Annotated in this window: 95 protein-coding genes, 3 tRNA genes, 1 other RNA gene and 1 pseudogene (1 of these 100 running past the window's edge); 68 read left to right on the plus strand and 32 right to left on the minus strand. The window is 73.0% G+C overall.

The features are described 5' to 3' along the window. Positions 1–61 precede the first annotated feature (61 nt). Positions 62–223: a hypothetical protein gene (locus IQ279_RS11445; protein ID WP_206348300.1), complete on the plus strand. Its 162-nt coding sequence runs from the start codon at positions 62–64 to the stop codon at positions 221–223. Between the two features lie 194 nt (positions 224–417). Here the strand turns inward: IQ279_RS11445 and IQ279_RS11450 are convergent, their stop codons facing one another. The 5 genes from IQ279_RS11450 to IQ279_RS11470 are packed head-to-tail and all read right to left on the minus strand — an operon-like array spanning position 418 to position 5,822. Beyond that, a complete protein-coding gene (locus tag IQ279_RS11450) occupies positions 418–1,728 on the minus strand; it encodes a DUF58 domain-containing protein (RefSeq protein WP_206348301.1) in 1,311 nt (436 codons plus the stop codon). An 18-nt stretch (positions 1,729–1,746) separates the two neighbouring features. After that, on the minus strand, positions 1,747–2,712 hold the full coding sequence (locus IQ279_RS11455; protein WP_206348302.1) for an AAA family ATPase: 966 nt from the start codon (positions 2,710–2,712) through the stop codon (positions 1,747–1,749). Further along, positions 2,709–3,935 carry a DUF4350 domain-containing protein gene (locus tag IQ279_RS11460; RefSeq protein WP_206348303.1) on the minus strand — a complete coding sequence of 409 codons (1,227 nt, stop codon included), beginning with the start codon at positions 3,933–3,935 and terminating at the stop codon, positions 2,709–2,711. The genes IQ279_RS11455 and IQ279_RS11460 overlap by 4 nt, the downstream gene beginning before the upstream one ends. Beyond that, positions 3,932–4,630 (minus strand): DUF4129 domain-containing protein, encoded by a 699-nt coding sequence (locus IQ279_RS11465; protein WP_206348304.1) that lies wholly within the window; start codon positions 4,628–4,630, stop codon positions 3,932–3,934. The genes IQ279_RS11460 and IQ279_RS11465 overlap by 4 nt, the downstream gene beginning before the upstream one ends. Positions 4,631–4,685: 55 nt before the next feature. Continuing rightward, entirely contained in the window at positions 4,686–5,822 is a 1,137-nt protein-coding gene (locus IQ279_RS11470) for a glycerophosphoryl diester phosphodiesterase membrane domain-containing protein (RefSeq protein WP_307792312.1), read from the minus strand. Between the two features lie 261 nt (positions 5,823–6,083). Here IQ279_RS11470 and mtnA point away from each other — a divergent pair, with 261 nt between their 5' ends. From mtnA to IQ279_RS11505, 7 genes are all read left to right on the plus strand, one after another. Further along, positions 6,084–7,274, plus strand: a complete 1,191-nt coding sequence (mtnA, locus tag IQ279_RS11475) for an S-methyl-5-thioribose-1-phosphate isomerase (protein WP_206348306.1) — start codon at positions 6,084–6,086, stop codon at positions 7,272–7,274. After that, on the plus strand, positions 7,271–7,948 hold the full coding sequence (mtrA, locus tag IQ279_RS11480; RefSeq protein ID WP_014061181.1) for a two-component system response regulator MtrA: 678 nt from the start codon (positions 7,271–7,273) through the stop codon (positions 7,946–7,948). The genes mtnA and mtrA overlap by 4 nt, the downstream gene beginning before the upstream one ends. Position 7,949: 1 nt before the next feature. After that, on the plus strand, positions 7,950–9,890 hold the full coding sequence (gene mtrB / locus IQ279_RS11485; RefSeq protein ID WP_206348307.1) for an MtrAB system histidine kinase MtrB: 1,941 nt from the start codon (positions 7,950–7,952) through the stop codon (positions 9,888–9,890). After that, the gene (locus IQ279_RS11490; RefSeq protein WP_241027979.1) at positions 9,862–11,760 is read left to right on the plus strand and encodes an LpqB family beta-propeller domain-containing protein; all 1,899 of its coding nucleotides are present in this window, start codon (positions 9,862–9,864) and stop codon (positions 11,758–11,760) included. Before mtrB ends, IQ279_RS11490 begins: the two co-directional genes overlap by 29 nt. A 10-nt stretch (positions 11,761–11,770) precedes the next feature. Continuing rightward, positions 11,771–12,496, plus strand: a complete 726-nt coding sequence (locus tag IQ279_RS11495) for a ComF family protein (protein WP_307792313.1) — start codon at positions 11,771–11,773, stop codon at positions 12,494–12,496. Positions 12,497–12,986: 490 nt separating this feature from the next. Continuing rightward, positions 12,987–13,691: a ribosome hibernation-promoting factor, HPF/YfiA family gene (gene hpf / locus IQ279_RS11500; RefSeq protein WP_206348308.1), complete on the plus strand. Its 705-nt coding sequence runs from the start codon at positions 12,987–12,989 to the stop codon at positions 13,689–13,691. Positions 13,692–13,839: 148 nt separating this feature from the next. Then, on the plus strand, positions 13,840–14,592 hold the full coding sequence (locus tag IQ279_RS11505) for a response regulator (protein WP_206348309.1): 753 nt from the start codon (positions 13,840–13,842) through the stop codon (positions 14,590–14,592). Between the two features lie 85 nt (positions 14,593–14,677). On the opposite strand, the gene IQ279_RS11510 is transcribed toward IQ279_RS11505, so the two are convergent. Beyond that, positions 14,678–15,847 (minus strand): winged helix-turn-helix domain-containing protein, encoded by a 1,170-nt coding sequence (locus IQ279_RS11510; RefSeq protein ID WP_206348310.1) that lies wholly within the window; start codon positions 15,845–15,847, stop codon positions 14,678–14,680. 74 nt (positions 15,848–15,921) lie between these two features. Beyond that, complete coding sequence (locus IQ279_RS11515) at positions 15,922–16,503, minus strand: GNAT family N-acetyltransferase (RefSeq protein WP_206348311.1); 582 nt, start codon at positions 16,501–16,503, stop codon at positions 15,922–15,924. A gap of 190 nt (positions 16,504–16,693) precedes the next feature. On the opposite strand from IQ279_RS11515, the gene secA reads away from it, so the two are divergent. Then, on the plus strand, positions 16,694–19,525 hold the full coding sequence (gene secA / locus IQ279_RS11520; RefSeq protein ID WP_206348312.1) for a preprotein translocase subunit SecA: 2,832 nt from the start codon (positions 16,694–16,696) through the stop codon (positions 19,523–19,525). Positions 19,526–19,676: 151 nt separating this feature from the next. Here secA and IQ279_RS11525 read toward each other — a convergent pair whose 3' ends face one another. Next, entirely contained in the window at positions 19,677–20,099 is a 423-nt protein-coding gene (locus tag IQ279_RS11525) for an Rv3235 family protein (protein WP_206348313.1), read from the minus strand. 303 nt (positions 20,100–20,402) lie between these two features. On the opposite strand from IQ279_RS11525, the gene IQ279_RS11530 reads away from it, so the two are divergent. The 3 genes from IQ279_RS11530 (at position 20,403) to IQ279_RS11540 (ending at position 27,079) form a co-directional block, all read left to right on the plus strand. After that, entirely contained in the window at positions 20,403–20,918 is a 516-nt protein-coding gene (locus IQ279_RS11530; protein ID WP_206348314.1) for a DUF6912 family protein, read from the plus strand. A gap of 94 nt (positions 20,919–21,012) precedes the next feature. Continuing rightward, positions 21,013–21,696 (plus strand): HAD family hydrolase, encoded by a 684-nt coding sequence (locus IQ279_RS11535; RefSeq protein WP_206348315.1) that lies wholly within the window; start codon positions 21,013–21,015, stop codon positions 21,694–21,696. Between the two features lie 370 nt (positions 21,697–22,066). Further along, complete coding sequence (locus IQ279_RS11540) at positions 22,067–27,079, plus strand: NAD-glutamate dehydrogenase (protein WP_206348316.1); 5,013 nt, start codon at positions 22,067–22,069, stop codon at positions 27,077–27,079. Positions 27,080–27,171: 92 nt separating this feature from the next. Here IQ279_RS11540 and IQ279_RS11545 read toward each other — a convergent pair whose 3' ends face one another. From IQ279_RS11545 to IQ279_RS11560, 4 genes are all read right to left on the minus strand, one after another. Next, positions 27,172–28,065, minus strand: a complete 894-nt coding sequence (locus IQ279_RS11545; RefSeq protein WP_307792323.1) for a carbohydrate ABC transporter permease — start codon at positions 28,063–28,065, stop codon at positions 27,172–27,174. Between the two features lie 53 nt (positions 28,066–28,118). Beyond that, complete coding sequence (locus IQ279_RS11550; protein WP_206348318.1) at positions 28,119–29,444, minus strand: carbohydrate ABC transporter permease; 1,326 nt, start codon at positions 29,442–29,444, stop codon at positions 28,119–28,121. Positions 29,445–29,470: 26 nt separating this feature from the next. Continuing rightward, complete coding sequence (locus IQ279_RS11555) at positions 29,471–30,856, minus strand: ABC transporter substrate-binding protein (RefSeq protein WP_206348319.1); 1,386 nt, start codon at positions 30,854–30,856, stop codon at positions 29,471–29,473. 180 nt (positions 30,857–31,036) lie between these two features. After that, entirely contained in the window at positions 31,037–34,294 is a 3,258-nt protein-coding gene (locus IQ279_RS11560; RefSeq protein WP_443742659.1) for an FHA domain-containing protein, read from the minus strand. Between the two features lie 395 nt (positions 34,295–34,689). Between IQ279_RS11560 and IQ279_RS11565 the strand changes: the two genes are divergently transcribed. The 4 genes from IQ279_RS11565 to IQ279_RS11580 all read left to right on the plus strand — a co-directional run bounded on the left by IQ279_RS11565 (position 34,690) and on the right by IQ279_RS11580 (position 40,238). Further along, on the plus strand, positions 34,690–36,447 hold the full coding sequence (locus tag IQ279_RS11565; RefSeq protein ID WP_206348320.1) for a serine/threonine-protein kinase: 1,758 nt from the start codon (positions 34,690–34,692) through the stop codon (positions 36,445–36,447). A 135-nt stretch (positions 36,448–36,582) separates the two neighbouring features. Beyond that, positions 36,583–37,857 (plus strand): serine/threonine-protein kinase, encoded by a 1,275-nt coding sequence (locus IQ279_RS11570; RefSeq protein WP_206348321.1) that lies wholly within the window; start codon positions 36,583–36,585, stop codon positions 37,855–37,857. Between the two features lie 127 nt (positions 37,858–37,984). Beyond that, positions 37,985–39,103, plus strand: a complete 1,119-nt coding sequence (prfB, locus tag IQ279_RS11575) for a peptide chain release factor 2 (protein ID WP_206348322.1) — start codon at positions 37,985–37,987, stop codon at positions 39,101–39,103. Positions 39,104–39,416: 313 nt separating this feature from the next. Further along, positions 39,417–40,238 carry an LPXTG cell wall anchor domain-containing protein gene (locus IQ279_RS11580; protein WP_206348323.1) on the plus strand — a complete coding sequence of 274 codons (822 nt, stop codon included), beginning with the start codon at positions 39,417–39,419 and terminating at the stop codon, positions 40,236–40,238. Between the two features lie 174 nt (positions 40,239–40,412). Here the strand turns inward: IQ279_RS11580 and IQ279_RS11585 are convergent, their stop codons facing one another. Beyond that, positions 40,413–40,613, minus strand: a complete 201-nt coding sequence (locus tag IQ279_RS11585) for a hypothetical protein (RefSeq protein WP_206348324.1) — start codon at positions 40,611–40,613, stop codon at positions 40,413–40,415. 281 nt (positions 40,614–40,894) lie between these two features. Here IQ279_RS11585 and ftsE point away from each other — a divergent pair, with 281 nt between their 5' ends. The 14 genes from ftsE (at position 40,895) to IQ279_RS11655 (ending at position 58,567) form a co-directional block, all read left to right on the plus strand. Then, positions 40,895–41,584, plus strand: coding sequence for a cell division ATP-binding protein FtsE (gene ftsE / locus IQ279_RS11590; RefSeq protein ID WP_206348325.1), 690 nt, complete (start codon positions 40,895–40,897; stop codon positions 41,582–41,584). Positions 41,585–41,593: 9 nt separating this feature from the next. Further along, the gene (gene ftsX, locus IQ279_RS11595) at positions 41,594–42,511 is read left to right on the plus strand and encodes a permease-like cell division protein FtsX (protein ID WP_101254604.1); all 918 of its coding nucleotides are present in this window, start codon (positions 41,594–41,596) and stop codon (positions 42,509–42,511) included. A 239-nt stretch (positions 42,512–42,750) separates the two neighbouring features. Then, positions 42,751–43,890, plus strand: coding sequence for a S41 family peptidase (locus IQ279_RS11600; protein WP_241027991.1), 1,140 nt, complete (start codon positions 42,751–42,753; stop codon positions 43,888–43,890). Positions 43,891–43,908: 18 nt separating this feature from the next. After that, the gene (gene smpB, locus IQ279_RS11605; protein ID WP_206348327.1) at positions 43,909–44,388 is read left to right on the plus strand and encodes an SsrA-binding protein SmpB; all 480 of its coding nucleotides are present in this window, start codon (positions 43,909–43,911) and stop codon (positions 44,386–44,388) included. 222 nt (positions 44,389–44,610) lie between these two features. Beyond that, positions 44,611–44,982: a transfer-messenger RNA gene (ssrA, locus tag IQ279_RS11610) on the plus strand. Between the two features lie 219 nt (positions 44,983–45,201). Beyond that, on the plus strand, positions 45,202–46,179 hold the full coding sequence (locus IQ279_RS11615) for a LysR family transcriptional regulator (protein ID WP_307792314.1): 978 nt from the start codon (positions 45,202–45,204) through the stop codon (positions 46,177–46,179). A gap of 468 nt (positions 46,180–46,647) precedes the next feature. Continuing rightward, complete coding sequence (locus tag IQ279_RS11620; RefSeq protein ID WP_206348329.1) at positions 46,648–47,001, plus strand: hypothetical protein; 354 nt, start codon at positions 46,648–46,650, stop codon at positions 46,999–47,001. Next, positions 46,998–49,172 (plus strand): bifunctional polysaccharide deacetylase/glycosyltransferase family 2 protein, encoded by a 2,175-nt coding sequence (locus IQ279_RS11625; protein WP_206348330.1) that lies wholly within the window; start codon positions 46,998–47,000, stop codon positions 49,170–49,172. Before IQ279_RS11620 ends, IQ279_RS11625 begins: the two co-directional genes overlap by 4 nt. Then, complete coding sequence (locus tag IQ279_RS11630) at positions 49,169–50,506, plus strand: acyltransferase family protein (protein WP_206348331.1); 1,338 nt, start codon at positions 49,169–49,171, stop codon at positions 50,504–50,506. The genes IQ279_RS11625 and IQ279_RS11630 overlap by 4 nt, the downstream gene beginning before the upstream one ends. A gap of 103 nt (positions 50,507–50,609) precedes the next feature. Beyond that, complete coding sequence (locus tag IQ279_RS11635) at positions 50,610–52,013, plus strand: MFS transporter (protein WP_206348332.1); 1,404 nt, start codon at positions 50,610–50,612, stop codon at positions 52,011–52,013. Between the two features lie 357 nt (positions 52,014–52,370). Continuing rightward, a complete protein-coding gene (locus IQ279_RS11640) occupies positions 52,371–53,498 on the plus strand; it encodes a uroporphyrinogen-III synthase (RefSeq protein WP_206348333.1) in 1,128 nt (375 codons plus the stop codon). Between the two features lie 243 nt (positions 53,499–53,741). Beyond that, complete coding sequence (locus tag IQ279_RS11645) at positions 53,742–56,111, plus strand: HelD family protein (protein ID WP_206348334.1); 2,370 nt, start codon at positions 53,742–53,744, stop codon at positions 56,109–56,111. Positions 56,112–56,537: 426 nt separating this feature from the next. Continuing rightward, the gene (locus tag IQ279_RS11650; RefSeq protein WP_206348335.1) at positions 56,538–57,971 is read left to right on the plus strand and encodes an NAD-dependent malic enzyme; all 1,434 of its coding nucleotides are present in this window, start codon (positions 56,538–56,540) and stop codon (positions 57,969–57,971) included. Between the two features lie 314 nt (positions 57,972–58,285). Continuing rightward, positions 58,286–58,567, plus strand: coding sequence for an HU family DNA-binding protein (locus IQ279_RS11655; RefSeq protein WP_093654109.1), 282 nt, complete (start codon positions 58,286–58,288; stop codon positions 58,565–58,567). A gap of 118 nt (positions 58,568–58,685) precedes the next feature. Here the strand turns inward: IQ279_RS11655 and murA are convergent, their stop codons facing one another. Continuing rightward, positions 58,686–60,014: a UDP-N-acetylglucosamine 1-carboxyvinyltransferase gene (gene murA, locus IQ279_RS11660; protein WP_206348336.1), complete on the minus strand. Its 1,329-nt coding sequence runs from the start codon at positions 60,012–60,014 to the stop codon at positions 58,686–58,688. Positions 60,015–60,241: 227 nt separating this feature from the next. Between murA and IQ279_RS11665 the strand changes: the two genes are divergently transcribed. The 6 genes from IQ279_RS11665 to IQ279_RS11690 all read left to right on the plus strand — a co-directional run bounded on the left by IQ279_RS11665 (position 60,242) and on the right by IQ279_RS11690 (position 68,331). Further along, the gene (locus IQ279_RS11665; protein ID WP_206348337.1) at positions 60,242–60,802 is read left to right on the plus strand and encodes a YqgE/AlgH family protein; all 561 of its coding nucleotides are present in this window, start codon (positions 60,242–60,244) and stop codon (positions 60,800–60,802) included. 121 nt (positions 60,803–60,923) lie between these two features. Beyond that, entirely contained in the window at positions 60,924–61,211 is a 288-nt protein-coding gene (locus IQ279_RS11670; RefSeq protein ID WP_093654114.1) for a DUF3039 domain-containing protein, read from the plus strand. 324 nt (positions 61,212–61,535) lie between these two features. Next, complete coding sequence (locus IQ279_RS11675; protein WP_206348338.1) at positions 61,536–63,266, plus strand: beta-N-acetylhexosaminidase; 1,731 nt, start codon at positions 61,536–61,538, stop codon at positions 63,264–63,266. A gap of 345 nt (positions 63,267–63,611) precedes the next feature. After that, positions 63,612–64,472 carry an FAD binding domain-containing protein gene (locus IQ279_RS11680; RefSeq protein WP_206348442.1) on the plus strand — a complete coding sequence of 287 codons (861 nt, stop codon included), beginning with the start codon at positions 63,612–63,614 and terminating at the stop codon, positions 64,470–64,472. Continuing rightward, the gene (locus IQ279_RS11685; RefSeq protein WP_206348339.1) at positions 64,469–65,992 is read left to right on the plus strand and encodes a 2Fe-2S iron-sulfur cluster-binding protein; all 1,524 of its coding nucleotides are present in this window, start codon (positions 64,469–64,471) and stop codon (positions 65,990–65,992) included. The genes IQ279_RS11680 and IQ279_RS11685 overlap by 4 nt, the downstream gene beginning before the upstream one ends. Next, a complete protein-coding gene (locus IQ279_RS11690; protein ID WP_206348340.1) occupies positions 65,989–68,331 on the plus strand; it encodes a xanthine dehydrogenase family protein molybdopterin-binding subunit in 2,343 nt (780 codons plus the stop codon). Before IQ279_RS11685 ends, IQ279_RS11690 begins: the two co-directional genes overlap by 4 nt. A gap of 62 nt (positions 68,332–68,393) precedes the next feature. On the opposite strand, the gene IQ279_RS11695 is transcribed toward IQ279_RS11690, so the two are convergent. After that, positions 68,394–69,653, minus strand: a complete 1,260-nt coding sequence (locus IQ279_RS11695; protein ID WP_206348341.1) for a PP2C family protein-serine/threonine phosphatase — start codon at positions 69,651–69,653, stop codon at positions 68,394–68,396. A 358-nt stretch (positions 69,654–70,011) separates the two neighbouring features. On the opposite strand from IQ279_RS11695, the gene IQ279_RS11700 reads away from it, so the two are divergent. From IQ279_RS11700 to IQ279_RS11730, 7 genes are all read left to right on the plus strand, one after another. Then, entirely contained in the window at positions 70,012–71,508 is a 1,497-nt protein-coding gene (locus IQ279_RS11700; RefSeq protein ID WP_206348342.1) for an MFS transporter, read from the plus strand. A gap of 40 nt (positions 71,509–71,548) precedes the next feature. Then, complete coding sequence (locus IQ279_RS11705) at positions 71,549–71,749, plus strand: ribbon-helix-helix protein, CopG family (protein WP_206348343.1); 201 nt, start codon at positions 71,549–71,551, stop codon at positions 71,747–71,749. Further along, positions 71,746–72,138 carry a type II toxin-antitoxin system death-on-curing family toxin gene (locus tag IQ279_RS11710; protein ID WP_206348344.1) on the plus strand — a complete coding sequence of 131 codons (393 nt, stop codon included), beginning with the start codon at positions 71,746–71,748 and terminating at the stop codon, positions 72,136–72,138. Before IQ279_RS11705 ends, IQ279_RS11710 begins: the two co-directional genes overlap by 4 nt. Positions 72,139–72,245: 107 nt before the next feature. Beyond that, positions 72,246–74,036, plus strand: a complete 1,791-nt coding sequence (locus IQ279_RS11715; RefSeq protein ID WP_206348345.1) for a DEAD/DEAH box helicase — start codon at positions 72,246–72,248, stop codon at positions 74,034–74,036. A gap of 458 nt (positions 74,037–74,494) precedes the next feature. Then, entirely contained in the window at positions 74,495–75,139 is a 645-nt protein-coding gene (locus IQ279_RS11720; protein WP_206348346.1) for an IclR family transcriptional regulator, read from the plus strand. An 83-nt stretch (positions 75,140–75,222) separates the two neighbouring features. Continuing rightward, positions 75,223–76,023 (plus strand): S16 family serine protease, encoded by an 801-nt coding sequence (locus IQ279_RS11725; RefSeq protein WP_206348347.1) that lies wholly within the window; start codon positions 75,223–75,225, stop codon positions 76,021–76,023. A 175-nt stretch (positions 76,024–76,198) separates the two neighbouring features. Continuing rightward, a complete protein-coding gene (locus IQ279_RS11730; protein ID WP_206348348.1) occupies positions 76,199–76,723 on the plus strand; it encodes an RDD family protein in 525 nt (174 codons plus the stop codon). A 121-nt stretch (positions 76,724–76,844) separates the two neighbouring features. Here the strand turns inward: IQ279_RS11730 and hppD are convergent, their stop codons facing one another. Next, on the minus strand, positions 76,845–77,987 hold the full coding sequence (hppD, locus tag IQ279_RS11735) for a 4-hydroxyphenylpyruvate dioxygenase (RefSeq protein WP_206348349.1): 1,143 nt from the start codon (positions 77,985–77,987) through the stop codon (positions 76,845–76,847). A 123-nt stretch (positions 77,988–78,110) separates the two neighbouring features. Here hppD and IQ279_RS11740 point away from each other — a divergent pair, with 123 nt between their 5' ends. Both IQ279_RS11740 and IQ279_RS11745 read left to right on the plus strand, forming a co-directional pair. Then, on the plus strand, positions 78,111–78,596 hold the full coding sequence (locus IQ279_RS11740; RefSeq protein ID WP_206348350.1) for an Lrp/AsnC family transcriptional regulator: 486 nt from the start codon (positions 78,111–78,113) through the stop codon (positions 78,594–78,596). Between the two features lie 199 nt (positions 78,597–78,795). After that, positions 78,796–80,436, plus strand: coding sequence for an RDD family protein (locus IQ279_RS11745; protein ID WP_206348351.1), 1,641 nt, complete (start codon positions 78,796–78,798; stop codon positions 80,434–80,436). A 213-nt stretch (positions 80,437–80,649) separates the two neighbouring features. Here the strand turns inward: IQ279_RS11745 and IQ279_RS11750 are convergent, their stop codons facing one another. Further along, positions 80,650–80,925: a hypothetical protein gene (locus tag IQ279_RS11750; RefSeq protein WP_206348352.1), complete on the minus strand. Its 276-nt coding sequence runs from the start codon at positions 80,923–80,925 to the stop codon at positions 80,650–80,652. A 355-nt stretch (positions 80,926–81,280) separates the two neighbouring features. Between IQ279_RS11750 and IQ279_RS11755 the strand changes: the two genes are divergently transcribed. Next, complete coding sequence (locus IQ279_RS11755; protein WP_206348353.1) at positions 81,281–83,656, plus strand: immune inhibitor A domain-containing protein; 2,376 nt, start codon at positions 81,281–81,283, stop codon at positions 83,654–83,656. A gap of 171 nt (positions 83,657–83,827) precedes the next feature. Beyond that, positions 83,828–84,193 carry a hypothetical protein gene (locus IQ279_RS11760; RefSeq protein ID WP_206348443.1) on the plus strand — a complete coding sequence of 122 codons (366 nt, stop codon included), beginning with the start codon at positions 83,828–83,830 and terminating at the stop codon, positions 84,191–84,193. Positions 84,194–84,517: 324 nt separating this feature from the next. On the opposite strand, the gene IQ279_RS11765 is transcribed toward IQ279_RS11760, so the two are convergent. Both IQ279_RS11765 and IQ279_RS11770 read right to left on the minus strand, forming a co-directional pair. Next, complete coding sequence (locus tag IQ279_RS11765) at positions 84,518–85,111, minus strand: isochorismatase family protein (RefSeq protein WP_206348354.1); 594 nt, start codon at positions 85,109–85,111, stop codon at positions 84,518–84,520. Between the two features lie 175 nt (positions 85,112–85,286). Continuing rightward, entirely contained in the window at positions 85,287–86,621 is a 1,335-nt protein-coding gene (locus IQ279_RS11770; protein ID WP_206348355.1) for a nicotinate phosphoribosyltransferase, read from the minus strand. A 221-nt stretch (positions 86,622–86,842) separates the two neighbouring features. On the opposite strand from IQ279_RS11770, the gene clpS reads away from it, so the two are divergent. From clpS to IQ279_RS11810, 8 genes are all read left to right on the plus strand, one after another. Beyond that, complete coding sequence (clpS, locus tag IQ279_RS11775; RefSeq protein WP_206348444.1) at positions 86,843–87,145, plus strand: ATP-dependent Clp protease adapter ClpS; 303 nt, start codon at positions 86,843–86,845, stop codon at positions 87,143–87,145. Then, on the plus strand, positions 87,145–87,750 hold the full coding sequence (locus IQ279_RS11780) for a DUF2017 domain-containing protein (RefSeq protein WP_206348356.1): 606 nt from the start codon (positions 87,145–87,147) through the stop codon (positions 87,748–87,750). The genes clpS and IQ279_RS11780 overlap by 1 nt, the downstream gene beginning before the upstream one ends. A gap of 463 nt (positions 87,751–88,213) precedes the next feature. Continuing rightward, positions 88,214–89,773, plus strand: a complete 1,560-nt coding sequence (locus IQ279_RS11785) for an alanine/glycine:cation symporter family protein (protein ID WP_206348357.1) — start codon at positions 88,214–88,216, stop codon at positions 89,771–89,773. Positions 89,774–89,875: 102 nt separating this feature from the next. Beyond that, positions 89,876–90,307 (plus strand): M67 family metallopeptidase, encoded by a 432-nt coding sequence (locus tag IQ279_RS11790; protein ID WP_206348358.1) that lies wholly within the window; start codon positions 89,876–89,878, stop codon positions 90,305–90,307. A gap of 91 nt (positions 90,308–90,398) precedes the next feature. After that, a complete protein-coding gene (locus IQ279_RS11795; protein WP_341829718.1) occupies positions 90,399–90,536 on the plus strand; it encodes a putative leader peptide in 138 nt (45 codons plus the stop codon). A 101-nt stretch (positions 90,537–90,637) separates the two neighbouring features. Further along, positions 90,638–90,916, plus strand: coding sequence for a MoaD/ThiS family protein (locus tag IQ279_RS11800; protein ID WP_093654152.1), 279 nt, complete (start codon positions 90,638–90,640; stop codon positions 90,914–90,916). Beyond that, positions 90,916–91,866, plus strand: coding sequence for a PLP-dependent cysteine synthase family protein (locus IQ279_RS11805; RefSeq protein WP_206348360.1), 951 nt, complete (start codon positions 90,916–90,918; stop codon positions 91,864–91,866). Before IQ279_RS11800 ends, IQ279_RS11805 begins: the two co-directional genes overlap by 1 nt. Before the next feature lie 266 nt (positions 91,867–92,132). Continuing rightward, positions 92,133–92,888: an MBL fold metallo-hydrolase gene (locus tag IQ279_RS11810; protein ID WP_206348361.1), complete on the plus strand. Its 756-nt coding sequence runs from the start codon at positions 92,133–92,135 to the stop codon at positions 92,886–92,888. Positions 92,889–92,967: 79 nt separating this feature from the next. Here IQ279_RS11810 and IQ279_RS11815 read toward each other — a convergent pair whose 3' ends face one another. Further along, complete coding sequence (locus tag IQ279_RS11815) at positions 92,968–94,170, minus strand: PTS transporter subunit EIIC (RefSeq protein ID WP_206348445.1); 1,203 nt, start codon at positions 94,168–94,170, stop codon at positions 92,968–92,970. A gap of 464 nt (positions 94,171–94,634) precedes the next feature. Between IQ279_RS11815 and IQ279_RS11820 the strand changes: the two are divergent. From IQ279_RS11820 to rdgB, 4 genes and pseudogenes are all read left to right on the plus strand, one after another. Next, positions 94,635–94,871 (plus strand): annotated as a pseudogene (locus IQ279_RS11820) (PTS sugar transporter subunit IIB); the annotation flags it as partial. Between the two features lie 87 nt (positions 94,872–94,958). Continuing rightward, positions 94,959–95,702: a ribonuclease PH gene (gene rph, locus IQ279_RS11825; RefSeq protein WP_206348363.1), complete on the plus strand. Its 744-nt coding sequence runs from the start codon at positions 94,959–94,961 to the stop codon at positions 95,700–95,702. A 185-nt stretch (positions 95,703–95,887) separates the two neighbouring features. Further along, complete coding sequence (locus IQ279_RS11830) at positions 95,888–96,271, plus strand: hypothetical protein (protein ID WP_206348364.1); 384 nt, start codon at positions 95,888–95,890, stop codon at positions 96,269–96,271. Positions 96,272–96,421: 150 nt separating this feature from the next. Continuing rightward, positions 96,422–97,027 carry an RdgB/HAM1 family non-canonical purine NTP pyrophosphatase gene (rdgB, locus tag IQ279_RS11835; RefSeq protein WP_206348365.1) on the plus strand — a complete coding sequence of 202 codons (606 nt, stop codon included), beginning with the start codon at positions 96,422–96,424 and terminating at the stop codon, positions 97,025–97,027. Positions 97,028–97,107: 80 nt separating this feature from the next. Here rdgB and IQ279_RS11840 read toward each other — a convergent pair. The 3 genes from IQ279_RS11840 to bcp all read right to left on the minus strand — a co-directional run bounded on the left by IQ279_RS11840 (position 97,108) and on the right by bcp (position 99,165). After that, positions 97,108–97,191: transfer RNA gene (locus IQ279_RS11840), tRNA-Leu, on the minus strand. 726 nt (positions 97,192–97,917) lie between these two features. Further along, positions 97,918–98,565 carry an HNH endonuclease family protein gene (locus IQ279_RS11850; RefSeq protein WP_206348367.1) on the minus strand — a complete coding sequence of 216 codons (648 nt, stop codon included), beginning with the start codon at positions 98,563–98,565 and terminating at the stop codon, positions 97,918–97,920. Positions 98,566–98,697: 132 nt separating this feature from the next. Continuing rightward, positions 98,698–99,165: a thioredoxin-dependent thiol peroxidase gene (gene bcp, locus IQ279_RS11855; RefSeq protein WP_206348368.1), complete on the minus strand. Its 468-nt coding sequence runs from the start codon at positions 99,163–99,165 to the stop codon at positions 98,698–98,700. 207 nt (positions 99,166–99,372) lie between these two features. On the opposite strand from bcp, the gene IQ279_RS11860 reads away from it, so the two are divergent. After that, entirely contained in the window at positions 99,373–99,699 is a 327-nt protein-coding gene (locus tag IQ279_RS11860) for a DUF3618 domain-containing protein (protein ID WP_206348369.1), read from the plus strand. 76 nt (positions 99,700–99,775) lie between these two features. Next, positions 99,776–100,078, plus strand: coding sequence for a GroES family chaperonin (locus IQ279_RS11865; protein WP_093850016.1), 303 nt, complete (start codon positions 99,776–99,778; stop codon positions 100,076–100,078). 104 nt (positions 100,079–100,182) lie between these two features. Here the strand turns inward: IQ279_RS11865 and IQ279_RS11870 are convergent, their stop codons facing one another. Together IQ279_RS11870 and IQ279_RS11875 are read right to left on the minus strand one after the other, a co-directional pair. After that, positions 100,183–102,558: a transglycosylase domain-containing protein gene (locus IQ279_RS11870; protein WP_206348371.1), complete on the minus strand. Its 2,376-nt coding sequence runs from the start codon at positions 102,556–102,558 to the stop codon at positions 100,183–100,185. A gap of 347 nt (positions 102,559–102,905) precedes the next feature. After that, on the minus strand, positions 102,906–104,216 hold the full coding sequence (locus IQ279_RS11875) for an SGNH/GDSL hydrolase family protein (protein ID WP_372445120.1): 1,311 nt from the start codon (positions 104,214–104,216) through the stop codon (positions 102,906–102,908). Positions 104,217–104,499: 283 nt separating this feature from the next. Here IQ279_RS11875 and IQ279_RS11880 point away from each other — a divergent pair, with 283 nt between their 5' ends. Next, complete coding sequence (locus IQ279_RS11880) at positions 104,500–105,837, plus strand: DUF445 domain-containing protein (protein WP_206348372.1); 1,338 nt, start codon at positions 104,500–104,502, stop codon at positions 105,835–105,837. 27 nt (positions 105,838–105,864) lie between these two features. Here IQ279_RS11880 and IQ279_RS11885 read toward each other — a convergent pair whose 3' ends face one another. Beyond that, on the minus strand, positions 105,865–106,944 hold the full coding sequence (locus IQ279_RS11885) for a Gfo/Idh/MocA family oxidoreductase (protein WP_206348373.1): 1,080 nt from the start codon (positions 106,942–106,944) through the stop codon (positions 105,865–105,867). Positions 106,945–107,078: 134 nt separating this feature from the next. On the opposite strand from IQ279_RS11885, the gene IQ279_RS11890 reads away from it, so the two are divergent. From IQ279_RS11890 to IQ279_RS11905, 5 genes are all read left to right on the plus strand, one after another. Beyond that, a complete protein-coding gene (locus tag IQ279_RS11890; RefSeq protein ID WP_241027997.1) occupies positions 107,079–108,245 on the plus strand; it encodes an ROK family transcriptional regulator in 1,167 nt (388 codons plus the stop codon). 75 nt (positions 108,246–108,320) lie between these two features. Continuing rightward, entirely contained in the window at positions 108,321–109,100 is a 780-nt protein-coding gene (locus tag IQ279_RS11895) for an HAD-IIA family hydrolase (RefSeq protein ID WP_206348375.1), read from the plus strand. Between the two features lie 150 nt (positions 109,101–109,250). After that, positions 109,251–109,952 (plus strand): hypothetical protein, encoded by a 702-nt coding sequence (locus IQ279_RS27955; RefSeq protein WP_241027981.1) that lies wholly within the window; start codon positions 109,251–109,253, stop codon positions 109,950–109,952. Positions 109,953–109,972: 20 nt separating this feature from the next. Next, the gene (locus tag IQ279_RS27960; RefSeq protein ID WP_307792315.1) at positions 109,973–110,704 is read left to right on the plus strand and encodes a class F sortase; all 732 of its coding nucleotides are present in this window, start codon (positions 109,973–109,975) and stop codon (positions 110,702–110,704) included. A gap of 208 nt (positions 110,705–110,912) precedes the next feature. Continuing rightward, positions 110,913–111,065, plus strand: coding sequence for a hypothetical protein (locus IQ279_RS11905; RefSeq protein WP_206348377.1), 153 nt, complete (start codon positions 110,913–110,915; stop codon positions 111,063–111,065). 78 nt (positions 111,066–111,143) lie between these two features. Here the strand turns inward: IQ279_RS11905 and IQ279_RS11910 are convergent. Next, positions 111,144–111,217, minus strand: a tRNA-Lys gene (locus IQ279_RS11910). Between the two features lie 168 nt (positions 111,218–111,385). Between IQ279_RS11910 and IQ279_RS11915 the strand changes: the two genes are divergently transcribed. Continuing rightward, positions 111,386–112,033 carry a nucleoside/nucleotide kinase family protein gene (locus IQ279_RS11915; RefSeq protein ID WP_206348378.1) on the plus strand — a complete coding sequence of 216 codons (648 nt, stop codon included), beginning with the start codon at positions 111,386–111,388 and terminating at the stop codon, positions 112,031–112,033. A 58-nt stretch (positions 112,034–112,091) separates the two neighbouring features. On the opposite strand, the gene IQ279_RS11920 is transcribed toward IQ279_RS11915, so the two are convergent. The 5 genes from IQ279_RS11920 to ehuB form a co-directional block, all read right to left on the minus strand. Continuing rightward, positions 112,092–112,165: transfer RNA gene (locus IQ279_RS11920), tRNA-Lys, on the minus strand. A 367-nt stretch (positions 112,166–112,532) separates the two neighbouring features. Continuing rightward, a complete protein-coding gene (gene ehuA, locus IQ279_RS11925) occupies positions 112,533–113,348 on the minus strand; it encodes an ectoine/hydroxyectoine ABC transporter ATP-binding protein EhuA (RefSeq protein ID WP_206348379.1) in 816 nt (271 codons plus the stop codon). Then, the gene (gene ehuD, locus IQ279_RS11930) at positions 113,338–113,988 is read right to left on the minus strand and encodes an ectoine/hydroxyectoine ABC transporter permease subunit EhuD (RefSeq protein ID WP_206348380.1); all 651 of its coding nucleotides are present in this window, start codon (positions 113,986–113,988) and stop codon (positions 113,338–113,340) included. The genes ehuA and ehuD overlap by 11 nt, the downstream gene beginning before the upstream one ends. Beyond that, the gene (gene ehuC / locus IQ279_RS11935) at positions 113,985–114,740 is read right to left on the minus strand and encodes an ectoine/hydroxyectoine ABC transporter permease subunit EhuC (protein ID WP_206348381.1); all 756 of its coding nucleotides are present in this window, start codon (positions 114,738–114,740) and stop codon (positions 113,985–113,987) included. The genes ehuD and ehuC overlap by 4 nt, the downstream gene beginning before the upstream one ends. Continuing rightward, positions 114,737–115,343, minus strand: the 3' portion of a protein-coding gene (ehuB, locus tag IQ279_RS11940; protein ID WP_206348382.1) for an ectoine/hydroxyectoine ABC transporter substrate-binding protein EhuB. Its footprint extends 350 nt past the window's final position; the window shows 607 of its 957 coding nt (coding positions 351–957); the start codon falls outside the window, past its right edge — the gene reads right to left on this strand; the stop codon is at positions 114,737–114,739. The genes ehuC and ehuB overlap by 4 nt, the downstream gene beginning before the upstream one ends.

Below are 115,343 nucleotides of genomic sequence, written 5' to 3' on the forward strand. Positions count from 1 at the left end.
TTTAGGCTCAGCATCGTGTGCTGCCAGAATCGGCGGATGGCGGTGGTCGAGGGAACTTCGGTTGGAGGCCCTCGCCGATCCTGTGGCGGCCATGGCGTTCCTGGAGTGGCACGAGGAGGCCGTCGCTTACCCGGACAGCGTGTGGCAGCGGAGAGCCGCCGAGGGTGAGGGGCGTGGGGACAGGCTGACGCTCATCGGGGAGACCGGCGGCGCAGCTCTTTGAAGAGGCTGTCGAGTGGTCATGGGCACGCCCGGCTGTCGAGGGGGCACGGCTGTTCGTGCACGAGGACAACCACCGGGCGGAGGCCTTCTACCGCCGCCGGGATTTCCGGCGCACCGGGAGGATCGACACAGACCCCCGCGCTTCGGCGTTCACCGCTCACAAGATGGAGCTGCCCAGGCTTCGTCTCTGAGGAGTCAGAGACGGCCGGCGGCCTTGAGAGCGAGGTAGGCATCGGCCAGGGCCGGGGCGAGCTTGTCGGGAGTGGCGTCCACGACGGTGACACCGCGGCGGCGGAGCCGGGATGCGGTGTGGTGGCGTTCTGCCTGTGTCCGGGCCGCGGCCGCGGCCCCGTAGACGGCGTCGAGTGTGCCGCGCGCGGCGGCCATCTCCTCGATGCGGGGGTCGGCGACCGATGCGACCACCACCATGTGGCGCTGGGTGAGGAGTGGGAGCACGGGAAGCAGGCCCTCTTCCACGGGAGAGGGGTCGAGGCCGGTGAACAGGACGACGAGCGAGCGCTGGGGAGCGTTGCGGAGGACGGTTGAGGCCATGCCTCGGGCATCGGACTCGATCAGGGCCGGTTCGAGCGGCGCCATCGTCGTTACCAGCGCAGGCAGCAGGTCGTGGGCGGTGCGGCCTCGGAGCGTGGCGCGCACCTGGCGGTCGTAGGCCAGGAGGTCGAAGCGGTCGCCCGCGCGCGCCGAGAGGGCGGCCAGCAGCAGGGCGGCGTCCATCGCGGCGTCGAGGCGCGGGATGTCGCCCACGCGGCCGGCCGAGGTGCGCCCGGTGTCGAGGACGGCCAGGATGCGGCGGTCGCGCTCGGGGCGCCAGGTGCGGACGGCGACGGAGCTCTGGCGGGCGGTGGCACGCCAGTCGATGGACCGGGTGTCATCGCCCGGGACGTACTCGCGGAGGCTGTCGAACTCGGTGCCCTCGCCACGGATGAGGACACTGGTGCGCCCGTCGAGCTCGCGGAGCCGGGAGAGCCGCGCGGGCAGGTGTTTGCGGCTGGTGAAGGCCGGAAGGACGCGCACCTTCCAGGGGACGGAGTGACTGCCCTGGCGGGCGGCGAGGCCGAGCGGGCCGTACGAGCGCACGGTGACGCGGGCGGCGTGGTGGTCGCCGCGCCGGGTCGGGCGCAGCCGTGTGATGAGGAGGCGGCGTTCCCCGCCGGGCACGGTCAGCCGGTGCCGGGACGCGGCGATCTCGGAGCCGGAGGCCCAGACACTGGGCGGCCAGGCGTCGCGGAGGTGGGCGCGCAGCGGACGTCCGGCGGGGTTGGTGACGGTGAGCCGGACTTCGGCAGGCTCACCGAGTCGAACTGACGTATCACCGGAACGGGTGAAAAGGAGCTTTCGGACTGGTGCCGCGCATCCCAGGTCGTACAGAATTGCGAGCAGCAGGGTGAGTTCGACGGCGAGCAGGCCGGTCCAGCTCGGAAGCAGGAAGCCGACGAGAAGCGCGCCGAGAGCGGCGATGAGAGCTGTACGTCCGGTGAGAGCCATCGGTCGGTTCGCGTCGTCTCAGCGGGGCACGGGGACGTGGGCGAGTAGCGAGGAGATCACGCTGTCCGCGGTGACGCCCTCCATCTCGGCCTCGGGACGTAGCTGGATGCGGTGCCGCAGGGTGGGCAGGGCGAGCGCCTTCACATCGTCGGGAGTGACGTAGTCGCGTCCGGTGAGCCAGGCCCAGGCTCGGGCGGTGGACAACAGCGCGGTGGCGCCGCGGGGTGAGGCGCCCAGGGAGAGCGAGGGGGATTCACGAGTGGCGCGGCAGATATCGACGACATAGCCGGCGACTTCGGGTGAGACGGATGTCTTGGCTACCGCGGCTCGGGCCGCGTCGAGTTCCGCGGGGCCGGCCACACGGCGTACGCCGGCGGCGGCGAGGTCGCGGGGGTCGAAGCCCTCGGCGTGCCTGGAGAGAACCTTGATCTCCTCCTCCCTGGAGGGCAGCGACACCTGGAGCTTGAGCAGGAACCGGTCGAGCTGGGCCTCGGGGAGGGGATAGGTGCCCTCGTACTCGACGGGGTTCTGGGTGGCGGCCACCAGGAAGGGGTCGGGGAGCTTGCGTGCGGTGCCCTCGACGGTGACCTGCCGCTCTTCCATGGCTTCGAGCAGAGAGGCCTGGGTCTTCGGCGGGGTGCGGTTGATCTCGTCGGCGAGGAGGAGGTTGGTGAAGACCGGGCCGGGCTGGAAGGAGAACTCGGCCGTGCGGCTGTCGTAGATGAGTGAGCCGGTGACGTCGCTCGGCATCAGGTCGGGGGTGAACTGGACGCGTTTGGTGTCGAGTTCGAGTGTGGCGGCCAGAGCTCGGACGAGGAGGGTCTTGGCAACGCCCGGAACGCCCTCCAGCAGTACGTGTCCGCGGCAGAGCAGGGCGACGACGAGTCCGGTGACGGTGGCGTCCTGGCCGACCACGGCCTTGGAGATCTCGCCGCGCAGGGCCTCGAGGGCGGCGCGGGCGCTGTCTGCGGAGGGGGCGCTCACGGGGTGCGGTCCTTGTCTCTCGGAGATGGGGTGATGCGGCGTTCGAGGAGATCGAGCCGGTCGGAGAGCCGGACGAGGGCTTCGTCGTCGGCAGGGGCCGGGCCGAACAGAAGGCTGTGGATCTGGATGCCGTCGTCCCCGGTGCGGGCGGCGACGGCAGGGCACAGGGCCTCGGAGCGGTGGGCCTGCGCGGTGGGCACGCCGGCGAGAGGGGCGATCCGGGTGCGGGTGGCCGAGCGCAGGGCTTCGGCTGCGCGTTCACGTGCGTTCGCCTGACGGTAGAGGTGGGCGCGGCCCTCGGCCGCCTCGGACGCCGGGACGGCCACGGGCAGCCGTTCGGGGACGAGAGGGCCCAGACGCCTGGCTCGCCAGAGTGCGGCGAGGACTGCGGCGATCGCGAGCTGGAGGGCGCCCCACCTCCAGCCGGGCGGGATGAGGTCGAAGAAGCTCTCGTCGCCGCCGTCGGTGGCGGTGGCGTCGTCCAGGGAGGGGAGGTACCAGACCAGATGGGGACGGGAGCCGAGGAGTTGCAGGGCGAGGGAGGCGTTGCCGTGTTGGTCGAGGCGGTGGTTGTAGAGCATGTCCGGGGCACCGAGTACCACGGTGTCGCCGTCGCCGGTTTCCGCGGGGAGTCGCAGCAGAGTGGGCAGCTCGCCGCTGGGGTAGCAGGCCTCGACCGAGGCGGCGGAGGTGGTGTAGGTGATGCCGCCGAGTTCGGCCGCGCCCGCGCGCCGGGCGTACGGGGCGTCGCAGCCGGGGCGGAGCACCTCGACGGAGGCGGGTTCCACGGCACGTACGTCCGGGGCCAGGGTGCCCAGCGAGGCCGGGCCCGGGGCCAGCAGGACGGTGCGGCCTCCGCTGTCGGACGCGGCGGCGCGCAGCGCGGACTGCTGACGTGCGCTGAGCAGGTCCGGGTTGGCCACCAGCAGTGTGGTGTCGGGGCCCAGCGCCTCGGTGGCCTCGGCGATGCCGGTGGCGACGGTGGTGTCCACTCCGCGGTCGGCGAGGAGTTCCGCGGTGGCGCGGCTGCCGTAGCGGTCGGCGGAGCGGGGATCGAGCAGCCCGTGCTGTCCGCCGGAGCGGAGGGCGGCGATGACCAGACCGGCCAGCGCCAGGACGGCCGCAGCCAGCAGCAGGCCGCGGGCGCGCCCCCACAGTTGGCGTGCGGTGGGCGACACCGAGGTGGCCGCGCCGGTGGAGGGGGCGGGTGGTGCGGTCGTCATACGGCGCCTCCGCCGGGGGCCGCGGGCGTGGGGTCACCGGTGAGGTGGGGCCTGCTGCGCCGGACGGCTTCCTCGAGGTCCCGCAGCCGCAGGTACGCGGCCTGGTCGGCCGGGCGTCCGGCGTATGTGACCTCGTCGAAGGCGAGGGCGGCGGCGTACAGGGCCGTGGTGTGGTCCGGGAGGACCCGGGCGGCTTCGGACGCGGCCTCGTCGGCGGTGCGGCCGGGGCGGGGGTCGAGCAGGGCGCGTTCCTCCAGGGAGCGGACGAGAGCGCGCATCCTCTCCTGGAGGGCTTCGCTCCAGCGGGCGGCGGAGGCGTACCGCTCGGCCGCGGCGCGGTGCTCGTCGGCGCTGCGCGGGCGGTCGTCGAAGAGTTCGCCGAACCTGGCGGATCCGGGCGCGCGGCGCAGTGCGCCCATGCGCAGCCGCAGGCCGGCCAGGAGAAGTACGACGAGCAGGGCGACGGCCGCGAGGCCGACCCGGCCTCCTGGAGTGGCCCCTGCGGCGGTGTCGAGGAGATCGCCGATCCGCTCCCACACCCAGTCGAGGAGGCGCCGCAGGAGGCTCGGGTCGTTCTCGTGGTACATGGGTTTGGACAGCTCGTCCTCGGCGGCCTCACGTGCCGGGACACGCGGGATCGTCACCGGCGCTCCGTCGTCGGAGCTGCCGGAGCCGTCGAGGCTGCCGGAGCGCATGGCGAACGGAGTCTCCCGTACCGCCGTTCGCACGCCCGCTGACCGCGTCACCACATCAGTTCCCCGGGGCGGTGCCGTCGGTGTGCCGCTCGTAGCCGGGTACCTCCGCGGCGCGGGCGAGTTCGAGGTCGAGGGCCTCGCGGCGGATGCGCTGGTCCATGTAGAGGAGGGCGGTGACGCCCGCGCTGATCGGGAGGGTGATGGTGGAGGCGAGGACCGCCCCGATACCGACGATGATCAGGTATGTCCAGGTTATGTCCGCGACGCCGCCGGTCATGAAGCTCTCGATGCCGTCACCCCCCAGCACGGGGGCCAGGAAGGAGGCGGGCAGCTGGATGATCATCGCGATCATGAAGACCAGCACGGTCGTGAGGAGCTGGATGCCGAAGATGCGCCACCAGGAGTTCCGCACGAGTTTGGCGGAACGCCGCAGGGCTGCGAAGACACCCTGCCGCTCCAGCATGAGGGCGGGCGCGGAGAGACAGTAGCGGACCCACAGCCAGACGGCCGCCACGGCGCCCACGAGGCCGCCGAGAAGGGCGATGCCCACGCTGGCCAGCTCCGAACCCGCCGCGCCGAGGAGGATGCCGGGCAGGAGCCCCAGGGCGACCGCTCCGCTCACGATCAGTCCTACCAGCAGCGTCAGGCCGAGCAGGCGGGCGAGCTGCGGCCGGGAGTCGCGCCAGGCATCCCCGATGGACACCGGGCGGCCCAGAACGGCACGGCTGACCACCACGGTGAGCATTGCGGTGGCGATGACCGTGCCGATCAGGGAGGCCAGCAGTTCGACGCCCAGGGCACTGAACGTACCGCTGAAGGCGTCCAGCACATCGTCCCTGGTCGGCTCGGCCTTGGTCTCCAGCGCCTGGAGGCCGCTGTTGTCCCGCATCCAGATGCCGGTGGCCACGGTGGAGACGAGCTGGATCATGACCGCGACCGCGAGCGATATGCCAAGGACCGTCCGCCAGTGGGCACGCGCGGTGGAGACCGCCCCGTCCAGGATCTCGCCCACGCCCAGGGGACGGAGCGGGATGACGCCGGGCTTGGCCGCGGGCGGCTGGTTCCAGTTCCCCCAGCCGGGCCGGCCCGGTGGCGGTGGAGGAGGAGCGCCCCAGCCCTGAGGGGCGGCGGGCGGCTGCTGCGGCGACCAGTTCGCGGCCGGCTGCCCCGGTGGGGTCCTGTCCGTGGGCACCTTGTCGGCGGGCTGCCCGGAAGCGCCGCCACCGGATGCGCCCCCACCGGACGCGGGGGGAGGATCGGAAGGGGAGGATCCGGGCGAGGCCCAGCCCGGAGAGTCACTCACAGCGGTTCACCTCGTGTTCTCGCGGCCCGTTCATGGGGATGTATCGGCTGGTTGGCAGCCATCGTGCCATGGGCCGCCGTGGAACGGCGCGGGCCCTGCGGCTCCCGGCTGCCTTCGACTGATGGTCGGGAGAAGGGGCAGACTGTCCGAATGGTTGACCAGACTGAGGAACGATCCACGGCTTCGGCGCCCGATGACGCACCGGTTCCCGTTCCCGCGCTGCGCTGGGAGGAACCTCCCGAGGGGCCGGTGGTGGTGCTGCTCGACCAGACCCGGCTCCCCGCCGAGGAGGTCGAACTCGTCTGCACCGACGTGCCCGCCCTGGTGGAGGCGATCCGCTCGCTCGCGGTGCGCGGTGCGCCCCTGCTGGGGCTGGCGGGTGCGTACGGCGTCGCGCTGGCGGCCGCCCGCGGGTACGACGTGACCGACGCGGCCGAGCAGCTCAGGCACGCACGTCCGACCGCGGTCAACCTCGGGTACGGGGTGAGCCGGGCCGAGCGGGCCTTCCGGGCGGCTGCCGACGCCGGCGCGGGATACGAGCGGGCGGCCGCCGCGGCGCTGACCGAGGCCCGTGCGCTGCACCGCGAGGACGCCGAGGCCAGCGAGCGGATGGCGGCGCACGGCCTGACCCTGCTGGGCGAGCTGCTGCCGGGCGGGGGCTACCGAGTTCTGACCCACTGCAACACCGGGGCGCTGGTGTCCGGCGGGGGAGGCACCGCTTTCGGGGTGGTGCGGGCCGCGCACCGTGCCGGCGAGCTGCGCAGGCTGTGGGTGGACGAGACCCGGCCGCTGCTCCAGGGGGCGCGGCTCACGGCGTACGAGGCGGCCCGGGAGGGCATGGCCTACACGGTGCTGGCGGACAACGCCGCCGGTTCGCTGTTCGCGGCGGGAGAGGTGGACGCGGTGCTGGTCGGCGCGGACCGGATCGCGGCCGATGGCTCGGTGGCGAACAAGATCGGCAGTTATCCGCTGGCGGTGCTGGCCCGCTACCACCATGTGCCGTTCGTGGTGGTGGCGCCCATGACCACGGTGGACCTGGAGGCGGCCGACGGCGGTTCGATCGAGGTGGAGCAGCGCCCCGGCCACGAGGTGACGGAGTTCGCGCCGCCCACGGTGCCGGGAGCCGGGATGGAGCCGGGCAGCGGCATCCCGGTGGCTCCGCTGGGCGCGCAGGCGTACAACCCGGCCTTCGACATCACTCCGGCGGAACTGGTGACGGCGATCGTCACCGAGCGGGGGGTGGTCTCACCGGTCACGGGAGGCGCGCTGGCCGAGCTGTGCTCGCTCTCACCGTCACCCCGGGAAAAGTCACGATCGGGTAATGGGATGATGGACGCATGAAGGGACGCGTCCTGGTCGTCGACGACGACACCGCACTGGCAGAGATGCTCGGCATCGTGCTGCGCGGCGAAGGCTTCGAACCGTCGTTCGTGTCGGACGGGGACAAGGCTCTCGCCGCCTTCCGCGAGACCAAGCCCGACCTCGTACTGCTCGATCTGATGCTGCCGGGCCGGGACGGCATCGAGGTGTGCCGGCTTATCCGCGCCGAGTCCGGGGTGCCGATCGTCATGCTCACGGCCAAGAGCGACACCGTCGACGTGGTGGTGGGCCTGGAGTCGGGGGCCGACGACTACATCGTCAAGCCGTTCAAGCCCAAGGAACTGGTGGCCCGCATCCGGGCGCGGCTGCGCCGCTCGGAGGAGCCCGCCCCTGAGCAGCTGGCCATCGGTGACCTGGTCATCGACGTGGCGGGGCACTCGGTGAAGCGGGACGGGCAGTCCATCGCGCTGACTCCCCTGGAGTTCGATCTGCTGGTGGCCCTCGCCCGCAAACCGTGGCAGGTCTTCACCCGCGAGGTGCTCCTGGAGCAGGTGTGGGGTTACCGCCACGCGGCGGACACCCGGCTGGTCAACGTCCATGTCCAGCGGCTGCGCTCCAAGGTCGAGAAGGACCCGGAGCGGCCCGAGATCGTGGTGACCGTACGCGGCGTGGGGTACAAGGCCGGACCAAGCTGACATGTGGCGTGGCGGTCGATTCCTCCCGGACGGGCTGCTGTCCGAAGGGGCGACGGGCAGCCGGGCGCACCCCCTGTTCCGGATGTTCGTCCGCTGGGTGAGGCGCCCGCTGCTGGCCGTGGCACGGCTGTGGCGGCGCAACATCCAGCTGCGGGTGGTGACCGCCACGCTGCTGATGTCCCTCGCGGTCGTCCTGCTGCTGGGCCTGGTCGTCATCGGCCAGGTCAGCAACGGGCTCCTGGACGCCAAGCAGCAGGCCGCGCGGAGTCAGGCCGCCGGCGGTTTCGCGGTGGCCGAGCAACTGGCCGACGACGCGGCCGACGACGTGGCCTCGGGAGGCGCCGGCAACGTCCGCAACGGACGCCAGGACACCGGCACATGGCTGAACGACCTGGTGACACAGCTCGCCAGCGGCGGCCAGGGTGTCTACTACCTGGTGGCACTCAGCTCCGAGGAGGGGCCGGGCACCTTCGGCGCGGACGAGGGGTCGGGCAGTCACGGACCTCGCGCATCCTTCGACCTCAAGCCCGAGGAGAGTGTGTCGCCGCAGTTGCGCGAGGCACTGGACGACAGCCCCGACACCTACGAGCAGTACGGCACGATCGTGCTGGAGGGCGGCCGGACCGAGGCCGCGCTGGTCATAGGCAAGCGCCTGAACGACCCCAACGGCGACCCGTACCAGCTGTACTACCTCTTCCCGTTCCAGCAGGAGGAGAAGTCCCTCAGCCTGGTCAAGGGCACACTCGCCACCGCCGGGGTCTTCGTGGTGGTGCTGCTGGGCGCCATCGCCTGGCTCGTCGTGCGCCAGGTGGTCACCCCCGTCCGGATGGCCGCCAGGATCTCCGAGCGGCTCGCCGCCGGGCGCCTCCAGGAGCGGATGAAGGTCAGCGGCGAGGACGACATCGCCCGGCTGGGCGAGGCGTTCAACAAGATGGCGAAGAACCTCCAGACGAAGATCCAGCAGCTGGAGGAGCTGTCCCGGATGCAGCGCCGTTTCGTCTCGGACGTCTCCCACGAGCTGCGCACTCCGCTCACCACGGTGCGGATGGCCGCCGACGTCATCCACGGGGCGCGCGACGAGTTCGACCCGGTGACGGCCCGCTCGGCCGAGCTGCTGCTGGGGCAGCTGGACCGCTTCGAGTCGCTGCTGGCGGATCTGCTGGAGATCAGCCGCTTCGACGCCAAGGCGGCCGCGCTGGAGGCCGATCCGGTGGACCTGCGCGATGTGGTCAGGCGCGTCCTGGAGGGCGCGGAGCCGCTCGCCGAGCGCAAGGGCAGCCGTTTCCTGGTCCACGGCGACGAGCGGCCGGTCGTGGCGGAGGCGGACGCCCGGCGCGTCGAGCGCGTGCTGCGCAACCTCGTGGTCAACGCCGTCGAGCACGGCGAGGGCCGGGACATCGTGGTCCGGCTCGCCTCGGGCGACGGGGCGGTGGCCGTGGCGGTGCGCGACTACGGTGTGGGGCTCAAGCCGGGCGAGGCCAACCGGGTCTTCAACCGCTTCTGGCGTGCGGACCCGGCCCGTGCCCGTACCACCGGCGGTACCGGCCTGGGCCTGTCCATCGCGGTCGAGGACGCCAGGCTGCACGGCGGCTGGCTGCAGGCATGGGGAGAGGAGGGCGGTGGTTCGCAGTTCCGGCTGACCATCCCGCGGACCGCGGGGGAGCCGTTGCGCGGCTCCCCCATCCCCCTGGAGCCGGCCGACTCCCGCCGCCGCAGGGAGGCCGCCCAGACCCCGTCCGGCGGGGCGCACACCCCCGTGCCGCCCCCGACCCCGCCTCCGGGGGCCGTGCGGGAGCCGCACCGCTCGCCCGGTGGCGCGGTGGCGGCACCTCCGCGGGAGACCGGGGACGGTCCGGGCGGTGGAGAGCCGGAGGCGCGAAGGCGGACGGCGACCGAGCCGGAGGAGGAGCAGGATGGACATGGCGACCGGCAAGGCGACTGAGCGCACGCGTGAGGGCATCCGTCCTCCCCGCTCATCCCGTACGCGCCGCGGGTACGCGGCGGCACTCGGCGCTCTCGTCCTGCTGATCTCCGGGTGCGCGTCGATGCCCTCCGAAGGGGAGGTCCGCAAAGTGGATCCCCTCTCCCGGGCCGAAACCGACTCCCAGGCCCGGGTGTTCGGGGTGAGTCCGCGCAAGGGCGCGGATCCCTGGCAGATCGTGCGCGGCTTCCTGGAGGCCACCACGAGCGACGAGCCGGAGTTCGCCACCGCCCGTGAGTACCTCACCGGCAGGGCCGCGCGCGGCTGGGACCCCTTCGCCCGTACGACGGTGCTCGACGGCGCCCCCACCGTGTCCGCCTCCGGCCGCTCCTCCACCGGTGAGGAGGACGGCACCGTCGTGGAGGTGACCGGCCCGACCGTCGCGCTGGTGGACAGCGAGCACGCCCACCAGCCCAGCGACGGGACGTACCGGGAGGTGTTCCACCTCGTCCGGGTCGGCGGTGAGTGGCGCATCGACCGGTTGCCGGACGGGCTGGTGGTGGCCGAGGCCGACTTCGAGCGCAACTACGAGTCGGTCAACACCTACCAGTACGCCGACCTGGGCCCGGACACCGGCGCGGTGACGCGGGGCGAGGACGTCCTGGTCGCCGATCCGATCTACGTCCGGGAGCGTATAGACCCGCTGACCGAGGCGGTCGAGGCGCTGCTGGACGGCCCGACCGGCTGGCTGGCCCCGGTGGTCGGCTCGGCCTTCCCCGAGGGCACACGGCTCGCCGACGGCACGAGGCTCTCCCCGAACGACTCCGGCACGCTGACCGTCCCGCTGGTCGTTCGCGACGGGAAGGGCCGTGAGCGTCCGCTCAGGGCGGGGAGTGCCCGGTGCGACCGGATGGCCGCCCAGGTGCTGCACACCGTGGACGGCCAGGTGTCGGCCAGGACCTCCCGTGTCCGGCTGACCAGGGGGGAGGGCGGCGCCGAGCTGTGCTCCCTGACCGGTGACGAGGCCGAGGCGTACGCGCCGGGCCGGCTGGGTGGCGACGGCGGTGGCCAGTACTTCGTCGACGACCGTGACCGGCTGGCCGTGGTGCTGGGGGACAGCGACCGGACCACGCCCGTCGGCGGCCCGTTCGGTGCGGGGCGGACCCGGATGAGCGCGGTCTCGGTGAGCCGGGACGAGAAGCGGGGCGCGGGGGTGTCGCTGGACGGCCGGTCGCTGTTCGTCGCCCCGCTCGCCGCCGACACCGGGCTCGGCGACCCCGTGGTGGCCAGTGGCGCGCAGCGGGAGAGGGACGGGCTGACTGCGCCGAGCTGGGACGGGCTCGGCGACCTGTGGGTGGCCGACCGTGACCCGGACGGGCCCCGGCTGCTGTGGCTGCGCGGTGGGCAGGAGGAGGCGAGAGAGGTCGAGGTGGCCGGTCTCGGCCGTGGCCGGATCGAGGCGCTGAGGGTCTCCTCGGACGGTGTGCGCATGGCTCTGCTGGTCAGCGAGGGGGACCGGACGACCCTGCGGCTCGGACGCATCGAGCGGAAGGAGTCCGAGGGCGGGGAGCCCATGGCGACCGTTGAGGGCCTGCGGCCCATCGCTCCGCGGATGGAGGAGGTGCTGGACGCCTCCTGGGCGGGCGACAGCAGGCTGGTGGTCGTCGGCCGGGAGTCGAAGGGCGTGCAGCAGTTGCGCTACACGGCGACGGACGGCTCCTCGGCCGGCCCCTCGACGCTGCCCGGACTCAACGGGGTGACCGGTGTGGCGGCCTCGGAGAACGGCGACAAACCGCTGCTGGCCGACACCGGTGAGGGCATTGCCCGGCTCGATCGCGCCGAGTGGGAACTGGTCACGGACAAGGGGTCGATGCCTGTCTACCCGGGGTAGTCATCCCGGTATGTTCGGTATGCGGGAATGGTGGCGGGAACTGGCCGATCTGGTGCTGCCCGCCGACTGCGCCGGGTGCGGCCTGCCGCGCACCGGTCTGTGCGTGCGGTGCCGGGAACTGCTGCGCGGTTCCCGGCCGCGGCGGGTGCGGCCGGACCCGCCGCCGGACGGCATGCCGCCGGTCCACGCGTGCCTGCCCTACGCCGACGAGGTACGGGCGATGCTGCTCGCGCACAAGGAGCGCGGCGCCCTGCGGCTGGCGGCTCCGCTGGGGGCGGTGCTGGCCGGCGCGGTGCGGGCGGCAGTCCAGGAGACGGCGGGGGGAGCGGCGCCGGGAGGAACGGCACGGGAGAGCAGAGGGCCGCTGCTGCTGGTGCCGGTGCCCTCCGCGCGGCGCTCGGTGGCGGCGCGCGGCCACGACCCGGTGCGGAGGATGGCGCTTGCGGCGGCCGGCGAACTCAGATGCGCCGGGTGGTCGGCGCGGGTCCTGCCCGTGTTGCGGCAGCGGCGCACCGTCGCGGACCAGGCGGGGCTGGACGCCCGGCAGCGCCTTGCCAACCTGGCCGGAGCCCTGGGTACGGCCGCCGGTGCGGGACGGCTGCTGGCGCAGGGCCCGGTGGTCGTGGTGGACGATCTGGTGACCACGGGCGCCTCGCTCGCGGAGGCGGCGAGGGCGCTGGACCGGACCGGCGGCACAGTGGCCGGCGCGGCGGTGGTGGCGGCCTCGCGGCACTAGGCACCGCATCGTCCGAGGTTCGCCCCGCTCGCCGCTCCTGGTGGTCCCGCACCGGTGTGCGGGCGCCCACCCGGCAGGTGGTTCGCGGGGGCGTACCCCGGCCGGGAATGGGCAGTGTGGTCCGTACGGGTGGAACCGCCGGCGGGAGTACCTGCCTCCCGCCGCGAGGCGGAGCCGCCCGCGATCGGAGGTAGGTGCCGACAGGGGGTGCCGAGTTCCCTCCGGCAGGGGTAGGTTCGGTTGTGAGGAATGGCGAGAGTCGTTCCGTACGGCGGGACATGTGCGCTCCAGGGCGTTCACCCGGCTTTGCCGGCCAATCTCCCGGAAACGGGGGAGTGGCGGTCTTCCCGACCGGGGAGGAGGAGGTGAAAGTCGCAACCCGACGTAGGGCCGGACGGTGACGGGCAGGAGCCCGCGCCTTTCGGACTCAGTGCACAAAGGGCGTGCTCCGCCGCTCAGGCCGCGGAGGCGCCCGGGAACGGAGTTCTGCGTGGACATCGTCGTCAAGGGCCGTAAGACAGAGGTGCCGGAGCGGTTCCGCAAGCACGTGGTCGACAAGCTCAAGCTGGACAAGATCCAGAAGATCGACGCCAAGGCGATCCGCCTCGACGTCGAGGTGTCCAAGGAGCCCAACCCGCGTCAGGCCGACCGCTCGGACCGGGTTGAGATCACACTGCGCTCCCGCGGTCCGGTGATCCGCGCCGAGGCGGCGGCGGCCGACCCCTACGTGGCGCTGGATCTGGCCACGGAGAAGCTGGAGTCGCGGCTGCGCAGGCAGCACGAGAAGCGGGTCTCCGCGCGCAAGGGGAACGGCCACCACCGGATCCCGGCGCGCGACGTGGCCGTGACCGTGCCGAACGCGGCGACCGTCGGCGAGGACGGCCGGCTCGGACCGCAGCGCACGGCGGTCGAGGAACCGCCCGCCACCACCAAGGTGGGACCGCTGGAGGTCCAGGGGGAGGGCCCCCTGGTCGTCCGGGAGAAGACCCACGCGGCGGCCCCGATGTCGTTGGACCAGGCCCTGTACGAGATGGAGCTGGTCGGGCATGACTTCTACCTGTTCGTCGACTCCGAGACCAAGCTGCCGAGCGTCGTCTACCGACGGCACGGCTACGACTACGGCGTCATCCATCTGGAACCCGACCCCTTCGTGGAGGAGGCGCCGCAGGGCGCAGGAGGCGCTCTGCGTGGCTGATAACAGTCGCTGACACCGCGCACCGGACCCGCCCCCGGCCGAACGAGGAATTCGGCCGGGGGCGGGGGCATGGAATCATGGCCACGTCCAACCGGCGCCCTGCACAGGCCGGTTGGCGCTGCGTAGCCTGGCTGCAGGGGGAGGAACGATGGCGGACAGCTTCGGGCCCGTGACGCCCGGCGCACGGGAGGGCGGCCGGGGCGCCGCGCCCGTGGACGCGGGGACGGCGGACCTGCGCGAGGAGCCCATCCGAGTCCTGGTCGTCGACGACCACGCCCTCTTCAGACGCGGGCTGGAGATCGTCCTCGCGCAGGAGGAGGACATCGAGGTCGTCGGCGAGGCGGGGGACGGGGCCGAGGCCGTGGACAAGGCCGCCGATCTGCTTCCCGACATCGTGCTGATGGATGTGCGGATGCCCCGGCGCGGCGGCATCGAGGCATGCACCTCGATCAAGGAGGTGGCCCCCAGCGCGAAGATCATCATGCTGACGATCAGCGACGAGGAGGCCGACCTCTACGACGCGATCAAGGCGGGGGCCACCGGCTATCTGCTCAAGGAGATCTCCACCGACGAGGTCTCCACCGCGATCCGCGCGGTCGCCGACGGGCAGTCGCAGATCAGCCCGTCGATGGCGGCCAAACTGCTCACCGAGTTCAAGTCGATGATCCAGCGCACCGACGAGAAGCGCCTGGTGCCCGCGCCGCGCCTGACCGACCGGGAGCTGGAGGTGCTCAAGCTCGTCGCCACCGGCATGAACAACCGCGACATCGCCAAGGAACTCTTCATCAGCGAGAACACCGTGAAGAACCACGTCCGCAACATCCTGGAGAAGCTTCAGCTCCACTCCCGGATGGAGGCAGTGGTCTACGCGATGCGGGAGAAGATCCTGGAGATCAGGTGAGGCGGGCCGGCCCGTACCAGGCCGGCCCGCACCGGCCGTGCCGAACGCGCCGGATGAACCGGACGCGCTGGAAGCGGCGAGCGCGTCAGTCGAGGGCCGCGGTGAGGGCCGCGGCCGACGCCGGGTCGTCGCAGCGCTCGACGCGGACCGCGTCGCAGCCCACCCATCCCGCGGCCTCCCGCAGTGCCCGTGCCATCGGCTCCACCGCCCCGCGTCCCGCCATCGACACCTGCCGCGCCACCAGCGTCCTCCCCTCGCGGGCCGGATCGACCCGGCCCAGCAGCCGTCCCCCCGACAGCAGCGGCATCGCGAAGTAGCCGTGTATCCGCCGGGCCCTGGGCACGTATGCCTCCAGCCGGTGGGTGAAACCGAAGATCCGCTCGGTGCGCCTGCGATCCCAGATCAGGGAGTCGAACGGCGACAGCAGCGTGGTGCGGTGCCGGCCCCGGCTCCCGGACGACTCGGCCTCCAGCGCCGCCGGGTCCGCCCAGGCCGGCCTGCCCCAGCCCGCCACCTCCACCGGCACCAGACCCGTCTCCGCGACGACCGCGTCGACCTGCTCGCCCTTCAGCCGGTGGTAGTCGGCCAGGTCCGCGCGGGTGGCCACCCCCATCGCCCGCCCGGCCTGGGCGACCAGCCGGCGCAGGCACTCGTGGTCGGTCAGGTCGTCGTGGAACAGTTCGCCGGGGACGGCGCGCTCGGCCAGGTCGTACACCCTCTTCCAGCCGCGCCGCTCGGCGCAGACCACCTCGCCGGTGTCCAGCAGCCACTCCACCGCGATCTTCGTCTCGGACCAGTCGTACCACTCGCCGCCGTTCTTCGCGCCGCCCAGCTCGGTGGCCGTCAGCGGGCCGTCGGCCTTCAGCCGGTCCCGTACGGCGGCGCAGGAGCGCTCGGAGTCCTCCATGAGGTGCCAGCGGTGACCCCTGGCCCGGAACGCCCGGCGCCGGAACGCGAAGTACGGCCACTCCCCGACCGGCAGGACGCAGGCGGCGTGCGACCAGTACTCGAAGGCGCGCCCTCCTCTCCAGTACGCCGCCTCCACCGTGTCGCGGCCGATCGCGCCCAGCCGCGCGTACGGCACCAGTTCATGGGAGCGGGCCAGTACCGAGATGGTGTCCAGCTGCACGGCTCCCAGGCGGCGCAGCACCCCTTCCGCCCCGGCCCGGCGGTCCGGCGCTCCCAGCAGCCCCTGTGCGCGCAGCGCGATCCGGCGGGCCTCGTCGGCGGAAAGTGAGAGTGAGACGGAGGTCATGCGCCGACGATAGGGCCTGCCACTGACAACGGGCCCGGAAACGGCCGGAACCCCGCCGGCGGCAGCGCGCCCCCCTACGGCGCGGGCAGGTACGGCACGGCCGCCGCCACTCCCCGGTCCGAGGGCAGCAGCGACGCCACCCAGGCGTCCCGCCGGGTCCCGCGGAAGGTGATCCGCGCCCGCAGGGTGCCCTCCATCACGAAACCCAGCCGCTCGGCCACGGCCCTCGACCCGGTGTTCCCGGCCTCGGCGAACCACTCCAGCCGCTGCACGCCCAGTTCGCGGAAGGCCCAGTCGGTCACCGCCCGTGCCGCCTCCACGGTGTACCCGCGGCCCCGCCGCTCCTTGGCCGTCCAGTAGCCCAGCTCCGCCAGGCGCCCCTCCGGTCCGGGCGGTGTGACGCGCACCAGGCCCATCGAGCCCACCAGCTCCCCGTCGCGGGTGAAGACGCCGAAGTTGTACGCGGTGTCCTCACGCCAGCCCGCCGGGCCGATGTTGAGCACGAACTCCTGCGCGTGCCGCCGCTCGTACGGCTCGGGGAGGGTGGTCCAGCGCAGGATGTCCGGGTCCTGGCAGGCGGCGTGGACGGCGGGGACGTCCTGCGGTTCGAAGGGCCGCAGCAGGAGGCGCTCGGTGCCCAGGGTGACGGGTCGCATGGAGATGATTGTGCCGGTCATCCAATCGGGCGGAACCGGCACCTTCCGAGTCTCCGGCACGTTGGGGGGTACAGGGGCCGGTGCCCCTCGCATACGATGGCCGGTGCGGCTGGGCCCGACGCAAGGAAGAGGCCCGCCGTGCCAGAGCACCCAGACCGTGCCCGGCCCGACCGGCAAGGAGCCAGCCTACGTGTCCGTCTTCGGCAAGATCATGCGTGCAGGTGAAGGCAAGATCCTGCGCAAACTGCACCGCATCGCGGACCAGGTGTCGTCGATCGAAGAGGATTTCGTCAACCTCACCGACGCCGAGCTGCGGGCGCTCACGGACGAGTACAGGGAGCGCCTCGCCGACGGAGAGTCCCTGGACGACCTGCTGCCCGAGGCCTTCGCGACGGTCCGCGAGGCGGCCAAGCGCGTACTCGGCCAACGCCACTACGACGTGCAGATCATGGGCGGCGCCGCCCTGCACATGGGCTATGTCGCCGAGATGAAGACCGGTGAGGGCAAGACGCTGGTGGGCACCCTGCCCGCGTACCTCAACGGCCTGTCGGGCAAGGGCGTCCACCTCATCACGGTCAACGACTACCTGGCCCAGCGCGACTCGGAGATGATGGGCCGCGTCCACAAGTTCCTGGGGCTGACGGTCGGATGCATCGTCGCCAACATGACCCCGGCGCAGCGCCGCGAGCAGTACGCCTGCGACATCACCTACGGCACCAACAACGAGTTCGGCTTCGACTACCTGCGCGACAACATGGCGTGGTCGAAGGACGAGCTGGTGCAGCGCGGCCACAACTTCGCGATCGTCGACGAGGTCGACTCGATCCTCGTCGACGAGGCCCGCACCCCGCTGATCATCTCGGGCCCGGCGGACCAGGCCACCAAGTGGTACGGCGACTTCGCCAAGCTGGTGAAGCGCCTGGAACTCGGTGAGGCCGCCAACCCGGTCAAGCAGCAGCCGGAGACGGGCGACTACGAGGTCGACGAGAAGAAGCGCACGGTCGCCATCCACGAGTCCGGCGTGGCCAAGGTCGAGGACTGGCTGGGGATCGACAACCTCTACGAGTCGGTCAACACCCCGCTGGTGGGCTACCTCAACAACGCGATCAAGGCCAAGGAGCTCTACAAGAAGGACAAGGACTACGTCGTCCTCGACGGCGAGGTCATGATCGTCGACGAGCACACCGGCCGCATCCTGGCCGGCCGCCGCTACAACGAGGGCATGCACCAGGCGATCGAGGCGAAGGAGGGGGTGGAGATCAAGGACGAGAACCAGACGCTCGCCACGATCACCCTCCAGAACTTCTTCCGCCTCTACGACAAGCTCTCGGGCATGACCGGCACGGCCATGACCGAGGCCGCCGAGTTCCAGCAGATCTACAAGCTCGGCGTGGTGCCGATCCCGACGCACCGGCCGATGATCCGCATGGACCAGTCGGACCTGATCTACCGCACCGAGGTCGCCAAGTTCGACGCGGTGGTCGACGACATCGTCGAGCGGCACGAGAAGGGCCAGCCGGTCCTGGTGGGCACCACCTCGGTCGAGAAGTCCGAGTACCTGTCGCAGCAGCTGAAGAAGCGCGGCGTGCCGCACGAGGTGCTCAACGCCAAGAACCACGAGCGCGAGGCCGTGATCGTGGCCCAGGCGGGCCGCAAGGGCGCCGTCACGGTCGCCACCAACATGGCCGGCCGCGGTACCGACATCAAGCTCGGCGGTAACCCGGACGACCTCGCCGAGGCCGAGCTGCGCGCCAAGGGCCTGGACCCGGTGGAGAACGCCGAGGAGTGGGCGGCGGCCCTGCCCGGGGCCATGGAGCGCGCCGAGCAGGCCGTCGCGGCGGAGCACGAGGAGGTCGTCGACCTCGGCGGCCTGTACGTGCTGGGCACCGAGCGGCACGAGTCGCGCCGCATCGACAACCAGCTGCGCGGCCGTTCCGGCCGCCAGGGCGACCCGGGCGAGTCCCGCTTCTACCTCTCGCTCGGCGACGATCTGATGCGGCTGTTCAAGGCGCAGATGGTCGAGCGCGTGATGTCCATGGCCAACGTGCCCGACGACGTCCCGATCGAGAACAAGATGGTCACCCGCGCCATCGCCTCGGCGCAGTCGCAGGTCGAGCAGCAGAACTTCGAGATCCGCAAGAACGTCCTGAAGTACGACGAGGTCCTCAACCGGCAGCGCGAGGTCATCTACGGCGAGCGCCGCCGCGTCCTGGAGGGCGAGGACCTGCACGAGCAGATCATCCACTTCATGGACGACACCATCGACGCCTACGTCCAGGCCGAGACGGTCGAGGGCTTCGCCGAGGAGTGGGACCTGGACCGGCTGTGGGGTGCCTTCAAGCAGCTCTACCCGGTGACGGTCACCGTCGAGGACCTGGAGGAGGCCGCCGGGGGCCGCGACGGCATCACGGCGGACTTCATCGCCGACGCCATCAAGGACGACGTCCACGAGCGGTACGAGGAGCGCGAGAAGCAGCTCGGCTCGGAGATCATGCGCGAGCTGGAGCGCCGCGTGGTCCTCTCCGTCCTCGACCGCAAGTGGCGCGAGCACCTGTACGAGATGGACTATCTCCAGGAGGGCATCGGCCTGCGCGCCATGGCGCAGCGCGACCCGCTGGTGGAATACCAGCGCGAGGGCTACGACATGTTCGTCGCGATGATGGACGGCATCAAGGAGGAGTCCGTCGGCTACCTGTTCAACCTGGAGGTCCAGGTCGAGCAGCAGGTCGAGGAGGTGCAGGTCGAGGAGGCCGGGCCCGCTCCCTCCCTGGAGAAGGCCCCCCGGGAGGAGGCCGTCGCGGCGGGCGGGCGCCCGGCGATCCGGGCCAAGGGCCTGGAGGCCCCGCAGCGTCCGGACCGGCTGCACTTCTCCGCGCCGACCGTGGACGGCGAGGGCGGTGTCGTCGAGGGCGACTTCGCCAGCGGCGAGGACGGCGGCCCGGTCCGCTCTCCCGCGGACGGCATGACCCGCGCCGAGCGCCGCAGGGCCCAGAAGGAGAAGGGCCGCCGCCGCAAGAAGTGATCCGGTGACCGCCGCCGCACGCCGGGCGGCGGTCCGCTTCGAGGCCGGTCCGGGGCCGGGCGTCCGATGAGGACGCCCGGCCCCGCGGCTTTTTCCGTGCCGCCACGGCCCCCGCTTCCCGCGCGGCACGGTCACGGTGTCGTCCCGCCGGTCAGGAGACGGTGTCGAGTTCGACGGCGGAGCACAGCCAGCGCCGGTCGCGGGAACGCTCCAGGCGGAAGGCCACGGCGCGCAGCCGGTCGCCGGCGGCGATCCGGGCGAACGCCTCGACCGCGTCGGGGCTGGGCTGCGACCAGCCGACCTCCCTGACCACCGGAGCGGGTCCGCCCGCCTGAGCCGACCGCAGCGGGGTCAGCGGGGCGAGCCGGACCAGTTGCTCGTACGCCTCGTCGCGGGTGTGGCCGAGCAGCAGGTGGACCGGCCGCAGCCCGCTGAGGACGAGCACCAGCCGGTGTGCGAACCAGTAGGGCGGCAGCCGGTCGCGTTCGCGCTGCCGGGCCGCGAGCAGGGCCGAGCGGGCCGGCCGCCGGGAGTCCCGGCGGCCGGGAGGGGCGGTACGGCTGGTGGGCGGCATGGTCTCTCCCCGTGGTCTGGTGCGGTGTCCCGCACATCGATCCGCTTACTGGGCGGTAACTTCCACCCCGGTTTCTACTGGGCCGCCCGCGGGGCGGCAACGACCGCCGGGCGGTGGCGGCGGACTGTGTGCGTTTCACCTGTCCGATGGAGAATCCGCCGGGGCTTGACGGCAGGGGCCGCTGACCTGCGCCGTCGTCCGATGCGAGCGAGCGGGGCGGAACGGGACCGGGGGAGTTCGGCGCGCGGGAGCCGCCGTATGCTGTCGGGGCACCCGGAGCGGCCTTACACGAAAGTGGTGGCGATGCGCGTCTATGTCCCCCTCACCCTGCCCGGCCTGGCGGCCGCGCACCGGGCGGGCGAGCTCGGCCCCGGCCCGCTGACCGCCTACGCGGTCACCCCCGGGCTGCGCGAGTGGTACGTCTCGGACGACATCGAGGAGCTGGAGTACGCCGCGCTCGGCCGCGCCGCGCAGGCCTCGCTGCGGCTCCTGGCCGTCGCCCCGGACGCCCCGCGCCGCCGGGTCGTGGTCGCCGTCGACGTGCCCGACCGCGAGGCCGTGGCCGACCCGGACCGCGGTCTGGACCCGGCCGCGCTGGGCGAGGTGCGGATCGAGCGGGCCGTACCGCTGGACCGGGCCGCCGCCGTGCACGTGGACGGCGGCGACGCCGAGGCGGACGTCGCCGCGGCGGCACAGGCGCTGGGCGCGGCCGACCACGGCGACGACGACGCCCGCTTCACGGTGGACGGTGCGGACGACCACGAGCTGCTGTGGTACGCCACCCAGGAGATCGGCGACATCGTGGAGGGGCCGGCCTGAGTCCGTCCCCGGCCGGCGCCCCGGCCCGGTCGGGGACGGGGCTCCGGCCGGCCGCGCCTGTCGCCTGTCACACCCACCCCTTACCGTCGTGGGTATGGACTCGGGCACGGGGAGAGCCCACATCGTGTGGGACTGGAACGGCACGCTGCTGCACGACATCGACGCGGTCATCGCCGCGACCAACGCCGCCTTCGCCGAGATAGGGCTGCCGCCCATCACGCTGGAGCGCTACCGGGAGCTGTACTGCGTACCCGTGCCGCGCTTCTACGAGCGTCTGATGGGGAGGCTGCCCACCGACGAGGAGTGGGCCGGAATGGACGAGGTCTTCCACCGGCACTACTTCGCGCGCGTCGAGCGGGTGGGGCTCGCCGACGGCGCGGCGGAACTGCTCGCCGCGCGGCGGGAGGCCGGGCTGACCCAGTCGCTGTGCTCCCTTGCCCCGCACGACCATCTGGTGCCGCTGGTGCGCAGACACGGCATCGAGGAGCACTTCGTCCGGGTCGACGGGAACCTCGGGGGCGGCAGCGGGTCGGGCACCGGCAAGGCCCGGCAGATGGCGGCGCACGTGGCGGCGCTCGACGGGTTCGATCCCCGCCGCACCGTGGTGGTCGGCGACGCGGTGGACGACGCGGTGGCGGCCGCCGCCGTGGGCGCGCGGGCCGTGCTGTACACCGGCGGCTCGCACAGCAGGAGCAGCCTTCGGGCGGCCGGGGTGCCGGTGGTGGACAGCCTCGCCGAGGCGGTGGAGGTGGCCGAGCACGTGATCGGGGAGCACTGACACCGCCGTGCGGTACCGGGAGAGCGCTGCACGCCGTCGTACGCCGTCCGGCGCCGCGCCTTCCGCGGCCTGCCGGATGCTGTCCACAACGTCCAACTCCGACCACTGGTTTTGTACACATACTGGCCATGACGGGGTCCGGCCGGAGAGGGGTAGCCTAGCCGCGTGATCAGCGAGACACCCGCGGGAGGCAGTGCCGCCCCCGACCCCGGGCACCCGTGCGGCGCAGCCGGGACCGGGGGTGCCGCGGATCACCCCGTCTCCGGGCATGACGCCCCGCTCCGGCGGACACCTGGTGTGCCGGCGTCAGGCCCTCAGAACCCTCAACGCCTTGACGTCACGCAACGGCGCGCGACAGGAGCCAGACGACATGCAGACCAAGCTGGACGAAGCAAAGGCCGAGCTGCTCGAACGAGCCGCCCGGGTCGCCGATAGCGGTCCCGCCGGCAGCCAACCCGTACCGGGGCTGGACGCCGGGACCCTCGGCTCGTACCTCCAGCGCTACTACCTGCACACCGCTCCCGAGGACCTCACCGACCGCGACCCGGTCGACGTCTACGGGGCCGCGGTCTCCCACTGCCGGCTGGCCCAGCAGCGCCCCCAGGGCACCGCGAACGTCCGCGTCCACACCCCGTCCGTCGAGGAGAACGGCTGGACGTGTACCCACAGCGTCGTGGAGGTCGTCACCGACGACATGCCCTTCCTGGTGGACTCGGTCACCAACGAACTGACCAGGCAGGGACGCGGCATCCACCTGGTGGTCCACCCCCAGGTGGTCGTCCGCCGCGATGTCACCGGCCGGCTGCTCCAGGTCCTGGACTCGGGCGCCCGGCCCGGGCAGGGGCTGCCGGACGACGCGCTCACCGAGTCCTGGATCCACGTCGAGATCGACCGCGAGACCGACCGCGAGGACCTCGGACGGATCACCGCCGACCTGCGGCGCGTCCTGTCCGACGTGCGCGAGGCCGTCGAGGACTGGCAGAAGATGCGGAACGCCGCGCTGCGGATCGCCGACGGCCTGCCCGACGAGCCGCTCGCCGACGATCTGCCCGAACAGGAGGTGGAGGAGGCGCGCGAGCTGCTGCGCTGGCTCGCGGACGATCACTTCACCTTCCTGGGCTACCGCGAGTACGAGCTGACCACCGAGAGCGTGGACGGTGCCGAGGAGCTGCTGCTCAGCGCCGTCCCGGGCACCGGCCTGGGCATCCTGCGCTCCGACCCCCACCACGACGACCGGGGCGACGGGGATCCGGGCGGGGAGCGGGACGGCGCCTCCGTACCTCCCCACGCGCCCGCCCACACCCACGCCCACCCTGTCTCGCCCTCCTTCAACCGCCTCCCGGCCGGCGTCCGCGCCAAGGCCCGCGAGCACCGGCTGCTGGTGCTCACCAAGGCCAACAGCCGGGCCACCGTCCACCGCCCCTCCTACCTCGACTACATCGGGGTGAAGAAGTTCGACGAGGCGGGCAACGTGGTGGGGGAGCGCCGCTTCCTCGGACTGTTCTCGTCGGCCGCGTACACCGAGTCGGTGCGCCGGGTGCCCGTCATCCGCCGCAAGGTCGGGGAGGTGATCGGCTCCACCGGCTTCGTCCCCGACAGCCACGACGGCCGCGATCTGCTCCAGATCCTGGAGACGTACCCGCGCGACGAGCTCTTCCAGATCCCGGCCGACGAGCTGCGCGAGATCGCCACCTCCGTGCTGTACCTCCAGGAGCGCCGCAAACTCCGGCTCTACCTGCGGCAGGACGAGTACGGCCGCTACTACTCCGCGCTGGTCTACCTGCCGCGCGACCGCTACACCACCGCAGTGCGACTGCGGATGACCGACATCCTCATGGAGGAACTGGGCGGCACCAGCGTCGACTTCACCGCCTGGAACACCGAGTCCGTCCTCGCCCGGCTGCACTTCGTCGTCCGCGTCCCGCAGGGCACCGAGCTGGTACAGCTGACCCACGCCGACGCCGAGCGCATCGAGGCCCGGCTGGTGGAGGCCGCCCGCTCCTGGGCCGACGGCTTCTCCGAGGCGCTGGTCGCCGAGGTCGGCGAGGAGCGGGCGGCCCGGCTCGCCCACCGCTACGGCGGTGCCTTCCCCGAGGGCTACAAGGCCGACTTCCCGCCCCGCACCGCCGTCGCCGACCTCCAGTACATCCAGGGCCTGGAACGGGGCGAGGGGGTCAGCGACTTCGCGCTCAGCCTGTACGAGCCGGTCGGGGCCGGCCCCGGCGAGCGCCGTTTCAAGATCTACCGCACCGGCGAGCCCGTCTCGCTCTCCGCTGTGCTGCCGATCCTCCAGGCCATGGGCGTCGAGGTCGTCGACGAGCGCCCCTACGAACTGCGCTGCGCCGACCGCTCCCCGGCGTGGATCTACGACTTCGGGCTCCGGCTGCCGGCGAACCACGCGCAGAACCTGGAGGGCGACGCCCGCGAGCGCTTCCAGGACGCCTTCGCCGCCGTCTGGAGCGGCGAGGCCGAGAGCGACGGCTTCAACGCGCTGGTGCTGTCGGCCGGACTGACCTGGCGGCAGGCGATGGTGCTGCGCGCCTACGCCAAGTACCTGCGGCAGGCCGGCTCGCCCTTCAGCCAGGACTACATGGAGGACACCCTCCGCCGCAACGTCCACACCACCCGGCTGCTGGTCAGTCTCTTCGAGGCCCGTCTCTCCCCCGACCGCGCCGCCGCCGGCCACGAGCTGACCGACGGCCTGCTGGAGGAGCTGGACGGGGCGCTGGACCAGGTCGCCTCGCTGGACGAGGACCGCATCCTGCGCTCCTTCCTCACCCTCATCAAGGCCACCCTGCGCACGAACTACTTCCAGCCGCGCGACGAGGAGTCGGGCCGGCCGCACGCGTACGTGTCGATGAAGTTCGACCCGCAGGCCATCCCGGACCTGCCCGCGCCCCGCCCGGCGTACGAGATCTGGGTGTACTCGCCGCGGGTGGAGGGCGTGCACCTGCGCTTCGGCAAGGTCGCCCGCGGTGGCCTGCGCTGGTCCGACCGGCGCGAGGACTTCCGTACCGAGATCCTGGGTCTGGTCAAGGCGCAGGAGGTCAAGAACACGGTGATCGTGCCGGTGGGGGCCAAGGGCGGCTTCGTCGGCAAGCGGCTGCCCGACCCCTCGGCGGACCGCGACGCATGGCTGGCCGAGGGCGTCGCCTGCTACAAGACCTTCATCTCCGGCATGCTCGACATCACCGACAACCTCGTGGGCGGCCAGGTCGTGCCGCCCGAGCGAGTGGTGCGGCACGACGGTGACGACACCTACCTGGTCGTCGCCGCCGACAAGGGCACCGCCTCCTTCTCCGACACCGCCAACGAGGTCGCCACCGCCTACGGCTTCTGGCTCGGCGACGCCTTCGCCTCCGGCGGCTCGGCCGGCTACGACCACAAGGCCATGGGCATCACCGCCCGCGGCGCCTGGGAGTCGGTCAAGCGGCACTTCCGCGAGCTCGGCCACGACACCCAGACCGAGGACTTCACGGTCGTCGGCATCGGCGACATGTCCGGGGACGTCTTCGGCAACGGGATGCTGCTCAGCGAGCACATCCGGCTGGTGGCCGCCTTCGACCACCGGCACATCTTCCTCGACCCGGACCCGGACGCGGCCACCTCCTACGCCGAACGCCGCCGGCTGTTCGAACTGCCGCGCTCCTCCTGGGCCGACTACGACACCTCGCTGCTGTCGCCCGGCGGCGGCGTCCATCCCCGCAGCGCCAAGTCCATCCCCGTCGGCGCGCAGGTGCGCCAGGCGCTGGGCATCGAGGACGGCGTCACCAAGATGACCCCGGCCGAGCTGATGAGGGCCATCCTCAAGGCCCCGGTGGACCTGCTGTGGAACGGCGGCATCGGCACCTACGTCAAGGCGTCCGCCGAGACCGACGCCGACGTCGGCGACAAGGCCAACGACGCGATCCGCGTCGACGGCCGGGATCTGCGGGTGCGGGTCGTCGGGGAGGGCGGCAACCTGGGCCTGACCCAGCTCGGCCGCATCGAGTTCGCGCACGAGGGCGGCCGGATCAACACCGACGCCATCGACAACAGCGCGGGTGTGGACTCCTCCGACCACGAGGTCAACATCAAGATCCTGCTCAACTCGGTCGTCACCGAAGGGGACATGACCGTCAAGCAGCGCAACAGGCTGCTGGCGGAGATGACCGACGAGGTCGCCGAGCTGGTGCTGCGCAACAACTACGCGCAGAACGTGGCGCTGGCCAACGCGATGCGGCAGGCGCCCGATCTGCTCCACGCCCAGCAGCGCCTCATGCGCAGCCTGTCCCGCCAGGGACGGCTGGACCGGCAGCTGGAGTTCCTGCCGGCCGACCGGCAGATCCGCGAGCGGCTGGCACACGGCCACGGACTGACCCAGCCCGAGATGGCGGTGCTGCTGGCGTACGCCAAGATCACCGTCACCGAGGAGCTGGCCGACACCGATCTGGCGGACGACCCTTATCTGCAGCGACTGGCGCACGCGTACTTCCCCAGCGCACTGCGCGACCGCTTCCCCGAGCAGATCGAGCGCCACGCCCTGCGGCGCGAGATCGTCACGACCCTCCTGGTCAACGACACGGTCAACACGGGCGGCTCGACCCTGGTGCACCGGATGAAGGAGGAGTCGGGCGCCTCGGCGGAGGAGATCGTGCGGGCGCACACCGCAGCCCGGGAGATCTTCGGCCTGGCCCGGGTCTGGGACGAGGTCGAGGAGCTGGACAACGCCGTGGCCGCCGACGTCCAGACCCGGATGCGGCTGCACGCCAGGCGGCTGGTCGAGCGGGGCACCCGCTGGCTGCTGAACAACCGGCCGCAGCCGCTGAAGCTCGCCGAGACCATCGAGGTCTTCCGGGAGCGGGTGGAGGTGGTCTGGTCCCAGCTGCCCAAGCTGCTCAGGGGCGCCGACCTGGACTGGCACCAGAGCGTCGAGGACGAGCTGACCGGTGCCGGGGTCCCCGGCGACCTGGCGCTGCGGGTGGCGGGCTTCTCCTCCGCCTTCCCCGCGCTGGACGTGGTGGCCGTCGCCGACCGCACCGGCCGCGAACTGCTGGACGTCGCCGAGGTCTACTACGACCTGGCCGACCGGCTGGGCATCACCGAGCTCCAGGACAGGGTGAGCGAGCTGCCGCGCTCCGACCGCTGGCAGTCAATGGCCCGCGCGGCGATCCGCGAGGACCTCTACGCCGCCCACCAGCTCCTCACCGCGGACGTGCTGGCCTCCGGGGACGGCAGCGCCACGCCCGAGCAGCGTTTCAAGGCGTGGGAGGAGAAGAGCGCCGCCGTCCTGGGACGGGCCAGGGCCACGCTTGAGGAGATCCGCGAGTCGGACACCTTCGACCTGGCGAACCTGTCGGTGGCGATGCGCACGATGCGCACACTGCTGCGCAGCAACCGCTGACCGACCGCTGACGCGCCGCGGCGCGGGAAGCACGGTGAGAGGGGGCGGCCGGACGGCCGCCCCCTCTCACCGTGTGCGGCGCCGGACCGGCCCTACTTCACCGCGCCGGCCATCACGCCCGAGACGAACTGCCGCTGGAAGGCGAAGAACACCACCAGCGGGATCACCATCGACACGAACGCGCCCGATGCCAGTACGTCGATGTTGTTGCCGAACTGGCGCACCTGCTGCTGGAGGGCGACCGTGACCGGCGGATCGCCCGCGTCGGCGAAGATCAGCGCCACCAGCATGTCGTTCCACACCCACAGGAACTGGAAGATGCCCAGGCTCGCGATCGCCGGGCCGCCCAGCGGCAGCACGACACGGGTGAACAGCCGCACCTCGCCGGCACCGTCCAGCCGCGCGGCCTCCAGCATCTCCCGCGGGATCTCCGCGAAGAAGTTGCGCAGCAGGAAGATCGCGAACGGCAGGCCGAACGCCGTGTGGAAGACCACCACGCCGACGGTGGTCTCGAAGATCCCCAGGGTGTTGAAGAGTTTCGCCACCGGGATCAGCGCCACCTGCACCGGCACCACCAGCAGCCCGACGACGGCCAGGAACCACCAGTCCCGGCCGGGGAAGTCTAGCCAGGCGAAGGCGTATCCGGCCAGCGAGCCGATCACCACGACCAGCACCGTGGAGGGCACGGTGATGACCAGGGTGGTCAGCAGGGAGCCGGTGATGGCGTCGTTCTCCAGCAGGGAGAGGTAGTTGGAAGCCGTCAGCTGCGACCAGTCGCCCAGCGCCGTCCACCAGCCTGAGGAGGAGACATCGGAACGTTCCCGGAGGGAGGACAGCAGCAGCCCGGTGGTCGGCAGCAGCCACAGCAGGGCGACCACCACCAGGGTGAAGCGCACCGCCCAGTGCCCGGTGAACGCGGCGATCCGCGCGCCGAGCGGCCGGTGCGGCCGGCGCGTCCGTCCGTTCCGTTCCGGTCCCGTCGGCACGGGCGCGGCTCCGGATACCGGCTCCGGGCCGGATGCTGCCTCGGAGAGGGTGCTCACCGTCGGTTCTCCCTCCTCAGCCGCCGGATGTTGAAGACCATCACCGGCACCACCAGCAGCAGCAACAGCACCGCGATGGCGCTGCCCACGCCCTGGTCAGCGCCCGTGCCGAAGGACGACAGGTACAGCTGGAGCGCCAGTACGTTCGCGTCGGACTGGGTGGCGCCCGGGGCGATGATGTAGACGAGGTCGAAGATCTTCAGCACGTTGATCATCAGAGTGACGAGGACCACCGCGAGTACGGGGGCCAGCACCGGCACCGTGACCCTGCGGAAGACCTGCCACTCGTTCGCGCCGTCGACCCGCGCCGCCTCCAGCAGTTCGCGCGGCACCCCCGCCAGACCCGCCGCGATCAGCACCATCGCGAAGCCCGCCCACATCCAGACGTAGGAGGCGATGATGGCCGGGGTGACCAGGGACGGTCCGAGCCAGTCGACCCCGTTGTAGGCCTCGGTGAAGTTGGAGGCGGGCAGCCGCAGGCGGGCGCCGTCCGCCTCGGCAGGCAGGGCGAAGGTGCCGTCCTCGCCGGTGGTGGCGGTGGCCACCACCCTGCCGTCCCGCACGGCCTCGACCACCACCCCGGCCAGGGCCTTCTCGCCCGGGTCGACGGCGTTCGGCTCGCCCCCGCCGCCCTTGGCGAAGTCCACCCAGACCGTGCCGGTGACCTTGCCGTCGCCCGCGGGGCGCGCGGGCGACGCCTCGGCGGCGTCGGCCAGGTCCCGGGGAGGCACGCCCACCAGCGGCAGGTTCGCCGGATCGGCCGCGTCCGCCGCGGACTTCGTGGTGTACGAGCCGCCGGTCCCCTCCAACTCCCCGTCCGGCCGCGGGCGGGCGCCGGGCCAGGCGGAGGCCTCGTCGAAGGTGTCGTGGACCGAGACCCAGACGGCGTTGGCCACCCCGCGGTCCGGGTCCTGCTCGTACACCAGGCGGAAGATGATGCCCGCGGCGAGCATCGAGATGGCCATGGGCATGAAGACGATCAGTTTGAACGCGGTGCCCCAGCGCACCCGTTCGGTCAGTACCGCGAAGATCAGCCCGAGGGCGGTGCAGACGGTCGGGGCGACGACCACCCAGACCGTGTTGTTCCTGATCGCCGTCAGGGTGTCGTCGTCGGTGAACAGCTCGATGTAGTTGCCCAGGCCGACGAACCCGGTACCGGAGGCGTCGAAGAGGCTCCGGTGGACCGAGTAGACGATGGGATAGACCACCAGCGCGCCCAGCAGTACCAGGGCCGGCAGCAGGAAGCAGGCCGCCGACCAGGGCCGGGCGCGGACGATGGAGGAGCGGCGGGTCGCCGGGCCGCCCGCTGCGGCGGTCGACATGGCAGTCGTGCCTCCGTCCCGGCCCGTCAGTCGCCGTACGCCTTGGCCGCGGCGGCCTCCAGCTCCCGCTGGGCGCCGGCCACGTCCCCGGGATCGGCCAGGAAGTCCTGGAGCGCCTTCCACTCGCCGGCGCCCTTGGTGCCGCCGAAGGCGGCCGGGGCCTGGTCGGACATGTCGAAGCGGAAGTCGTCGCCCGCGGCGATCAGCGCCTCGGCGATGTCGCGCTGCACGTCGTCGGGGTAGACGGCGGTGTCCAGCTCCTTGTTGGGCGAGATGAAGCCGCCCTGCTCCGCCCAGATCGCGGCGGCGTCGGTGGAGGCCAGGAAGGTGAGCAGGGCGTGGGCGCCCTCACCGTCCTTCAGCGCCACCGCCGCGTCGCCCCCGCTGACCACGGGGGAGTCCTCACCGACGGCGGGGAAGGGGAAGACCTTGGCGTCCTGGCCGATCTCCGCCTCGGTGTCGCCGATGTTGACGGCGACGAAGTCACCCTCGTAGACCATCGCGGCCTGCGGCTGCTCGACGTCGGCGAAGACCTGGGTGACGGACTTGGGGAACTCCGTGCGCAGCGCGCCCTGGTTGCCGCCCGCCAGCAGCTCCTTCTCGCCGAACAGCTCGCCGAGGGTGTTGAGCGCATCCCGGACGGACGGGTCGGTCCACTTGATCTCGTGGGCGGCGAGCTGGTCGTACTTCTCGGGCCCGGCCTGGGAGAGATAGACGTTCTCGAACCAGTCGGTGAGCGTCCAGCCGTCCGCGCCGCCGACCGAGACCGGCGGGACACCGGAGTCGGAGAGGGTCTGCGCGGCCTCCAGGAACTCGTCCCAGGTCTTCGGCTCGCTCACGCCCGCGTTCTCGAAGGCGGTGGTGTTGTACCAGACCAGGGACTTGTTGGCGGCTTTGAAGTAGACGCCGTACTGCTCGCCGTCGTGGGCGCCCAGGTCCTGCCAGCCCTGGGAGAAGTTCTTCCCCAGCTGCTCGCGCGTCCCTTCCCTGAGCGGCTTGATCCAGCCCTTCTCGGCGAACTGGTGGAGCACGCCGACCTGCGGCAGCATCGCCACGTCCGGCGGCGCGCCGCCCTCGACCTTGGAGCCGACGAAGGTCGCCACGTTGTCACCGGTCGGAACGAAGCCGACCTCGGCGCCCGTGCGCTCCTCGAACTCGTCGAGGACCCTGCGGAAGTTCTTCTGCTCCGGTCCGGTCCACACGGCCGCCACCTGGAGCTTCTGCCCCTTCAGGTCCGGCAGTTCGACCGTGGCCTCCCGCCCGTCGCCGGCCCCGTCCCCGGAGGCCCCGGAGCCGTCGCCCCCGCCATCACCTCCGCCGCAGGCGGCCGTCAGTGAAAGGGCCAGCGCCGCGGCCAGCGCGATGCCCGCTCTGCGGGCCCGCGATCGAGTTGTACGGACAGAAGTGCGCATAGCTCACCGTCCCCACTGTGGGCACGGCCGGTCGTCGAACGGCCGCGCCGTACGTCCCGTTCGGTCAGTCCTACGCCTGAACACATTGCCCGGCAACAGGGCTTCACGTGTCAACTCGCCGTTCGTGACCGGCTCGTGACCGTAAGGCCTCGATCTCCTTGTGTGACGGTCATGTTGACGTCACATCAGCGGGGGAGGAGCGGGGGCGCCCGCCTCGCGGGCCGCGCGCTCGACCGCGCTGGCGAGCAGCGCCAGATCGGTCGGCCCGTTGCCCAGTTCACGTACGGGACGGCGGGCGGGGGGATCCCCGGCGCGCGCCCAGTCCAGGGGGACCACCGTCGGCCGCAGAGTCGCCGTACGGGGTATGCGGCCCGACACCCGGCCCGCCTGGAAGACGGTCACCGAGCCGTCCGGCCGGTGCAGCGCCCCCCGCCCCGGCAGCGGTCCCTCACCGGAGCCTCCCGGCCCCCCTGAACCGCCCGGACTCCCTGGACCACCCGGGCCGTCCGGACCGCCCGGGTCCCCCGGGCCGCCGGAGCCCAGGAAGGCCCGCAGGACCGCCCCCTGCCCGGTGGCCGTCCGCCCGGTGTGCTCCGGCCGCCCGGTGGCGGCCACCAGGTGCACCCCCAGCCGCGCCCCGTCCCGGGCCACGGCCTCCAGCGCCCTGACCACCGAACCGGCCGCCGGCCGGCCGGGGTTGCCCAGGGCGGGGGCGACCAGCGTGTCGAAGTCGTCGACGAGTACCACCAGCCGGGGCAGCGCTCCCGGCCGCGCGGCGCCGGCGGCCTCGGCGGGACCGGTCTGCCCCGGGGCCCGCAGCTTGAGGGCGCCGGACCCGGGGCCCGTGCCGGAAACCGTGCCCGAGGCCGTGCCCGCCACGGGAGCGCCCGAGGCCCGGCGCTGGGCGACCACCCGGGCGGCGGTCCCACCGCTGGCACGGTGCCGCGCCTGCGACACCTCCGCCGCGTACGCCTCGTACGTGCGGTCGCCGAGCAGTTCCGCGCGGCGTTTCAGCTCACCGCCCAGCGCCTGGGCGAACTCCCGCATCCGCACCGGATCCCCCGCGGCCAGGTACGTCGTGGCGTGCGGCAGGTCCCCGCAGACCCGCAGCCCGTCCCCGTCCCCGTCCACCAGGACCAGGGCGAGCCTGTCCGGCCGCTCTCCGGCCGCCAGCGAGGCGGCCGCCGAGCGCAGCAGCTCGGTCTTGCCGGAACCGGCCGGGCCGGAGACGAGGAAGGGGCCGTGGCCCGCGGCGAGATCGGCGGTGACCGGGCCGTGCGGGCCCGCGCCCAGCACGGCCTCGGCCCGCGGGCCGGCGGGTGTGCCGGGCTCGGCGGGATCGTCGGCCCAGCGGGCCAGCAGCGCGGCGGGGGTGGCCCGGGCCAGGCCCAGCTCCTCCAGCAGGCGGGAACTCGGCGGCAGCGGCACGGGGCGGTCCGAGGACGGGCCCCTGGCCGCGTCCGCCTCGCGCAGCGGCGCCAGTGCCCGGGCGAAGCGCTCGGCCCAGGCCGACGACACCCCGTCCACGGTCGCGACCGGGGCGTTCGCAGGATCCGTGCCGCGCGCCACCACCCGTATCGCCGTGGCGACGGCGCCGCTGAGCAGGCCGACGGCGCCGCAGAAGCGGAAGGCGGGGGAGGCGGCGGCCGCCGCCTCCAGGGTCACGGAGAGCGGGGAGGTGGGGGTGGCGGCCGAGGTCTCGGCCAGGCACAGCAGATGGACGCCCGCGGCCGGCCCGTGCGCAGCCAGCCGGGCCACGGCGTCGCGCAGCTCGGCCGGGCCCGGGTCGCCGTCGACCACGGCGACCGTCAGCGGGCCGCGGCGCGCGCCCGCGCCCGGCTCCGGTCCGTCCAGCCGCCGCAGCAGCTCCTCGGTGCGGGCGGCGGCCTGCTCGCGGTCGTACGCCAGCAGCAGGCGGCAGTCCTGGCCGTGGGCCGGACGCAGGTGCGGCAGCCAGCCCAGCCAGGACCAGTCGCCGCCCTCCGCCGCGTCGTGCGCGCCGCCGCGGGGCGCACGGCCCGGGGCGATCAGCACGACCTCCAGGGCGCCCGGCCCGTGCAGCGCGGTGAGCTGGGCGAGGACCGAGCGCACCAGCGGCATCAGCCGGGCCCGGGGGCCGGCCAGCCCCAGCGAACCCGTGCGCCGCAGATCCGCCGTCACCGGCTCGACGGCCCCGGCCGGGCCGCGGACCGAGCCGAGCCGGACGGTCAGCGCGTCGGGGTGGCCGGCGCCGCGCTCCCACAGCCGGGGGCCGGGGCCCAGCGCGGTGAGCAGGATCTCCGACGGGTCGGGCCGGCGCTCCTCGCCCGGCGCGGCCGCCGCTGTGGGCACGGCGGACGGGGCGGGCCGCGCCCGGCCGGCCCCGTCGGCGTCCGCGCCGCCGTCCTCCGGCCGTCCTCCGGCCAGCCGCCGGGCCCAGGCGCCCAGACCGCCGCGCCGGGGTCGCCCGGCGGCAGGGTCGCCGCCCGGGGGCGCGATCCCGGCTCCATGGGTGCCGCCGCCGGAAGGGAAGGGGCGGTCGGCGCGGCCGTGCTCGATCTCCCCGGCGTCCTCCGGGCCGCCGGGGACGTAAGGGGTGGCCGCCGAGCCGGGGCCGCCCGGTCCGCCGCCGGGCCCGTACGGCGGGAGCGCCGCGCGGCCCAGCCCGCGGACCGTCTCGGCGGCGGGAGCGGCGGGGCCCGCGGGCGCGCCGGGGGAGGCGGGAGCGGCCGAGGGCGCACGGCCCTGCTCCGGCAGCAGCCCGCCCGCGGCGGGGCCGCCCGCGCAGACCCGCAGATGCCCCTCCCCGTCCGGGACCGCGGGCACGTCCGGCAGCTCCTCCGCCCCGGCCCGCAGCCGTACGGCGGACTCGCCCAGCCGCAGTGTCGCGCCCGGCGGCAGCGGCACCGGGCGGTCGTGGACCGCGGCGCCGTCGACCGTCGTGCCGTTGGTGGAGGCCAGGTCGGTGACCGTCACCACCCCCGACTCCGCCACGGTGACCGTGCAGTGCAGCCGGGAGACGTCCGGATCGTCCAGCGGCACGTCCGCCTCGGCGGAGCGGCCCACGCGCACCTGCCCGCCGCGCAGCAGGTGGACCCCGCCCGCGTCCGGTCCGGCGACGACGTGCAGCCGGGCGCGCGTACCGGCGGGGGCCAGTCCGTGGCCCCAGGGCGCCGTCGGCCCGTACAGGGACACCACCGCGCCGTCCACCAGCGGCGGCACACCCAGCATCTGGCGCCCGGCGTCCAGCCGCTGCGCCCCGGCGAACACCGCCACCGCCTCCCCGGAACCGGCGGCGGGTGCGGCGCCGGCGGAGGCGGCCGCCGCGGCGAGGGCACCGGTCACCGCCGAGAGGGTGGTGCCGGCGGGGGCGGTCACCAGCACGTCGCAACCGCCGGTGCTCTGCTCCGCGTGACCGCCGCGCGGTCCGAGGACGGTCAGCCGGATCTGCATCGACATCGGCCCCTTCAGTCCCGTGATGCTGGATGCATCCTCGCACCGACCACTGTCACAGCGCCCGCGATCCTCCGTCGAATGATCTTGATTGGTCTGCTGTGCACGCAAATGTGGCCGGTAATTGCCCGCCCTCCGCGCGTTTCGCTCCGATGCGAAACCCCCGGCGGCCGCTCACCCGCAACCGTCCGCCCGCGCGGCGCGTCCGACAGGAAGCAGGGGACGGAGCACGGAGGACAGGGCGCGCAACGGGCCGGCCGTACGGAAGGCCGACCGGGCGGAGCGGCCCGGTCAGGCGCCCGCACACGCCCGTGCCCCGTCGCACACGGCACTACAGTGAGCCGCCGGAGCGCCGTACAGTGGCGGCTTGGGCAGTTCGAACGAACCAGGGAGCGCATGACGTGCGGCCGGTAGGCAGCAAGTACCTGCTCGAGGAGCAGCTCGGGCGCGGCGCCACGGGCACCGTCTGGCGCGCGCGCCAGAGGGAAGCGGCGGGCGCCGAGGCAGCCGTGGCCGGGCACCCCGGCGAGACCGTGGCCATCAAGGTCCTCAAGGAGGAGCTGGCGAGCGACCCGGACGTGGTGATGCGCTTCCTGCGCGAGCGCTCCGTCCTCCTCCGCCTGACCCACCCCAACATCGTCCGCACCCGCGACCTGGTGGTCGAGGGTGAACTCCTCGCCCTCGTCATGGACCTGATCGACGGTCCGGACCTGGACCGCTACCTGCGGCAGAACGGCCCCTTCTCGCCGGTCGCCGCCGCGCTGCTGACCGCCCAGATCGCCGACGCGCTGGCCGCCAGCCACGCCGACGACGTCGTCCACCGCGACCTCAAGCCCGCCAACGTGCTGCTCGCCGGTTCCGAGGACGACCCCGCGGGCCTGCGCCCGATGCTCACCGACTTCGGTATCGCGCGCCTGGCCGACTCCCCGGGGCTGACCCGCACCCACGAGTTCGTCGGCACCCCAGCCTACGTCGCGCCCGAGTCCGCCGAGGGCCGGCCGCAGACCTCCGCCGTGGACGTCTACGGCGCGGGCATCCTGCTGTACGAGCTGGTCACCGGCCGTCCCCCCTTCGGCGGCGGCACCGCGCTGGAACTCCTCCAGCGCCATCTGACCGAGGAGCCGCAGCGCCCCGGCAACGTACCCCTGCCGCTGTGGACGGTCATCGAGCGCTGCCTGCGCAAGAACCCCGGGGAGCGGCCCGGTGCCGAGAACCTGGCCCGCGCACTGCGGACGGTCGCCGAGGGGATCGGGGTGCACGCCACGCCCGCGCGGGCCGAGGCCGCGATGGGCGTCGCCGCGCTGCTGGGCCCCGACCCGTCGCCCGCTCCGGTGCCCGGGCAGGCCCCGGCCGGCGCCTCGGACGCAACCCAGGTGCTGCCGACCACGGGCCGGCCCGGCGACGGTACCCCCGTGTACGACCCCGACGCCGTCACCGGCTTCCTGCCGCACGCCGGTGCCGCCGGCCCGGGGGGCCCCGGCGCGGGCGGCTCCGACGAGGGCGCCACCCAGGTCATGCCGCCCATGCCCCCGGGTGCGCCCGCCGGCGGCGGGGACGGTCCGGGCCCCGAGGATCCGCATCCCTGGCAGACCCAGCTGCGCGCCGCCCGGGACCGCAACGAGCAGACCCAGATCCAGCCGCTGGACCCGGAGCACGATCCGCTGCGCCGCCGCCCCCAGCGCCGTGCCGCCCCGCAGCAATACCAGCGGCCCGAGCACCAGCAGCCCGGGTACCAGCAGCAGCCCCCGCCCCAGCCGCAGCAGCGCGCCCGGCAGCAGCAGCCGCGGCAGCCCTACGCCCCCGCGCCGCGGCACCGGCCGGAGCCGCAGCCGCAGCGGTACGAACCTCCGCGCCCGCCCGAGCCCCGGCGCGAGCCCCGCCCGCCGCGGCAGCGTGGCGCGAACCCCATGCGCATCCCAGGGCTCGGCTGTCTCAAGGGCTGCCTGTTCATGGTGCTGATCTTCGTGCTGATCTGTGTGCTGGTGTGGAACTTCACCCCGCTGCCCGAGTGGTGGGACCAGGGCCGGCAGTTCTGGGAGGACACCAAGGACTGGGTGGGCGAGGCCTGGACGTGGATGACGGAGCTCGGCAACACGGCCGAGGAACTGCCCACCGATCTCCCCTCAGAGATCCCCACGGAGATCCCCGCGAACAACTGACGACGGGAGACGGGGCTCCGCGGAGGCGGCGGCCCGGTTGCTTTGTCGACTTTCGGGGCGGATTTCCGCCCCGGAGGTGGTGGTTGCCGCCATCCGGGGGGCGCGGCGGTCCCGCGGAAGCGTAGTTTTGTCGCCATGTCACGGAAGATCGGCAGTCGGTACACCGCCCATCGGATCCTGGGCCGGGGCAGCGCCGGCACGGTGTGGCTGGGTGTGGGGCCGAAGGGCAGCCCCGTCGCCGTCAAGCTGCTGCGCGAGGACCTGGCCGCGGACCAGGAGCTGGTGGGCCGCTTCGTGCAGGAGCGCACCGCGCTGCTCGCCCTGGACCACCCGCGCGTGGTCAAGGTGCGCGACCTGGTGGTCGACGGCAACGACCTCGCCCTCGTCATGGACCTCGTGCGCGGCACCGATCTGCGCACCCGGCTGGAGCGCGAGCGCCGCCTGGCCCCGGAGGTGGCCGTCGCCGTGGCCGCCGACGTCGCCGACGCGCTGGCCGCCGCCCACGCGGCCGGGATCGTCCACCGCGACGTCAAGCCCGAGAACATCCTGCTCGACGTCCACGGCCCGGCCGGGCCCGGCGGCGCCCCGCCCGCGCTGCTCACCGACTTCGGCATCGCCAAGCTGATCGACGCGCCCAGCCGGGGCGGCGGCAGCAAGGTCGTCGGCACCCCCGACTACGTCGCCCCCGAGATCGTCGAGGGCCTGCCGCCACGTGCCTCCGTCGACGTCTACGCCCTGGCCACGGTGCTGTACGAGCTGCTGGCCGGTTTCACGCCCTTCGGCGGAGGGCACCCAGGGGCCGTGCTGCGCCGCCACGTCACCGAGCGCGTCGCCCCGCTGCCCGGCATCCCCGACGAGCTGTGGCAGCTGATCAACCAGTGCCTGGCCAAGGCCCCGGCCTCCCGGCTGCGCGCCTCCGAGACGGCCGCGCGGCTGCGGGAGATCCTGCCGGCCCTGGCGGGACTGCCGCCGCTCGACATCGACGAGCCCGAGCCGGAGACCGGCGCCCACGGCGGCCCCGCGTACGACGACGGGGGGTACGGGCCCGGTACGGACGCCGACCCGTACGGCGCGCCCGCCCGCGGCGCCGTCCCGCTCGTCCACGGCGGCCCCGCGCCCGACTCCACCCGCGACACCCACACCAGCATGCGCGTCCCCGGCGCGGACGAGCTGGCGGGCGGCGCCCACGGCACCGCCCGCGCCCCCCGCGCCCCGGGCAGCCCGCGAGCCGGCTCCGCCCGCCACCGGGCGGCCGAGCGCCGCCGCAGGGTCAGGCAGGGCGTCACGGCCACGGCCGTCGCCGCAGCGCTCGGCATCGGCGGCTGGCTGGCCCTGTCCGGGGGAGGAGAGGAGGGCGGCGGCCCCGCGGTCCCCTCGCACAGCGAGGAGGACCGCCCGCGGGAGCCCTGAGGGGCGACCCGCGGGGAGCGGTCCCGGCAAGCCCCGGGCGGGCGTCGCCGGGCCCGGGGCTCCGAGCGGCAGGGCCCCGTCCGACGGGGCGGCGGCAAAGGTCCCGGCAACCGTTAGTCTGGAGGGCGTGGCAGTTGTCGACGTATCCGAAGCACTGAAGTCCCTCACCTCGACCATGGAGTCGATCGAGGCCGTCCTGGACCTCGAGAAGCTGAGGGCCGAGGTCGCCGTGCTCGAAGAGCAGGCGGCGGACCCGGCCCTGTGGAACGACACCGAGAACGCCCAGCGGGTGACCAGCAAGCTGTCCCTGCTCCAGGCGCAGGTCCGCAAGGTGGAGGAGCTGCACGGCCGGATCGACGACCTGGGAATCCTGTTCGAGCTGGCCGAGACCGAGGACGACGCGGACACGCGCGCCGAGGCCGAGGGCGAGCTCCGGGCCGTCCAGAAGGCCGTGGACGAACTGGAGGTCCGCACCCTCCTGTCCGGTGAGTACGACCCCCGCGAGGCGATGATCAGCGTCCGCGCGGAGGCCGGCGGCGTGGACGCCGCCGACTTCGCCGAGCAGCTGATGCGCATGTACCTGCGCTGGGCCGAGCGCAAGGGCTACCCGACCGAGGTCCTGGACACCTCGTACGCCGAGGAGGCGGGCATCAAGTCCGCCACCTTCTCCGTCAAGGCCCCCTATGCCTACGGCACCCTCTCCGTCGAGCAGGGCACCCACCGCATGGTGCGCATCTCGCCCTACGACAACCAGGGCCGCCGCCAGACGTCCTTCGCGGGCATCGAGGTGATGCCGGTGGTCGAGCAGACCGACCACATCGAGATCCCCGAGAACGAGATCCGGGTCGACGTCTTCCGCTCCTCCGGCCCCGGCGGCCAGTCGGTCAACACCACCGACTCCGCGGTCCGGATGACGCACATCCCCACCGGCATCGTCGTCTCCTGCCAGAACGAGAAGTCCCAGATCCAGAACCGCGCCGCCGCCATGCGCGTCCTCCAGGCACGCCTCCTGGCGCACCGCCGGGCCGAGGAGCAGGCCAAGATGGACGCCCTCAAGGGCGACGGCGGCAACTCCTGGGGCAACCAGATGCGTTCGTACGTCCTCCAGCCGTACCAGATGGTCAAGGACCTGCGCACCGAGCACGAGGTCGGCAACCCCCAGTCCGTCCTCGACGGTGACATCGACGGCTTCCTGGAGGCGGGCATCCGCTGGCGCAAGCAGCAGGAGCAGCAGAACGCCGGCTGACCCGCGGCGGGCCCGCCCGGGGCGGGTTCCCGCGGAAGCTCCTCCTCCTGTGTGTCGGTTCTGTCACAACCCGGTCCGCCGGACTTCCAACTACCCGCCCACCATGGACATTTCGGGTTGGTCCGGCTTGACGGCGGTGTCGGCCCTGGGAAAGCATTCTGGCCGGCACGCGCGTGTTCGGGGCGCGTAAGTACGGGGGTGGACAGAGCCCGACCGCTGATCGGTCGCCGGCTCGACACGACGGACCCCGGCACGCAGGAAGCTCCGCACGGCTGCCCCATTGACGAAGACCACTACTGGGGGTAGTTGGCATATGACAAATTCCAGGACGCGAGTGCGCGTCGCGCGGGTCGCCGCCGGTGCGGTGTTCCTCGCGGGTGTGTCGCTGACGGCCGTCGGCACGGCGTCGGCCGTGGGCGTGGACGCCGCCGTTCAGATCGGCATCATGGGTGACGACTCCGACGGTGACGCCACGACCGGTGAAACCACCACGACCGGCGGGGACACCACCACGAGCGGCGGGAACACCGTGATCGGTGGCCTCGACGAGGGGCAGACCACCACGGGCGGGGACACCACCACGGGTGGGGACACCACGACCGGCGGGGATACCACCACGGGCGGCGACTCCACGACCGGCGGGGATACCACCACGGGCGGGGACACCACGACCGGCGGGGACACCACGACCGGCGGGGATACCACCACGGGCGGGGACACCACCACGGGCGGGGACACCACCGACGGCGGCAACGCCAGCAACGGCACCAACGGGAACTCCGGTGGCGACACCGGTTCCACCGGCGGTGACGCCGAGGGGTCCACCGGAGACAACGGGAGCAGCGGCGGTCCCACCGGCGGTGCCGGCGAGGAGCCGGCCACCACCGGCGGCACCGGCGGCGGCGAGGACGAGAACCCGAACACCTGCATCCTCGACGAGTCCACCGTGGACTGCGGCCCCGGCACCGACTCCGTCGGCACCAAGCCGATCAGCCAGGAGAAGCCGAAGGAGGAGCTGGCCGAGACCGGCGCCGCCGAGACGACCTTCCTGCTGATCGGTGCGGCCACGATGATCGCCGGTGGCATCGGCTTCCGCCTGATGCCGCGCATGGTGGGCCGCAACACCGTCGCCTGAGCGAACGGCGCGGCGCCGCACACGCGTGACAGCGTGTGACGGCATGCGGCGACAGCGCACACGAGGGGCCCGGGACGCGTCCAGCGTCCCGGGCCCCTCGTACGTCTCACGAGCCCCCCACAGGTCTCGTACGTCGCACGGTGGCGTACGCGCGCGCATGGCCCGCGATGCGTCCTACACGGCGGCCTGGCGGGCCAGCAGGGCCACGGCGATCAGGGTCAGCAGCAGTGCCGCCAGCGCGGCCGGGGAGAGGGAGCCCAGGGAGAACGGTCCGTTCTCCCGGTGCAGTCGCTCACGGTGCGCGCGGCACACAGGGCAACGGCCCTCGCTCACCGGCCCTGCGCAGTTGGCGCACACCAGTCGGTCGCACGTCATGCGATGTCCTCCTTATGCAACACCAACGCCACCGGGCGGCCCTCTGTTCCCGCTTCCGCCTCCGCGGGCCGGAAGCTCTGCCTCCACTGTGCCAGCACCGGGGCCGGAGCGCAGAAAGTCGTGGCCAATGCCTGGTTTGTGCCTGATGTGCGGCCGGACAAAACCCTCAACCGCGGACGCGGACTGCGGCCCTCGCGCGGATTCGCGTAGGGTCACCACACCGACGGGGATCCACTCCGCGGTTTCCGCTGCCCCTACCCAGGTCGACGTGGTGTAAATCCGTGATCCGATTCGACAACGTCTCGAAGTTCTACCCCAAGCAGAACCGCCCCGCCCTCCGCGACGTTTCGCTGGAGGTCGAGCGTGGCGAGTTCGTCTTCCTGGTGGGCTCCTCCGGCTCCGGCAAGTCCACCTTCCTGCGGCTGATCCTGCGGGAGGAGCGCGCCAGCCACGGGCAGGTGCACGTCCTCGGCAAGGACCTCGCCCGCCTGTCCAACTGGAAGGTGCCGCACATGCGCCGCCAGATCGGCACGGTCTTCCAGGACTTCCGGCTGCTCCCCAACAAGACGGTGGGGGAGAACGTCGCCTTCGCGCTGGAGGTGATCGGCCGGTCGCGCGGCGACATCCGCAAGTCCGTTCCCCAGGTGCTCGATCTGGTCGGCCTGGCGGGCAAGGAGGACCGGATGCCCGGCGAACTGTCCGGCGGTGAGCAGCAGCGGGTGGCCATCGCCCGCGCGTTCGTCAACAAGCCGAAGCTGCTGATCGCCGACGAGCCCACCGGCAACCTCGACCCGCAGACCTCGGTCGGCATCATGAAGCTGCTGGACCGGATCAACCGCACCGGGGCGACCGTGCTCATGGCCACCCACGACCAGCAGATCGTCGACCAGATGCGCAAGCGCGTGATCGAACTAGAAAAGGGCCGTCTCGTGCGCGACCAGTCGCGCGGTGTCTACGGCTACCAGCACTGAAAGGACGCCATGCGCGCCCAGTTCGTACTGTCGGAGATCGGCGTCGGTCTCCGCCGCAACCTCACGATGACCTTCGCGGTGATCGTCTCCGTCGCCCTGTCGCTGGCCCTGCTCGGCGGTGCGCTGCTCGCCCGTGAACAGGTGAACAGCATGAAGGGGTTCTGGTACGACAAGGTCCAGGTGTCGATCTACCTCTGCAACGAGAACGACGCCGACTCCGACCCCAACTGCGCCAAGGGAGCGGTCACCGCGCAGCAGAAGCGCCAGATCAAGGCGGACCTCGACAAGCTCGACATAGTCGAGACGGTCTACCACGAGTCCGCCGAGCAGGCGTACAAGCACTACCGGGAGCAGTTCAAGGACTCCCCGCTGGCCGACTCGCTGACCCCGGACCAGATGCAGGAGTCCTACCGGGTCAAGCTGAAGGATCCGACCAAGTTCGAGGTCATCAGCACCGCCTTCTCCGGCCGTGACGGCGTCCAGGAGGTCCAGGACCAGCGGAACCTGCTGGAGAACCTCTTCCGGATGCTGGAGGGCATGAACTTCGCGGCGCTCGGGCTGATGGGGCTGATGCTGGTCGTCGCCCTGCTGCTGATCGTCAACACCGTGCGGGTGGCGGCGTTCAGCAGGCGCAGGGAGACGGGGATCATGAGACTGGTGGGCGCGTCCAGTTTCTACATCCAGATGCCGTTCATCGCGGAGGCCGCGTTCGCCGGGCTGCTGGGCGCGGTCGGCGCCACGGTGCTGCTGGTGGTCGGCCGCTACTTCCTCATCGACGCCGGCCTGTCGCTGGCCGAGCAGATGCCGCTGATCGACTTCATCGGCTGGGACGCGCTGCTCAAGGTGCTCCCGCTGGTGTTCGTGGTCGGTGTGCTGATGCCGGCACTGGCCGCCTTCATCACGCTGCGTAAGTATCTGAAGGTGTGATGTGACCGCGCTCCGGGAGCGCCCGGGGGCCGTTCAAACGCCCCCGGGCGCGCTCGTTGTGTGACGAAGGACGCCGTGGCCGTTCGTGCGACCTCCCGTGCGGCGCCCGCCCGTGTCCTAGACTCCGCAGCATGCCGGGTACGTCGAAGTTCGTTCCCCACGGTTCCGCCCGGGTCGCGGCCACGGTCCCGGAGGGCGGGCGCCGTTCCCGGCGCATCCTCCGGGGGACGGGGCTGACCCTGGTCTTCGTGGCCGTACTGGGGGCCGGGGCCGTCACCGAATCATGGGGGGACGTCACCGAGGGTGACGCGGCGTCCGTGAGTCCGGGACCGGCGGGCGAGGGCACGGAGGGGGTGACCCCGCCGCGGGAGGACACCGCGCACGACGCCGAGGAACTGGTCAGCCGCAGCGGGGACCGCTGGGCCGCCGCGTACACCGCCCGCGAGTACGAGGGGCTGAGGCAGTCCCTGGACGGCCGGTACGTCGGCGTGGGCGTCTCCGTACGCCGTACGGGCGCCGACCGGATCGAGATCGCCCGCGTCCAGCCCGGCAGTCCCGCCGCGAAGGCGGGCGTACGCGCCGGGGACCGGCTGGTAACCGTCGACGGCACCAGCGCCGAGGGCCGCCCCGTCACCGATGTGGTGGCACTGCTGCGCGGTGGCGCGCCGGGGGAGGGGGCTCCGCCCGGCAGCCGTGTCGTACTCGGCCTGAGCCGCGGGAGCCTGCGCTGGGAGGAGGGGCTGGAGAGGGCCCGGCTCAGCGTCGAGACCGTCACCGTCACCACGCTGGGCGCGGCCTCCTCCGGCGCGCCGGAGGATCCGGGCGATCCGGCCGCCGACGCCGCCCGCGTCAGGATCGACTCGTTCACCAGGGGCACGGGGGAGCAGTTGCGCCGCGCGATGGAGGGCCTTCCCCCGGGCGGGGGAATCCTGCTCGACCTGCGCGGCAACTCCGGCGGTCTGGTCGCCGAGGCCGCCGAGGCCGCCTCCGTCTTCCTCGACGGCGGTCTGGTGGCCACCTACGGGGACGGCGACACCGAGCGGGCGCTGTACGCCGAGCCCGGCGGGAACACCGCGTCCCCCCTGGTGGTGCTGGTCGACGGCGGCACGATGAGCGCCGCCGAACTCCTGGCCGGTGCCCTCCAGGACCGGGGCCGGGCGGTCGTCGTCGGCACCCGCACCTTCGGCAAGGGCTCGGTCCAGGAGCCGAGGGAGCAACCGGACGGCTCGGTCGCCGAGCTGACCGTCGGCCACTACACCACCCCCGGCGGACGGACCTTCGAGGAGGACGGGCTGGTGCCGGACCTGGAGGTGCGGCCGGGGCAGGACGCCCAGGAGGAGGCCCGCACGGTATTGAGTGGCCTCGCCACCCGGTCGTAGTGGAACAATGGCGGTGCTATGGCTAAAGAGACGGGGCGCAAACTCATCGCGCAGAACAAGAAGGCGCGGCACGACTACCTCATCCTCGACACCTACGAGTGCGGGCTGGTGCTGACCGGCACCGAGGTGAAGTCGCTGCGGCAGGGGCGGGCGTCTCTGGTGGACGGCTTCGCCCAGCTCGACGGCGGTGAGGCGTGGCTGCACAACGTGCACATCCCCGAGTACAGCCAGGGGACGTGGACCAACCACAGCGCGCGGCGCAGGCGGAAGCTGCTGATGCACCGCGCCGAGATCGACAAGCTGATCGGCAAGCTCCAGGAGTCGGGCCTGACGCTGGTCCCGCTCCAGCTGTACTTCAAGGACGGCCGAGCCAAGGTCGAGGTCGCGCTGGCGCGCGGAAAGAAGGAGTACGACAAGCGGCAGGCGCTGCGGGAGAAGCAGGACCGCCGAGAGGCCGAGCGCGCGGTCTCGGCGGCCCGCCGGCGCCGGCGGGCCTGACGGCCGCGTACGGGCCGGGGCCGGGGCGGTCGGTGTGGCCGGTGCCGTCCGGGAACAATCCCGGACGGGGCGCTGTTGGACCGCACGTACGGGACGTACGGGGACCGCGTGGTCCGGCCGGCGGCTCCCCGCGGGGGAATGCGCTGGCAGCCTTACGCGTTGACCCGTACAATGGCACCAGCGCCGTCCGGTTCAGGCCGGGCGAGCTTGTCAAATGAACATGGGGATGATCGGTTTCGACAGCGGCTGTTGAAGCAGGGGAAGCGAGCCGAGGAACGCGGCAATGATCTCGTTAACCATGTGCCGCAAAAAAATAATCGCCAACACCAAGCGCGATTCCTTCGCCCTCGCTGCCTGATCAGCGACTCGCGAAGTGTCAGCCCAGGGGCGTTCCCGCCCTGGATCCTGGCATCAGCTAGGGAACTCCACCGTTAGCCCCGGTCACGGGGGTTGGCGGGACATCAAACAGTGACTGGGCCTGTCGGCGGCTTGTCCGCGTGACCGCCGGGGCCGAGAAAATCACAGCGGACTGCGCTCGGAGAAGCCCTGGTTCTGCACCGTTGGACGCGGGTTCGATTCCCGCCATCTCCACTCACCCCATGTGGGCCCAAGGCCCCGCCGTCCTCGGACGGCGGGGCCTTCGGCATGTCCCGGGCCGGGCGGCGGCCGGTTCGCCGGGCACCGCCGCGGGAGGCGGGACGTGGGCGGGCCCGGTGGGCGAGTTCGGCATGTACACACCCTGGGCCGGGCGTCTGTGAGGTGTCCAACACTTTGTGGCTGGTCATTGACGCGTCCGTGTTGTCACCATGGGGCGTGCCCCGAGACACCGAACCCCGGCTGCTGCGCGCCTTCGTCGCCGTCGCCGACGAGCTGAACTTCACCCGTGCCGCCGCCCGGGTGTTCGTCGCCCAGCAGTCCCTGAGCCGCGACATAAGGCGGCTGGAGGAGCAGCTCGGCACCGTGCTGTTCGTCCGCACGACCCGGCGGGTGTCCCTGACCCCGGAGGGGGAGCGGCTGCTGCCGTACGCCCAGCGCGTGCTGGCGGCGCACGACGAGCTGAACGCCGCTGCCGTACGCGAGGAGCGCCCCCTGATCGTCGACGTCGGTGCCCCGGCCTCCACCGGGCAGCAGGTGCTGGACGAGGCCCGGCGGCTGGCGCCCGACCTGGAGTTCGTCGCCCGCTACCACAGCGGCCTGATCAAGGCCGCCGCGGAGATCTCCGGCGGACGGCTGGATGTCTCCTTCGGCCGGGTCGCAGGGCTGGACCCGGCCGTGCTGGGCGTGCTCGACCACCGTCTGATCCGCTACGAGAGGGTGGCCGTGCTGCTGCCGGAGGGGCACCGGCTGGCCCGGCTGCCCAGGGTGCCGGTGGACGCGCTGGCGGGGGAGGTCCTGTACGCGGGGGCCGGCAACCCCGAGACCGCGGAGTGGACCGACTACGCCCGCCGCCTCTTCGCGGGCCGCGGGATAGAGCTCGCCGCTCCCTTCCCCAAGATCGAGGGGGAGGCGGAGTTCGGCCGGGTCGTCCGCAGGCGCGGCTGGTCGGTGCTGGCCAGCGAGGTCTTCGCCGCGGTACCGGGCATGGTGCTGCGTCCGCTGGTGGATCCCGTGCCGCTCTCCCCGGTCTCGGTGGTCTGGCGGCGCGGCCTGCGCCACCCGGGGGCGGACGCGCTCCGGGCGGCGGCACGGCGGCTGGCGGAGGCGGGGCGCTGGCGGGAGCGGCCCCACGGCTCCTGGCTGCCGGAGCCGGACACGCGTGTGCTGGGGGTGGCCGCGCCGTTCGTGCGCTGATCCCCGGCCGGGGCACGGCCGCGCCCAGGCCCGGCCGTGCCCCGGGAGGTTGGGAGCGGTACGGCACGGACGGTCGTCCCACCGGAGTACCAAAGCGCCGTCGGGGTCTCCTGTGAGCGGGTGAAACCGGGCGGGGACGGCGGCGGCCCGGCACGGCCGGATGCGGCCGGCCGCACCTTGACTTCCTTTGTACGGAGCCCTGTTGAGCGACGCTGGGCGGCGCGGGCGAGGGGTGGCGCCGCCCGTGCCGCCCAGGAGCCGGATTCCTCGGCCGATCCTTGATCATTATTTGTCCGTTTATGGGATATTTTCTTGGCGAGGGGTGCCAGGGAAGAACGGAGCGCGGCCGGTGTCAGGCGCCGGCCCTTTCGCATGTGGTGCCCGGCACGCGTGAAGAACCAGAGGAGGTGTTCCTGAATGGCGTGTGCTGATCCAGGGGCCGGCGGGCACCGGGGGAGACCGGTCTTCGTGGACGTGACCGGCAGACGCGGGCGCGCGCTGCGGATCCTCGGCTGGTCGTTCGGAACCCTGTGCGGAGGCTGTGTGGCCGTACTGGCCGTCGCCCTGACGGGAGGCAGCCCCACGGTTTCCGGCAACCCCGCGGTCTCCGACAGGCCCGCGCCCGGCGCCACCGCGGAGACCGGGCCCCCCGCCCTCCTGGCCGACACACAGGACTTCGGCGCACGGAGGCACTGGGGCGGCCACGAAGGCCCGGGCATGCGCTGGACCGGTAGCGGGGGAGCCGCCATCGACTGGTCGGTGGGAACCAAAGGCGACACCGCGACGACCGCCCCGCTTCTCGCAGGGGAGACCTCTCCATGACCCTGGAGGGACACCGGCGCAGCCTTCTGCGCCGACGTCGGCGCAGAAGGCTGCGCCGTCTGCTGGCCCTGGCGCTGCTGCTGACCGCCTTCACCGTGCTGATGCTGCGCGGCTATGTCCACAGCGAGTTCCTCGCGGACCACCGGGTGCGGCCCGGGGCCCCCTTCGACCGAGTGCCCGAGGAGGTCCGCGAGGGCGGCCCCGTCGTGGACGCAGCCGGCCCGCGCCCGGTCGGCCACCGGGTGCCCGACCACATGATCGTGCTGACCTTCGACGACGGCCCGGACCCGGAGTGGACGCCGAAGGTGCTGGACAAACTGGCCGAGCACGACGCGCGCGCGGTCTTCTTCGTGACCGGTGCCATGGCCGCCCGCCACCCCGGACTGGTCAGGCGGATGGTGGCGGAGGGCCACGAGATCGGCCTGCACACCTTCAACCACCCCGACCTGTCCTACCAGTCGAAGCCCCGCGTCGACTGGGAGCTGGCGCAGAACCAGCTCGCCCTGGCCGGCGCGGCCGGGGTGCGGACCTACCTGTTCCGGCCGCCGTACTCCTCGCACGCGCACGCCCTGGACAACGAGTCCTGGCCGGTCGTGCGGTACGCCGGCAGCCGCGGCTACATCACCCTCCTCAACGACATCGACACCAAGGACTGGGCGCGCCCGGGAGTGGACGAGATCGTCCGCCGGGCCGTTCCGGAGGAGGCGGGCGCCGGCGCCGTGGTGCTGATGCACGACGCCGGCGGCGACCGCTCGCAGACCGTGGCCGCCCTGGACCGGCTGCTGCCGGAGCTGAAAGCACGCGGCTACGCGTTCACCAACCTCACCGAGGCGCTGAGAGCCCCCAGCGCCCACACCCCCGTCAGCGGCCCCGAACTGTGGAAGGGCAGGTTCTTCGTCTTCGCCGTCGGCGTCGCGGAGCGGGCGACGTCCCTGTTCATCGCGGCGCTGACGGTGGTCGGTCTCCTGGTCTTCGCCCGCCTCGGGCTGATGCTGCTCCTGGCCAGGGCGCACGGCCGCGCCGCACGCCGGAGAGCCGCCCTGGCCCCGGAGCCGGTCACCCGGCCCGTCAGCGTGGTGGTCCCGGCGTACAACGAGGCCGAGTGCATCGCCCACACCGTGCGCTCCCTGGTCGCCGGGGACCACCGGGTCGAGGTCGTCGTCGTCGACGACGGCTCCCGCGACGCGACGGCCGACATCGTCGAGGGGCTGCGGCTGCCGGACGTACGGGTGGTGAGGCAGGCCAACGCGGGCAAGCCCGCCGCCCTCAACAACGGCATCGCCCACGCCTCGCACGACATCATCGTGATGGTGGACGGCGACACCGTCTTCGAGTCCTCCACCATCCGCGAACTGGTGCAGCCCTTCGCCGACCCGGCGGTCGGGGCCGTCGCAGGCAACGCCAAGGTCGGCAACCGCGACACCCTCATCGGGGCCTGGCAGCACATCGAGTACGTGATGGGCTTCAGCCTGGAGCGGCGGATGTACGACGTGCTGCGCTGCATGCCCACGGTGCCCGGAGCGGTGGGCGCCTTCCGCCGCGAGGCGCTGGAGCGCGTCGGCGGCGTCAGCGACGACACCCTCGCGGAGGACACCGACCTCACCATGGCCGTCCACCGCGACGGCTGGCGGGTGGTCTACGCGGAGAACGCCCGGGCCTGGACCGAGGCGCCCGAGACCCTCCGGCAGTTGTGGTCCCAGCGCTACCGCTGGAGCTACGGCACCATGCAGGCGATGTGGAAGCACCGCCGGGCGGTGCTGGAACGCGGTCCCTCGGGACGCTTCGGCCGTGTCGGACTGCTGCTCATCTCGCTGTTCACCGTCCTGATGCCGCTACTCGCCCCGCTGATCGACGTGTTCCTCCTCTACGGCCTGCTCTTCGGGCCGGGGCAGCGGACGGTGGCGGTCTGGCTCGGCGTCCTGGCCGTCCAGGCGGCGTGTGCCGCGTACGCCTTCCGGCTGGACCGCGAACCCCTGGCCCATCTGGTCTCGCTGCCCCTGCAGCAGATCCTCCACCGGCAGCTGATGTACCTGGTGCTGCTGCGCTCCTGGGCCACCGCGCTCACCGGCGGCCGGCTGCGCTGGCAGAAACTGCGCCGCACCGGTGCCGTCGACTCCGCCCCCGCGGGCATCGCGAAACCCCGTCACATGCAAGGGAGCACCACCGTATGACCGAGACGGCGACCCCCTCCCCGGCACAGCCCCCGGGCACGGGGGACCGAGCGTCGGCGGGGGCCGGGCGCGACCGCTATCTCGACCTGCTGCGTGCCCTCGCGCTGCTGCGCGTGGTGCTCTACCACACCTTCGCCTGGGGATGGCTGACGTTCCTCTTCCCGTCGATGGGCGTGATGTTCGCGCTGGCCGGCGCGCTGATGGCCCGCTCCCTGGCACGCCCCGGCTCCGCCCTCGGGGTGCTGCGCGGCAGGATCCGGCGCCTGCTGCTGCCGCTGTGGCTGTACGGCCTGGTGGTCCTCGGTGTGCTGTTCGCGCAGGAATGGCGGCCGGCCAGGGGGGAGGAGGCCGCCCTGTGGTGGCTGAAGCTGGCCTTCTGGGTGGTGCCCGTGGGCACCCCGCCCTTCCCGATGCGCATCGGCGAGGACGGCGGGATGCTGGACGCGGGCTGGGCCCAGCAGGCCGCCGGCCCCCTGTGGTACCTGCGCGCCTACTTCTGGTTCGTGCTGCTCTCCCCGCTGCTGCTGAAGGCGTTCCGCGCACTGCCGTGGACCACCCTGCTCGCCCCGCTCGGCCTGACCGCCGTCGTCGGCACGGGCCTGGTGGAGATCCCCGGCGCCACGGGCGAGGCGGTGCGGGACTTCGCGGTCTACGGCGCCTGCTGGGTGCTCGGCTTCGCCCACCACGACGGGGTGCTCTACCGCATCCCCAGGTACTTCGCGCCCTCGGTCGGACCGGTCTTCATGGGCCTGGGCCTGTGGTGGAGCGCCCGTCACCCGGGCCCGGACGGCTGGGACCTCGGCGACATCCCCCTGGGCCAGGCCCTGTGGTCCTTCGGGTACTGCGTCCTGCTGTTCCAGGTCAGCCCAGCCTGGCAGCGGCTGCCCGAACGGTTCCGGCGCTTCGACGGAGCGATCACACTGGCCAACAACCGGGCGGTGTCGGTCTACCTGTGGCACGAGATCGCCCTGATCGCCACCGTGCCCCTGATCGACCTGCTGTGGAGGATCCCGGCCGTATGGCGCTCCCCCACCCTCTCCGGACTGCTGGAGAACTCCTATCCGGTGCTGATGTTCCTGCTCGTCTGGCCGCTGCTCGCCGTGCTCGTGGCGGCCCTCGGCTGGGCCGAGGACCTCGCCGCCCGGCGCCGGCCCCGGCTGTGGCCCTACGGTCCGTACCGCCGGGAGGACGAGGGGGCGAAGGACGCGGGCCGGGAGGACGCGGGCCGGGCGGGCGAGAGCCGGACGGACGGGCGGCCGGTGGGCGGCGGTACGGGTGCGGGGGCGGTCCCGGGCGCGCGCGGAGCGGTCGGCGAGGGCTCACACAGGCCCTGATCCCCGGGTGAGAGCAAGGTTGCGCGGAGGTCACCTGGCGGCACCGGGGTGAAACGCGCCGTCCATAGCGTCGGGAGCCGACACCCGAGGCTGTGGAGGCGCCATGACCGCTCCGACGACCGCACCCGAAGCATCCGAAGCACCTGAGGCGCTTGATGGGCCCGAAGCGCTCCATGCGTCCGGCGTATCCGGGAAGGGGCGCTGGATCGAGCACTGGGACCCGGAGGACGAGGGCTTCTGGGAGAGGACGGGCCGCCGCGTAGCCCGCCGCAACCTCGTGCTGTCGGTGGTCTCCGAACACATCGGCTTCTCCGTGTGGAGCATGTTCTCCGTCCTCGCCCTGTTCATGGGCCCCGAGTACGGCATCGACCCGGCGGGGAAGTTCTTCCTGGTCGCCGTCGCCTCACTGGTCGGCGCCGCGCTGCGGGTGCCCTACGGCTTCGCGGTCGCCCGCTTCGGCGGCCGCAACTGGACGGTGTTCAGCGCCGCGATGCTGCTTGCGCCCACCACCGCCCTGCTGGTGGTCATGGAACCGGGCACCTCGTACACCACCTTCATGCTGGTGGCGGTCCTCACCGGGGTCGGCGGCGCCAACTTCGCCTCCTCCATGACCAACATCAACAGCTTCTACCCGCTGCGCCTGAAAGGCTGGGCACTGGGGGTGAACGCGGGCGGCGGAAACATCGGCGTCGCCGTCGTCCAGCTCGCCGGCCTGCTGACCATCGCCGTCGCCGGGGCCGCGCAGCCCAGGCTGCTGCTCGCCGCCTATCTGCCGCTGATCGTCGTCGCCACCGTGCTCAGCGCGCGGCACATGGACAACCTCTCACCCGTGCGGAACGACACGGGCGCGGCGAAGGAGGCGGCACGCGACCGCCACACCTGGGTCATGTCGTTCCTCTACATCGGCACCTTCGGCTCCTTCATCGGCTACAGCTTCGCCTTCGGCCTGGTGCTCCAGAGCCAGTTCGGCCGCACCCCCCTGCAGGCCGCCTCGCTCACCTTCATCGGCCCGCTGCTGGGCTCGCTGGTCCGCCCCGTCGGCGGCCGGCTCGCCGACCGGCTGGGCGGCGCGCGGGTCACCCTGTGGAACTTCGGGGCCATGACGGGCGCGGCCGGCATCGTCGTGGCCGCGTCGGTGCGGGAGTCGCTGCCGCTGTTCATCACAGGCTTCGCCGTCCTGTTCGTCCTCACCGGACTGGGCAACGGCTCGGCGTTCAGGATGATCCCGGGGATCTTCCGGGCCAGGGCCCGTGAGGCGGGCCTGACGGGGGAGGCGGCCGCCGTACGTGCCCGGCGGCTGTCGGGCGCGTCCATGGCGCTGATCGGGGCGGTCGGCGGGTTCGGCGGAGTGGGCATCAACATGGCCCTGCGTCAGTCCTTCGTCGAATCCGGCACCGGCACCGGGGCCTTCGCCGTCTTCCTCGGCTACTACGTGGTGTGCGCGGCGGTCACCTGGGCCGTATACACGCGGCGGGGGGTGGGGGGTGTTCGCGGAGCGGGGGTGTGAGGTGCGGGTGCGTGCGGGGGCGGGGCCGGTCCGGGGCGGACGTTCCGGACGGCATGATTTACGGGCCTGGGCGTGCACCGCTCTCTGGAACTCCCATTGCCCGCAAATCACGCCCCTGGCCTCCGGCATGGGGAACCCCGGAGTGTCCGGAACATCCGCCCCTGCCTGTCCCCTTCCGCCGTCGTCCGGGTGCGGGTGCGGGGTGGTGCGGGCCGTCGTCCGGGTGTGGGGGTGCGGTGCCGGGTTACGCCGGTGGGGGGTGGGGGTGTGTAACACCGGGGAAACCGGGGGGAACCGGGGGTGTCACGCATTCTTGTCAGGCTCGGTTCTCCCACAACGACTGCGGACGAGGAGCCCATGCACCGGGTCGGACCACTGGAAGGCTTCACCGTCGGTGTCACCGCGGCCCGGCGCGCCGACGAACTGGGCGCTCTGCTGGAGCGGCGCGGCGCGGTGGTGGTGCACGCGCCGGCCCTGCGCATCGTGCCGCTGGCCGACGACGGCGAGCTGCTCGCCGCCACCGAGGCGCTGATCGGCCGCGCCCCCGACACGGTGGTGGCCACCACCGCCATCGGCTTCCGCGGCTGGGTGGAGGCGGCCGAGGGCTGGGGGCTGGGGGAGGAGCTGCGGGGCGTGCTGGGCGGAGTGGAGCTGCTCGCCCGCGGTCCCAAGGTGCGCGGCGCGGTACGGGCCGCCGGGCTGACCGAGGCCTGGTCGCCGCCGTCGGAGTCGCTGGCCGAGGTACTGGACCGGCTGCTGGCCGAGGGCATCGACGGGCGGCGGATCGCCGTCCAGCTCCACGGCGAGCCGCTGCCCGGCTTCGTCGAGGCGCTGTGCGAGGCGGGGGCGGAGGTAGTCGGCGTGCCCGTCTACCGGTGGCTGCCGCCGGAGGACCTCGCCCCGCTGGACCGGCTGACCGACGCCGTGAGGGCCCGCTCGGTGGACGCGGTCACCTTCACCTCCGCCCCCGCCGCCGCCTCGCTGCTGGAGCGCGCGGAGCGGCGGGGTGTGCGGGAGGAGGTGCTGGAGGCGCTGCGGGGGGATGTGCTGGTCGCCTGCGTGGGGCCGGTCACCGCGCTGCCGCTGGCCGCGCACGACGTGCCGGTGGTGCGGCCCGAGCGCTTCCGGATCGGGCCGCTCGTCCAACTGCTGTGCCGGGAACTGCCCGCCCGCGCGCGGGTTCTGCCCGTGGCCGGGCGGTGGCTGGAGATCCGCGGCCACGCGGCGGTCGTGGACGGCGAGCTGCGGCCCGTACCGCCGGCCGGGATGGCGCTGCTGCGGGCCCTGGCCCGGCGGCCCGGCTGGGTGGTCTCCCGCGCCGATCTGCTGCGCGCCCTGCCCGGTGCGGGGCGTGACGAGCACGCGGTGGAGACGGCGGTGGCGCGGCTGCGTTCGGCGCTGGGCGCGCCCCGGATGATCCAGACGGTGGTCAAGCGCGGCTACCGGCTCGCCTTCGAGCCGTCGGAGGGGAGGCCCGTGTCATGAGGGGGGAGCGCCGGGGGCGTGTTGCCGGGAGCCGGGACGGGGCCCGGTGCGGTTCGCGGCCGCGGTCACCATGGCCGGGCCGGTCCCGCGGAAGCGGGGTGCCGCACGCTCGCCCGCGGGGCGGCGGCCGGCTGTGAGGGCCCGGCGGCGTGCGCGCCGCGATCCCCTGGCGTACGGTTGACGGCTGCCCTGAGTACAGCAGAAGGGGGCCGTGCGTTGGGAGCGCAGGAGACAGTGCCGTCGGTGCCGGGGACCGCCGCCGGCGACGGGCACGAGGTGCACGACGGCGTACGGGAGCGGGAGATCCGCGGGGAGCAGGAGCACCTCGACCGGGTCTACCGGCGCCTTGAGGAGAAGATCCACGAGGCGGAGTTCCTCATGGCGGACGCCGCCAAACGTGCCCAGGTCGGCACGCCGGGGGCGCTCGCCGAGCGGGACGCGCAGGTCTTCCGCGCCGGTGTGCACCTCAACCGGCTCAACAGCGAGTTCGAGGACTTCCTCTTCGGACGGATCGACCTGCTGCGGGGCAAGGACGGCGTACGCGGACCCGACGGCGCGTACACCTCCGTCGAACCGGCCGACGACGCCGTCCGCGACGGAGGCACCGGCACCGCCGCGGACATCGCCGAGACCCTGCACATCGGCCGGCTCGGCGTGCTCGACGCCGACTACACCCCGCTGGTCATCGACTGGCGCGCCCCGGCCGCCGCGCCCTTCTACCGGGCCACCCCGGTGGCACCGGGCCGGGTGGTGCGGCGGCGGGTGATCCGCAGCCGCGGCCGCCGCGTACTGGGTGTGGAGGACGATCTGCTGCGCCCGGAGCTGACGGCGTACCTGGACGGCGGGGAACTGGCCGTGGTCGGCGACGGCGCCCTGATGGCGGCGCTGGGCCGGTCCCGCGGCCACACCATGCGCGACATCGTCGCCTCCATCCAGGCCGAGCAGGACGAGGTGATCCGGGCCCCCGCCGTCTCCGTCACCGAGGTCGAGGGCGGCCCCGGCACGGGCAAGACGGCCGTCGCGCTGCACCGCGCCGCGTACCTGCTCTACCAGGACCGGCGGCGCTACGCCGGGGGCATCCTCGTCGTCAGCCCCACCCCGCTGCTGGTGTCCTACACCGAGGGCGTGCTGCCGTCGCTGGGCGAGGAGGGCCAGGTGGCCGTCCGCGCGCTGGGCTCGCTGGTGGAGGGCGCCGAGGCGGGCGCCCACGACGAGCAGGCCGTCGCCCGCGTCAAGGGCTCCTCCCGCATGGTGCGGGTGCTGCGCAGGGCGGCGCGCGGCACGCTGGAACTCGGCGCGCCGGGCTCCGCGGGGGTGCCCGGCCGGCTGCGGGTGGTCGCCCTCGGCACACGACTGGAGCTGGACGCCGAGGACCTGCGCCGGATCCGCGAGCAGGCACTCGGCGGCACCGCGCCCGTCAACCTGCTGCGCCCGCGCGCCCGGCGGCTGCTGCTGGACGCGCTGTGGGAGCGCTCGGGGGCGGGCCGCCGGTACACCGACCCGGAGCTGGCGGCCGAGGCGCGCCAGGGGTTCGACGAGGACGTCTCCACCGAGACCGACTTCACCGGCTTCCTGGACGCCTGGTGGCCCGAGCTGACCCCGCGCCGCGTACTGGCGGCCATGGCGGACGAGAAGAGGCTGTCGCGCTGGGCGCGCCGTGTGCTCCAGCCCAGGGAGGCACGGCGGCTGGCACGCTCGCTGGCCCGGCTGGACGCCGACGGCCGCGGCCCGCTGTCCGTCCACGACGTCGCGCTCCTGGACGAGCTGCGGGTCCTGCTCGGCACCCCCGCCCGCCCCCGCAGACGGGAGGTGGACCCGCTGGACCAGCTCACCGGTCTGGAGGAGCTGAGCACCTACGCCGACCGCCTCGCCGGCCGCACCGCCCGCGCCGAGCGCCGGGAGGAGGAGGAACGCACCGACTACGCGCACGTCATCGTCGACGAGGCGCAGGACCTCACGCCGATGCAGTGGCGGATGGTGGGCCGGCGCGGCCGCCAGGCGACGTGGACGGTGGTCGGCGACCCGGCGCAGAGCTCCTGGTCGGACCAGGAGGATGCCGCCGCCGCCCGCGACGAGACGCTGGGCGCCCGCCCGCGCCGCCGCTTCGAGCTGACGGTCAACTACCGCAACCCGGCCGAGATCGCCGAGCTGTCCGCCCGTGTGCTGGCCCTGGCCATGCCGGGGGTGCGCCCGCCCCGCGCGGTCCGCGCCACGGGGCTGGTGCCGCGTTTCGCCACGGTGACGGGAGGACCGGAGGGTCCGGGCGGTCCGGACGAGGCGGTGGGCCGGGCGGTCCGCGCGGAGGCCGAGCGGCTGCTGGCGGAGGTGGAGGGCACCGTGGGCGTCGTGGTGGCGATGGGCCGCCGCGAGCAGGCCCGCGCCTGGCTGGCCGGACTCGGCGACCGGGTGGTGCCGCTGGGCAGCCTGGAGGCCAAGGGCCTGGAGTACGACGCGACGCTCGTGGTCTCGCCCGCGGAGATCGCCGACGAGTCCCCGGCGGGCCTGCGGGTGCTGTACGTGGCGCTGACCCGGGCCACACAGCGGCTGACGGTCCTGTCGAGGGAGAAGGACCTGCCGGACGCGGAGGGGGTTCCCGACCTGCTGCGGGAGTGAGGCCCACGGGTTTCCCCGATCGTCTGGGCCGAACGGAATCACCTTCGCCGATCGTTTGTTAGCCTGGCTGTGGCACCGGCCCGATCCAAGCCCCCGGGCCCAACCTTCGTCGCTTCGAGCGACCACTTGCCGCGAGGCGAGCATGGCGGGTCGGTGTCACAGACGTGGATCCGAGGGGTCCGCACCGCCGGAAGGCGGTGCGGACCCCTCGTCCGTGTGCCCGGGGTCCGGCGTCCGCCGCGTGCCGCATGTCACACGGTGGACCGCGCCGCGCGTTCCACGGCGTGCGGTCCCCGGCGGGAGAGGCTTTCCGCCTTCCGGAGCCGGTTACCTGCTACCGGTCGGTAGGTGCGACGATCGGGTGACGCGATCCGGCGAGGAGGCCGGTGTGCGGCACAGCACCACGGAAAGCAGAGGAATCCGGCCATGGCAACGGCGCCCAGTGTCTCGTACTCGATGACCATCCGCCTGGAGGTGCCCGCCGGAGGCGCGGCGGTCAGCCAGCTCACCACGGCCGTGGAGTCCTCCGGCGGCTCGGTCATCGGCCTCGACGTCACCGCCTCCGGCCACGAGCGGCTGCGCATCGACGTCACGATCGCGGCCTCCTCCACCGCGCACGCCGACGAGATCGTCGCCAAGCTGCGGGAGGTCGAGGGCATCGCCATCGGCAAGGTCTCCGACCGGACCTTCCTGATGCACCTGGGCGGCAAGATCGAGATGGCGTCCAAGCACCCCATTCGCAACCGCGACGACCTCTCCATGATCTACACGCCCGGCGTGGCCCGGGTCTGCACCCAGATCGCGGCCAACCCCGAGGACGCCCGCCGGCTGACCATCAAGCGCAACTCCGTCGCAGTCGTCACCGACGGCTCGGCCGTGCTGGGCCTGGGCAACATCGGGCCGAAGGCCGCGCTGCCGGTCATGGAGGGCAAGGCGGCCCTCTTCAAGCGCTTCGCGGGCATCGACGCCTGGCCGCTGTGCCTGGACACCCAGGACACCGACGCCATCGTCGAGATCGTCAAGGCCGTCGCCCCCGGCTTCGCCGGCATCAACCTGGAGGACATCTCCGCCCCCCGCTGCTTCGAGATCGAGGCGCGGCTGCGCGAGGCGCTGGACATCCCCGTCTTCCACGACGACCAGCACGGCACCGCCATCGTGGTGCTGGCCGCGCTGACCAACGCGCTGCGCGTCGTCCGCAAGCGCATCGAGGACGTGCGGGTGGTGATGTCCGGCGCCGGGGCCGCCGGCACGGCCATCCTCAAGCTGCTGCTGGCCGCCGGGGTGAAGCACGCGGTGGTCGCCGACATCCACGGGGTGGTGCACTCCGGGCGCGCGGACCTGGTGGACGCCGCCCCCGACTCGCCGCTGTGCTGGATCGCCGACAACACCAACCCCGAGGGCGTCACCGGCACGCTCAAGCAGGCCGTCCTCGGCGCCGACGTCTTCATCGGCGTCTCAGCCCCGGACGTCCTCGGCGCCGAGGACGTGGCGGCGATGGCCGACGGCGCCATCGTCTTCGCGCTCGCCAACCCCGATCCGGAGGTGGACCCGGCGGTCGCCCGCCGGACCGCCGCGGTGGTGGCCACCGGCCGTTCGGACTTCCCCAACCAGATCAACAACGTGCTGGTCTTCCCCGGCGTCTTCCGGGGCCTGCTCGACGCCCAGTCGCGCACGGTCAACGAGGAGATGATGCTGGCCGCGGCGCGGGCGCTGGCCGACGTGGTGCACGAGGACGAGCTGAACGCGAACTACGTCATCCCGAGCGTCTTCAACGACAGGGTCGCCGGCGCGGTCGCCGGAGCGGTGCGGGAGGCGGCCATCGCGGCCGGTGAGTCTGTGACGACCACCACGGTGCCCTGAGCGCATGGGACCGGCGAGTCGGGGGCATCCCACCCGGATGGCCCCTTAGGGTGGCGAAAGCCGCACCAAGGGTTGCTACTGAGCGTAATCGTAGCGTGTCACGGGCGTCCCCCGGGTGATGCAGCAGGGCGCCGGATTGGCATTACCACCGCAGGTAGGGGCAGGATGCTCCCCCGAGGGCTGCGTCCTGGGGGCGCCCCCGCGGACGCGGAAGGTCTGGCAGCAGACCCGGGTCCGGGGACTGTCCGAGGGCCCTGGCAGCATCGGCTTCGATCTCATGCCTCACAGGCAAGAAAAACACGGGAGTACGAATTATGAACCGCAGTGAGCTGGTGGCAGCGCTGTCCGAGCGCGCCCAGGTGACCCGCAAGGACGCCGACGCTGTGCTGGCCGCGTTCGCCGAGACCGTCGGCGAGGTCGTCGCCAAGGGCGACGAGAAGGTCACCATCCCCGGCTTCCTGACCTTCGAGCGCACCCACCGTGCCGCTCGCACCGCGCGCAACCCGCAGACCGGCGACCCGATCGAGATCCCCGCCGGTTACAGCGTGAAGGTCTCCGCGGGCTCCAAGCTGAAGGAGGCCGCCAAGGGCAAGTGAGCCCTGGCGCGGCACCACACAGGCGCATGCACGAGGGCGGTCACCCCGAGAGGGTGACCGCCCTCCGCGTCGTCCGGGCCCGGCCCCGGCCCCGGAGGCGGTGGGGGCAGGCCGGCGGTCAGGCGGGCAGTTCGACGCGCGCGCCGAGCGCCGGCAGCTTCTCCATGAAGTTCTCGTAGCCCCGGTTGATCAGGTCTATCCCGTGGACCCTGGAGGTCCCCTGGGCCGCCAGGGCGGCGATCAGGTAAGAGAAGCCGCCGCGGAGGTCCGGGATGACCAGGTCGGCCCCCTGGAGCTTCGTGGGGCCGGACACGACCGCCGAGTGGAGGAAGTTGCGCTGGCCGAAGCGGCACGGCATGCCGCCCAGGCACTCGCGGTAGAGCTGGATGTGCGCGCCCATCTGGTTGAGGGCGGAGGTGAAGCCCAGCCGCGACTCGTACACCGTCTCGTGGACGATCGACAGGCCCGACGCCTGGGTCAGGGCCACCACCAGCGGCTGCTGCCAGTCGGTCTGGAAGCCGGGGTGCACGTCCGTCTCCAGGGCGATGGCCTTGAGCGCGCCGCCGGGGTGCCAGAAGCGAATGCCGTCGTCGTCGACCTCGAACTCGCCGCCCACCTTGCGGTAGGTGTTGAGGAAGGTCATCATCTCGCGCTGGCTGGCGCCGCGCACGTACACGCTGCCCTCGGTCGCCAGCGCCGCGCTCGCCCAGGAGGCGGCCTCCAGGCGGTCGGGCAGGGCTCGGTGGTTGTAGCCGCCGAGCTTGTCCACCCCGGTGATGCGGATCGTCCGGTCGGTGTCCACGGAGATGATCGCGCCCATCTTCTGCAGTACGCAGATGAGGTCCTCGATCTCCGGTTCCACGGCGGCGTTGGAGAGTTCGGTCACCCCTTCGGCCAGCACGGCCGTCAGCAGGACCTGCTCGGTGGAGCCGACCGACGGGTACGGCAGCTTGATCCTGCAGCCGCGCAGCCGCTGCGGGGCCTCCAGGTACTGGCCGTCGGCGCGCTTCTCGATCGTCGCGCCGAACTCGCGCAGCACGTCGAAGTGGAAGTTCACCGGGCGTCCGCCGATGTCGCAGCCGCCCAGGCCGGGGATGAAGGCGTGGCCCAGCCGGTGCAGCAGGGGGCCGCAGAAGAGGATCGGGATGCGGGAGGAGCCCGCGTGGGCGTCGATGTCGGCGACGTTGGCGCTCTCCACGTGGGAGGGGTCGAGCACCAGCTCACCGGATTCCTCGCCCTTGCTCACGGTGACGCCGTGCAGTTCGAGCAGGCCCCGGACGACCCGCACGTCGCGGATCTCGGGGACGTTGCGCAGCCTGCTCGGTTCGCTGCCGAGCAGTGCGGCGACCATGGCCTTGGGCACGAGGTTCTTCGCGCCCCGGACTCTGATCTCACCCTCCAGCGGTGTGCCGCCGTGGACAAGGAGTACGTCGTCGGTGCCGGTCATGGGCCTCGCGTTCCAGGATGAAGAAGAGCAGGGGCACAGGGAATGGTAATGGCCGTACGCCCGGGCCGTATCCGTCCGTCCGGGGCGCGGACGGGGCCGGAGGGCGGGCGGGCGCGCCCCGCACCGGCGCCGGGCTGCGCCCGATCGCACACCGTGCGCGGGCCGCTCCGCGGTGTTGTCCGGGATTCGGGCCCCCGCCCGGGCCCGGAGTGCGGGATCATTGGGGCATGACCGAGGTGACCTCGCTCACCGGGCGGCTGCTCGTCGCGACGCCGGCGCTGACCGACCCGAACTTCGACCGTGCGGTGGTGCTGCTCCTCGACCACGACGAGGAGGGCTCGCTCGGCATCGTCCTCAACCGGCCGACGCCCGTGGACGTCGGCGACGTACTGGAGCCCTGGGCCGCGCTGGCGGGGGAGCCGGGCGTGGTCTTCCAGGGCGGGCCCGTCTCGCTGGACGCGGCGCTCGGGGTGGCCGTCATCCCGGGGAGCGAGGGTCCGCTGGGGTGGCGGCGGGTGCACGGGGCCATCGGCCTGGTGGACCTGGAGGCGCCGCCCGAACTGCTGGCCGCGGAACTGGGCTCGCTGCGGATCTTCGCCGGCTACGCCGGCTGGGGGCCGGGCCAGCTGGAGAACGAGCTGGAGGAGGGCGCCTGGTACGTGGTGGAGTCCGAACCCGGCGACGTCTTCGCGCCCGAACCGGAGCGGCTGTGGCGGTCCGTGCTGCGCCGCCAGCGCAGCGAGCTGGCGATGGTGGCCACCTATCCCGACGACCCCTCGCTGAACTAGGGCGCGCACGGCGCCGCCCCGCAGACGGGACTTTCGAGGCGCGCCCCGGCGGCCCGGCCCGCTGCTCCGGGCGGGGCGGGTCCGGGTGCCCGCGGGGGCGGTCGCAGTACCCTTGGGGCCCATGAGCACTCCTGAGCCCGAGCGCGGGACGGGCACCGGCACCCTCGTCGAGCCCACCCCGCAGGTGTCCCACGGCGATGGCGACCACGAGCGCTTCGCCCACTACGTCCAGAAGGACAAGATCATGGCCAGCGCGCTCGACGGGACCCCCGTCGTCGCGCTCTGCGGCAAGGTCTGGGTCCCGGGGCGCGACCCCAAGAAGTACCCGGTCTGCCCCATGTGCAAGGAGATCTACGAGTCCATGGGAGCAGGTGGCGACAAGGGCAAGGACGGCGGCGGCAAGAAGTGACGCCGTCCCCCGGCGGCCTCCCCTCCTCCGTCCGGCCCTGATCCGCCCCGCGCAGGGCCCGTCACTCCTTCAGCGGCCCCCGGAACGCACCCCGGTGCGTTCCGGGGGCCGCCGTGCGTTCCGGGCAGGCGTCCGGGCTCGGCCGGGACGCCTTGTGAGCCGTCCCCGGTTGCCCTACTCTCCTGCGCAGTTGTGCATGACGAAACAGGCGTTGCGCAGGATGCAACGCCGCTTCTTCAGAGGTCGCCCGGAAGCGGGGCGCCGAGGACGAGGGCACGCGCCGACGGCTCGCGCGGCCCGCGGAACATGCGAGGAGAACCGGGCATGTACGAGCCCGATCTGGTCCCCCTGCCGCGCTCCGTCGAGGACGGCGGCGGACGGCTGGTGCTCGACGAGCGGACGGTGCTCGACGCCGGCCCCGGCACCGGGCGGGCCGCCCACTGGCTGCGCACCGCCCTCGCCGCGGCCACCGGCCTGCCCCTGCCGCCGGCGGGCCGGGACGGCAGAGGCGGCGGGGAGGGTGCGGGCGGCGGTCGCGGCGCCGTCGTGAGCCTGCGCCTGGACGAGGTGGTCGCCGCCGAACTCGGCCCCGAGGGCTACCGGCTGGACGTGACCGGCGGCGGCGCCGAGATCCGCGGCGGCGCGGCCCCCGGCGTCTTCTGGGGCGCCCAGACGCTGCGGCAGCTCCTCGGCCCCGCCGCGCACCGCCGCGCGCCGCTGCCCGGCCGCACCTGGTCGCTGCCCTGCGTACGGGTGGCCGACGCGCCCCGCTTCGCCTGGCGCGGCTTCATGCTGGACACCGCCCGGCACTTCACACCCAAGGACGGTGTCCTGCGCTGGATCGACCTGCTGGCCGCGCACAAACTCAACGTACTGCACCTGCATCTGACGGACGACCAGGGATGGCGCCTGGAGATCGAGCGCTTCCCCCGGCTCACCGAGGTCGGCGCATGGCGCCGGCGTACGAGGCTGGGGCACCGGGCCTCCCCGCTGTGGGACATGCGCCCGCACGGCGGCTTCTACACCCACGACGACATCCGGGAGATCGTCGCCCACGCCGCCGGGCGCCACATCACCGTCGTCCCCGAGATCGACCTGCCCGGCCACTCGCAGGCGGCCGTCGCCGCCTACCCGGAGCTGGGCAACGCCGACGCCCGGGAAAGGGTCCCCGGGGTGTGGGACGACTGGGGCGTCAGCTCCGAGGTCCTGGCCCCCACCGAGGACGTACTCCGCTTCTACGAGGGGGTGTTCGAGGAGGTGCTGGAGCTGTTCCCGGGCGAGTTCGTGCACATCGGCGGCGACGAGTGCCCCGCGGACCAGTGGCGGCGCTCGCCGTCCGCGCGGGCGCGGGCCGAGCGGCTCGGCCTGGACGGCGTGGACGCCCTCCACGGCTGGTTCGTGAGGCACTTCGACCGCTGGCTGGCCGAACGCGGGCGCCGCCTCGTGGGATGGGACGAGATCCTGGGCGCCGGCACGAACGGCACCGGCGGCACGGCCGGCGCGGGCACGGGGCTCGGCCCCGGCGCGGTGGTCTCCTCCTGGCGGGGCCGCGCGGGCGCGGTCGCCGCCGCACGGGCCGGGCGCGACGTGGTGATGTGCCCCGAGCAGGAGGTCTACCTAGACCACCGGCAGGACGGCGGCGAGGACGAACCGGTGCCCATCGGATACGTGCGCACCCTGCGCGACGTCCACGGCTTCGACCCCGTGCCGCCCGAACTCGCGGGCACCGGCGCGGCGGAGCACGTCCTCGGAGCGCAGGCCAACCTGTGGACGGAGGTCGTGGACGACCAGCGGCGCGCCGACTACCAGGCCTTCCCTCGCCTGGCCGCCTTCGCCGAGGCGGTGTGGTCGGGACCGGCCGCCCGGAGCGGGGCGGACGTCTCCGGGGACCCCGGGAGGCGGTTCGGGGACTTCGAGCGGCGGATGGCCGCCGCCCACTACGCCCGCCTCGACGCGCTGGGCGTGGCCTACCGGCCGCCCTCCGGGCCGCACCCGTGGCAGCGCCGCCCCGGCATCGCGGGGCGACCGTTCCCGGAGCCGCCGCGGATGTCCTGAGGGCCGGTCACCGAGCGCCCGGGCCCGCCCCGCCCCGGCTTCCGGGTCGAACCCCGGACCGCTCCGGGACGGTGCCCGAAACGGCCCTTATAAAGTAGTACAAGGTCTCCCAGGAGTGGCAAGGCACCTGTCTCGGTGACAACCGGCAAAAGCGGGCCATCGGCCAGGTCAGGGACGGATGCTCCCTTCACGGACCCCGGCTCCGGCGACCCCCCGGAATGTGCCAGAGTTGCCACGTCCGGGTTCCCAGCACGTACGGTACGGCTGGGCAGCCGGGACGACCGGGGAAGGGGCGCTGGATTGAGCACGCACGCACCGCACGCACCACGGGCGGCGCAGCCGGTCATGCTGCCGGCCACGCTCGACGAGGCCGTGGCCGCTCTCGCCGCCACGCCTGCCGCCGTGCCCGTCGCGGGCGGCACCGATCTGATGTCAGGGGTGAACTCCGGGCTGCTGAGGCCCGCCGCGCTGGTCGGCCTGGGCCGGATCAGCGAGATCCGCGGCTGGGAGTACCAGGACGGCAACGCGCTGCTCGGCGCCGGCCTCACACACGCCCGCATGGGACGCCCCGACTTCGCGGCCCTCATCCCCGCCCTGGCCGCCGCCGCCCGCGCCGCCGGACCGCCGCAGATCCGCAACGCCGGGACGCTCGGCGGCAACATCGTCACCTCCGCGCCCACCGGCGACTCCCTGCCCGTCCTGGCCGCGCTGGAGGCCACGGTGCTGATCGCGGGGTCGGGCGGCGCGCTGCGCGAGATCCCCGTCAGCCACCTGCTGACCGGCATGGAGATGCTGCGGCCCGGCGAGATCGTCGGCTATGTGCGCGTGCCGCTGCTGCACGCCCCGCAGACCTTCCTCAAGGCCACCGGCCGCACCGGCCCCGGACGCGCGCTGGCCTCGGTCGCCGTTGTGCTCGACCCCGTCCGCCGCGGGGTGCGCTGCGCGGTCGGCGCCGTCGCGCCGATGCCGCTGCGCCCGGTGGAGGCCGAGCAGTGGGTGGCATCGCTCATCGACTGGGACGGACGACGGGCCCTGGCCCCCGAGGCGCTGGCCGCGTTCGGCGACTACGTCGCCATGGCCTGCATCCCCGATCCCCCCGCCCCGGAGGGCGGGGAGGAGGCCCCCGTGCTTCCGCCCGCGGCACTGCACGTACGGCGCACGGTGGCGACACTGGCCCGACGGGGGCTCGGGAGGGCACTCGCATGAGCAACGACCAGCAGGAGCCGTTCCGGCAGGACGGCCGGCCCGTACCCCCCGCGGCCCCCGAGAGCGGCTGGGGAGGCGAGTACGACGGCGACTCCACCGCTTTCATACAGCTTCCCGAGAACCTGCCGGGCCCGTACCAGTACGGTCCCGCCGACGGGTCCGGCGGCATGCCCGAACCGCTCGCCGCGCCGGGCACCGGACACGGCTGGGAGCCGCCCGCCATCGACCCCGGCGCCCATCAGGCCCCGCGGGCCCAGGTGCCGCCGACCCCGGAGCCCACCACCGACCCGGCGGCCCCTGTGCAGTGGACCATGCCGTTCGCCGGAAGCCGGGCGGAGCCCGCGGACCCCGGTCCCTCCGGGGAACCCCCGCGGCCCGGGCAGGAGCAGACCCCGGCGCCGGGCGCGGCCGCCGCCATGGGGCAGGGAGCCGCGGCGGCCCTGGCCGGCTCGTACGAGGCGCGGCAGCAGCGCCGTCCGCAGGAGGACGGCGCCCATCAGGCGCAGACGCAGGCGTCGGCGGAAGGTTCCGGCGGTGACTGGAACGCGGTGCCCGCGCCCGGCGCGACCGGCCAGTGGTCGATCCCGTTCGCGGCGGCGGGCAGCCCCGACGACTCCGGCGAGTACCTGGCCGCCGCGGCGGCCGGGCGGGTGCCCGAGCCGCCGCCGGTCCGCGAGCCGGAGGAGGCGCACGAGCCGGAGACGGCGCACGAGCCGGAGGAGGCGCAGGAACCGGAGACGGCGGAGGCGGCGGATGCGGGCCCCGAGGCCCGCCCGGAGGCCGAGGACGCGCCGGGCACGTCGGACGCGCCGGACACCGGGGAGCCGCCGGCGGACCCGCCCGCCGACTCCTCCGCGCCGCGCGCCGCCGAGGTCGACAGTGAGCACCCGCACGTCTCGTACGTCCTGCGCGTCAACGGGGCCGAGCGGCCCGTGACCGATGCCTGGATCGGCGAGTCCCTGCTCTACGTGCTGCGTGAGCGCCTCGGCCTGGCAGGCGCCAAGGACGGCTGCTCGCAGGGGGAGTGCGGGGCCTGTTCCGTCCAGGTCGACGGGCGTCTGGTCGCCTCCTGCCTGGTGCCCGCCGCGACCACCGCCGGATCCGAGATCCGCACCGTCGAGGGGCTGGCCAGGAACGGCACGCCGTGCGACGTGCAGCGGGCGCTGGCCGCATGCGGCGCCGTGCAGTGCGGCTTCTGCGTGCCCGGCATGGCGATGACCCTGCACGACCTCCTCGAGGGCAACCACGACCCGACGGAACTGGAGACCCGCCAGGCCGTCAGCGGCAACCTCTGCCGCTGCTCCGGCTACCGGGGCGTGCTCGACGCCGTCCGCACGGTCGTCGCCGAGCGCGAGGCCGCGGCCGCCGCGCTCGCCGAGGCCCGTGAGGCCGAGGCCGCGGGCCGCACCGGCGACGGCGGGGAGCGGGGCGACGGCTCCCGCGTCCACATCCCGCACCAGGCCGGACCGGCCTCGCCCCGCACCCACCACGACCCGCCGCAGGACGGAGGCGCGCAGTGAGCAGCGACGCGGTGACCGCCACCCCGGCCCAGAAAGTGCCCCTCACCGGCACGGCCGCGGGAGGGGAGAGCGAGCAGGCGCGGTACGGACTCGGAGCATCGCTCCAGCCCGCCGACGCGCTCGCCAAGGTCCAGGGGACCTTCCCCTACGCCGCCGACCTGTGGGCCGAAGGGCTGCTGTGGGCCGCCGTGCTGCGCTCCCCTCACCCGCACGCCCGCATCGTCTCCATCGACACCGCGCCGGCCGCCGGGATGCCCGGGGTGCGGGCCGTCATCACCCACGAGGACGTGCCCGGTGACGCCACCCACGGCCGCCGGGTCGCCGACCGGCCCGCCTTCGCCCGGGACACGGTGCGCCACCACGGCGAGCCCATCGCCGCCGTCGCCGCCGACCACCCCGACACCGCGCGGCTGGCCGCCGCCGCCATCGCGGTCGAGTACGAGGTCCTGGAGCCGGTCACCGATCCGGAGAAGGCCTTCGAGGCCGAGCCGATCCACCCCGACGGCAACCTGATCCGGCACATCCCCCTGCGCTACGGCGACGAGTCCGCCACCGGAGAGGTGGTCGTGGAGGGCCTGTACCGCATCGGCCGCCAGGACCCGGCCCCCATCGGCGCCGAGGCCGCGCTCGCCGTGCCGCGCACCGACGGCGGGGTGGAGATCTACACCGCCTCCACCGACCCGCACACCGACCGCGACCTGGCCGCCGCCTGCTTCGGGCTCCGTCCCGAGCAGGTCAAGGTCGTCGTCACCGGTGCCCCCGGGGCCATGGCCGACCGCGAGGACCTGAGCGTGCAGCTCCCGCTCGGCCTGCTGGCGATGAGGACGGGCTGCCCGGTCAAGCTCGCGGCCGGCCGCGAGGAGTCCTTCCTCGGCCACGCCCACCGCCACCCCACCCTGCTGCGCTACCGCCACCACGCCGACGCCGAGGGCCGCCTGGTCAAGGTCGAGGCGCAGATACTGCTGGACGCCGGCGCCTACGCCGACGACTCCGCCGACGCGCTGGCCGCCGCCGTCTCCTTCGCCGCCGGCCCGTACGTGGTGCCGCACGCCGTGATCGACGGCTGGGCCGTGCGCACCAACAACCCCCCGTCGGGCCATGTGCGCGGCGAGGGCGCGATGCAGGTGTGCGCCGCGTACGAGGGCCAGATGGACAAGCTCGCCGCCAGGCTGGGCATGGACCCGGTCGAGCTGCGGATGCGCAACGCCATGGCCACCGGCGACCTGCTGCCCACCGGCCAGACCGTAACCTGCCCCGCGCCCGTGGCCGAACTGCTGCGTGCGGTGCGTCAGGCGCCCCTGCCGCCGCTGCCCGCGGACGGCGCGGACGGCGCCCCGGGTCCGGATGAGTGGCTGCTGCCCGGCGGGCCCGAGGGCGCGGGCGATCCGGGCGCGGTGCGGCGCGGTATCGGCTTCGCGCTGGGCATGGTCCACATGCTGGGGGCGGAGGGCGCCGACGAGGTGTCCACGGCCACGGTGAAGGTCGACGGGCCCGTCGCCACGGTGATGTGCGCGGCCGTGGAGACCGGACAGGGCTTCTCCACCCTCGCCCGGCAGATCGTCCAGGAGGTCCTCGGCGTCGAGGAGGTGCACGTCGTCGCCGTCGACACCGACCAGCCCCCGGCCGGACCGGGTGCGCGCGGACGCCACACCTGGGTCTCGGGCGGCGCGGTGGAGCGGGCCGCGAAGATGGTCCGCACCCAGCTCCTCCAGCCGCTGGCCGCGAAGTTCGGGATGTCCACCGAGCTGCTGACCATCGCCAACGGCAGGATCACCTCCTACGACGGGGTGCTCAGCACCACCGTCGCCGAGGCCCTGGAGGGCAAGGAGCTGTGGGCCACGGCCCAGTGCCGCCCCCACCCCACCGAGCCGCTGGACGACACCGGCCAGGGCGACGCCTTCGTCAGCCTCGCCTTCGCCGCGATCCGGGCCGTGGTGGACGTGGACGTGGAGCTGGGCACGGTCCGGGTGGTGGAGATGGCCGTGGCCCAGGACGTGGGCCGGGTCCTCAACCCCCAGCAGTTGCGCGCCCGGATCGAGGCGGGCGTCACCCAGGGCGTCGGCGCGGCCCTCACCGAGCATCTGCGGGTCTCGCGCGGGGTGGTGCGCCATCCCGATCTGACCGCCTATCCGCTGCCGACCGCGCTGGACGCCCCGGACATCCGGATCGTGAAGCTGGTGGAGGAACGGGACGTGGTCGCGCCCTTCGGCGCGAAGTCGGTCAGCGCGGTGCCCGTGGTGGTCTCCCCGGCGGCGGTGGCGGCGGCGGTGCGCGCGGCGACCGGTCGCCCGGTCAACAGGCTGCCGATCCGCCCGCAGGCCGCGGTGGCCGGTCCCTGACCTTCCGCCGGCCCCCTCCTCCCCCCTGTCCGCCCGTCCTGTCCGCCCGGTCCTGTCCGGGCTCAGCCCCGGGGGCGGGGGAACAGGGACGGGGAGGCCTGGGTGAGGCTGGCGCCGGTCTGCGCGTCGCGGCGCACCGGCTCGGGGCCGTACCAGTCCAGGCACATCACGGTCGCGTCGTCCTTCAGCTCACCCCGGTTGGCGTCCAGGACCGCCATGGTCAGGATCTGGGTCGCCTCGCGCGGATGGAGCTGCTGGGTGTCCTTGAGCAGCGCGGGCAGGTCGACGAGCCGGGAGCGGCGGTCCAGCATCCCGTCGGTGAGGATGACCAGCCGGTCGCCCGGCCGCAGCTCCATCACCTGCACCTCGTACAGGCGCTGCGAGGGGACCCCGAAGGGCAGGTTGACCTTCAGCCCGACCTCCTCCACCCTGCCGTCCCGCAGCAGCAGGGGCCAGGGGTGTCCCGCGTTGACGAGTGCGACCCGGCCGTCGCGCAGGCCCACCCGCAGCAGCAGTCCCGTCGCCATGGCACCGCCGCTGTGGTCGACCATGGCCCGGTGGGCCCGCCGTGCCTGCTCCGCCAGGTCGCAGCCCGCGCGGCGCGCGCCCCGCAGGGCGCCGACCAGCAGGGTGGCGAGCATTGCGGCGTTCACCTCGTGGCCCATGGCGTCGGTGACGGACAGGTGCAGGGTGTCGCGGTCCAGGGCGTAGTCGAAGGTGTCGCCGCCGACGTTGCCCGCCGGCTCCAGGGCCCCGGCCACCGCGAACTGCGCGGCCTCGCACGACAGCGAGGAGGGCAGCAGATTGTGCTGGATCTCGGCGGCCAGGCTGAGCGGGGCCGTCCGCTGCCCCCACTGGTAGAGGTCGGTGAAGCGCTGGTTGGCGATGACGATGTAGGCCAGTGTGTGGGCGGCCCGGCTGATCTCCCGCAGCGTTCTGCGGTCCGGACCGGCCGGAACGCGCACCTCCAGCACACCGATGGAGTCCCCGCGGTTGGTGACCGGGACGATCACCCGTTGCCCCCCGTCCCCGTCGACGGAGTCGGCCAGCCGCAGCCGCTGGGTGCGGATCACGTCGCCGTAGACGGTCCCGAACAGCGGGACGGTCTCCGTGCTCTCGCCCGCCCCCATCTCGCCCGCCGTGCTCATCCGCACCACCGACTGCCGTGCCAGGTCGGTGATCAGGAACGACACCGAGGTCGCGCCGAAACGCCGCTTGAGTTCCCGGGCCACCACGTCGACGGACTCCACCGGCGACGCGGCCTCCGCCGCCGCCAGGATCCCCGTGTGGGTGCCCCGTTCGGTGTCGTACTCGACCGTCATCGTCAACTCCCCTCGCCGGAACACGCTCGTTCCGGGCCGTCGTCGGCGCGCTCCGGCCCTCCACCCCGGATGCCGCGCCCGTCAAGATCCGCTGCCGTGCCTTCTGTGGTCCGTATGCCCCGGCATTCCGTTTCAGTGCGTGCGGCCGTGCCGCACGGCCGCACGACCGGTCACGCGGCGGGCGTACGGGCGCCGCCGGAACGGGGCGAACCGCCCGGGAACACGCTCCCCCGGCCGGCGGAAGGCCCCCTCCCGGGCCCCTCCCCTGGCCTCCTCCCCGGGACCTGGGTCCGAAGGACGAGCCGGTCACCGACCTGTGACAGGCGCCAGTGTCGGAGACGGGCCTTACTCTGAGCGCATGACCGCACTCGACGACGAGCTCGACGGTCCCCAGGGCGGGGACCTCGGCACAGTGGCCCCCATCACCCCCGTCCTCACCCCGGTGCCCACACCGGAGGCGGACGGCGGGGTGCTGGGCCGCACCTACCGGGCACTGACCCTGGGCATCGTCTCCGTCGTCCTCCTGATCGCCTTCGAGGCCACGGCCGTCGGCACGGCCATGCCCGTCGCCGCCGACCGGCTCGACGGGGTGTCGCTGTACGCCTTCGCCTTCTCCGCGTACTTCACCACCAGCCTGCTGGGCATGGTCGCCGCCGGCCAGTGGTGCGACCGCAGCGGGCCGCTGGCGTCGCTGGCCGCCGGTATCGGGTCCTTCGCCGTCGGGCTGCTGCTGTCGGGCACGGCGGCGCAGATGTGGGTCTTCGTCCTCGGCCGCGCGGTGCAGGGCATCGGCGGCGGGCTGGTGATCGTCGCGCTGTACGTCACCGTCGGCCGCGCATACCCCGAGCGGCTGCGGCCCACGGTGATGGCCGCCTTCGCGGCCTCCTGGGTGATCCCGGCCGTCGTCGGACCGCTGATCGCCGGCACGGTCACCGAGCAGCTCGGCTGGCGCTGGGTGTTCCTGGGCATCCCCGCCCTGGTCGTCCTGCCCATAGCCGTCATGCTGCCGCCTCTGCGCCGGGCCGCCGCGGGGCCGCCGCCCGGCGGTGCGAGGCCGCTGGACCGCCGGCTGATGCGGCTGGCGGTGGCGGTGTCGCTGGGGGCCGGGCTGCTCCAGTACGCCGGCCAGGACCTGCGCTGGATCTCCCTGGTGCCGGCCGTGACCGGCGCGGCCCTGATGGTCCCGGCCGCGCTCGGACTGCTGCCGCGCGGCACGTTCCGCGCCGCGCGCGGGCTGCCGACGGTGGTGCTGATGCGCGGCATCGCGGCGGGCTCGTTCATCGCCGCGGAGAGCTTCGTTCCGCTGATGCTGGTGAGCCAGCGCGGGCTGTCGGTGACGATGGCCGGCCTCTCCCTCGCGGCGGGCGGGGCGACCTGGGCGCTGGGCTCCTTCCTCCAGTCCCGGCCGTTCGCCGAGGCGCACCGGGAGCGGCTGGTGCGGTACTGCATGGTGCTGGTGACGGCGGGGATCGCGGCCACACCGCTGGTGCTGCTGGAGTCCGTGCCGGTGTGGACGGCGGCGGTCGCGCAGGCGGTGGGCTGCTTCGGGATGGGCGTGGTGATCTCGTCCACGAGCGTGCTGCTGCTGAAGCTGTCCAAGCCGGAGGAGGCGGGCGCCAACTCCGCAGCCCTCCAGCTGAGCGACGGGCTGTCCAACATCGTGCTGCTCGCCGCCTGCGGCGCGCTCTTCGCGGGACTGGGCGGCGGCGCGGTGTCGGTGGCGCACGGCGCGGGACAGGCGGCGGGCGCCGCCTCGGCCTCCCACCCGGCGGCGTTCGTGGCGGTCTACCTCCCGGCGGCGGCGGTCGCCCTGGTGGGCGCCCTGGTGGCGGGGCGGCTGCGGGCGGGGAAGTAGTTGGTACCAAAGTGGTGTCGCCCAGTGGTACCGTTCTGGTATGGCCATGAACCTCCGCCTTGACGACGACCGCACCGAAGCCCTCAAGAAGCAGGCTGAGCTGGAAGGGCGCAGCATGCATGCCATAGTGCTCCGAGCGGTGGACGACTATCTGGCGCGGAACGCACGTGAAGCCATGATCCGCGAGACGGCGAAGAGGGAAGCGGTCAAGTGGCATGAGCTCATGGAGCGGCTCAAGTGACTTTCCTCTACCTCACGGCCGAGGAAGTGCTGGCCGTCGCCGAGCACGCGTGCGGCGATATGCGGGTGGCGGTACGCGACATCGGTCTGCTTGAGTCGGCGGTGCATCGCCCCTCGGCTTCGATGTTCGGGACCGAGGCGTATGCGGACCTGTTCGACAAAGCAGCTGCGCTCCTTCAGTCCCTGGCGATCAACCCCCCGCTCGTCGACGGCAACAAGCGGACGGCCTGGCTGTCGTGCGTGACGTTCCTGTCGCTGAACGGGGAGCGGCTGCGCCCCGACGTCGACGCTGCCGAGAGTCTGGTCATCGCGGTGGCGACCGGGGAACTGGAGGACATCAAGTTGATCGGCGAACGGCTGCGCCTGCTCCGGGACACCGGCGATCCGTGACGTGGACCGCTCCCCGGTCCGCTTCCCGGGATGTCACCCGGATGGCGGACCGGGCGCCCCGGTAGTCTGACGCGGTTGCCGATCGCCGACCCAGTTCAGCGGAGACCGTGACTACCACGACCACGTCCCACCACCTCTCGCCCGCGTTCCCCGGCCGCGCCCCCTGGGGCACGGCGGGCAAGCTGCGCGCCTGGCAGCAGGCCGCGATGGACTCGTACCTCGAGAAGCAGCCGCGCGACTTCCTCGCCGTCGCGACCCCGGGAGCCGGAAAGACCACCTTCGCCCTCACCCTGGCCTCCTGGCTGCTGCACCACCACGTCGTGCAGCAGGTGACGGTCGTCGCGCCGACCGAGCACCTGAAGAAACAGTGGGCCGAGGCGGCGGCGAGAGTGGGCATCAGACTGGACCCGGAGTACAGCGCGGGCCCGCTTGGCCGGGAGTACCACGGGGTGGCGGTGACGTACGCGGGCGTCGGGGTGCGCCCGATGCTGCACCGCAACCGCTGCGAGCAGCGCAAGACGCTGGTCATCCTGGACGAGATCCACCACGCCGGCGACACCCGCTCCTGGGGCGAGGCGTGTTTCGAGGCGTTCGAGCCCGCCACCCGCCGCCTGGCCCTGACCGGCACGCCCTTCCGCTCGGACACCAACCCCATCCCGTTCGTCGCCTACGCCGAGGACGGCGAGGGGATCCGCCGCTCGGTGGCCGACTACACCTACGGCTACGGCAAGGCGCTCGCCGACGGCGTCGTGCGTCCGGTGATCTTCCTGTCCTACAGCGGCAACATGCGCTGGCGCAGCAAGGCGGGTGACGAGCTGGAGGCCAGGCTCGGCGAGCCGATGACCAAGGACGCCGTCTCCCAGGCCTGGCGCACCGCGCTCGACCCACGCGGCGACTGGATGCCCAGCGTGCTGCGCGCGGCCGACACCCGGCTGTCGGAGGTCCGCAAGGCGATCCCGGACGCGGGCGGGCTGGTGATCGCCGCCGACCAGGACTCGGCGCGCGCCTACGCCAAGCTGATCCGCGAGATCACCGGCAGCGCCGCGACCGTCGTGCTCTCCGACGACGCCGGGGCGTCCGGGAGGATCGAGGAGTTCAGCGGTTCCGACGACCGCTGGATGGTGGCGGTGCGCATGGTGTCCGAGGGCGTGGACGTCCCCCGCCTGGCGGTCGGGGTCTACGCCACGACGATTTCCACACCGCTGTTCTTCGCCCAGGCCGTCGGCCGCTTCGTGCGCTCCCGGCGGCGCGGCGAGACGGCGTCGGTCTTCCTGCCGACCATCCCCATGCTGCTGGGCTTCGCGCACGAGATGGAGGTCGAGCGCGACCACGTCCTGGACAAGCCCAGGAAGGGCGGGGAGGACGCTGACCCGTACGCGGAGGAGGCCGACCTCCTGAAGGAGGCCGAGCGGCAGCAGGACGAGGACACCGGCGAGCAGGACCAACTGCCCTTCGAGGCGCTGGAGTCGGACGCGGTCTTCGACCGGGTGATGTACGACGGCGCCGAGTTCGGGATGCAGGCCCACCCCGGCAGCGAGGAGGAGCAGGACTACCTGGGAATCCCCGGGCTGCTGGAGCCGGACCAGGTGCAGCTGCTGCTCCAGAAGCGGCAGGCGCGGCAGATCGCGCACAGCCGCCGCAAGCCGGACGCCGAGGCCGACCTGCTGGAGACGCCCGCCGAGAAGCGTCCGGTGGTCACGCACAAGGAGATGCTGGAGATGCGCCGGCAGCTCAACTCGCTGGTCGGCGCGTACTCCCACCAGAGCGGCAAACCGCACGGCGTGGTCCACACCGAGCTGCGCCGGGTCTGCGGCGGACCGCCCACCGCCGAGGCGACGGCCGGGCAGCTCCAGCAGCGGATCGCCAAGGTGCGGGAGTGGGCCACCCGGATGCGGTGACGCCGGCGGGCCACGGACAAGGGGGACGAGGGCGAGGGGCGAGGCGCCAGGGGCGCCAGGGGCGCGGGAACGATCGGGTCCGCGCCCTTCCGTACCACCTGCGCACCCCGCACCGCCCGGTGGACGCCACGAGCGCGGCCGTGTGCGTCCGTGCGCCGCGCGCACGGACGTGGGAGCGCGTTCAGGTCCGCGCCGGGCCGCTGTGACCTGCTGCTGTACGCAATGCGGATAAACCATGCCAGCCGCGCCCGGATTCTGGACAGAGTCTTCCGGACGGCGGACGGGATCGCTAGGTTTCGCGTCACGCACACGCCCCGTGGCAGCGCCGCCTCGGAGCGCAGCCGGTGCGGCCCGCCAAGCGACCGGCGGCTCGCCGGGGACAGCGCGCGCGCCGCCGACGGGACCGGCGGCGCATCTCCCGGGGCGAGCCGTCGGCACACAACCGAGGAGGGGGCGTCGTGACCGCGGAGACATCTCAGACGCTCGACCGGGGACTGCGCGTCCTCAAACTGCTCGCCGACACCGACCACGGCCTGACCGTCACCGAGCTCTCCAGCAAGCTCGGGGTCAACCGGACGGTCGTCTACCGCCTGCTCGCCACACTGGAGCAGCACTCCCTGGTGCGCCGGGACCTGGGCGGCCGGGCCCGCGTCGGGCTCGGGGTGCTGCGGCTGGGACGGCAGGTCCACCCGCTGGTGCGCGAGGCGGCCCTGCCGGCGCTGCGGGCGCTGGCCGAGGACGTGGGCGCCACCGCGCACCTGACGCTGGTCGACGGCAACGAGGCACTGGCCGTCGCCGTCGTCGAGCCGACCTGGACCGACTACCACGTCGCCTACCGCACCGGCTTCCGCCACCCGCTCGACAAGGGCGCGGCGGGACGCGCGATCCTCGCCGGCCGCCGCCCGGACCGGGATCTGGAGGACGGCTACGTCCTGACCCGCGGTGAGCTGGAGGCCGGGGCCTGCGGCGCCGCCGCACCGCTGCTGGGGGTCAGCGGCATCGAGGGCAGCGTCGGCGTGGTGATGCTGTCGGAGTCGGTGCCGCAGAAGGTGGGGCCCCGCGTGGTGCAGGCGGCGCGGGAGGTCGCCGACTTCCTCCGCTAGCGCCCGGCCCCGGGGCGCCGGAACCGCCCGGCCGCGCCGCCCGGCCGACGCACGCGGAGCGGAGGTGAACTAGATTCGCCTCCATGCCGGCTCTGTCCTCCCGTACCCAGGCCCTCGCGATCTGCGGGACGCTCGTCGCGGCGCTGTTCGCGGTCGCCGCGCTTCTCCCGCTGCCGTTCTCGGTCGCCCAGCCCGGGGTCACCGCGGACGTCCTGGGCGAGTACCGGGGCAGGCAGGTCATCACCGTCGACGGGGCCGGGGACCCCGGCGGCGGCGACCCCGGGGCGGACGGGTCGGAGGGGCGGCTGCTGGCGACCACCATCGCGGCCACGGCGCCGGACACGACCGTGCGGCTGGCCGATGTGGTGGACGCCTGGTTCGACACCGACCGCGCGGTGATGCCGCGCGACTCGGTCTACCCGGTCGGCGACGACGCCGAGGAGATCGAGGAGCACACCACCGCCCAGATGGAGCAGTCGCAGGCGGAGGCGGTGACGGCCGCGCTGCGCCAACTGGGCATGTCCGATGACGAGGTGGAGGTGGAGCTGCGGCTCGCGGACGTCGGCGGCCCCAGCGCCGGGCTGGTGTTCGCACTCGGAGTCGTCGACGAGATCGACGACGGCGACCTCACCGGCGGCCGTACGATCGCCGGCACCGGCACCATCACCGCACGCGGCGAGGTCGGGCCGGTCGGCGGCGTCCCGCTCAAGACCCAGGCGGCGGCGCGCGACGGCGCCACCGTCTTCCTGGTCCCCGAGGCGGAGTGCGACGAAGCGCGGACCGAACTCCCCGAGGACCTGCGCCTGGTGCCCGTCACCACCCTGGAGGGCGCGCTGAACGCGCTGAGGGCGCTGCGGGACGGCGGCCGCGTACCGGGCTGCTGAGGGCCGGGGAGCCGGCGCGAAGCCCGGTGTTCCTGCACTCGCCCGCCCGGATCCCCGAGGCCGTCACCGTGGGCGCCACCGGCTGCTCCTGCGGTCGGAGACCGACGGGGCGTCGTCCCCCCGCGGGGCGGGGGGCGGTTTGGCGGCGGGATCGGGCGCTGCTTGGATACCGGCCATGAGTCACCCGACGCCCCCGCCTCCCCACACAGCCCCGCCCGGTCCCCCCGGGCCGTACGCGTACGCGCCCCCGCCGCTGCCGGGTCCGCCGCCGGAGCTGGTGGCCCCGCTGGGCAGGCGCTTCCTGGCGAAGCTGGTGGACGCACTGGTCATGGCGGCGATCGTGGCCGCGATCACCGTGCCGTGCGCCATGCACCTGGACACCGGTCCCGAGGGCGTGACGGAGGGGCTGGCGATCACCGGCATCGTCTTCTCGCTCCTGTTCGCCTTCCTCCTCTACGACCCCGCCCTCACCGCCACCGGCGGCACCGTGGGGAAGCGGCTGTGCGGGTTGAAGGTGGCACGCATCGAGACCGGCGAGCAGGTGGGCTTCGGGGCCGCGCTGGGACGCCATCTGATGGCGAGGCTGATCAACAACGCGATGTGCGTGCCGCTCGCCTACCTGTGGTGCACCTGGGACAGGCCTTTCCAGCAGGGGCTGCACGACAAGATCGTGCGCACCGTGGTGGTCCGTACCGGATGACGGGTCCGGCGGCGGAGCGCGGTGCCGCGCCCCAAGACGGGCCGCGGCCCCGCCGTCAGGGAGGCGGGGCCGCGGGGACGTGCGCGTGCCGCGCGCGGCACGGGGAGCGGGAAGCGACGGTTCAGAGGTTGCCGCGCCGCTCCTGCTCGCGCTCGATGGCCTCGAACAGGGCCTTGAAGTTGCCCTTGCCGAAGCCCATGGAGCCGTGGCGCTCGATCATCTCGAAGAACACCGTCGGACGGTCCTGGACCGGCTTGGTGAAGATCTGCAGCAGGTAGCCGTCCTCGTCGCGGTCGGCGAGGATCTTCAGCTCGCGCAGCTCCTCGATCGGCACCCGGGTCTCGCCGACCCACTCGCCCAGGGTGTCGTAGTAGGAGTCGGGGGTGTCCAGGAACTCCACACCGGCGGCGCGCATGGCCCGCACGGTGGCGACGATGTCGTTGGTGGCGAGCGCGATGTGCTGCACGCCCGGGCCGCCGTAGAACTCCAGGTACTCGTCGATCTGCGACTTCTTCTTCGCGATCGCGGGCTCGTTGAGCGGGAACTTCACCTTGCGCTTCCCGTCGGCCACGACCTTGGACATCAGCGCGGAGTACTCGGTGGCGATGTCGTCGCCCACGAACTCCTTCATGTTGGTGAAGCCCATGACCTTGTTGTAGAAGGCCACCCACTCGTCCATCTTCCCCAGCTCGACGTTGCCGACGCAGTGGTCGATGGCCTGGAAGAAGCGGGGGCCGGGCTCGGTCATCGGCTTCGCCGCGGTGAAACCGGGCAGGTAGGGGCCGTCGTAACCGGAGCGTTCCACCAGGGTGTGGCGGGTCTTGCCGTAGGTGGCGATGGCGGCCAGCACGACGGTGCCGTGCTCGTCCTTCACCTCGTGGGGCTCCTCCAGGCCGGTGGCGCCGTGCTCGATCGCGTAGGCGTACGCGGCCCGCGCGTCCGGTACCTCGATGGCCAGGTCGATCACGCCGTCGCCGTGCGCGGCGACATGCTCGGCGAGGAACCGGCCGCGCTCGGTGACCGGCTTGATGACTGACGTGAGGACGAAGCGGGCGGAGCCCGACTCCAGGACGTAGGAGGCGGTCTCGCGGCTGCCGTTCTCGGGGCCGGAGTAGGCCACGAGCTTCATGCCGAAGGCCGTGGAGTAGTAGTGCGCGGCCTGCTTGGCGTTGCCCACGGCGAAGACGACCGCGTCCATCCCCTTCACCGGGAAGGGATCGGCCTGCCGGGCGGTGCTGGGGGTGTTGTGCATGGTCTCAGTCATGGCCGCAGGCTCCCGCTGTTCCACAAGATGCGCAATAGTTCCTGCCAAGACTGAGCAATCTGTACAGTGACATCCCCATCATTCCAGGCGATCTGTACAGGATGACCACCAGGGAGGCAGGCCATGGGCATCGACGAGCTGGACGGCCGGCTGCTGGAGCTGCTCGCCGCCGAGCCGCGCATCGGAGTGCTGGAGGCCTCCCGCCGCCTGGGGGTGGCCCGGGGGACCGTGCAGGCGCGGCTGGACCGGCTGCAGGGCGGCGGGGTGATCCGCGGCTTCGGGCCCGACGTCGATCCCGCGGCCATCGGCTACCCGGTCACCGCCTTCGCCACGCTGGAGATCCGGCAGGGACAGGGCCGCGATGTACGGGCGCATCTGGCGACCGTCCCGGAGGTGCTGGAGCTGCACACCATCACCGGCCGCGGCGACATGCTCTGCCGTCTGGTGGCCCGATCCAACGCCGATCTCCAGCGGGTGATCGACAAGGTGGTCGGGTTCGAGGGCATCGTGCGGGCCTCCACGGCCATCGTCATGGAGAACCCGGTGCCGCTGCGGATCGTCCCGCTGGTGCGCCAGGCGGCCAGGGACGCCGGACGGCCCGTGTCCTGACGCGCTGTCGTCGAACCGGGGCACGCCGAGGAGGCGGGAGGGGCTCCGGTGTCGCTGGATGGGGGTGGGGTGGCCGATGGCCGGGGCGAGGGGCGTCCCGTCTCTGGTAGATGTTGGAGCCAGCGCTTCCCGGCCCGAGCCGCCGGACGGGGAGCGGCACACGCCACAGCGACGGCCGAGCAGATACGGGACCGGACACATGAGCGCCCCTCCGTCAGCATCCGCCAACGGCAGCCCGGGCCCGGGCTACTACCCCGATCCGTCCATTCCGGGATACATCCGCTACTGGAACGGCGCCGCCTGGGTGCCGGGAACGAGCCGCCCCGAGCCCCGGGAGGGCGAACCGGTGCCCGCCGCGCCCCCGGGGGTGGCGGCGCAGGCCCCGGGGGCGCCCCCCGCCCCCGGCTCCCGGGCACCGGCCGAGTCCCCGCAGGAGGAGACGGGACCGGTCTTCCTGGACGAGGAGGAGGGGGCTGACGCCGGGAGCCGGGCCGGCGTCCCCGCGCCCGCTCCGGGCGACTCCCTGCCGCAGCTGCGCGGGCGCGGCGAGGTGGAGATCCGCCCGGGGGAGCGGGCGGCCGCCTGGAGGGACCCCTCCCGGCCGCACGGCGGACCCGAGCCCGCGTCCGCCTGGCAGGCCGACGCCGCCCGGCAGGCGGGCCTCGACGGGGAGCGGGACGGCCGCGTCTCCTGGGGCACGGGCGTTCCGGGCGGTCCGAGTGAGGGTGCGGCCGCACCGGCGCTGGGCGCGGGCCGTGCTCCGCAGGCGCTGGGACCGGGCCCGGTCCCGGATCCGCGAGGCGGCCCCGGCCACGCCGACGGTGCCGGGCCGGTGGACGGCGGGAACGCGCAGCCGCGCGACGACGGCACCGTGCGGATGCGGCCCGTACGCCCCGAGGGCACCGCCCCGGCGGCGGGCGGACGGCCCGTCAGGCCCGGTGACACCGTGGGGCTGCGGCGTACGCAGGCGTCCGGAGCGGGAGCCGCGCCCGTACCGGCGCCGGGCGCGTCCTCCGCGCCCGTGCCGGCGGCGCCCGCGCCGGCGTCACCTGCGCCCGTGCCCGCCGATCCGGCGGGCCCCGCCGCTCCCGTCACGCCCGCGGGCCCCGCCTCCGGGCAGCCCTCCTGGACGCGGCAGGTGCACGAACTGGCCCAGCGCGCCCCCGCGTCCGGCGGCCCGGCCCCCGCACCGCACGCGTCCGCACCGCACGCCTCCGCCCCCGCCGTACCGCAGCAGCAGTCGCAGGCCGGGCGGCCCGGCGGCGCCCCGGAGCAGGTCGTGCCCTGGCGCCCTCCGGTCGACGACCCCTTCCTGCGGGCCGCCCAGCGGCAGGCCCGCCCCGCCGGGCTCGGACGCCGGCTGGGCGCCAGGCTGGTGGACGGCGTCCTCACCGCGGCGGTGGCCGCGGCGGTGGCACTCCCGTTCGCCGGCCCCAGCACCGAGCACTTCCGCGAGCAGGTGGAGGCGGCCGAACAGGCCGGTGAGACGAGGCAGATCTGGCTGGTCGACGGCACCACCGGGGTCTACCTGGCGATCGTGCTCGGCGCCCTGCTGGTGTTCGGCCTCCTCTACGAGGTGCTGCCCACCGCCCGGTGGGGACGCACGCTCGGCAAGAAGCTGTTCGGCGTCCGGGTGCTCGACATCGAGGAGCAGGAGGCCCCCTCCTTCGGCGCCGCGCTGCGCCGCTGGCTGGTGTACGGGCTGCTGGCGCCGCTGGGCGTCGGCGTGGTGAACGTCCTGTGGTGCCTGTTCGACCGGCCGTGGCGGCAGTGCTGGCACGACAAGGCGGCGCGCACCTTCGTGGCGCGCGGCACCGAGGAGTCCGGCCCGCCCGGATGACGCCCGGGGCCGAAGCGCCCGAAGTCCCCCGAACGGCCCGCCCCTGATGCGCGGTACGCCCCGGCGCGGTCGACTCGGAGCATGAGAACGCGAGGGCCGTGCCGGATGCGGAGGCCGCACCGCTCCGAGGAGGGCGGTGCGGGCGGAACGCCCGGCGGGGAAGACGGCCGTACGGCCGGTGCGCGCGGCCCGGCGGCCCGCGCCCCTGCCGGATCAGCGGCGCGAGGAGGTCTCCGCCAGGCGCCGGCCGCCGTCGGCGCTCTCCGCGCCGCGCTGCGCGGGCACCGCGCCGGCCACCGGGCGCGGGGCCCCTGAGGGGCGGCGGCCGGGCACCCTGACCGCGACGAGCAGCCCGAGCGCGAGTGCCGCACTCGCGATGACCGCGATCCCGGCTCCCGAACGTGCCTGCGACACCAGCAGCATGGCGAGAGCCGAGAGGATGACGGTGGCCGAACCGTAGGCGAGCTGTGCGGGATTCGGACGCGGCATGACGGAATCCGTCCTCCGGGATCGGTGGTTGACCGGGGGCGAGGCCGCCGGACGGCGAACGTGGTCCGTCGAACGACTCTACGATGCCGGATGCCCGTACACAGCCGCGGGTAAGCGCGAACTGACCCGCCGCCACCGACACGCCGATGCACAGGGGGCGCACGGAGTCACGCCGTGGCCGTACCGCCATTGGCCACTACCGTCCGGTCTCCGGACTCCGTAACTGGCTGGTCGGACAACGTACTTGTGTGGCGTGTTCAAATCAAGGGCTGTTTTTTCGGCCGCCGCTCATGTCGAATGCCTCCACACGTGTGCACACACGTGCCATGGCCATGCATGGGGAGGGCAATACCTAGTGAAGAGCCAACGGAGGACGATCAGATCCGCCGCACTGGCCACGACGGTCGCCGTCATAGGGGCGACCTTTCTGACCGCCGGCACCGCCTACGCCCACGAGGGCACCGCACCCGACGGCCGTGACCCGGCCGCCGCGGAGCACGGCGACCACGCCAAGGACGGGCACAAGCACGGCAAGGACAAGGACGGCAAGCACGTCGACCACGACCTGCCCGGCCCGCTCACCAAGAAGCAGCGCTCCCAGCGCCTCGCGGCCCTCGAGCGGCTCGCCTCCGGCCAGAAGCCCGTGACCAAGAACGGCTCCAAGGTCATGAAGCTCGGCGACGACAAGTACGTCGAGATGGAGCAGACCAAGACCGACAAGATCTTCACCATCCTCATCGAGTTCGGTGACAAGATCGACCCGCAGTACGGCGGCACCCCCGGTCCACTGCACAACCAGATCGCCGAGCCCGACCGCGAGCAGAACAACACCACGCTGTGGAAGGAGGACTTCAGCCAGGAGCACTTCGAGGAGATCTACTTCGGGGAGGGCGAGGGCTCGCTCAAGACGTACTACGAGACCCAGTCCTCCGGTAAGTACTCCGTCGACGGCATGGTCTCCGACTGGGTCAAGGTCGACTACAACGAGGCCCGCTACGGCAACAACGCCTGTGGTCAGAGCACCTGCAACACCGTCTGGGACGCCGTCCGCGACGGTGTGAACCAGTGGGTGGCCGACCAGAAGGCCGCCGGCAGCACCACCGAGGAGATCAAGGCCCAGCTGGCCGAGTACGACCAGTGGGACCGCTACGACTTCGACGGTGACGGCAACTTCAACGAGCCCGACGGCTACCTGGACCACTTCCAGTTCGTCCACGCCGGCGAGGACGAGTCGGCCGGCGGCGGCGCGCAGGGCGAGGACGCCATCTGGGCCCACCGCTGGTACGCCTACGGCACCGACTACGGCAGGACCGGTCCCGAGTTCAACAGGGCCGGCGGCACCGAGATCGGCGACACCGGCATCTGGGTCGGCGACTACACCGTGCAGCCCGAGAACGGCGGCCTGGGCGTCTTCGCCCACGAGTACGGCCACGACCTCGGCCTGCCGGACCTGTACGACACCGCCGGCGGCGAGAACTCCACGGGTTTCTGGAGCCTGATGTCGTCCGGTTCCTGGCTGAACAACGGCACCGACGCCATCGGCGACTGGGCCGGCGAGATGACCGCCTGGGACAAGCTGTCCCTGGGCTGGCTGGACTACGAGACGGCCAAGGCCGCCACCAGGTCCACCCACAAGCTGGGTGTCTCGGCCTACCAGGGCAAGAACCCGCAGGCGCTGATCGTGGAGCTCCCCGAGAAGGAGGTCACGACCGAGGTCGTCGAGCCCGCGGCGGGCGAGAAGCAGTGGTGGAGCGGCAGCGGTGACGACCTGCGCAACTCCCTGACCCGTAGCGTCGACCTGACCGGAGCCTCCTCCGCGTCGCTCGACCTCAAGGGCTGGTGGGAGATCGAGGCCGGTTACGACTACCTCTACACCCAGGTCTCCACCGACGGCGGCGCCACCTGGGCCGCCCTGGACGGCACCCGCAACGGCGAGCCGCTCGGCGAGGACGCCTCCGGCGCCCCCGCCCTCGACGGCTTCTCCGGCGGCTGGGAGGACCTCTCCTTCCCGCTGGACGCCTACGCCGGCAAGAAGATCGACCTCCGCTTCCACTACCGCACCGACGGCGGTGTGGCGGAGAAGGGCTTCACCGCCGACGAGATCACCATCACCGCCGACGGCCAGGCGATCGTCACCGACGGCGCCGAGGGCGACGACAACGGCTGGACGGCGAGCGGCTTCTCCCGCATCGGGGCGTCGTTCTCCAACCTCTACCCGCAGTTCTACATCGCCGAGAACCGTCAGTACGTCTCGTACGACAAGACGCTGAAGACCGGCCCGTACAACTTCGGCTGGCAGGACACCCGCCCGGACTGGGTCGAGCGCTACCCGTACCAGAAGGGCCTGCTGATCTGGCTGTGGGACACCTCGCAGCTGGACAACAACACCAGCGCCCACCCGGGTGAGGGCCTGGTCCTCCCGATCGACGCCCACCCCAAGGCCGAGAAGTGGGCCGACGGGACGCTGATGCGCAACCGCATCCAGTCGTACGACTCCACCTTCAGCTGGTACCCGACGCGCGGCATGACCCTGCACAAGAACGGCGAGGCCACCAAGGTCCGCTGGAAGCTGGGCAAGCCGTACTTCGACGACCACAGGGGTACGTACTGGGACGAGTCCAACCCGACCGCGAGTGTGAAGGTGCCCGACACCAACACCCGCATCTCGATCCTCCACCAGCCGCTCAACGGCAAGTCGATGATCGTCCGGGTCGGTCCTTCCACCAGGTGACACCCGCGTGACGCCTCGATGATGCCGCGTTCGCGCAGGTCATCGCGGTAAGGCAGTGAACGGTCGGCCGCCGTCCCCTAGCGGGCGGCGGCCGATCGTGCTGAGAATGCGCGTACCGCCCGAGGGTGGGGCGCCGTTGTTGACGTGGTGTATAACGGGGGAGTGGTGAAGATGGCAGGCGGCGGCTGGACCAGGCTGCCGGACGGCAGCGTGGTCGTGGCGCTCTCCGTGCCCCGGCCGGGGCACGCGGGGCAGCGTGCCCGCTTCCTGGTCCACGCGGCCAACCGCGCCCGCGCCCTGACCCGGCTGAGGAACCTCGGCCTGCGCGCGGTCTACCTGCGCGGCAACACCGAGCCGCCCACCCCCGACGAGATCAGCGCGGTACTGCACCACCCCGACGGCCTGGTATGGCGCCCGGCCCCGCAGCACGGGGCCGCCGAAGCCGACGCCGTCGGCGCGCAGGCCGGCGAGGGGGCGCATGCGGAGGGCGGCTTCTGGCGGCCCATAGGCGCTCTGCGCCGCGCCGCGGCGGGCTGAGCGGCCCGCGTAAGGGCCGGGCCGCCCGCCCGGCCCGGTGAGCCGGGTACGCGACGGGTTTGCCGCGAGTGGCTTCGGCCGCCCTGCGGCCCGCTCACCGCCGCCTGCCGTCTGCGGGGCCGCGCCCCCGGGCGCCGGCTCCCACCCTCCCCGGCAGGCGGAACCCTTCGGCCGGAACGCCGTGCCGCCGGGCCGACCACGCCCCGGCGCGGTGCCGAGGCGGGCCCTTCCAGGGCGGGAGCGCCGCGGGCGCCCGCAGGGGCGGAGGCCTCCGGCCCTCGCCGGAACGCCCCCGGCCCCCGCCGTGACGCCGTGACGCCGGGCTCAGGCGGCGCGGACCACGGGCTCGCCCGACAGCTCCACACCCGCTCCGCGCATCTCCTCCAGCGCCAGCTCGGTGGTCGGCGCCGCCACCCCGGCCGTCATACCGAGCAGCACCCGGGTGCGGAAGCCCTCGCGGGCCGCGTCCAGCGCGGTCGCGCGCACGCAGTGGTCGGTGGCGATGCCCACCACGTCCACCTCCGTCACATCACGGGAGCGCAGCCAGTCGGCGAGCGGGGTGCCGTTCTCGTCCTGCCCCTCGAAGCCGCTGTAGGCGGCGGCGTACGCGCCCTTGTCGAAGACCGCGTCGATCGAGCCGGAGGCGACGGCCGGGGCGAAGTTCGGGTGGAAGCCCACGCCCTCGGTCCCGGCCACGCAGTGCGCGGGCCAGGAGTGGCGGAAGTCGGGGTGGTCGGAGAAGTGGTCGCCGGGGGAGACGTGGTGGTCGCGGGTGGCCACCACGTGGCGGTATCCGGCGGTGCTCTGCCCGACGAGGTCGGTGATGGCCGCGGCCACGTCGGCACCCCCCGCCACCGCGAGGCTGCCGCCCTCACAGAAGTCGTTCTGGACGTCTACGACGATCAGGGCCCGGTGCATGGTGCACACCTTTCGGCTGGAGTGGCTGTGGCCGGCTGGGACCGGCCGCTGCTGTGACGGGTCGCGGATCGCGGCCGGCGCGGTCCGCGGGGGACGGGGGCGTTGGACGGGGGCAGGGGACGTGTCCGACCTTAGACACTCGGCGTCCGCCGCGGGAGTGCGTGGGCGCCGCGCCTCACCCCCCGGTGTACTCGGTGGGCAGGACCGGCTCGCCGCGCGAGAGCTGCGTCGCCGACAGCGGCAGCCCGTCGAGGGCCCGCAGGTGCCGCTCGCGGGCCGCCTCCAGCCGCTCGCGCGCCACGATCTCGCCGCCGCGGACCAGGTCCACCGTCAGCAGGTGGTCCGCCAGGTGCGCGGGCACCTCACCGGTGCCGACGACCTCGGCCTCGGCCACGCCGTCCGCGTCCGGGCGCCGGGCGGCCCACTTCACGCCCCCGACCGACAGCTTCCCGCCCATGGACTTCTTCGCCACCGGGCGCAGCGGCGCGCCTGGGCCGCCGGAGTCGGCGCGGGCCACCAGCTTGTAGACCATCGAGGCCGTGGGGTGCCCGCTGCCGGTGACCAGCTGGGTGCCCACCCCGTAGGCGTCCACCGGGGCGGCGGCCAGCGAGGCGATGGCGTACTCGTCCAGGTCGCTGGTCACGACGATCCTGGTGTCCCGCGCCCCGAGTTCGTCGAGCTGCTGCCGCACCCGGTGGGCGAGCAGCAGCAGGTCGCCGGAGTCGATGCGCACCGCGCCCAGCCCGGGGCCCGCCACCTCTACGGCGGTGCGGACGGCCTCGGCCACGTCGTAGGTGTCCACCAGGAGCGTGGTGCCGCTGCCCATGGACTCCACCTGGGCGGTGAAGGCGTCCCGTTCGGTGTCGTGCAGCAGGGTGAAGGCGTGGGCGCTGGTGCCGGCGGTGGGGATGCCGTAGCGGAAGCCGGCGGCCAGGTCGGAGGTGGTGGAGAAGCCGCCGACGTACGCGGCCCGGGCCGCGGCCACGGCCGACAGTTCGTGGGTGCGGCGCGCGCCCATCTCGATCAGCGGGCGCCCCCGGGCCGCGACGGCCATCCGGGACGCGGCGGCGGCGACGGCCGAGTCGTGGTTGAGGATCGACAGGATCACCGTCTCCAGCAGCACGCACTCGGCGAAGGTGCCCTCCACCCGCATGACCGGCGAGCCGGGGAAGTAGACCTCGCCCTCCGGGTAGCCGCTGATGTCGCCGCGGAAGCGGTAGTCGGCCAGCCATTCCAGGGTGGGCTCGTCCACCACGTCCCGCTCGCGCAGGAACTCCAGGATCTCCGGCTCGAACCGGAAGTTGGCCACCGCGTCCAGGACCCTTCCGGTGCCCGCCACCACACCGTAGCGGCGGCCCTCGGGCAGGCGGCGGGTGAAGACCTCGAAGACGGAGCGCCGGCCGGCGGTCCCGCCGCGCAGCGCCGCCTGGACCATGGTGAGTTCGTAGTGGTCGGTGAAGAGGGCGGTGGACGGCACGGCGACCGGCAGGCCCAGGTCTGCGGTGTTCATGGAGCGGATGCTACCCCCAATCTCGTCACTTTGACGATATCCGGTCCTCGGAGGGGTGTTCCCCGGCCGCGGGAACCCCGTTTGCACCGCCGCCCGGTCGCAGTGGCAGCATGGGAACCGTGAGCGACGACACACACCGGACGACACCGTCTGCCGCCGCGTCCGTGCGGCCGCCCGCCGCGGACCGCGTACCCGGCCCGCGCGGCGCCCATGTGGCGTGGTTGTCGGTCGCCCCCGCCGAGATCACCCGTCCCGCCTCGGGCGAGGCCCCCGAGGCGGTGTCCGAGCCGGACGTCCCGTGGGTGACGGTCGTCCACAACGACCCGGTGAATCTGATGAGTTACGTGACCTACGTGTTCCAGAGCTACTTCGGGTATCCGAAGGAGAAGGCCAGGAAGCTGATGATGGACGTCCACCACAAGGGCCGCGCGGTCGTCTCCAGCGGCACCCGCGAGGAGATGGAGCGCGACGTACAGGCCATGCACGGATACGGCCTGTGGGCGACCCTCCAGCAGGACCGCTGATGGCCGGGCTCTTCCAGCCCGCGGCCGGTGTGCCCGGAGGCGCCACCGTCGCGCTCGACGAGGTGGAGATCTCCATCCTGCGCAGCCTCGCCGTCCAGCTCCTGGAGCTCATCGGCCCCGGCCCGGGCGCGGACGAGACCGGCGGCGAGCAGGACCCGCTCGCCGCGCTGATGGCCGACGGCCCCACCGAGCCGCCCTCCGACCCGGCACTGGCCAGGCTCTTCCCCGACGCCTACGGCGGCCCCGGCGCCGAAGGGGACGACAGGACGCGCGAGGCCGCCGCGGAGTTCCGGCGCTACACCGAGAACGACCTGCGCGCCCGCAAGCGCGAGGACGGTCTCGCCGTCGTGCGCGGCCTGGACTCCCTCGCCCCCGCCGGCGAGGGGGGAGCGGTGCTCACCCTCGCCCCCGAGCAGTCGCGCCAGTGGCTCGGTGCGCTCAACGACCTGCGGCTGGCCATCGGCGCGCGTCTGGAGATCACGGACGACGAGGACGGAGACGAGCTGTACGCGCTGCCGGACGGCGACCCGCGCAAGCCGATGGTGATGGCGTACCTGTGGCTGGGGGCGCTCCAGGAGTCGCTGGTGGAGACCCTGGCCCCCTGACGGGCCGGCCCGGGCCCCGGCGTGCCCGCGGGGCGCGGGCGTGGCGAGGCCCGGTGGCGGGTGACCGGAGCGACGACTTCCGGCGGGCCGACGATTTCCGGCAATTATTTGTGCCATACATTAAAAAGTCGCTGCGAGCCCGCCGTGTCGCACAGGGTGATCAAAACTCTCCGTTAATCGGATGTGGTGACTCCTCGAGCGGGGCGGCTGCCCGTTTCATCCCCGAATTCCCTTGTGTGATCCGACCGTAATATGAGCATGTGATCCAGGTCACACCGGTGCGGTAGCGCAGCGTGATAGGAACTCCCAACCGATTTTTATTCGGGTCCTACAACCCGGAGGACTTCGGAGGAAGCCGCGCTCGAGACCGGACGCCGAGGTTGGTCCGTTCGCCGTAACACCGGCAACCACAGTCGCACCCGCCCCCACACGTCCCCGCAGCCGCTACAGCCAGAGGGAATCCATGGCAAACGAAACCTGGACGACAAGGCTCGACGAATCCATCACCGAATTCGTCGATCCGATCGCGTCGAAAATCAGCGAGATCGTCTTCTACACCATCCCGGTCGGGGATACCGAGTTCCCCTGGATCGTCGGCTGGCTGGTGGTCGCGGGACTGGTGTTCACCGGATACTTCGGCTTCGCCCAGGTCCGCCACCTGCCCAAGGCCCTCAAGCTGGTCCGCGGCAAGTACGACCAGAAGGACGCCCCCGGTGAGGTGAACCACTTCCAGGCCCTCACCTCCGCCGTCTCCGGCACCGTCGGCCTCGGCAACATCGCCGGTGTGGCCATCGCGGTCACCATCGGCGGCCCCGGCGCCACCTTCTGGATGATCGTCTGCGGTCTGCTGGGCATGGCGACCAAGTTCGTCGAGTGCACCCTCGGAGTGAAGTACCGCGAGGTCCACGCCGACGGCACCGTCTCCGGCGGCCCGATGCACTACCTGCGCAAGGGCATGGCCGAGCGCGGTCTGGGCGGTCTGGGCAAGGTACTCGCCATCGGCTCCGCCGTCGCCCTGCTGTTCTTCACCTTCTTCGGCGGCAACCTCTTCCAGGTCAACCAGAGCCTGGAGCAGCTCCAGTCCGTCACCGGCGGCGAGGACAGCCTCTTCAGCAGCTCCGGCGGCGCCCTCTTCTTCGGCATCCTGATCGCCGCCCTGGTCGCCCTGGTCCTCATCGGCGGCATGCGCTCCATCGGGGCCGTCACCAGCCGGCTGGTCCCCGCGATGGCGATCGTCTACGTCATCGCCTGCCTCTTCGTCATCCTGACCAACGTCAGCGCCGTGCCCGAGGCCGTCTCCGACATCATCGTGGGTGCCTTCGCCCCCGAGGGCGTGGCCGGCGGCCTCATCGGCGCCCTGATCGTCGGCTTCCAGCGCGCCGCCTTCTCCAACGAGGCGGGCATCGGCTCGGCCCCCATCGCCCACTCCGCGGTGAAGACCAAGCGCCCCGCCACCGAGGGCCTGGTCGCGATGATCGAGCCGTTCATCGACACCGTCGTCGTCTGCACCATGACCGCGCTGACCATCGTCATCGCCCGCACCCCGAGCTGGGAGGCGGCCCGCGAGGCCAGCGCCAACGGCGAGCCGATCGCCTCCGGCGTCTCACTCACCTCGGACGCCTTCGAGAGCGCGATCTCCTGGTTCCCCTACATCCTGGCCGTCGCGGTCCTGCTCTTCGCCTTCTCCACGATCATCACCTGGAGCTACTACGGCATGAAGGCGTGGACCTACCTCTTCGGCCGCACCAGGACCAGCGAGAACGTCTACAAGGTGCTCTTCAGCCTCATCGTCATCACCGGTGCGCTGATGTCGCTGTCCTCCCTGGTCTCCCTGGCCGACTCCTTCCTCTTCCTCGCCGCGGTGTTCAACATCATCGGCCTCTACCTGCTGGCGCCCGTCGTCAGGCGGGAACTCAACCGCGTCGTGGACTACATCCGCCGGCGCGACGCCGGTGAGAGCGACGAGCAGATCGAGGCCTCCGAGGCCGTCGGCCCCGGTGAGGCCACCACGCTCGCCAAGTGACACCCGCCCCCTCGGGGACGGCGGAGCACCGCGGGGCCCCGCCCGTACCGCACACCGGTACGGGCGGGGCCCCGCCCGCGCGCCCTGCCTATGCTGTCGCCCATGCTGACCATCACCCAGGAGCTGCACGACAGGATCGTGGCCCACGCCCGCCAGGACCACCCCGACGAGGCGTGCGGCATCATCGCGGGCCCGGCCGGCAGCGGACGCCCCGAGCGCTTCGTCCCCATGCTGAACGCCGCCCGCTCGCCCACGTTCTACGAGTTCGACTCCGCGGACCTGCTGAAGCTCTACCGCGAGATGGACGACCGCGACGAGGAGCCGGTGGTCGTCTACCACTCCCACACCGCCACCGAGGCGTACCCCTCGCGCACCGACGTCGCCTACGCCGGCGAGCCCGGCGCCCACTACGTGCTGGTCTCCACCGCGGAGTGCGGCAACGACGAAGGGCCCTTCTCCTTCCGCTCCTTCCGCATCGTCGACGGCGAGATCACCGAGGAGGAGGTCAGGATCGTCCCCGCCTACGAGGACTGACCCCCGGACCCCTGACGACAGGTGAGACGGCAGGGTCCGCATCATGGAACAGGTATCCGGTTCCGGAGGCGGGAATCGTTACGATGAGCCCATGGTTAACCACGACGTGAGCGATACCCACCCGGGTAAGTCCCCGGGCGCGCTGCTCGTGGCGCGCCTGCACGTCGACCTGTGCCGCCTCGCCAGCGCCCTGGGGTCCCCCCGGCGCCGCGCAGCCGACCGCGCCTGACCCGGACGGCCACTCCCCGCGCGGCCCGCCCGGCCGCGCCCCGCCCACGCGCACGAGCCAAGGCCCACAAGCTTCCCGCCCTCTCCCACAGGAGTACACCCATGGCCATCGAGGTCCGCATCCCGACCATCCTCCGCACCTACACCGACGGGCAGAAGGCCGTCGAGGGCGACGGCGGCACCCTCGCCGAGCTCATCGAGGACCTGGAGACCCGCCACAGCGGCATCCGGGAGCGGCTGGTCGAGGGCGGCGAGCTGCGCCGCTTCGTCAACGTCTACCTCAACGACGAGGACGTCCGCTTCCTGGACGGTATCTCCACCAAGCTGAGCGACGGCGACAACGTGACGATCCTCCCCGCCGTGGCCGGGGGCATGCGCTGATGCGCTACGACTCGCCGATCGCCGCGGTGGGCAACACCCCTCTGGTGCGCCTGCCGCGGCTCTCGCCGTCCGAGGACGTCCGCATCTGGGCCAAGCTGGAGGACCGCAACCCCACCGGCTCGATCAAGGACCGCCCGGCCCTCTACATGATCGAGCAGGCCGAGAAGGACGGCCGGCTCACCCCCGGCCGCACCATCCTCGAACCCACCTCCGGCAACACCGGCATCTCGCTGGCCATGGCGGCCAAACTCAAGGGCTACCGCATGGTCTGCGTCATGCCCGAGAACACCAGCGCCGAGCGCCGCCAGCTGCTGGCCATGTGGGGCGCCGAGATCATCTCCTCCCCGGCCGCCGGCGGCTCCAACACCGCGGTGCGCGTCGCCAAGGAGATCGCCGCCGAGCACCCCGACTGGGTCATGCTCTACCAGTACGGCAACCCCGACAACGCCGGCGCCCACTACGCCGGCACCGGCCCCGAGATCTACGCCGACCTGCCCTCGATCACCCACTTCGTCGCGGGCCTGGGCACCACCGGCACCCTGATGGGCGCCGGCCGCTACCTGCGAGAGAAGGCCCCTGGCATCCAGATCGTCGCCGCCGAACCGCGCTACGACGACCTCGTCTACGGCCTGCGCAACCTCGACGAGGGCTTCGTCCCCGAGCTGTACGACGAGACCGTCCTCACCACCCGCTACTCGGTCGGCTCCGAGGACGCCGTCACCCGCACCCGCGAACTCCTCGCGCAGGAAGGCATCTTCGCCGGAGTCTCCACCGGCGCCGCCCTCCACGCAGCCATCGGAGTCGGCCGCAAGGCCCTGCGCGCGGGACAGAGCGCCGACATCGTCTTCGTCGTCGCCGACGGCGGCTGGAAGTACCTGTCCACCGGCATCTACACCGCGCCCACCACCGAGGCCGCGGTCGAGGCCCTCCAGGGACAGCTCTGGGCCTGAGCCCGCCCCGCACGTCCAGCGCGACACCCGCCCGCCGCGTCCCCGCGCCCCTTCGGCAGCCGGGAACGGCGGTGCGGGGGCGCCCGCCGCCGGGACCGCGCGCCGCCCGAGGCCCCCACACCGCGCTGCCCGCCCCCGCGCCGCCCCCGCACCACCCCCGCCCTGGTGATTCCGCCCACAACGGGGCACTGCGAAGGACCCACCGGCCCCCGTGCGCCTTACGCTCAGGTAACCCCTCTTCCCGGGCCACGGAGGTTCCTTCCCCTATGAAGCTCACCGTCGTCGGCTGCTCGGGATCGTTCCCGTCCGCGGAATCGGCCTGCTCCAGCTACCTCGTAGAGGCCGACGGCTACCGGCTCCTGCTCGACATGGGCAACGGCGCCCTGGGCGAGCTGCAACGCCACTGCGGCCTCTACGACCTCGACGCCATCGTCCTCAGCCACCTCCACGCGGACCACTGCATCGACATGTGCGCGTACTTCGTGGCCCGGTACTACAGGCACGAGGGAGGGCGCTGCGAGGCCATCCCGGTGTACGGCCCCGCGGGCACCGAGCAGCGGCTGACCACCGCCTACGCCGACACCCCGTCCGAGAAGTCGATGAGCGAGGTCTTCGACTTCCGCGACCTCGCCCCCCGGAGCACCTTCCGGCTCGGACCGCTGACCGTCACCGCCAACCGGGTGCGGCACCCGGTGGAGACCTACGGCTTCCGTGTCGAGCACGAGGGCAGGACCCTCGTCTACTCCGGCGACACCGGCCCCTGCGACGCCCTGTGCGGCCTTGCCCGAGGCGCCGACCTCTTCCTGTGCGAGGCCTCCTTCACCGACGGCAAGGAGGACATCCCCGAACTCCACCTCAACGGGCGGCAGGCCGGGGAGTGCGCACAGCGGGCGGACGCCCGGCGCCTGGTCCTCACCCACATCCCGCCGTGGACGGACCCCCGGCACAACCTGCGCGACGCACAGGCCGCCTTCTCCGGCCCCGTGGAGATGGCCCGCCCCGGCGCCGTCTACGAGATCTGACCGGCCGCCGGCCGGGCCCGCGGCTCACGGGCCCGGCCGGCGCGGGCCTTACCGGCCCGGAACCGGACCGCGCCCGCCACTACGCCCGGTACTGCGCCTTCTCCTGCTCGGCGATCTCCTCGTCCGACTCCCGGCCCGGCGTCGGCAGGTCGAACCGCGTGATCGCGAACCGGAAGACCGCGTAGTACACCACCGCGAAACACAGACCCAGCACCACCAGCAACCACGGCTTGGACGCGATCCCCAGATTCAGCAGGAAGTCGATCGCCCCGGCGGAGAAACCGAAGCCGTCCCGCGCCCCCAGCGCCCAGCTCAGCGCCATCGACACCCCCGTCAGCACCGCGTGAACCGCGTACAGCAACGGCGCCACGAAGATGAACGTGAACTCGATCGGCTCGGTCACCCCGGTGACGAAGGCGGTCAGCGCGATGGAGAACATCATCCCGCCCACCACCTTGCGGCGCTCGGGCCGCGCGCAGTGGTACATCGCCAGACAGGCCGCCGGAAGGGCGAACATCATGATGGGGAAGAAGCCGGTCATGAACTGACCCGCAGTCGGATCCCCGTGCAGGAAGCGCGCGATGTCCCCCTCGTACCGCACCCCGCCGTCCTCGTAGGAACCCGCCTGGAACCACGGGAACGAGTTCAGCAGATGATGCATACCCACCGGGATCAGCGCCCGGTTGGCCACCCCGAACACCCCCGCCCCCAGCGCTCCCGACCCCACCAGCCACTCGCCGAAACCGTGGATGGCGGCCCCCAGCACCGGCCAGGCGTAGCCGAAGACGACACCCAGGAACAGACCCGCGAACGACGCCAGGATCGGCACCAGCCGGCGGCCGCCGAAGAAACCGAGCCAGTCCGGCAGCTTCCTGCGGTGGTAGCGCTGGTAGAGCACCGCGGTGACCAGCCCCATCACCACACCGCCCAGCACACCGGCGTCCGCGGGCCGGGCGACGCCCTCCTCGGGAGGCAGATTGGGGTCGACGAAGGTGGCCATCACCTGCTGGAAGACCAGATAGCCCACCACAGCCGCCAGCCCCGTGGAACCGTCCGCCCTCTTGGCGAAGCCGACCGCGATACCCACGGCGAACAGCAGCGGCAGATTGTCCAGCAGCGCCCCGCCGCCCGCCGCCAGGAACTCGGCGATCCGGTTGACGAAGCCCGGGAAGCCCTCCCGGCCCAGCATGTCCTCGTACCCCAGCCGGACCATCAGAGCCGCCGCGGGCAGCACGGCGATCGGCAGCATCAGACTGCGGCCGATGCGCTGGGCCACCGCCATCGCGCCCGCGCCGCGCCTCCTTTCGCTCCCGCCGCCCCCCTTGCCGCCGCCCCCGCTGCCTCCGCTGCCTCCGCCGCTCCCGTCGCCTCCGTCGTCGGATGTCCTGGCAGTGGCCGTGGTCATCGGCTTCCTCCCGTGGGGCCGTGCGGTCCGCGCCGCACATCCGCATCGCAAACATCACATGGGTAACAGAGCGCTTAAGTCACCTTGTAACACGAACAAAGGCTCCGAAAGCATCCAGGCGGGCAAGACGGCCGACGGAACAGGGGACAGTGCCGCAATGCAGTACCCGGACCTCCCGGGCGCCCACTCCCTTCCCCGCGGGACCGGAAAGCGGTAAAGAGCCGACGAGGCGCCCTCGCGCAGGTGTGCATAACGTGGGTTAATGTGCCAATCCGGTCCACAGGGGGCACCGGACACAGGACGGGCCGAGACGGCCGGCGGCAGCCGGCGGGAAGGCGGAGAACATGCCCGGCAAAGCGGAGAACATCGTCGCCGGACTCGGCGGCATCGACAACATCGTCGAGATCGAGGGCTGCATCACCCGCCTGCGCACCGAGGTCGAGGACCCGGGCCTCATCGACGAGGCCGCACTCAAAGCCGCCGGCGCACACGGCGTCGTGAAGATGGGATCCGCCATCCAGGTCGTCATCGGCACCGACGCCGACCCCATCGCCGCCGAGATCGAGGACATGATGTGACCACCCCGCCCCCGCGGCCCGCCCCCACCCGGCCACCAGGCCGTTCACCCGAACGGCCACCCCACCCGGGGCACTAGGCTCGCACCCATGTCACGCATCGACGGCCGCACAGCCGAACAACTCCGCCCCGTCACCATCGAACGCGGCTGGAGCAAGCACGCCGAAGGCTCCGTCCTCATCTCCTTCGGCGACACCCGCGTCCTCTGCACCGCCAGCATCACCGAAGGCGTGCCACGCTGGCGCAAGGGAAGCGGCGAGGGCTGGATCACCGCCGAGTACGCCATGCTCCCCCGCTCCACCAACACCCGCGGCGACCGCGAATCCGTCCGCGGCAGGATCGGCGGACGCACCCACGAGATCTCCCGCCTCATCGGCCGCTCACTGCGCGCCGTCGTCGACCTCAAGGCCCTCGGCGAGAACACCGTCGTCCTCGACTGCGACGTCCTCCAGGCCGACGGCGGCACCCGCACCGCCGCCATCACCGGCGCCTACGTCGCCCTCGCCGACGCCCTCGCCTGGGCCCGCGACAACAAACTCGTCCGCGCCAAGGCCCAGCCGCTGACCGGCACCGTCTCCGCCGTCAGCGTCGGCATCGTCGACGGCACCCCCCTGCTCGACCTCTGCTACGAGGAGGACGTCCGAGCCGAGACCGACATGAACGTCGTCTGCACCGGCGACGGCCGCTTCGTCGAAGTCCAGGGCACCGCCGAGGGAGCCCCCTTCGCCCGCACCGAACTCGACGCCCTCCTCGACCTCGCCGTCGCCGGCTGCGCCCAACTCGACGGCGCCCAGCGGCACGCACTGGACACCGGGGCGCTGCCCCCGGCCTGACCCCCGGCCCGGCCCCCGGCCTCCGCCGCGGCCGCCCCGGACCGTCCGGCCCCTCCGGGCCCCGGTGACGCCCCATGAAAAGGCGGACGGGACGCGGAACTTTGCGAGCGCTTTACGCGTCCTACAGGGCACGGGCCGTACGGGTCGAGCCGTACGGCCCGTCCAGACACAGGAGACCACGCCGCATGCGCAGACGGACCACCCTCGCCGCCCTCGCCCCCGTTGTCCTCGCCCTCGCCCTCCCCCTGACCGGCTGCGGCGCCGTCCAGAACGCACTGGACTGCGCCAACACCGCCGTCGTCGTCGTGGACAGCGCCAACGCCCTCCAGCAGGCCGTCGCCGACGGCGTCGAGAACCCGGCCGAGGTGGACCGGTCCCTGAACCGCATCAACGAGAACCTCGACAAGATCATCGAGAACACGGACAACGCCGACATCACCCGGGTCGCCGAGGACATGCAGAAGGCCGCCGACAACGTCCGCGAGTCCGTCGAGCAGGGCAAGGCCCCCGACGCCGGCCCCGTCGTCGACGCCGCCGACGAACTGACCCAGGTCTGCAGCCCCGGCTGACGGACCCCGGCCGACGGACCCCGAACGGCAGGCAGGCCTCGGGCCGCCGGGCTGCGAGCCGGCGGAACCCGGGCCCCGAGTTCCGGGCCCCGGCCACGATCCCCGGCCCGCCCGGCGGTTCCGGCCGCCGCGACGGGATAATCGGTCCCCATGAGCCAGCGCCTGATCCTCGCCACCCGCAACGCCCACAAGGTCCGAGAGCTGGAGGCCATCCTCTCCGCGGCCGGACTGGACCTCACCCTGGTCGGCGCCGACGCCTACCCCGAGGTCCCGGACGTCAAGGAGACCGGCCTCACCTTCGCCGAGAACGCACTTCTCAAGGCCCGCACCCTGGCCAGGGCCACCGCGGTGCCCGCTGTCGCCGACGACTCCGGCCTGTGCGTCGATGTCCTCGGCGGAGCCCCCGGCATCTTCTCCGCCCGCTGGGCCGGACGCCACGGCGACGACCGGGCCAACCTCGACCTGCTCCTCGCCCAGCTCTCCGACATCGACGACCCCCACCGCACCGCGCACTTCGCCTGCGCGGCCGCCCTGGCCCTGCCCGACGGCACCGAACGCGTCGTGGAGGGCCGCCTGGCAGGCACTCTCCGCCGCGAGCCCGCCGGCGCCGGCGGCTTCGGCTACGACCCGATCCTCCAGCCCGAGGGCGAGACCCGCACCTGCGCGGAACTGAGCCCGGACGAGAAGAACGCCATCAGCCACCGCGGCCAGGCCTTCCGCGCCCTCGCCCCGGTCGTCCGCGACCTCCTGGGCTGACGGCTCGTCCCGCGGGGCGGATTCCGCCGACAACGTCGAAGGCCCGGCTCAGCGAGCCGGGCCTTCGAATGAAAGGTCTGTGCGGCCGGAGGGACTCGAACCCTCAAGGGATTTCTCCCACAGCATCCTAAGTGCTGCGCGTAGGCCAATTCCGCCACGGCCGCGGGTCGTACGCCATCGTATCGGTCCAGGGTGCCGGGCGCAGAAGGACATGTGTCAGCCGCTGGCGGCGTGCCCTCTTCGCTTCCGGCCTCCTCGGCACCAGGTGGCCGTGACCGCATGGCAGTTCGGGCAGAGGAGACGGAGGTTTCCCGGACGGTCATCACTCCAGTCGCCATTGATGTGGTCGATCTCAAGCGTCATCGGACGCCCGTACCACGCGGGGCCCGTGCCGCACTCGGCACACCGGTCCGGTACGTCGGCCTCGCACAGCGCGCGACGGAGCAGTGCTGTCTTCGTACGGCGCTCCCCATTGTGCTTCACCAGGATCTCCTCCGGTCGCCTGGCAGCTGTCGTACTCTTCCTGCCGCGCTGGTGCGCTTGGCCGAGGAAGTGAGAGGTGTCAACTCCGGCTTGTGAGGTCCATCGGCGGAATGCGGTACGGGAGCTTGTGTTGTCCGGTCGCCCGAGCCGTCTCAGGGCACCGGCGATGGACGTGGACTCCGCCACGGCTCGGCGCAGTTCGTCGGCTGGCGGAGGCTCGTCCCGGTGCCTCGTCCGTCGTGCCACAGGGAAGTGGGACACGTCGATGCCGAAATGTGCGAGACGCCGGAGGAGATGGCGCCGGAGTTGGTGGTAGGGCCGGACACCGAGGTGGGCGATGACCTCGTCGATGTCGGAGCACTTCTCGGCCGCTTCGGCCAGTGCTTCCCGCGTGTAGCGAGTGCCACTCACCGCACCGTCTCCGTCCGGCGTTTGCCGCGGCCACGGTAGGTGTCCGTTGTGGAGTGGCAGTTGGGACAGACCAGCCGGAGGTTGCAGATGCGGTTGTCCCGCCAGTCACCGTTGACGTGATCCACCTCAAGCGGCAGCGGATGGCCCCGCCAGAAGGGCGGGGTTCCGCACAGCGCACAGGACTCCGGGACGCCGAGCTCCAGCAGGTGCCGTTTGAGGCGACTGCTGGGAACGCGCCTGACATGGGGCCCGTCTGCCTTGACCAGTACTTCCTGTGCCGTACGGCGCCTTCGGCGGTTGGGCGAACCGGACTGGGAGACGAAGTGGGAGGTGTCGATGCCGAAGTCTCGAATCCTCCGGCTGATGTACGTGTGGTAGCCGCCGACGACATCGAGGCCGAGGTAGCGCAGGACGCCGTACACACTTGTCGATGCCCTGACGGCTTCCTCCAGAACCTCCTGTGTCCAGCGCGCCCCTTCCCGCTGGAAATGTGAGATATCGATCCCCATCGACTTCATGCGCCCGTGGACGTACCGTCGCGTTCCACTTCTCGGATCGGCTCCGAGCTTGACGAGTGCTTCGGTGAGCGTCGTCGAGGACGCCGCAGCATGGGCAAGGCGTTCGCGGGTGTACGGGCTGGCCATGGTTCCTCCCCCTGCGGACCGTCCGCGCCGTGGTCGTTCGGTCTTCTGTCGCGGACTCGCACTGGTCAACGAACGATGCGCCGGGAGGTCACACAGGGGGAGGGGCCGGGCGGTGACGGGGGCCCGGTGGCCTCAGAGGGAGAGGTCCCGGATGATCTTGGCGACGTGGCCGGTGGCCCTGACGTTGTACAGCGCCCGCTCGACCTTCCCCTCCTCGTCGACGACCACCGTGGAGCGGATGACGCCGGTGACGGTTCTGCCGTACATCTTCTTCTCGCCGAAGGCGCCGTAGGCCTCCAGCACCTTCTTCTCCGGGTCGCCGACGAGGGTGACCCTCAGGTCCTCCTTCTCGCGGAACCTCGCGAGCTTCTCCGGCTTGTCGGGGGAGACGCCGATCACGTCGTAGCCCGCGCCGGCGAGGAGGTCGAGGTTGTCGGTGAAGTCGCAGGCCTGCTTGGTGCAGCCGGGGGTCAGGGCGGCGGGGTAGAAGTAGACGATCACCTTGCGTCCGGCGTGGTCGGAGAGCGAGACGGGGTTGCCGTCGGCGTCGGGAAGGGTGAAGGCCGGGGCGGTGTCGCCGGGTTGCAGTCGCTCGCTCATCGGTACTCCTCGGGCGGGGCTCGCGGTCCCGTGGCCGGGGCCGCTGTCGGGGGCCGTTATCGGTTCGAAAGCCTAGCCACGGGGTGTGACGGGGGTGGCGCGGGGCATCGGAGGTGGGGAGCTGCCAGACTGTCCGGTAGCCGGGCTCCCGGTGCGGAGCGGCCCGGGTGGGGCGGATGAGACGGATGAGACGACGGAGGCAGTGCGGTGTCGGAAGCCAGGACCCCCGCGGAGATCGAGGCGGAGATCGTCCGCAGGCGGCAGGAGCTCGCCGAGACGCTGGACGAGCTGGCGGTGCGGGTGCACCCCAAGACGATCGCCGACGGTGTGAAGGCGCGGGCGTCGTCGGTCGTGGACCGCACGGCGGGCCGGGCGTATGTCGCGGTGAACCACGCGCTGTCGGATGTGCGGGACCGGTTCACGGACGAGGAGGGCCGCCCCCGGGCGGCGCGTGTCGTGCCGGTGGCGCTGGTGGTCGTGGGGGTGGCGGGGCTGCTGGTGGTGTCGTCCCGGCGCCGCCGCCGCCGCCGCTGAGCGGCGCGGAAGCGGGCTGGGATACGGTTCTGCCGTGAGTTCCAAGACGCCCCACCACGACAAGCTGCCCATCCGGATGCTGCACGACCGGGTGCTGGTGCGTACCGACATTCCCGAGGGCGAGCGCCGGTCCTCCGGTGGCATCGTGATCCCCGCGACGGCGGCGGTCGGCCGCAGGCTGAACTGGGCCGAGGTGGTCGCCGTCGGGCAGAACGTGCGCACGGTGGAGCCCGGCGACCGCGTGCTGTTCGACCCGGCCGACCGGGCCGAGGTGGAGGTGCGCGGGGTCGCGTACGTGCTGATGCGCGAGCGTGATCTGCACGCGGTGGCGGCCGAGCGGCTGCAGGGGGCGGAGGACTCCACCGGGCTGTACCTGTAGAGCCGGATCCGCTGGGCCGCGCCCGCAGGGGCGGCGGTCGTATGGGCGGGCCCCGCGGACACACCCGCGGGGCCCGTCGTGCCGGCCGCTCCGGCCGCCCGGTATCAGGGCCTGGGGGCGGTGGAGGCTTCGGGGGTTTTCCCGGGGGACGCCTTGGCCCCGGGAGCCGGGGAGGCGGTTTCGCCGGGGTTCTTGCCGTCCGCCGTCTCGCCGGAGGGTTTGGCGGGTTTCCCCGGCTTTTTCTCGTCGTCCCCGGTCTTCTTCCCGCGGTCCTTCTCGGTCTTTCCGGTCTTCTCCTGGGTGCGTTCGCCGTTTGCGCCGTCGTCCCCGCCACCCCCGTCGTCCTCGCCGCCTCCGTCGTTCTCGGCGTCGTCCCGGCCGGAGGCGGAGTCGTCCGGGCTCTCCCCGGTGTCGTCCACCTGGGTGGGTTCCTCCTCGGGGGAGTCGGGTTCGCCGGACGGGTCGGCGCTGCCGGAGGGGCTGGGGGACGCCTTGGGGACGCGGTTCTTGCCGGGTTTGAGGTCGAAGTCCCTGGCCGGGGTACCGCGCAGCGCCTCGGAGGTGTAGGCGGCCCAGATCTGGGCGGGGATGCCGCCGCCGTTGACGCGGGCGAGTCCGGCGGCGCCGTAGAGGGATTTGTGGGCCCCGGTCTCGGGGTCCTGGCCCATGACGGCGACGATGGTGACGAGGTCGGGGGTGTAGCCGGCGAACCAGGCGGCCCGGTCCTCCTCGGCGGTGCCGGTCTTGCCGGCGGCGGGGCGTCCGGCGGCCTTGGCGGCGGTCGCGGTGCCGCTCTTGACGACGCCGCGCAGGACGGCGGTGGTGGCGTCGGCGGTGGAGCGGGAGACGGCCCTCAGGGTGGCCGGTTCGGGGACGCGGATCCGCTCGCCGCCGTGCCGGATCTCCTTGACGATGGTGTGCTCGACGCGTTCGCCGTGGTTGGCGAGGGTGGCGTAGGCCTGGGCCATGTCGAGGGTGCTGGGGGTGGTGGTGCCCAGGGAGATGGAGCCCTGGGCCTCGGCCATACCGGGGGTGGTGTCGGGGAGGCCGAGGCGGGCGGCGGTCTCCTTGACCTTGGCGGGGCCGACGTCGACGCCCATCTGGGCGAAGACGGCGTTGACGGACTTGTTCATGGCTGTGGTGACGGGGATGTCGCCGTAGTCGACCTGGTCCTCGTTCTCGGGTTTCCAGGTGGTGGGTCCGTCGGGGCCGACGACGGTGCGGCCGCTGTCGCCGTCGTAGGTGGTGCCGGGGCCGATGAGGTCGCCGTCGCGGGTCTTCGCGCGGTGTTCGAGGGCGGCGGCGTAGACGAAGGGCTTGAAGGTGGAGCCGGGCTGGTAGTCGCGGCGGGTGGCGTTGTTGACGAACTGCCGGGTGTAGTCGACGCCGCCGTACATGGCGACGACCTCGCCGGTTTCGGGGTCGATGGAGGTGCCGCCGGCGCGGACGTGGCGGTCGATCTCGCGTTCCTCGCTGAGCTGGGAGAGCAGTCGGCGTTCGACGGCCTTGACGAAGGCTTCCTGTTTGCGGCGGTCGATGGTGGTGGTGATGCGGAAGCCGCCCTGGGCCAGGCGTTCCTCGTCGAGGATGTCGCGGGCGGCGAGGTGCTGTTTGACGGCCTCGACGATGTAGCCGCGCTGGCCGGACAGGCCGGTGGGGGGCTTGGCGGGGTCGGGCTGGGGGAATTTCGCGGCCGCGCGCTCGCGGGGGGTGAGCCAGCCCTCCTTGACCATGCCGTCGAGGACGTACTTCCAGCGGGCGACGGCGCGTTCCCTGTTCTCGGGGTGGGCGGCGACGTCGTAGAGGTTGGGGGAGTTGAGGAGGGCGGCGAGGTAGGCGCCCTCGGCGGTGGTCAGGTCGCCGGCGTCCTTGCCGTAGTAGGCCTGGGCAGCGGCCTGGACACCGTAGGCGTGGCGGCCGAAGTAGCTGGTGTTGAGGTAGCCGGCGAGGATCTCGTCCTTGCTCGACTCGCGGTCGAGTTTGAGGGCGATGAAGAACTCCTTGGTCTTGCGGGTCAGGGTCTGTTCCTGGCCGAGGTAGTAGTTCTTCACGTACTGCTGGGTGATGGTGGAGCCGGACTGCTTCCCCTCGCCCTGGAGCATGTTCCAGCCGGCGCGGGCCATGGCCACCACGTCGACGGCGGGCTGGTGGTAGAAGTCCCGGTCCTCGGCTGCCAGTACGGCGTGCCGGGTGCTCTCGGGGATGGCGTCGAGCTCGACGTTCTGGCGGTTGATGTCGCCGTCGCGCGCGAGCTGGGTGCCGTCGGAGTAGAGGTAGACGTTGTTCTGCGCGGCGGCCGCGGAGTTGGGCGCGGGGATCTCCACGAGCATGTAGCCGGTGATCAGGGCGCCCGCGCCGGCCAGGAGGGCCACCGCGGCGGCTGCCAGGAGTGTCTTCCGGGTGGGCGGCAGGCGCCGCGGGCCGGTGCGCCTCGGCCGGGGTTTCTGGTCGCCGTTGGGCTCCTCGGGCTCCTCGCTCATGACCGCAGGGCTCCTTGTCGGTATGGGAATCTCGTACCGTTTCCTGTGGATTGCCCCGTAGGACACTGTGGCATCATCCGCGCCGACGGGCGAGGCAGGTTCACACCGCTGGCCCTGCGCGGTGCGGTGTGGCGGTGCGAACGGCAGTGCGATCCGTTCGGTGGCCGGCCCGTCGGCGACTGGCCGGCGGCGCCGCGGGGCCGGCCGGGAGCCCGCACTGCGCCATCACCCGGAAGGGATCACCCGGGAGAGTGCCGGGCGGCAGCCGCGAGCCGGCCGCCGGACCGGACACGGGCCGGCCGCGGGCGCGGGGAATCACACCGGGGGCGCGGGGGACCGTGCCGGGATCAGAGCCTGGCCGGCGAGGAGCCCTTGAGGAGTTCCAGGTCCAGGGCTCCGGCCATCGCACGGTAGCCGCTGTCGCTGGGGTGGAGGTGGTCGCCCGAGTCGTGGACGGGCAGGAGCCGCCGAGGGGCGGCCGGGTCGCGCAGGGCCGCGTCGAAGTCGACGACCGCGTCGAAGACGCCGCCGCGGCGGATCTGCTCGTTGACCTGCTGCCGCACGGCCTCCAGGCGCGCGTTGTGCCTGCGGTGCCCGCCGAACGGCGTCAGCGTCGCCCCGATCACACGCAGTCCGCGCCGGTGGGCGTGCTGGGTGATCCGCTCCAGGCCGTCCACGATCCTGCGGGGGTCGGTCTGCCGGGGCGTCTTGATGAGGTCGTTGATGCCGAGCTGGACGACCAGGACCTCGGCGCCGGTGCGGGAGAGCACGTCCCGCTCCAGCCGGTTCAGGGCGCTGGGGCCGTTCTTGGGGTCGGTGGGGGAGGCGTCGAGGAGGATCCGGTTCCCGCTGATGCCCTGGTTGAGGACGCTGTAGCGGGGGGCGCCGCGTTCGGTGCGCAGCCGGTCGGCGAGGAAGTCGGTCCAGCGGTGGTTGGCGCCGGGGCTGGAGGTGATGCCGTCGGTGATGGAGTCGCCGAGGGCGACGACGGCGCCCTCGGTCTCGTTCGTCCACACGTCCACGGCCGTCACGTGCCGCCAGTGGGTGGTCTGCTCGGTGTAGGGGACGCCGGTGGTGTCGGCGGCCCGGTCGCCGCGGGCCAGGTAGCTGGTCTGGCGCGCGTGGGGGTGGTGGGTGACGGCGCCGGAGCCGGTGGGCGAGTAGAGGGTGACGAGCAGATCGGCGGCCGCGGGCACGTTCAGCCGCACCGCGTCGCTGGTGACGGCGGAGCCGACCGGGACGGTCACCTCGTTCCGGTCGCCGAAGGTCAGCCTGCGCATGCTGCCGGGAGCGGCGGCGGGGCTGCTGGGCTCGGCGGCCAGTGCGAGGGTGGCGTGGGTGATGGTCAGCGGGCGGGTGCCGAAGAGGTTGGAGAAGCGGACACGGGCGGCGCTGCCGCCGGCGGAGGTGTGCACCACGTTCCGCAGGGAGGCGTCCGGGTAGCCGTCCGGGGCGTTCGGCTCGGCGGAGGCGGGGGAGGCGGACCAGGTGCCCACCCAGGCACCGGAGGAGGCCGGCGCGGCGTTCTCCCCGCCGCGCGGGGCGGCGGTGTCCGGGGCCGCGCCCCTGACGCCGGCGCCGACGAACACGGCGCCGGAGACCAGGACCACGACGGCCGCGAGCCCTGCCAGCAGGGCGTATCCCATGTTCTTGCTCACGGGCGGCAGCCTCGCTCGTACACGGAAAGAGTCCCCCTCGGGCGGTGCGGGCCCAGGTGTGCGAAGTGATCGGCGGTTCCCCCATGATCCCATGGCGGCGGGCGTGTTCCCGCCGGGTGGTCCCGCCTGTTACGCGATCGATGAAAGGGCGTGAGGCGGCCGGGGCCCGCGGGCCGGCGCGTTCGCGGTGCGGGACGCGGACGGCGCGTTCGGCGCTCGGTGCCGTCGGCGCGGCGGCCGCTTGCGACAATTGCGGCCGGGACGGCGCAGACGGGTGGAGACGATGGAGCGTACGACGACGGACGGGAAGAACGCCCGGGGCCCCGGGGCGGCCGGCACGGTCGGGGCGGCGTTCGACCCGGTGGCCTTCACGGCGGCCGACGAGGAGAAGCGGCGCGGGGTGCGCCGGATGAAGGCCATCGCGACCGGTGCGCTGCTGCTGGCGGCGCTGGTGTTCGCGCTGGCCACCTGGGCGGAGCGGGCGGGGGCGGGAGCCTGGGCCGGCTATGTGGCGGCCGCCGCCGAGGCGGGCATGGTGGGCGCGCTGGCCGACTGGTTCGCGGTGACCGCGCTGTTCAAGCGTCCGATGGGGCTGCCGATTCCGCACACCGCGATCATCCCGAACAAGAAGGACCAACTGGGGCGCAGCCTGGGCGACTTCGTCGGCGAGAACTTCCTGTCCGAGGAGGTGGTGCGGCGGAAGCTGCGCTCGGTGGGCATCGGCGGCCGGCTGGGCGCCTGGCTGGCCGGGCCGGCCAATGCCGACCGGGTGACGGCCGAGCTGTCCACCGCGCTGCGCGGGGCGCTGGCCGTGCTGCGGGACAACGACGTGCAGGCGGTGGTGGGCGAGGCGATCACCCGGCGCGCCCACGCGCAGGAGATCGCTCCGGGCCTGGGCCGGATGCTGTCGCGGATCGTCGCCGACGGCGGCCACACCCGGGTCGTGGACCTGGTGGTCTCGCGGGCCCACGACTGGCTGGTGTGGCACAGCGACTCGGTGATGGACGCGGTGGCGGGTGGGGCGCCGGGGTGGACGCCGCGCTTCGTGGACCGCAAGGTCGGCGAGCGCGTCTACCGGGAGCTGCTGCGCTTCGTCTCGGAGATGCGGGACATGTCCGACCACCCGGCGCGCGAGGCACTGGACCGCTTCCTGCGGGACTTCGCCGCCGACCTGCAGTCCGACGACGAGACCCGGGCGCGGGTGGAGCGGCTGAAGTCGGAGATCCTGGACCGCGACGAGGTGCAGGAGCTGATCTCCTCGGCCTGGTCGGCGGTGCGGTCCATGGTGGTGGCGGCGGCCGAGGACGAGCGCAGCCAGCTGAGGCTGCGGGCGCGCGCCTCACTGCTGTCGCTGGGCGCGAAGCTGTCGGGGGACGGCGGGCTGCGGGGCAAGGTCGACGGCTGGATCGAGGGGGCGGCGTCGTACGTCGTCACCACCTACCGGAGCGAGATCACCTCTCTGATCACCGAGACGGTCGAGAGCTGGGACGCCGAGCACACCTCCCGCAAGATCGAGGCGCACATCGGCCGCGACCTGCAGTTCATCCGGATCAACGGCACGGTGGTGGGTGCGCTGGCGGGTCTGGCGATTCACACGGTCGCCCACGCGGTGGGCGGCTGAGGCCGAGCCGCCCACCGTGCCGCCCCGTCAGCCGAGCCGTACGGTGCGGCCCTCGGCCGCCGAGGTGCGGGCCGCCTCCAGCACCCGCAGCGCCTCCGCCGCCTCCCGCGCGGTGACCGGGGGCTCGCCCCCCTCGCGCAGGGCGGCGGCGACGGCGGCGTAGTAGGCGGGGTAGTCGCCGTTCCGGGAGGGCACGGGCCGTACGTCGTCCGCGGCGCCCAGGGTGCCCCAGGCGGACTCCGCCTCCGCGCCCCAGGGCTCGCCGGGGGTGGGGCGGGCGCCGGCGCGCAGGGCGTCCTCCTGGGGGTCGAGGCCGTACTTGACGTAGGCGGCCCGGCTGCCCAGCACCCGGAAACGGGGGCCGAGGGCGGCGGCGGTGGAGCTGACCCACAGGTGGGAGCGGGTGCCCGAGGCATGGTGGAGGGCGATGAAGGTGTCGTCGTCGGCCTCGGAGCCGGCGCGGCGCGCGTCGGACTCGGCGTGGACGGAGACTGCCGGGCCGAAGAGGTTGAGGGCCTGGTCCACCACATGGCTGCCCAGGTCGTACAGCAGGCCGCCGAGCTCGGCGGGGTCGCCGGACTCGCGCCAGCCGCCCTTGAGGTTGGGGCGCCACCGCTCGAAGCGGGACTCGAAACGCCACACCTCGCCCAGCGCGTCCTCGGCCAGCAGTCCGCGCAGGGTGAGGAAGTCGCTGTCCCAGCGGCGGTTGTTGAACACCGACAGCAGCAGTCCGCGGCGCTCGGCGAGACCGGCCAGCGCCTCGGCCTCGGCGGCGCCGGCCGCCAGCGGCTTGTCGACGACGACGGCCAGCCCGGCCTCCAGCGCCCGGGTGGCCAGCTCGACGTGGGTGCGGTTGGGGGAGGCTACGACGACGAGGTCGAGTTCGCCGGCGCGTGCGAACAGTTCGCCGGCACTGGCGGCGGTGCGCAGCTCCTCGCCGTGCTCGGCACGGGCCTGCCGCCGCCGCTCGGGGGACGAGGTGACGACGGTGTCCAGCACGAGGCCGTCGGTGGCGGCGATCAGCGGTGCGTGGAAGACGGAGCCGGCCAGGCCGTAACCGATCAGTCCGACGCGCAGGGGGTTGGGGACCGGGGAGGCGGCGTTCATGGCGCCCACTTTGGCAACAGCGTTTCCGAAGCGCAAGCGGGCGCGAGAATGGACCCGTGACCCCTGCCTCTCCCGACCCCGCCCCCGTCGCTTCCCTCGGCTCCCTCCCCGCCGCCTCCCCGGCGGCCGCGAACCTGCCGTCCCTGCGCGGCCACAACGCCGCACTCGTCCTGGACCTGCTGCGCGCGGCGGGCGGGGCGGGCGCGAGCAGGCCCGAACTGGCCGAGGCCACGGGGCTGACGCCGCAGGCCGTCAGCAAGATCACCGCCCGGCTGCGGGAGGCGGGCCTGGTGGCGCAGGCCGGACGCCGCCCCTCCACCGGCGGCAAGCCGCGCACCCTGTGGCGTCTGGTGCGCGACGCGCGCCACGCGGTGGGCCTGCACCTGGACCGTGACGAGATCACCTCCGTCCTGGTGGACCTGCCGGGCGGCGTGGTCGCGGCCCACCGGGCCCCCTTCGACCTGGGCGCGCCCCGCGAGGCGGTGCTGGACGCGGCGGCCGGTGCGGTGCGCGCCCTGCCGGCCGGCGCCGGACGCGGCCGCCCGCTGGGCGTCGGGGTGGCGTGCCCGGGCCCGCTGGACCATCGCACGGGAGTGCTGCGGCGGGTGACCGGCTTCCCCCACTGGGACGGCCACCCGCTGCGGGAGGCGCTGTCCCGGCGGCTGGGGCTGCCCGTCGCGCTGGACAAGGACACCAACGCCGCGGCACTCGGCCTCGCCCTGCGCGGCGGGCAGGGGGACGGCGGCGCGTCGTTCGCGTATCTGCACCTGGGCACCGGACTGGGCGCCGGGCTCGTACTGGAGGGGGCGCTGTACCGGGGGACGCGCACCGGGGCCGGTGAGTTCGGCCACCAGGTGGTGCTGCTCGACGGCCCGGAGTGCGGGTGCGGCGACCGCGGCTGCCTGGAGGCGCTGTGCCTGGCGGCCGTCGCCCGGGGCGATGCCGCCGAGGCCGCCCGCGTACTGGGCACCGGGGCGGCGGGGCTGGCCGGGCTGCTGGACATCGACCGCGTGGTGCTCGGCGGCCGGACCGTACTGGCCGATCCGGAGGCCTACAGCGCGGGCGTGCAGCGGGTGCTGGCGGCCCGGGCCGCGCGCACCGACGGCCGGGCCGTACCGGTGTCCGTCGCCCCCGGCGGCGTGCGGCTGGTCGCCCGCGGCGCGGCACATCTGGTCCTCGCACCGCTCTTCGGGCGGCTCGAACCGGGAACGAGACCGCAAGGCCCCGGCCGAGGCGGTGCCGGAGGCGGCCCCGGAGGCGACCCCGGAAAGGCGGGGCCGCCTCCGGCGGACAGTGGCTAGTCTGAGGGCGTCGGCGCAGCACAGCGTGGTGCCGCCGCCACGCCCGATGTGCGTTGTGACAGGCAGGAGTGACCAATGGCGGAGCGCAAGCCGATCGAGTCTTGGCTGACCGACATGGACGGCGTCCTCGTCCACGAGGGGGTGCCGATCCCGGGGGCCGAGGACTTCCTCAAGCGGCTGAGGGAGTCGGGCAAGCCGTTCCTGGTGCTGACCAACAACTCGATCTACACGCCCCGCGACCTGCACGCCCGGCTGAAGCGGATGGGCCTGGACGTCCCGGTGGAGAACATCTGGACCTCCGCCCTGGCCACCGCCAAGTTCCTGGAGGAGCAGCGCCCGGAGGGCACCGCGTACGTCATCGGCGAGGCCGGGCTGACCACCGCGCTTCACGACATCGGCTACATCCTCACCGACACCGACCCCGACTACGTGGTGCTCGGCGAGACGCGCACATACAGCTTCGAGGCGCTCACCAAGGCGATCCGGCTGATCAACGACGGCGCGCGGTTCATCGCGACCAATCCCGACGAGACCGGCCCGTCCGCCGAGGGCGCGCTGCCGGCCACCGGGTCGGTCGCGGCGCTGATCACCAAGGCGACCGGGCGCGAGCCGTACTTCGTCGGCAAGCCCAACCCGCTGATGATGCGGGCCGGGCTCAACGTCATCGGCGCCCACTCCGAGTCCAGCGCGATGATCGGCGACCGGATGGACACCGATGTGCTGGCCGGGCTGGAGGCCGGTATGGAGACCTTCCTCGTCCTCACCGGGCTGACGCGGCCGGCCGATGTGGACCGCTTTCCGTTCCGCCCCTCGACGGTCGCCGATTCGATCGCGGACCTCGTCGAACGGATCTGACCGGCTCCGGCGCCGCCCCGCGTTCGCCTTCGCCCTGCGCCTGCCCCGCCCGCGGCCGGGCGCGCTCGAACGGAGCAGCGCGGGGCGGCGCCGGGATGCGGGGCGGCGCGGCGCGGCGGATCTTCGGGAGTACCGACCCGGAGGTTCGACATGGGCATCTTCCGCACCGTACGACCCACCCCGAGCGTCCTCGCCGCGGCGCTCGCCGTCTGCGCCGCGGCGGCCCCTCCCGCCGGTCTCGCCGCTCTCACGGCCCTCGCCTCCCCCGCGGCGGCCGCCGAGAGCCCCGGTCCCGGCGCCTCCCGCCCGCCCGCTCCCGGGACGCCCTCCACCGGGCAGTCCGGCTCGCCGGAGGTGTCGGTGCGGGTGAGCCCGGCCAGGGTCCGCCCCGGCACCGAGATCGAACTGTGGGCCGTGTCCTGCAAGGGCACCGTCGCCACCGCCCGCTCCGAGGCGTTCGTCGCCGATGCGCTGCTGGCCCCAGGTGCCGATCGCGGCGGGCTGCGCGGCGAGGCGGTCATCCGCTCGGACGCCGAGCCCAGGGAGTACCGGATCACGGTGGAGTGCGTGGGCGTGAAGGTCACCGGCCGGGTGACCGTGCACCACTCCGGGTCCGGCCCGGCCTCCGGGGGTCCCTCCCACCACGCCACCGATCCGGCCGTGAGCCCGGTCGCCCCCGTGCCGGCCGGCGGCGGCGGCACCGCGAAGGCGGCCGGCGAAGAGGGCGGGGAAGCCGGACCGAGCGCCCTCCACACCGCCCTGGGCGCCGGACTGGCGGGCACCGCCACCCTGATCGTCCTCTGGCGGGCCGCGGCGCTGCGCCGCCGGTCCCGCTCCGAATCCGACCGCTGAGCCGGCCGGCGGCGACGGCCGTGTACGACGACGTCCCCGATGTCCCGGGCGGGGAGCCGCGCACGGGCTGCGCCTCGCGGCTGGCGGTGGTGGCGGTGTGGGCGGTGCTGCTGCTCGGGCTGTGGCTGTGGGGCAGGGAGCTGACCGACCCCGCCGCCCGGCCGCCGGAGCAGGCGCGGGCGGGAGCCCCGGCGTCCGGCCGGGCACCGGGGCTCAGGTCCGGCCACGCTCCGCTGCCCGGCGCCGAACCCCGGCGTGTCGACATCGACGGCATCGGCGTCCACGCGCGGATCATCGAGCGGGGGCTCGACCGCGAGGGCGCCGTGGAGCCCCCGCCGTTGGACTCCGCCGACGCCGTCGGCTGGTTCGCCGACGGCCCGGCGCCCGGAGAGGAGGGGGTGGCGCTGCTGGTGGGGCATCTGGACACCGAGACCGGAGGAGCGGTCTTCCAGCGCCTGCCCTCGGTGCGCCCCGGGGACCGGGTGCACGTCGCGCGCGACGACGGCAGGACCGCGGAGTTCACCGTCGAGGACGTCGCGATCGCCGAGCGGGCCGACTTCGACCCGCACGAGGTCTACGGCGCCCGCCGTCTCGGACGCGCCGAGCTCCGGCTGATCACCTGCACCGGCGCCTTCGACCGGGCCAGCGGCTCCTACACGGCCAATCTGGTGGTCTCGGCGTATCTGACCGGTGTCCGCTCCGGGAGCGGGGCGGACACCGGCCGAAGCGGCGGCGAGGGCCGGGCGCGGTGAGCGGCACCGTGCGGGGAGGCCCGGTGCGGAGAGGGCCGGTGCGGGGTGAGCCGTGCGCAACCGCCGCCCGGCCCGGTCGTTGTCGTCACCGGGGTGAACCTCCGGCCGGAAGCGGTTGCGTTCCCCGCCCGCCCGGGATTGAAGACAGGGGGACGCGGTACTCGGACGCCGAGACCCCCCCCAGGACACGGAAGGCTGCCGCTGCGCCATGTACGACACAGCTGAACCGGAAGCCGACGCCCCGCCCGCCGCGACGCGGGCCCTCGACGAGCTGCCGGCCTCCCAGCCCCCGCTGCTGCGCCTCGCCGGGGACGGTGACGACGACGAGTGCGAGCCGCATATCTGCCGGGGCATCGACTGAGGAGCGGGCGCGGGGGAAGGCGCCGGGGGAAACGTCCGGGCCCCACCGCACAGGACGGTGGAGCCCGGATCGAAGAGGTACGCCGCCAGGGACTCGAACCCCGGACCCGCTGATTAAGAGTCAGCTGCTCTAACCAACTGAGCTAGCGGCGCCCGCAGGGGCGGTGATCCGCACGGTATGTGCCGATCGGTGCCGAACTGCGGGGACCAGCATACCCGACGCCGCGCGGTGCTCCGTCCGGGCCTCGGCCGGACCCACCGCGCCGGGGCCCGGACGGCCCGCGGGGGCCGCTGGGGGCCCTGGGGAGTAGGTTTCCGGTCATGCGAACCGGTGAGCTGATGGACCGGGCCTGGCGGCCGGCGGCCCGCGCGGGAGGCGGGCGGGCAGTGCTCGGCCTGGCGGGGCCGCCCGGCGCGGGCAAGTCCACACTGGCCCGGGCCCTGGTGGCGGGGCTGTGCGGGCGGCACGGGGCGGACGCGGCGGCGTACGTCCCGCTGGACGGCTTCCACCTGTCCAACGCCCAGCTCGACCGGCTGGGCCTGGCCGCCCGCAAGGGTTCGCCCCCCACCTTCGACGTCCACGGGTACGCCGCCCTGCTGCGGCGCCTGGTCCTGGAGCCGGACCACGACGTCTACGTGCCCGACTTCGACCGGACGCTGGACGAGCCGGTGGCGGCCCGCCACGTGGTGCGCCCCGGGGTCCGGCTGGTGGTGACGGAGGGGAACTACCTGGCCTGCGACCTGCCCGGCTGGCCGGACGCGCGCAGGTCGATCGACGAGCTGTGGTACGTGGAGGCCGGCCCCGGGGAGCGCCGCCGCAGGCTGGTGGAGCGGCAGCTGGCGGGAGGCCGCACCGCCGGGGAGGCCCGGGAGTGGGTCCGGTCCAACGACATGCCCAACGCGGAGATCGTGGAGGCGTCGAGGACGTCGGCGTGCGTGAAGCTGTCGTTCCACTGGGCGGGACACTGACGGGACGCCGATGAGGAGAAGGGCCCCTCGCGTGACGCGAGGGGCCCTTCTCTTGCTGTACGCCGCCAGGGACTCGAACCCCGGACCCGCTGATTAAGAGTCAGCTGCTCTAACCAACTGAGCTAGCGGCGCCTGCGGGCAGCGACTCCGGTGATCTTGTGGCGACCTGTCGGAGCGCGCTGTCGGGAACCATACTACCCGCTCCCCGCGGTGCTCCCGACCACGCGCCCCGGGCGTGCGCCCGGCCACGAGCCCCGGCGGGCGCGTCCCCAAGCGACAGCGGGAGCAGCGCCCCGGCGGCCTGCTCGCTCAGTGCCTCGGCGGCCCGCCGCAGCCGGTAGGTCTCATCGACCGGCGGGCACGCCCCCAGGGCGCCGACGGTCGGTCCCGCGGTCACCGGCACGGCCGCGCGGAACACCGGCCCCCCGCCCGCTTCCCGAAACGTGTTCGAGGGCGGACGGGAGGGCCGGGCGCGGCGGCGCGCCCCAAAGGGTCCTCCTCAGAGGATCGCGCCCAGGAACTCCCTGGTGCGCTCGTGGTCGGGGTCGTTGAAGATCTTCTCCGGCGGACCGGATTCGATCACCTTGCCCTCGTTGAACATCAGCACGTCGTCGGAGATGTCCCGGGCGAAGTTCATCTCGTGGGTGACCACCAGCATGGTGATGTCGGTGGTGTGCGCGATGTCCCGCAGGACGTCCAGCACCCCGGCGACCAGCTCCGGGTCGAGGGCCGAGGTGACCTCGTCCAGCAGCAGCACCTTCGGGCTCATGGCCAGCGCGCGGGCGATGGCCACGCGCTGCTGCTGGCCGCCGGAGAGCTGGGAGGGGTACTTGTCGATGTGCTCGGTCAGCCCCACCTTCTCCAGCATCTCGCGAGCTTGCTGCTCGGCCTCGTCCTTGCCCATGCCCAGCACGTGGACGGGTGCCTCGGTGATGTTGCGCAGCACCTTCATGTTGGGGAAGAGGTTGAACTGCTGGAAGACCATGCCGATCTTCTTGCGCACCTCGCGGGTGTGCTTCTCGCCGGCGGGGACGAGCCTGCCGCCCTTCTCCTCGTGGGTGAGGTAGTCGCCGTCGACCGCGATGGTGCCCTCGTCGGGCCTGAGCAGGGTCATCAGCAGCCGCAGGATCGTGGTCTTGCCCGATCCGGAGGGGCCGATGAGGGTGACGTGCTTTCCGGCGGAGACGCTGAACTCCAGCTGGTCCAGGACGACGTGGTCGCCGAAGCGCTTGGTCACCTTGTCGAAGCGGATCAGTTCGCGGCCGTCCGCGGCGGTACTCGTGGTGGCGTTCTCACGCGGGGTGTCAGCGGACAAGACGACGCTCCAGGGCTCGGATGAGGAGGGAAGCCGGGTAGGCGATGACGATGAAGGCGATGCCGACGACGGTGATCGGCTCCAGGAACCGGAAGGTCTCGGAGCCGTAGGCGCGTGCCTCGCCGAGCATCTCGAAGGCGCCGATGATCGCGATCAGCGGCGAGTCCTTCAGCATGGCGATGACGTAGTTGCCCAGTGCGGGCACCACACGGCGGATCGCCTGCGGCAGGATCACGGCCGTCCAGGTGCGCACCGGCGGCAGGCTGAGCGCGGTGGCCGCCTCCCACTGCCCCTTGGGCACACCGTCGATGCCGGCCCGGTAGACCTCGGCGGTGTAGGTCGAGTAGTGCAGGCCGAGGCCGATCACACCCGTCATCAGCGGGGACATGGTCGGCCCCCACTCCGGCACCACGTAGAAGAGGAAGAACAGCTGCACCAGCAGCGGGGTGTTGCGGATGAACTCGGTGACCGCGGTCACCGGCGTCCGGACCCACACCTTGGAGGAGCGCTGCGCGACGGCCCACACCAGGCCGAGGGTGAAGGCGAGCAGGGACCCCAGCACCAGCGCCTGGAGGGTGACGAGCACCCCGTCCCAGAAGCGCGGCATGAAGTCCTCGACGACGTTCCAGTCCCAGTTCACTGATTACCCCCCGGGGTGCCCGCGGCGGCCGTCCCGGTGACGGGGTCGGCGGTCTTCGTCCGGCGGCGCAGGCCGCCCAGCAGCCCGCCGCCCGGCGGCGGCGCCTGCCCGATCCCGGCCTTGGCCTTCCGCTCCACCATCCGCATGACGCGGGTGATGAGGAAGGCGAGCACGAAGTACATCACCAGCAGGAGCGTGTAGATCGGCGCGCTCTCGTTGGTGGTGAAACGGATCAGGTTCGACGCGAAGGTCATGTCGGCCACGCTGATGACCGAGACCAGCGCGGTGCCCTTCAGCAGCTCGATGGCGAGGTTGTTGAAGGGCGGAACCATCTCCGGCCACGCCTGGGGCAGTTCGATGCGCCGCAGCCGCTGCATACGGGTGAAGCTCAGCGCGATGCCCGCCTCCCGCTGGGCGGGGGAGACCGCCGCCAGCGCGCCGCGTACGACCTCCGAACCGTACGCGCCGTAGGTCAGGCCCAGTGCCAGCACACCCGCCCACATCGGGACGAGCTGCCAGCCGAAGGCAATCGGCAGGGCGAAGAACAGCCAGAACATGAACACCAGCGCCGAGGCTCCGCGGAAGATCTCGAAGTAGGCGCCGGACAGGAAGCGGACGATCCACAGCGGTGAGGACCGCAGGATCCCGACGACGAAGGAGACGGCCGCGGCCAGCGCGGCGCTGTACACCGTCACCTGGATGGTGATCCAGATGCCGGGCAGCATGTAGGACTCCCAAAGGCCCCAGGTCATGATGCGCACAGCTCCTTCGCGGTCAGGTCGGTCATCTCGTCCTCGGTGAAACCGAAGGGCCGCATGATCTCCAGCAGCTCACCGCTCTCCTTGAGCTTGCGCAGCTCCCGGTTGAACGCGTCGCGCAGCACGGTGGCGCTCGGCCGGAAGGCGAAGCCGCCCGCGCCGATCGCCGGCTCGCCGTCCACCATGGGCTGGAAGGGCTCGGTGGACTCGGCCCGGTTGCTGCCCTCCGTCACCTGGCGGACGGTCAGCGAGGTGCCGGCGAAGACATCGGCGCGGCCCTGCTCGACGGCCGACAGTCCGGCGACCTGGTCGGGCAGGATCAGCATCTCGTCGCGGGGGACGCCGGCCGCGACCGCGTAGTCGATCTCGGCGTACGCGGTGCCGGTGGCCATCCTCGCGCCGGTGCGGACGATGTCCTCGTAGTTGTTCAGCCCCTTCGGGTTGCCCTTGGGGACGATGAACGCGTCGAGCATCACGTACTCGGGATCGGCGAAGATCACCTGTTCGCAGCGCTGGGGATTGATGTACATGCCCGCGGAGACCACATCGAACTGCTGCGAGCGGAGTCCCGGAATCAGCGAACCGAACTCGGTCGGA

This window comes from Streptomyces verrucosisporus, from assembly GCF_017114865.1.
GTDB classification, from domain to species: Bacteria; Actinomycetota; Actinomycetes; order Streptomycetales; family Streptomycetaceae; genus Streptomyces; species Streptomyces fenghuangensis.

Coding starts and splice junctions, on each gene's coding strand:
- IQ279_RS11450 (WP_206348301.1), bottom strand. CDS start 1,728: ATGGCTCTCACCGGACGTACAGCTCTCATCGCCGCTCTCGGCGCGCTT.
- IQ279_RS11460 (WP_206348303.1), bottom strand. CDS start 3,935: ATGACGACCGCACCACCCGCCCCCTCCACCGGCGCGGCCACCTCGGTG.
- IQ279_RS11465 (WP_206348304.1), bottom strand. CDS start 4,630: ATGCGCTCCGGCAGCCTCGACGGCTCCGGCAGCTCCGACGACGGAGCG.
- mtnA (WP_206348306.1), top strand. CDS start 6,084: ATGGTTGACCAGACTGAGGAACGATCCACGGCTTCGGCGCCCGATGAC.
- mtrA (WP_014061181.1), top strand. CDS start 7,271: ATGAAGGGACGCGTCCTGGTCGTCGACGACGACACCGCACTGGCAGAG.
- mtrB (WP_206348307.1), top strand. CDS start 7,950: ATGTGGCGTGGCGGTCGATTCCTCCCGGACGGGCTGCTGTCCGAAGGG.
- IQ279_RS11490 (WP_241027979.1), top strand. CDS start 9,862: ATGGACATGGCGACCGGCAAGGCGACTGAGCGCACGCGTGAGGGCATC.
- IQ279_RS11495 (WP_307792313.1), top strand. CDS start 11,771: ATGTTCGGTATGCGGGAATGGTGGCGGGAACTGGCCGATCTGGTGCTG.
- IQ279_RS11505 (WP_206348309.1), top strand. CDS start 13,840: ATGGCGGACAGCTTCGGGCCCGTGACGCCCGGCGCACGGGAGGGCGGC.
- IQ279_RS11510 (WP_206348310.1), bottom strand. CDS start 15,847: ATGACCTCCGTCTCACTCTCACTTTCCGCCGACGAGGCCCGCCGGATC.
- IQ279_RS11515 (WP_206348311.1), bottom strand. CDS start 16,503: ATGCGACCCGTCACCCTGGGCACCGAGCGCCTCCTGCTGCGGCCCTTC.
- IQ279_RS11525 (WP_206348313.1), bottom strand. CDS start 20,099: ATGCCGCCCACCAGCCGTACCGCCCCTCCCGGCCGCCGGGACTCCCGG.
- IQ279_RS11530 (WP_206348314.1), top strand. CDS start 20,403: ATGCGCGTCTATGTCCCCCTCACCCTGCCCGGCCTGGCGGCCGCGCAC.
- IQ279_RS11535 (WP_206348315.1), top strand. CDS start 21,013: ATGGACTCGGGCACGGGGAGAGCCCACATCGTGTGGGACTGGAACGGC.
- IQ279_RS11540 (WP_206348316.1), top strand. CDS start 22,067: ATGCAGACCAAGCTGGACGAAGCAAAGGCCGAGCTGCTCGAACGAGCC.
- IQ279_RS11550 (WP_206348318.1), bottom strand. CDS start 29,444: ATGTCGACCGCCGCAGCGGGCGGCCCGGCGACCCGCCGCTCCTCCATC.
- IQ279_RS11555 (WP_206348319.1), bottom strand. CDS start 30,856: ATGCGCACTTCTGTCCGTACAACTCGATCGCGGGCCCGCAGAGCGGGC.
- IQ279_RS11560 (WP_443742659.1), bottom strand. CDS start 34,294: ATGTCGATGCAGATCCGGCTGACCGTCCTCGGACCGCGCGGCGGTCAC.
- IQ279_RS11570 (WP_206348321.1), top strand. CDS start 36,583: ATGTCACGGAAGATCGGCAGTCGGTACACCGCCCATCGGATCCTGGGC.
- IQ279_RS11580 (WP_206348323.1), top strand. CDS start 39,417: ATGACAAATTCCAGGACGCGAGTGCGCGTCGCGCGGGTCGCCGCCGGT.
- IQ279_RS11585 (WP_206348324.1), bottom strand. CDS start 40,613: ATGACGTGCGACCGACTGGTGTGCGCCAACTGCGCAGGGCCGGTGAGC.
- ftsX (WP_101254604.1), top strand. CDS start 41,594: ATGCGCGCCCAGTTCGTACTGTCGGAGATCGGCGTCGGTCTCCGCCGC.
- smpB (WP_206348327.1), top strand. CDS start 43,909: ATGGCTAAAGAGACGGGGCGCAAACTCATCGCGCAGAACAAGAAGGCG.
- IQ279_RS11625 (WP_206348330.1), top strand. CDS start 46,998: ATGACCCTGGAGGGACACCGGCGCAGCCTTCTGCGCCGACGTCGGCGC.
- IQ279_RS11630 (WP_206348331.1), top strand. CDS start 49,169: ATGACCGAGACGGCGACCCCCTCCCCGGCACAGCCCCCGGGCACGGGG.
- IQ279_RS11635 (WP_206348332.1), top strand. CDS start 50,610: ATGACCGCTCCGACGACCGCACCCGAAGCATCCGAAGCACCTGAGGCG.
- IQ279_RS11640 (WP_206348333.1), top strand. CDS start 52,371: ATGCACCGGGTCGGACCACTGGAAGGCTTCACCGTCGGTGTCACCGCG.
- IQ279_RS11650 (WP_206348335.1), top strand. CDS start 56,538: ATGGCAACGGCGCCCAGTGTCTCGTACTCGATGACCATCCGCCTGGAG.
- IQ279_RS11655 (WP_093654109.1), top strand. CDS start 58,286: ATGAACCGCAGTGAGCTGGTGGCAGCGCTGTCCGAGCGCGCCCAGGTG.
- murA (WP_206348336.1), bottom strand. CDS start 60,014: ATGACCGGCACCGACGACGTACTCCTTGTCCACGGCGGCACACCGCTG.
- IQ279_RS11665 (WP_206348337.1), top strand. CDS start 60,242: ATGACCGAGGTGACCTCGCTCACCGGGCGGCTGCTCGTCGCGACGCCG.
- IQ279_RS11670 (WP_093654114.1), top strand. CDS start 60,924: ATGAGCACTCCTGAGCCCGAGCGCGGGACGGGCACCGGCACCCTCGTC.
- IQ279_RS11675 (WP_206348338.1), top strand. CDS start 61,536: ATGTACGAGCCCGATCTGGTCCCCCTGCCGCGCTCCGTCGAGGACGGC.
- IQ279_RS11680 (WP_206348442.1), top strand. CDS start 63,612: ATGCTGCCGGCCACGCTCGACGAGGCCGTGGCCGCTCTCGCCGCCACG.
- IQ279_RS11685 (WP_206348339.1), top strand. CDS start 64,469: ATGAGCAACGACCAGCAGGAGCCGTTCCGGCAGGACGGCCGGCCCGTA.
- IQ279_RS11695 (WP_206348341.1), bottom strand. CDS start 69,653: ATGACGGTCGAGTACGACACCGAACGGGGCACCCACACGGGGATCCTG.
- IQ279_RS11700 (WP_206348342.1), top strand. CDS start 70,012: ATGACCGCACTCGACGACGAGCTCGACGGTCCCCAGGGCGGGGACCTC.
- IQ279_RS11705 (WP_206348343.1), top strand. CDS start 71,549: ATGGCCATGAACCTCCGCCTTGACGACGACCGCACCGAAGCCCTCAAG.
- IQ279_RS11725 (WP_206348347.1), top strand. CDS start 75,223: ATGCCGGCTCTGTCCTCCCGTACCCAGGCCCTCGCGATCTGCGGGACG.
- IQ279_RS11730 (WP_206348348.1), top strand. CDS start 76,199: ATGAGTCACCCGACGCCCCCGCCTCCCCACACAGCCCCGCCCGGTCCC.
- hppD (WP_206348349.1), bottom strand. CDS start 77,987: ATGACTGAGACCATGCACAACACCCCCAGCACCGCCCGGCAGGCCGAT.
- IQ279_RS11740 (WP_206348350.1), top strand. CDS start 78,111: ATGGGCATCGACGAGCTGGACGGCCGGCTGCTGGAGCTGCTCGCCGCC.
- IQ279_RS11745 (WP_206348351.1), top strand. CDS start 78,796: ATGAGCGCCCCTCCGTCAGCATCCGCCAACGGCAGCCCGGGCCCGGGC.
- IQ279_RS11750 (WP_206348352.1), bottom strand. CDS start 80,925: ATGCCGCGTCCGAATCCCGCACAGCTCGCCTACGGTTCGGCCACCGTC.
- IQ279_RS11760 (WP_206348443.1), top strand. CDS start 83,828: ATGGCAGGCGGCGGCTGGACCAGGCTGCCGGACGGCAGCGTGGTCGTG.
- IQ279_RS11765 (WP_206348354.1), bottom strand. CDS start 85,111: ATGCACCGGGCCCTGATCGTCGTAGACGTCCAGAACGACTTCTGTGAG.
- IQ279_RS11770 (WP_206348355.1), bottom strand. CDS start 86,621: ATGAACACCGCAGACCTGGGCCTGCCGGTCGCCGTGCCGTCCACCGCC.
- IQ279_RS11780 (WP_206348356.1), top strand. CDS start 87,145: ATGGCCGGGCTCTTCCAGCCCGCGGCCGGTGTGCCCGGAGGCGCCACC.
- IQ279_RS11785 (WP_206348357.1), top strand. CDS start 88,214: ATGGCAAACGAAACCTGGACGACAAGGCTCGACGAATCCATCACCGAA.
- IQ279_RS11790 (WP_206348358.1), top strand. CDS start 89,876: ATGCTGACCATCACCCAGGAGCTGCACGACAGGATCGTGGCCCACGCC.
- IQ279_RS11795 (WP_341829718.1), top strand. CDS start 90,399: ATGGTTAACCACGACGTGAGCGATACCCACCCGGGTAAGTCCCCGGGC.
- IQ279_RS11800 (WP_093654152.1), top strand. CDS start 90,638: ATGGCCATCGAGGTCCGCATCCCGACCATCCTCCGCACCTACACCGAC.
- IQ279_RS11805 (WP_206348360.1), top strand. CDS start 90,916: ATGCGCTACGACTCGCCGATCGCCGCGGTGGGCAACACCCCTCTGGTG.
- IQ279_RS11810 (WP_206348361.1), top strand. CDS start 92,133: ATGAAGCTCACCGTCGTCGGCTGCTCGGGATCGTTCCCGTCCGCGGAA.
- IQ279_RS11815 (WP_206348445.1), bottom strand. CDS start 94,170: ATGGCGGTGGCCCAGCGCATCGGCCGCAGTCTGATGCTGCCGATCGCC.
- rph (WP_206348363.1), top strand. CDS start 94,959: ATGTCACGCATCGACGGCCGCACAGCCGAACAACTCCGCCCCGTCACC.
- IQ279_RS11830 (WP_206348364.1), top strand. CDS start 95,888: ATGCGCAGACGGACCACCCTCGCCGCCCTCGCCCCCGTTGTCCTCGCC.
- rdgB (WP_206348365.1), top strand. CDS start 96,422: ATGAGCCAGCGCCTGATCCTCGCCACCCGCAACGCCCACAAGGTCCGA.
- IQ279_RS11850 (WP_206348367.1), bottom strand. CDS start 98,565: ATGGCCAGCCCGTACACCCGCGAACGCCTTGCCCATGCTGCGGCGTCC.
- bcp (WP_206348368.1), bottom strand. CDS start 99,165: ATGAGCGAGCGACTGCAACCCGGCGACACCGCCCCGGCCTTCACCCTT.
- IQ279_RS11865 (WP_093850016.1), top strand. CDS start 99,776: ATGCTGCACGACCGGGTGCTGGTGCGTACCGACATTCCCGAGGGCGAG.
- IQ279_RS11870 (WP_206348371.1), bottom strand. CDS start 102,558: ATGAGCGAGGAGCCCGAGGAGCCCAACGGCGACCAGAAACCCCGGCCG.
- IQ279_RS11880 (WP_206348372.1), top strand. CDS start 104,500: ATGGAGCGTACGACGACGGACGGGAAGAACGCCCGGGGCCCCGGGGCG.
- IQ279_RS11885 (WP_206348373.1), bottom strand. CDS start 106,944: ATGAACGCCGCCTCCCCGGTCCCCAACCCCCTGCGCGTCGGACTGATC.
- IQ279_RS11895 (WP_206348375.1), top strand. CDS start 108,321: ATGGCGGAGCGCAAGCCGATCGAGTCTTGGCTGACCGACATGGACGGC.
- IQ279_RS27955 (WP_241027981.1), top strand. CDS start 109,251: ATGGGCATCTTCCGCACCGTACGACCCACCCCGAGCGTCCTCGCCGCG.
- IQ279_RS11905 (WP_206348377.1), top strand. CDS start 110,913: ATGTACGACACAGCTGAACCGGAAGCCGACGCCCCGCCCGCCGCGACG.
- IQ279_RS11915 (WP_206348378.1), top strand. CDS start 111,386: ATGCGAACCGGTGAGCTGATGGACCGGGCCTGGCGGCCGGCGGCCCGC.
- ehuC (WP_206348381.1), bottom strand. CDS start 114,740: ATGACCTGGGGCCTTTGGGAGTCCTACATGCTGCCCGGCATCTGGATC.